At 32.5% G+C, this 115,343-nt stretch carries 96 protein-coding genes (2 of these 96 running past the window's edge); 50 read left to right on the forward strand and 46 right to left on the reverse strand.

The features are described 5' to 3' along the window. Positions 1-5,430, forward strand: partial view of an endonuclease gene (locus JM80_RS09765; RefSeq protein ID WP_144709917.1) — the 3' portion only. The gene continues 240 nt to the left of window position 1, outside the view; the window shows 5,430 of its 5,670 coding nt (coding positions 241-5,670); its start codon lies off the left edge, out of view; it ends in the stop codon at positions 5,428-5,430. 59 nt (positions 5,431-5,489) lie between these two features. Here JM80_RS09765 and JM80_RS09770 read toward each other — a convergent pair whose 3' ends face one another. From JM80_RS09770 to JM80_RS09780, 4 genes are all read right to left on the reverse strand, one after another. Then, positions 5,490-6,392, reverse strand: a complete 903-nt coding sequence (locus JM80_RS09770) for an IS3 family transposase (RefSeq protein ID WP_222428954.1) — start codon at positions 6,390-6,392, stop codon at positions 5,490-5,492. Next, positions 6,356-6,790: a hypothetical protein gene (locus tag JM80_RS16525; protein WP_034647405.1), complete on the reverse strand. Its 435-nt coding sequence runs from the start codon at positions 6,788-6,790 to the stop codon at positions 6,356-6,358. Before JM80_RS16525 ends, JM80_RS09770 begins: the two co-directional genes overlap by 37 nt. 117 nt (positions 6,791-6,907) lie before the next feature. After that, positions 6,908-8,251, reverse strand: a complete 1,344-nt coding sequence (gene purB / locus JM80_RS09775; RefSeq protein ID WP_013619728.1) for an adenylosuccinate lyase — start codon at positions 8,249-8,251, stop codon at positions 6,908-6,910. 120 nt (positions 8,252-8,371) lie between these two features. Further along, positions 8,372-8,935, reverse strand: a complete 564-nt coding sequence (locus JM80_RS09780; RefSeq protein ID WP_089119038.1) for an adenylosuccinate lyase — start codon at positions 8,933-8,935, stop codon at positions 8,372-8,374. Between the two features lie 35 nt (positions 8,936-8,970). Here JM80_RS09780 and JM80_RS09785 point away from each other — a divergent pair, with 35 nt between their 5' ends. After that, on the forward strand, positions 8,971-9,444 hold the full coding sequence (locus JM80_RS09785) for a heme-binding domain-containing protein (protein ID WP_013619726.1): 474 nt from the start codon (positions 8,971-8,973) through the stop codon (positions 9,442-9,444). On the opposite strand, the gene JM80_RS09790 is transcribed toward JM80_RS09785, so the two are convergent. Continuing rightward, complete coding sequence (locus tag JM80_RS09790) at positions 9,407-10,099, reverse strand: NAD-dependent deacylase (RefSeq protein WP_144709920.1); 693 nt, start codon at positions 10,097-10,099, stop codon at positions 9,407-9,409. The two genes, JM80_RS09785 and JM80_RS09790, sit on opposite strands and share 38 nt — an antisense overlap. A 49-nt stretch (positions 10,100-10,148) precedes the next feature. On the opposite strand from JM80_RS09790, the gene JM80_RS09795 reads away from it, so the two are divergent. Together JM80_RS09795 and JM80_RS09800 are read left to right on the forward strand one after the other, a co-directional pair. Beyond that, positions 10,149-10,808 carry an RNA methyltransferase gene (locus JM80_RS09795; RefSeq protein ID WP_013619724.1) on the forward strand — a complete coding sequence of 220 codons (660 nt, stop codon included), beginning with the start codon at positions 10,149-10,151 and terminating at the stop codon, positions 10,806-10,808. A 79-nt stretch (positions 10,809-10,887) separates the two neighbouring features. Continuing rightward, positions 10,888-11,412 (forward strand): SRPBCC family protein, encoded by a 525-nt coding sequence (locus JM80_RS09800; RefSeq protein WP_013619723.1) that lies wholly within the window; start codon positions 10,888-10,890, stop codon positions 11,410-11,412. Positions 11,413-11,414: 2 nt separating this feature from the next. Here JM80_RS09800 and JM80_RS09805 read toward each other — a convergent pair whose 3' ends face one another. After that, a complete protein-coding gene (locus tag JM80_RS09805) occupies positions 11,415-12,071 on the reverse strand; it encodes a hypothetical protein (protein ID WP_144709922.1) in 657 nt (218 codons plus the stop codon). Positions 12,072-12,246: 175 nt separating this feature from the next. Here JM80_RS09805 and JM80_RS09810 point away from each other — a divergent pair, with 175 nt between their 5' ends. From JM80_RS09810 to JM80_RS09820, 3 genes are all read left to right on the forward strand, one after another. Further along, positions 12,247-13,125 carry a PPK2 family polyphosphate kinase gene (locus tag JM80_RS09810; RefSeq protein WP_144709924.1) on the forward strand — a complete coding sequence of 293 codons (879 nt, stop codon included), beginning with the start codon at positions 12,247-12,249 and terminating at the stop codon, positions 13,123-13,125. A 3-nt stretch (positions 13,126-13,128) separates the two neighbouring features. Next, complete coding sequence (locus JM80_RS09815; protein WP_013619720.1) at positions 13,129-14,523, forward strand: M28 family peptidase; 1,395 nt, start codon at positions 13,129-13,131, stop codon at positions 14,521-14,523. A gap of 77 nt (positions 14,524-14,600) precedes the next feature. Beyond that, on the forward strand, positions 14,601-15,533 hold the full coding sequence (locus JM80_RS09820) for a peptidylprolyl isomerase (RefSeq protein WP_034644523.1): 933 nt from the start codon (positions 14,601-14,603) through the stop codon (positions 15,531-15,533). Between the two features lie 13 nt (positions 15,534-15,546). Here JM80_RS09820 and JM80_RS16440 read toward each other — a convergent pair whose 3' ends face one another. Beyond that, positions 15,547-15,687 (reverse strand): hypothetical protein, encoded by a 141-nt coding sequence (locus JM80_RS16440; protein WP_156099824.1) that lies wholly within the window; start codon positions 15,685-15,687, stop codon positions 15,547-15,549. 235 nt (positions 15,688-15,922) lie between these two features. Here JM80_RS16440 and JM80_RS09825 point away from each other — a divergent pair, with 235 nt between their 5' ends. Further along, positions 15,923-16,468, forward strand: coding sequence for a YfiT family bacillithiol transferase (locus tag JM80_RS09825; protein ID WP_144709926.1), 546 nt, complete (start codon positions 15,923-15,925; stop codon positions 16,466-16,468). Position 16,469: 1 nt separating this feature from the next. On the opposite strand, the gene JM80_RS09830 is transcribed toward JM80_RS09825, so the two are convergent. Further along, a complete protein-coding gene (locus JM80_RS09830; protein ID WP_013619717.1) occupies positions 16,470-17,024 on the reverse strand; it encodes a thioredoxin family protein in 555 nt (184 codons plus the stop codon). 70 nt (positions 17,025-17,094) lie between these two features. Between JM80_RS09830 and JM80_RS09835 the strand changes: the two genes are divergently transcribed. Then, positions 17,095-17,433: a tRNA-binding protein gene (locus tag JM80_RS09835; protein ID WP_013619716.1), complete on the forward strand. Its 339-nt coding sequence runs from the start codon at positions 17,095-17,097 to the stop codon at positions 17,431-17,433. A gap of 61 nt (positions 17,434-17,494) precedes the next feature. Here the strand turns inward: JM80_RS09835 and JM80_RS09840 are convergent, their stop codons facing one another. The 3 genes from JM80_RS09840 to JM80_RS09850 form a co-directional block, all read right to left on the reverse strand. Then, a complete protein-coding gene (locus tag JM80_RS09840; RefSeq protein WP_144709928.1) occupies positions 17,495-20,011 on the reverse strand; it encodes a M14 family metallopeptidase in 2,517 nt (838 codons plus the stop codon). A 73-nt stretch (positions 20,012-20,084) separates the two neighbouring features. Beyond that, the gene (locus JM80_RS09845; RefSeq protein WP_013619714.1) at positions 20,085-20,459 is read right to left on the reverse strand and encodes a PUR family DNA/RNA-binding protein; all 375 of its coding nucleotides are present in this window, start codon (positions 20,457-20,459) and stop codon (positions 20,085-20,087) included. Positions 20,460-20,540: 81 nt separating this feature from the next. Continuing rightward, positions 20,541-22,298, reverse strand: coding sequence for an ABC transporter ATP-binding protein (locus JM80_RS09850; protein ID WP_013619713.1), 1,758 nt, complete (start codon positions 22,296-22,298; stop codon positions 20,541-20,543). Positions 22,299-22,469: 171 nt separating this feature from the next. On the opposite strand from JM80_RS09850, the gene nusB reads away from it, so the two are divergent. Genes nusB through yajC form a run of 3 tightly spaced genes read left to right on the forward strand, consistent with a single transcriptional unit; the run spans position 22,470 to position 24,249 of the window. After that, complete coding sequence (nusB, locus tag JM80_RS09855; protein ID WP_013619712.1) at positions 22,470-23,417, forward strand: transcription antitermination factor NusB; 948 nt, start codon at positions 22,470-22,472, stop codon at positions 23,415-23,417. A gap of 45 nt (positions 23,418-23,462) precedes the next feature. Then, a complete protein-coding gene (locus JM80_RS09860) occupies positions 23,463-23,942 on the forward strand; it encodes a DUF1573 domain-containing protein (protein WP_013619711.1) in 480 nt (159 codons plus the stop codon). A 4-nt stretch (positions 23,943-23,946) separates the two neighbouring features. Further along, complete coding sequence (gene yajC, locus JM80_RS09865) at positions 23,947-24,249, forward strand: preprotein translocase subunit YajC (protein WP_013619710.1); 303 nt, start codon at positions 23,947-23,949, stop codon at positions 24,247-24,249. 53 nt (positions 24,250-24,302) lie between these two features. On the opposite strand, the gene JM80_RS09870 is transcribed toward yajC, so the two are convergent. Further along, entirely contained in the window at positions 24,303-24,911 is a 609-nt protein-coding gene (locus JM80_RS09870; RefSeq protein WP_034644519.1) for a YdeI family protein, read from the reverse strand. A 7-nt stretch (positions 24,912-24,918) separates the two neighbouring features. Then, entirely contained in the window at positions 24,919-26,142 is a 1,224-nt protein-coding gene (gene pepT / locus JM80_RS09875; protein WP_013619708.1) for a peptidase T, read from the reverse strand. Positions 26,143-26,302: 160 nt separating this feature from the next. Here pepT and JM80_RS09880 point away from each other — a divergent pair, with 160 nt between their 5' ends. Next, the gene (locus JM80_RS09880; protein WP_013619707.1) at positions 26,303-27,340 is read left to right on the forward strand and encodes a quinone-dependent dihydroorotate dehydrogenase; all 1,038 of its coding nucleotides are present in this window, start codon (positions 26,303-26,305) and stop codon (positions 27,338-27,340) included. Here the strand turns inward: JM80_RS09880 and JM80_RS09885 are convergent. After that, a complete protein-coding gene (locus JM80_RS09885; RefSeq protein ID WP_075694191.1) occupies positions 27,337-27,744 on the reverse strand; it encodes a Dabb family protein in 408 nt (135 codons plus the stop codon). The genes JM80_RS09880 and JM80_RS09885 overlap by 4 nt on opposite strands. Positions 27,745-27,826: 82 nt before the next feature. On the opposite strand from JM80_RS09885, the gene JM80_RS09890 reads away from it, so the two are divergent. The 15 genes from JM80_RS09890 (at position 27,827) to JM80_RS09960 (ending at position 42,205) form a co-directional block, all read left to right on the forward strand. After that, entirely contained in the window at positions 27,827-28,453 is a 627-nt protein-coding gene (locus JM80_RS09890; RefSeq protein WP_075695773.1) for a LysE family translocator, read from the forward strand. Positions 28,454-28,484: 31 nt separating this feature from the next. Then, positions 28,485-29,351: a hydroxymethylglutaryl-CoA lyase gene (locus JM80_RS09895; protein WP_013619704.1), complete on the forward strand. Its 867-nt coding sequence runs from the start codon at positions 28,485-28,487 to the stop codon at positions 29,349-29,351. Positions 29,352-29,478: 127 nt separating this feature from the next. After that, on the forward strand, positions 29,479-30,687 hold the full coding sequence (locus JM80_RS09900) for a DUF4856 domain-containing protein (RefSeq protein ID WP_144709930.1): 1,209 nt from the start codon (positions 29,479-29,481) through the stop codon (positions 30,685-30,687). Between the two features lie 109 nt (positions 30,688-30,796). Further along, a complete protein-coding gene (locus JM80_RS09905) occupies positions 30,797-31,918 on the forward strand; it encodes an imelysin family protein (protein ID WP_013619702.1) in 1,122 nt (373 codons plus the stop codon). Positions 31,919-31,981: 63 nt separating this feature from the next. After that, complete coding sequence (locus JM80_RS09910) at positions 31,982-33,361, forward strand: HTTM domain-containing protein (RefSeq protein WP_144709933.1); 1,380 nt, start codon at positions 31,982-31,984, stop codon at positions 33,359-33,361. Further along, positions 33,342-35,765 (forward strand): TonB-dependent receptor domain-containing protein, encoded by a 2,424-nt coding sequence (locus JM80_RS09915; RefSeq protein ID WP_144709935.1) that lies wholly within the window; start codon positions 33,342-33,344, stop codon positions 35,763-35,765. Before JM80_RS09910 ends, JM80_RS09915 begins: the two co-directional genes overlap by 20 nt. A gap of 9 nt (positions 35,766-35,774) precedes the next feature. Next, positions 35,775-36,272 carry a hypothetical protein gene (locus tag JM80_RS09920; RefSeq protein ID WP_144709937.1) on the forward strand — a complete coding sequence of 166 codons (498 nt, stop codon included), beginning with the start codon at positions 35,775-35,777 and terminating at the stop codon, positions 36,270-36,272. Between the two features lie 34 nt (positions 36,273-36,306). Then, on the forward strand, positions 36,307-37,011 hold the full coding sequence (locus JM80_RS09925; protein ID WP_144709940.1) for an Insecticidal toxin complex protein: 705 nt from the start codon (positions 36,307-36,309) through the stop codon (positions 37,009-37,011). 59 nt (positions 37,012-37,070) lie between these two features. Further along, positions 37,071-38,543: an IMP dehydrogenase gene (guaB, locus tag JM80_RS09930; protein WP_013619697.1), complete on the forward strand. Its 1,473-nt coding sequence runs from the start codon at positions 37,071-37,073 to the stop codon at positions 38,541-38,543. 119 nt (positions 38,544-38,662) lie between these two features. Next, positions 38,663-38,995 carry a helix-turn-helix transcriptional regulator gene (locus JM80_RS09935; RefSeq protein ID WP_013619696.1) on the forward strand — a complete coding sequence of 111 codons (333 nt, stop codon included), beginning with the start codon at positions 38,663-38,665 and terminating at the stop codon, positions 38,993-38,995. Positions 38,996-39,018: 23 nt separating this feature from the next. Next, positions 39,019-39,489, forward strand: a complete 471-nt coding sequence (locus JM80_RS09940) for a DUF6428 family protein (protein ID WP_034644511.1) — start codon at positions 39,019-39,021, stop codon at positions 39,487-39,489. Position 39,490: 1 nt separating this feature from the next. Then, positions 39,491-39,982 (forward strand): GNAT family N-acetyltransferase, encoded by a 492-nt coding sequence (locus tag JM80_RS09945; protein WP_144709942.1) that lies wholly within the window; start codon positions 39,491-39,493, stop codon positions 39,980-39,982. Positions 39,983-39,994: 12 nt separating this feature from the next. Further along, positions 39,995-40,609, forward strand: a complete 615-nt coding sequence (locus tag JM80_RS09950; protein WP_089119048.1) for a low molecular weight phosphatase family protein — start codon at positions 39,995-39,997, stop codon at positions 40,607-40,609. Further along, a complete protein-coding gene (gene arsB, locus JM80_RS09955; protein WP_144709944.1) occupies positions 40,609-41,649 on the forward strand; it encodes an ACR3 family arsenite efflux transporter in 1,041 nt (346 codons plus the stop codon). The genes JM80_RS09950 and arsB overlap by 1 nt, the downstream gene beginning before the upstream one ends. A gap of 52 nt (positions 41,650-41,701) precedes the next feature. After that, positions 41,702-42,205 carry a DUF3124 domain-containing protein gene (locus JM80_RS09960; RefSeq protein WP_144709946.1) on the forward strand — a complete coding sequence of 168 codons (504 nt, stop codon included), beginning with the start codon at positions 41,702-41,704 and terminating at the stop codon, positions 42,203-42,205. Between the two features lie 70 nt (positions 42,206-42,275). Here the strand turns inward: JM80_RS09960 and JM80_RS09965 are convergent, their stop codons facing one another. Next, positions 42,276-42,809 (reverse strand): DUF255 domain-containing protein, encoded by a 534-nt coding sequence (locus JM80_RS09965; protein ID WP_013619690.1) that lies wholly within the window; start codon positions 42,807-42,809, stop codon positions 42,276-42,278. Positions 42,810-42,984: 175 nt separating this feature from the next. Between JM80_RS09965 and JM80_RS09970 the strand changes: the two genes are divergently transcribed. Then, the gene (locus JM80_RS09970) at positions 42,985-43,656 is read left to right on the forward strand and encodes a hypothetical protein (RefSeq protein WP_144709948.1); all 672 of its coding nucleotides are present in this window, start codon (positions 42,985-42,987) and stop codon (positions 43,654-43,656) included. Positions 43,657-43,686: 30 nt separating this feature from the next. Here JM80_RS09970 and lysA read toward each other — a convergent pair whose 3' ends face one another. Continuing rightward, positions 43,687-44,937 carry a diaminopimelate decarboxylase gene (gene lysA / locus JM80_RS09975; RefSeq protein ID WP_013619688.1) on the reverse strand — a complete coding sequence of 417 codons (1,251 nt, stop codon included), beginning with the start codon at positions 44,935-44,937 and terminating at the stop codon, positions 43,687-43,689. A gap of 225 nt (positions 44,938-45,162) precedes the next feature. Here lysA and sucC point away from each other — a divergent pair, with 225 nt between their 5' ends. Continuing rightward, on the forward strand, positions 45,163-46,353 hold the full coding sequence (sucC, locus tag JM80_RS09980) for an ADP-forming succinate--CoA ligase subunit beta (RefSeq protein WP_013619687.1): 1,191 nt from the start codon (positions 45,163-45,165) through the stop codon (positions 46,351-46,353). Between the two features lie 74 nt (positions 46,354-46,427). On the opposite strand, the gene JM80_RS09985 is transcribed toward sucC, so the two are convergent. After that, positions 46,428-46,814 (reverse strand): DUF1456 family protein, encoded by a 387-nt coding sequence (locus JM80_RS09985; protein ID WP_013619686.1) that lies wholly within the window; start codon positions 46,812-46,814, stop codon positions 46,428-46,430. A 137-nt stretch (positions 46,815-46,951) separates the two neighbouring features. Here JM80_RS09985 and JM80_RS09990 point away from each other — a divergent pair, with 137 nt between their 5' ends. Further along, entirely contained in the window at positions 46,952-47,359 is a 408-nt protein-coding gene (locus tag JM80_RS09990; RefSeq protein WP_013619685.1) for a hypothetical protein, read from the forward strand. Positions 47,360-47,566: 207 nt separating this feature from the next. Next, a complete protein-coding gene (locus JM80_RS09995; protein WP_013619684.1) occupies positions 47,567-47,989 on the forward strand; it encodes an Hsp20/alpha crystallin family protein in 423 nt (140 codons plus the stop codon). A gap of 100 nt (positions 47,990-48,089) precedes the next feature. Here the strand turns inward: JM80_RS09995 and uvrB are convergent, their stop codons facing one another. From uvrB to JM80_RS10020, 5 genes are all read right to left on the reverse strand, one after another. Beyond that, the gene (gene uvrB / locus JM80_RS10000) at positions 48,090-50,075 is read right to left on the reverse strand and encodes an excinuclease ABC subunit UvrB (RefSeq protein ID WP_013619683.1); all 1,986 of its coding nucleotides are present in this window, start codon (positions 50,073-50,075) and stop codon (positions 48,090-48,092) included. 134 nt (positions 50,076-50,209) lie between these two features. Continuing rightward, positions 50,210-52,939 carry a T9SS type B sorting domain-containing protein gene (locus JM80_RS10005; RefSeq protein WP_034644506.1) on the reverse strand — a complete coding sequence of 910 codons (2,730 nt, stop codon included), beginning with the start codon at positions 52,937-52,939 and terminating at the stop codon, positions 50,210-50,212. A gap of 30 nt (positions 52,940-52,969) precedes the next feature. Further along, complete coding sequence (locus JM80_RS10010) at positions 52,970-53,803, reverse strand: ABC transporter permease (protein WP_144709950.1); 834 nt, start codon at positions 53,801-53,803, stop codon at positions 52,970-52,972. Between the two features lie 28 nt (positions 53,804-53,831). Next, positions 53,832-54,734 (reverse strand): ABC transporter ATP-binding protein, encoded by a 903-nt coding sequence (locus JM80_RS10015; RefSeq protein WP_013619678.1) that lies wholly within the window; start codon positions 54,732-54,734, stop codon positions 53,832-53,834. Positions 54,735-54,820: 86 nt separating this feature from the next. Then, complete coding sequence (locus tag JM80_RS10020) at positions 54,821-57,271, reverse strand: DUF11 domain-containing protein (protein WP_081901733.1); 2,451 nt, start codon at positions 57,269-57,271, stop codon at positions 54,821-54,823. A gap of 170 nt (positions 57,272-57,441) precedes the next feature. Between JM80_RS10020 and JM80_RS10025 the strand changes: the two genes are divergently transcribed. Continuing rightward, a complete protein-coding gene (locus JM80_RS10025; protein ID WP_013619675.1) occupies positions 57,442-58,527 on the forward strand; it encodes a hypothetical protein in 1,086 nt (361 codons plus the stop codon). 59 nt (positions 58,528-58,586) lie between these two features. On the opposite strand, the gene JM80_RS10030 is transcribed toward JM80_RS10025, so the two are convergent. From JM80_RS10030 to JM80_RS10040, 3 genes are read right to left on the reverse strand one after another with little or no spacing between them, the layout of a single operon-like run. After that, positions 58,587-59,645, reverse strand: a complete 1,059-nt coding sequence (locus tag JM80_RS10030) for a nucleoid-associated protein (protein WP_013619674.1) — start codon at positions 59,643-59,645, stop codon at positions 58,587-58,589. 54 nt (positions 59,646-59,699) lie between these two features. Continuing rightward, positions 59,700-60,212, reverse strand: coding sequence for a plasmid pRiA4b ORF-3 family protein (locus JM80_RS10035; RefSeq protein WP_144709952.1), 513 nt, complete (start codon positions 60,210-60,212; stop codon positions 59,700-59,702). Positions 60,213-60,237: 25 nt separating this feature from the next. Then, complete coding sequence (locus tag JM80_RS10040; protein WP_075694178.1) at positions 60,238-61,272, reverse strand: heme A synthase; 1,035 nt, start codon at positions 61,270-61,272, stop codon at positions 60,238-60,240. A gap of 296 nt (positions 61,273-61,568) precedes the next feature. Between JM80_RS10040 and JM80_RS10045 the strand changes: the two genes are divergently transcribed. After that, complete coding sequence (locus tag JM80_RS10045) at positions 61,569-62,147, forward strand: TetR/AcrR family transcriptional regulator (protein WP_038504383.1); 579 nt, start codon at positions 61,569-61,571, stop codon at positions 62,145-62,147. 76 nt (positions 62,148-62,223) lie between these two features. On the opposite strand, the gene JM80_RS10050 is transcribed toward JM80_RS10045, so the two are convergent. From JM80_RS10050 to JM80_RS10060, 3 genes are read right to left on the reverse strand one after another with little or no spacing between them, the layout of a single operon-like run. Beyond that, the gene (locus JM80_RS10050) at positions 62,224-64,167 is read right to left on the reverse strand and encodes an OmpA family protein (protein WP_144709954.1); all 1,944 of its coding nucleotides are present in this window, start codon (positions 64,165-64,167) and stop codon (positions 62,224-62,226) included. 12 nt (positions 64,168-64,179) lie between these two features. After that, complete coding sequence (locus tag JM80_RS10055; RefSeq protein WP_013619669.1) at positions 64,180-65,121, reverse strand: type IX secretion system membrane protein PorP/SprF; 942 nt, start codon at positions 65,119-65,121, stop codon at positions 64,180-64,182. A 37-nt stretch (positions 65,122-65,158) separates the two neighbouring features. Beyond that, positions 65,159-79,033 (reverse strand): Ig-like domain-containing protein, encoded by a 13,875-nt coding sequence (locus tag JM80_RS10060; protein WP_144709956.1) that lies wholly within the window; start codon positions 79,031-79,033, stop codon positions 65,159-65,161. 513 nt (positions 79,034-79,546) lie between these two features. Here JM80_RS10060 and JM80_RS10065 point away from each other — a divergent pair. Beyond that, the gene (locus JM80_RS10065) at positions 79,547-80,125 is read left to right on the forward strand and encodes a TetR/AcrR family transcriptional regulator (protein WP_075694174.1); all 579 of its coding nucleotides are present in this window, start codon (positions 79,547-79,549) and stop codon (positions 80,123-80,125) included. Between the two features lie 76 nt (positions 80,126-80,201). Here the strand turns inward: JM80_RS10065 and JM80_RS10070 are convergent, their stop codons facing one another. From JM80_RS10070 to JM80_RS10110, 9 genes are all read right to left on the reverse strand, one after another. Continuing rightward, positions 80,202-82,145, reverse strand: coding sequence for an OmpA family protein (locus JM80_RS10070; protein ID WP_144709954.1), 1,944 nt, complete (start codon positions 82,143-82,145; stop codon positions 80,202-80,204). 12 nt (positions 82,146-82,157) lie between these two features. After that, complete coding sequence (locus tag JM80_RS10075) at positions 82,158-83,099, reverse strand: type IX secretion system membrane protein PorP/SprF (RefSeq protein ID WP_013619669.1); 942 nt, start codon at positions 83,097-83,099, stop codon at positions 82,158-82,160. A gap of 37 nt (positions 83,100-83,136) precedes the next feature. Next, on the reverse strand, positions 83,137-89,577 hold the full coding sequence (locus tag JM80_RS10080; RefSeq protein ID WP_186439765.1) for an Ig-like domain-containing protein: 6,441 nt from the start codon (positions 89,575-89,577) through the stop codon (positions 83,137-83,139). A 419-nt stretch (positions 89,578-89,996) separates the two neighbouring features. Further along, a complete protein-coding gene (locus JM80_RS10085) occupies positions 89,997-91,412 on the reverse strand; it encodes a CCA tRNA nucleotidyltransferase (protein WP_144709960.1) in 1,416 nt (471 codons plus the stop codon). A gap of 2 nt (positions 91,413-91,414) precedes the next feature. Beyond that, positions 91,415-92,005, reverse strand: a complete 591-nt coding sequence (locus JM80_RS10090; RefSeq protein ID WP_013619666.1) for an L-threonylcarbamoyladenylate synthase — start codon at positions 92,003-92,005, stop codon at positions 91,415-91,417. Continuing rightward, positions 91,989-93,815, reverse strand: coding sequence for a CDP-glycerol glycerophosphotransferase family protein (locus JM80_RS16670; RefSeq protein WP_089119073.1), 1,827 nt, complete (start codon positions 93,813-93,815; stop codon positions 91,989-91,991). The genes JM80_RS10090 and JM80_RS16670 overlap by 17 nt, the downstream gene beginning before the upstream one ends. Next, on the reverse strand, positions 93,812-94,498 hold the full coding sequence (locus JM80_RS10100) for an NTP transferase domain-containing protein (protein ID WP_013619664.1): 687 nt from the start codon (positions 94,496-94,498) through the stop codon (positions 93,812-93,814). Before JM80_RS10100 ends, JM80_RS16670 begins: the two co-directional genes overlap by 4 nt. A gap of 132 nt (positions 94,499-94,630) precedes the next feature. Continuing rightward, positions 94,631-95,467: a glycosyltransferase family A protein gene (locus JM80_RS10105; protein ID WP_013619663.1), complete on the reverse strand. Its 837-nt coding sequence runs from the start codon at positions 95,465-95,467 to the stop codon at positions 94,631-94,633. A gap of 40 nt (positions 95,468-95,507) precedes the next feature. Next, entirely contained in the window at positions 95,508-96,365 is an 858-nt protein-coding gene (locus tag JM80_RS10110) for an ATP-grasp fold amidoligase family protein (RefSeq protein WP_013619662.1), read from the reverse strand. Positions 96,366-96,445: 80 nt separating this feature from the next. On the opposite strand from JM80_RS10110, the gene JM80_RS10115 reads away from it, so the two are divergent. Then, the gene (locus JM80_RS10115; protein WP_089119076.1) at positions 96,446-97,267 is read left to right on the forward strand and encodes a glycosyltransferase family 2 protein; all 822 of its coding nucleotides are present in this window, start codon (positions 96,446-96,448) and stop codon (positions 97,265-97,267) included. A gap of 69 nt (positions 97,268-97,336) precedes the next feature. Here JM80_RS10115 and JM80_RS10120 read toward each other — a convergent pair whose 3' ends face one another. After that, entirely contained in the window at positions 97,337-98,152 is an 816-nt protein-coding gene (locus JM80_RS10120; protein WP_144709962.1) for a 2,3,4,5-tetrahydropyridine-2,6-dicarboxylate N-succinyltransferase, read from the reverse strand. 105 nt (positions 98,153-98,257) lie between these two features. On the opposite strand from JM80_RS10120, the gene ruvX reads away from it, so the two are divergent. From ruvX to JM80_RS10145, 5 genes are all read left to right on the forward strand, one after another. Continuing rightward, positions 98,258-98,668 carry a Holliday junction resolvase RuvX gene (gene ruvX / locus JM80_RS10125; protein WP_144709964.1) on the forward strand — a complete coding sequence of 137 codons (411 nt, stop codon included), beginning with the start codon at positions 98,258-98,260 and terminating at the stop codon, positions 98,666-98,668. Positions 98,669-98,713: 45 nt separating this feature from the next. Further along, complete coding sequence (gene def, locus JM80_RS10130) at positions 98,714-99,304, forward strand: peptide deformylase (protein ID WP_013619658.1); 591 nt, start codon at positions 98,714-98,716, stop codon at positions 99,302-99,304. 56 nt (positions 99,305-99,360) lie between these two features. Next, positions 99,361-99,792, forward strand: a complete 432-nt coding sequence (locus JM80_RS10135) for a DUF5606 domain-containing protein (protein ID WP_013619657.1) — start codon at positions 99,361-99,363, stop codon at positions 99,790-99,792. 186 nt (positions 99,793-99,978) lie between these two features. Continuing rightward, on the forward strand, positions 99,979-101,070 hold the full coding sequence (locus JM80_RS10140; RefSeq protein ID WP_089119078.1) for an ATP-binding protein: 1,092 nt from the start codon (positions 99,979-99,981) through the stop codon (positions 101,068-101,070). After that, positions 101,070-101,468, forward strand: coding sequence for a response regulator (locus JM80_RS10145; RefSeq protein ID WP_013619650.1), 399 nt, complete (start codon positions 101,070-101,072; stop codon positions 101,466-101,468). The genes JM80_RS10140 and JM80_RS10145 overlap by 1 nt, the downstream gene beginning before the upstream one ends. A 32-nt stretch (positions 101,469-101,500) precedes the next feature. Here JM80_RS10145 and JM80_RS10150 read toward each other — a convergent pair whose 3' ends face one another. The 3 genes from JM80_RS10150 to JM80_RS10160 all read right to left on the reverse strand — a co-directional run bounded on the left by JM80_RS10150 (position 101,501) and on the right by JM80_RS10160 (position 104,444). Then, entirely contained in the window at positions 101,501-102,097 is a 597-nt protein-coding gene (locus JM80_RS10150; protein ID WP_013619649.1) for a hypothetical protein, read from the reverse strand. 79 nt (positions 102,098-102,176) lie between these two features. Continuing rightward, complete coding sequence (locus tag JM80_RS10155) at positions 102,177-103,790, reverse strand: family 20 glycosylhydrolase (protein WP_144709966.1); 1,614 nt, start codon at positions 103,788-103,790, stop codon at positions 102,177-102,179. Positions 103,791-103,799: 9 nt separating this feature from the next. Beyond that, entirely contained in the window at positions 103,800-104,444 is a 645-nt protein-coding gene (locus JM80_RS10160) for a GDSL-type esterase/lipase family protein (protein ID WP_144709968.1), read from the reverse strand. A 276-nt stretch (positions 104,445-104,720) separates the two neighbouring features. On the opposite strand from JM80_RS10160, the gene JM80_RS10165 reads away from it, so the two are divergent. The 6 genes from JM80_RS10165 (at position 104,721) to JM80_RS10190 (ending at position 109,353) form a co-directional block, all read left to right on the forward strand. Beyond that, on the forward strand, positions 104,721-106,010 hold the full coding sequence (locus JM80_RS10165) for a DEAD/DEAH box helicase (protein WP_144709970.1): 1,290 nt from the start codon (positions 104,721-104,723) through the stop codon (positions 106,008-106,010). 5 nt (positions 106,011-106,015) lie between these two features. Next, positions 106,016-106,243 (forward strand): VF530 family DNA-binding protein, encoded by a 228-nt coding sequence (locus JM80_RS10170; RefSeq protein WP_034647089.1) that lies wholly within the window; start codon positions 106,016-106,018, stop codon positions 106,241-106,243. A gap of 96 nt (positions 106,244-106,339) precedes the next feature. Then, positions 106,340-107,116 (forward strand): nucleoside triphosphate pyrophosphohydrolase, encoded by a 777-nt coding sequence (mazG, locus tag JM80_RS10175; protein WP_144709972.1) that lies wholly within the window; start codon positions 106,340-106,342, stop codon positions 107,114-107,116. 54 nt (positions 107,117-107,170) lie between these two features. Beyond that, positions 107,171-108,544: an MATE family efflux transporter gene (locus tag JM80_RS10180; protein ID WP_013619643.1), complete on the forward strand. Its 1,374-nt coding sequence runs from the start codon at positions 107,171-107,173 to the stop codon at positions 108,542-108,544. Between the two features lie 2 nt (positions 108,545-108,546). Then, complete coding sequence (locus JM80_RS10185; RefSeq protein ID WP_013619642.1) at positions 108,547-108,774, forward strand: hypothetical protein; 228 nt, start codon at positions 108,547-108,549, stop codon at positions 108,772-108,774. 9 nt (positions 108,775-108,783) lie between these two features. Further along, entirely contained in the window at positions 108,784-109,353 is a 570-nt protein-coding gene (locus JM80_RS10190; RefSeq protein ID WP_013619641.1) for a phosphatase PAP2 family protein, read from the forward strand. Here JM80_RS10190 and JM80_RS10195 read toward each other — a convergent pair whose 3' ends face one another. The 4 genes from JM80_RS10195 to JM80_RS10210 form a co-directional block, all read right to left on the reverse strand. Next, positions 109,354-110,016 (reverse strand): hypothetical protein, encoded by a 663-nt coding sequence (locus tag JM80_RS10195; protein WP_089119083.1) that lies wholly within the window; start codon positions 110,014-110,016, stop codon positions 109,354-109,356. 69 nt (positions 110,017-110,085) lie between these two features. After that, entirely contained in the window at positions 110,086-110,814 is a 729-nt protein-coding gene (locus JM80_RS10200) for a glycosyltransferase (protein WP_144709974.1), read from the reverse strand. Positions 110,815-110,837: 23 nt separating this feature from the next. After that, entirely contained in the window at positions 110,838-111,875 is a 1,038-nt protein-coding gene (meaB, locus tag JM80_RS10205) for a methylmalonyl Co-A mutase-associated GTPase MeaB (RefSeq protein ID WP_013619638.1), read from the reverse strand. A 2-nt stretch (positions 111,876-111,877) separates the two neighbouring features. After that, positions 111,878-112,438 carry a DUF2911 domain-containing protein gene (locus tag JM80_RS10210; RefSeq protein WP_034647091.1) on the reverse strand — a complete coding sequence of 187 codons (561 nt, stop codon included), beginning with the start codon at positions 112,436-112,438 and terminating at the stop codon, positions 111,878-111,880. Positions 112,439-112,658: 220 nt separating this feature from the next. Here JM80_RS10210 and JM80_RS10215 point away from each other — a divergent pair, with 220 nt between their 5' ends. From JM80_RS10215 to JM80_RS10225, 3 genes are read left to right on the forward strand one after another with little or no spacing between them, the layout of a single operon-like run. Continuing rightward, on the forward strand, positions 112,659-113,201 hold the full coding sequence (locus JM80_RS10215; RefSeq protein WP_034647093.1) for an RNA polymerase sigma factor: 543 nt from the start codon (positions 112,659-112,661) through the stop codon (positions 113,199-113,201). Beyond that, positions 113,185-113,766, forward strand: coding sequence for a hypothetical protein (locus JM80_RS10220; RefSeq protein ID WP_144709976.1), 582 nt, complete (start codon positions 113,185-113,187; stop codon positions 113,764-113,766). Before JM80_RS10215 ends, JM80_RS10220 begins: the two co-directional genes overlap by 17 nt. Further along, positions 113,747-115,138: a hypothetical protein gene (locus tag JM80_RS10225; RefSeq protein WP_144709978.1), complete on the forward strand. Its 1,392-nt coding sequence runs from the start codon at positions 113,747-113,749 to the stop codon at positions 115,136-115,138. The genes JM80_RS10220 and JM80_RS10225 overlap by 20 nt, the downstream gene beginning before the upstream one ends. A gap of 9 nt (positions 115,139-115,147) precedes the next feature. Here the strand turns inward: JM80_RS10225 and msrA are convergent, their stop codons facing one another. Further along, a protein-coding gene (msrA, locus tag JM80_RS10230; protein WP_038507143.1) for a peptide-methionine (S)-S-oxide reductase MsrA crosses the window boundary here: on the reverse strand, positions 115,148-115,343 show its final stretch. Its footprint extends 482 nt past the window's final position; the window shows 196 of its 678 coding nt (coding positions 483-678); the start codon falls outside the window, past its right edge; it ends in the stop codon at positions 115,148-115,150.

Here is a 115,343-nt window from a genome sequence, read left to right on the forward strand (position 1 = left end):
TTGTTAATTTATGGTTATAATGATGCAGATGGCAATACAACAACAGACCGTACCAGAAGTAAAAATAACAATGGTGGTGGTGTTGGCGATTGGAACAGAGAACATGTTTTTCCAAAATCATTAGGAAATCCAAACTTAGGAACATCTGGTCCGGGATCAGATGCACACCATTTAAGATCATCAGATGTGCAGTTTAACTCATTACGTAACAATCACCCATTTGGTGATGGTAGTGGTAATGCAGGTTTAATGAGTGGTAATGTTTGGTATCCTGGAGATGAGTGGAAAGGAGATGTAGCCAGAATGATAATGTATATGTACATACGTTATGGTAACCAATGTTTACCTACAGCAGTAGGTACAGGTGCAACTACGTATAGTGCAGATGTTCCAGATATTTTTTTACAATGGAATGCAGAAGATCCTGTGTCTCAAGTAGAAATTAATAGAAATGTATTGTTAGAAGGAATTCAAGGAAATAGAAACCCTTTTATTGACAATCCTGCTTTTGCAACTGCTATTTGGGGAGGACCACAAGCAGAAAACAGATTTAATAATACAAGTTCAGATACAGAAGCTCCAACTGCACCTTTAAATTTAAGTGCAGCAAATACAACAGAAACAGAAACACTTTTAAGTTGGGACGCAGCTACAGATAATGTAGGTGTTACAGCGTACCAAATTTTTAACGGTACTACTTTAGCAGGTGTTGTTAGCGGAACATCATACCTAGTAACAAACTTAACAGCAGAAACTACGTATACTTTTACTATAAAAGCATTAGATGCAGCAGGTAATATGTCTGCAAATAGCAATACAGTAACAATAACAACTTTAGAGGATACCATAGTTACACCACCAGCAGGAGATTATATTATTTCTCAAGGGTATGAGAGTACTGCTACAGATAACTGGAACTATACAGTGTCTCCAAACAATTGTAATGATGGTGGTAGTGATGTTTGGGATGTAGTAACAAGTGTAGGATCTATAAGTACAGCAAATACAGGAACAAATTTCTTTGGAATTAGAGATTTAGAGGGAAATTGTGGTACAGCAGATGGAGGTACATTAACTTTTGACGCTGTAGATATATCTACTTATACAGATGTGAGTTTATCATTTGCAGTAAATGTTGTTGGTTATGATGTTACCAATGGAGATACAATTAGCTATGAGATTTTTCATGATGGTACTTCACAAGGAGTACAAGTTATAACTGTTGGCAGTCCTTACAGCACTGCAGATTGGGAGCAAATTACAACTGCTGTTCCTAACACGGTTTCCTCAGTAAGTTTAAGGTTATTTGTTAAACAAAACGGAGGTAGTGATTACGCTGGTTTTGATGACGTTCGTTTAGAAGGAACTTCTTCTTCTACACCGGTAACTCCATCAATATTAATAAATGAAATTGATGCAGATACACCTGGTACAGATACACAAGAATTTGTAGAATTGTTTGATGGAGGAGCAGGAAATACTCCTTTAGATGGTCTTGTTATGGTGCTTTATAATGGCTCTAACAACCAAAGTTATGCTGCGTATGATTTAGATGGCTATACAACAGATGCAAATGGCTATTTTGTAATTGGTAACGTAGATGTACCAAATGTAAGTTTAGTTATACCAAGTAATGGGTTGCAAAATGGTGCAGATGCTGTTGTTATATACACTGGTGATGCTTCAAATTTTCCAAACGGTTCTAGTGTAACTACAGATAATATAGTTGATGCTGTTGTGTATGATACTAACGATAGTGATGATTTAGAATTATTAGTGTTGTTAAACGCTGGTGAAGCTCAAGTAAATGAAGGCGGAGCAGGAGATAAGGACAATCATTCTTCACAACGTATATTAAACGGAGCAGGAGGCGCACAAAATACATCTACATTTGCACAAGAAACACCAACACCAGGTGCTGCAAACGGAGAGGTTGTAGTTGTGCCACCAACAGAGGCTACAATACTAATTAATGAGTTAGACGCAGATACAGCTGGTACAGACACACAAGAGTTTGTAGAATTGTTTGATGGCGGAGCAGGTAATACTGCTTTAGATGGTAAAGTGTTGGTTTTTTACAACGGTTCTAATAACCAGAGTTATGCGGCTTATGATTTAGACGGATATAGCACAGATGCAAATGGTTATTTTGTAATAGGAAATGCAGATGTACCAAATGTAAATATTATAATACCAAGTAATGGTTTGCAAAACGGAGCAGATGCTGTTGCTTTGTATACAGGTGATGCTGCAGATTTTCCAAATAATTCTGCAATAAGCACAACAAATCTTTTAGATGCTTTAGTGTATGATACTAATGATAGCGATGATGCTGAGTTGTTGGTATTGTTAAATGCAGGAGAAGCACAAATGAACGAAGGTGGAGCAGGAGATAAAGATGCACATTCTTTGCAACGTTATACTAATGGTTCTGGCGCAGCGTTAAGCACTGCTAATTATGTACAGGCTTTGCCAACACCAGGTGCATCTAACACAAATGCTACAGAACCAATTACTTTGGTAATTAATGAAGTAGATGCAGATACAGCAGGTACAGATACGCAAGAATTTGTAGAATTGTTTGATGGCGGTAAAGGTAACACGGCTTTAGATGGTTTTGTTTTAGTACACTATAATGGATCAAATAACCAAAGTTATGCAGCGTATGATTTAGATGGATACACAACCAATGCAGAAGGTTATTTTGTAATGGGTAATGTAGATGTGCCAAATGTAAGCTTAGTAATACCAAGTAATGGTTTGCAAAACGGAGCAGATGCAGTGGCTTTGTACACTGGTAATGCATCAGATTTTCAAAATGTAGCTGTAACAACTAATGGTTTAATTGATGCTTTGGTGTATGACACTAATGATAGTGATGCTACAGAATTATTAGCTCTTTTAAATGTAGGAGAGGCACAAATTAACGAAGATGAATTAGGTAATAAAGACGGACATTCATCACAACGATTTCCAAACGGACAAGGAGGAGTAAGAAATACAGCAACGTATACACAAGCTATTCCTTCTCCAGGAACAGAAAACGGAGCTGTTATACCACCGCCAGCAACTATTAGTATTGCAGAGGCAAGAAATGTAGCAGACGGAGAAGTGGTTACTGTAACAGGAGTGTTAACCGTTGCAGATGCTTTTGCTGGTTCTGCTTACATACAAGATGCTACAGGAGCAATTGCTATTTTTGATGAGTTGGTACACGGAGAAGGTGTTTTTATGGTAGGTGATTCTATTACTGTAACAGGTACAAGATCTGCTTTTAATGATCAATTACAAATAGCAACGGTTACCAATGTAGAAAACAATGGTGCACCAACAAACGCAATTACACCAGTAACAGTTACTTTAAGTGAGTTGGTAAATCATCCGGCAGAATTGGTACGTATTATTAATCCTGCTTTTCCTAAACCAGGAGATATATTGTTCGGAAATTCTAACTACACTATTATAGATGCGTCTGGTAATGGATCACTTCGTATAGATAATGATGTAGAAGCAATAGTTGGTTTAGGTCAGCCTAATACTTGTACAGAAATTACAGGTGTAGTTGGTCGTTTTTATGAAACATACCAATTGTTACCAAGGTCTTCAGAAGATATGCCTTGCGCAGGGGAGTATGTGCCACCAACAATTCCAGTAGAAATAGGAAAAGACAAAACGTTAGATGTTGTTGCTTGGAATATAGAGTGGTTTGGAGATGAAGCAAACTCGCCAGCAGCTGGTAGCCCAATGTCTGATGCTATACAAAAAGATAGTACAAAAGCTATAATTACAAAGTTAGATGCAGATATTTATGCTGTAGAAGAAATTGCAGATGAGACTTTATTTGCTCAAATGGTTAGTGAACTTCCTGGGTATGATTATGTACTTTCACCAGCGGTATCTTACCCTAATGACCCTGGAGTTAGTCAAAAACTAGGATTTATATACAATACAGCAACTGTAAATGTGGTAAATACTAAGGTGTTGTTGCAAACAATTCACCCAATGTATAACGGAGGAGACGACTCTGCCTTGGTTAATTATCCAAGTGCAACAGATCGTTTTTATGCAAGTGGACGTTTACCATTTTTAATGACAGCAGACGTAACTATTAATGGTACAACAGAACAAATAAATGTTGTTGCCTTGCACGCAAGAGCAAATAGTGGTACAGATGCACAAGGCAGGTATGATATGCGTAAGTATGATGTTGAGGTATTAAAAGATACTTTAGATGTGCAATACGCAGACAAAAAACTTATTTTGTTGGGTGATTATAATGATGATGTAGATACAACAGTTGCAGATATTACAACGACTACAACGTCTAGTTTTAATGCTTATGCTACAGATGAGGTTAACTATAACATAGTTTCAAAAACATTAAGTGACCAAGATTTTAGATCGTATGTTTTTAGAGAAAATATGATAGACCATATTACAATAACAAACGAGTTAAATGACAACTATATAGCAGAATCTGCTCGTGTACATTATGAGTTTTATGATAGTGACTATCCAAACACAGTATCAGACCACTTTCCGGTATCTGCACGTTTTCAGTTAAAAGGTTTAGAGTTGGTAAATATATCTACAACAGATGTTACTTGTAGTACGGCTACAGATGGTACAGCTACAGTAGTTGTAGAAGGTGGCGCAAAACCATATGCTTATGAGTGGAGTAATGGCGATACTACAGAAACTGCTACAAGCTTAGAAGCTGGTACACATAGCGTAATTGTTACAGATGCTTTAGGCAATGAGGTTACGGAAGAATTTATAATAACAGCTCCAGAGGCAATAAACATTTCTGTTTCTGATAACACTAAGGTTTACTTAGGCTATGACTCTTGTACAACTTTAAGTGTAACTAGAGTAGAAGGTGGTGTTGCTCCTTATAGTTATGAGTGGAGTAATGGTGAAACTACACAAGACATTAAAGCGTGTCCAGAGGCTACAACAACATATACCGTTACTGTAACAGATGCTAATGGTTGTTTTACAACAGCAAACGTTACTGTAGATGTAGAAGATGTTAGGTGTGGTAACGCGTACAGACCAGGAGTTGAGGTTTGTTACAAAGGAAAATCGTATTGTATGTCTAAATGGGCAGCAGCAGTTTTTATAAAGTATTACGGTGCAACATTAGGTGCTTGTGATGCACAAGATCAGGTGTCTATTACAAATTTAAGACTGTATCCAAATCCGTTTAGAAATTATTTAAATATTCAATTAAATAGTAATTTAGATACAAATGCAGATTTTGTTATCTATAATTTTTATGGAAGAAAAGTATTTAGTTCAAAAGAGCAGTTAACAGCTGGTAAGTCTAACTTAACGTATAACTTAAGTTATTTAAGACGCGGAAAATACTTTTTAAAAGTAAGAGTAAATGGTGTAACGCAAAAAGCAAGACTGCTTATTAAGCGTTAAGCTAATAATTGACTAGTCCTAAATAATCGATACAGATTATTAAAGATTAAATTTATTATTTAAATCTCATTGAAACTAGTTTCAATGAGATTTTTTGATTTGTATTGTTTCATTATGATTTTGTTTTGCTGATGCATAAGCTCTGGTGTTAACATGTGGTTTGATAAATGTGGCCTTAAGTTGTTGTAAATGCAAATAGCTTGTTCTACCAATTTTCTCTTCATAGGTAACGACTGTAAATGTTTTGCAACGTTGAACTCTTGTTTGAGTATACCATTGATCCTTTCTGCAATTGCATTTTCATAAGGGTCGTATTTTTCGGTCATACTGGATTTAATTGCGTTTTGCGACAATAGGTTCTGATATTCATTAGAACAATATTGCAACCCTCTATCAGAGTGGTGAATAAGTGGTTCATCTTTATACATCCTATTGTTCAAAGCCATCTCCAAAGCTTTTATGGTTCCATCAACTGCCAGACTTTCCGATACATTATATCCTATTATTTTTTTAGAATAAGCATCTGTTATTAATGCTAGATAAGATGGGTTGTTTCTAGAACCTAAATAGGTTATATCGCTAACCCATACTTGTTCTGGTCGATTAATTTCAACATTGCAAACAATATTCTTATGCTTTCTAAATCGATGGTGAGAATCTGTAGTTATCTGATATGATCTTTTAGGTTTTATAAGCATATGATTTGCTTTGAGTATTCTAAAGAGTTTATCTCTGCCAACATTTAAAACAATGAGTTTGTCTTTCAATATATAATACAATTTTCTAGTACCTATTTTAGGCATAATACTACGAATACTGCGCACTAAAGCAATCACTTGTTTTACTATATGCTGATTTTTAGTCCTAGATTTTACAGCTCTATAATATACCTGTCTATTTAGCCTGAGTAAGTTACAGGTGGAAACTATTGTTTCTTTTTGTTCTTCTTTGAAGCGTTCAATAACTCGGGCGTGTAATTTTTTCTGATAGCAATATCATATTCTTTTTCCGCCATATCTACTAACATATCAAAAATGATTACCTTTTTATCAGCTCTTTCAGCTAAGTGCTCGGCACGAGCCTTTTGCTTTTCCAAAAGTTTAACTTTAGCCTCTAACTCAACGATTCTTTGTTCTGGTGTTTTTGCCACGTTTACTACGGATAGGTTTTCCCAATCAAAGGTACCATATTTTCGTAACCAAGATGTGATTGTCGATCTTGCTTGTATGCCATATTTAAGGTGAGCCGAAAGTCTATCCAGCTTACCAGATTCAATTTCCTCTACTACTTGAAGTTTAAAAGAAAGCGAGTAGTCTTTTTGGGTTCTTTTTGTATAACCCGTCTTTACTGATGTATTCATTACACTAAGTTTTAGTGTATCGCTATGTTAGGACGGGACAAATAAAACAAATAAAAAACCCATCAATTTAATTATTGATGGGTTTTTGTTTTTTACAAGCTATAAAATAAACAGTTACTAAATACCAGTATAGTTACTTGGTGTAATAGCTTTTAGTTCCGTTTTAATAGCATCAGATACTTCTAAAGTATCAATAAAATTAGCTATAGATTTCTGATTAATTTTTTCGTTTGTTCTAGTTAAACCTTTTAATGCTTCATAAGGGTTAGGGTAAGCCTCACGACGTAAAATAGTTTGTATTGCCTCTGCAACAACAGCCCAGTTATTTTCTAAATCTTGTTCAAACTTTTCCTTATTAAGTAATAGTTTGTTTAATCCTTTTAATGTAGAGCTAAAAGCAATAATAGTATGTGCAAAAGGTACACCAGCGTTTCTAAGTACTGTACTATCTGTTAAATCTCTCTGTAACCTAGAAATAGGTAATTTAGCAGATAAGTGCTCAAAAATAGCGTTAGCAATACCTAAGTTACCTTCAGAGTTTTCAAAATCTATAGGGTTAACTTTATGTGGCATAGCAGAAGAGCCAACTTCGCCAGCTTTAATTTTTTGTTTAAAGTAATCCATAGACACGTATGTCCAAAAATCCCTATCTAAATCTATAATAATAGTATTTATGCGCTTAAGCGTATCAAACAAAGCAGCCATATGGTCATAATGCTCAATTTGCGTAGTAGGGAAAGAGTGCTGTAAGTCTAACTTTTCTTGAACAAATTTTTGTCCAAATGATTTCCAATCAATGTTAGGGTAAGCAACTTTATGCGCATTAAAATTCCCAGTTGCACCACCAAATTTAGCGGCACTTGGTATATCATTTAATAAATTAAATTGTTCTTTTAAACGAACCACAAAAACATCTATTTCTTTACCTAAACGTGTAGGAGAAGCTGGTTGTCCGTGAGTTCTGGCAAGCATAGATACTTCTGCCCACTCTTTAACCAATTCTTCTAACTTTTCAACAACATCAAAATACATAGGAACGTAAACCTCGTTCATAGCTTCTTTAATAGAAAGCGGTATAGCAGTGTTGTTAATGTCTTGTGATGTTAAACCAAAGTGTATAAATTCTTTATAGTCTTGCAAACCTAATTTGTCAAACTCCTTTTTAATAAAATACTCAACAGCTTTTACATCGTGGTTTGTAACTTTTTCTATTTCTTTAATTGCTTGCGCATCTTCAGTAGTAAAGTTTTGGTAAATAGCACGTAAGTTTTCAAACAATGCAGTATCAAAATCTTTTAATTGCGGTAACGGAATTTCGCATAATGCAATAAAGTATTCAATTTCAACTCTAACTCTGTATTTTATCAAAGCTTCTTCAGAAAAAAAAGAACCTAGAGCATCTACTTTGTTTCTGTATCTACCATCTATAGGAGAAATGGCATTTAATTGGTTTAAAGACATCTGTTTTTGTGTTGATTTTTAAAAGCTGCAAAGGTAGTTAAAAGTATGTTTATATGCCTATTAGTTAGCTTGTTTTATGTGCTGTTTTTTAAGAAATAGAATTAATAAAAAGTTAAATTTTTATGCAATTTTATCTAATGTTAATCTAGCTCTTGCCTTATATGCAGCAGTGCCGTAAGGGTAATTTTTTTCTAATATGCTACTTAGCTCTGGATGTATCCAAGCATACTTTTTGCCTAATGCATAGAGACTTGTCATAGAATACGCCTGTGTAGCTACTTTATGGTTGCCAATAAGCCAATCAAAACAAACGGTAGTAATTAGCTCTAAATGTTTTTCTTTTAAGTTTTTCTGAACTTGGTTTTCTTGTTTAGAGAAATATTGAAGCATTAAAATTTCGCAAATTTTAGCACAAGGTCTAATGCTAGACTCTATGGTTAACAACTTTAGTCCGTTTAAAAATTTATCAATTACAGGAAAAATAATACTATTATTTTCTTTAAAAGCAAACTCTAATACCCAAGCTGCTTTACAAGAGATAGGGTCATTTACAGTAAGTACAATGTCTAGTAAGTTAGGAACTAAACCTTGTTCTTGTAAAATAACATTAGCTATTTGTTGTCTTTTTTCTCTAGAGTGGTTAACGCTACTTTGTAGCCACAAATGTAATTCTGTTTTTGTCACAAAAAGTTGTATTTTGCTTATACTAAATTGTAAAGATGAAAATACTAAAAAAAATACTACTAGCTTTATTAATTATTTTAATAGCAATGCAATTTTACAGGCCAGAAAAAAATAACGCAGAAACCGATTTAAAAACTGCCTTTTTAACAGAAACAAATCCTTCTAAGGAAGTTAAAAAAATATTAGAAACTAGCTGTTATGATTGTCATAGTAACACAACTGCGTATCCTTGGTATAACAATATAGCACCGGTATCATACTGGTTGGCAGACCACGTTAAAGATGGTAAAAAACATTTAAATTTTTCTGAATGGGAAAATTATTCAGTTAAGAAAAAAGATCATAAGCTTGATGAGGTAATGGAAACCGTAGAAAGTGGAGAAATGCCATTAAAGGAATATACGTGGACCCACAAAACGGCAAATTTAAGCAGTACACAAAAGGAAGCGCTAATAGAATGGGTAAAAAATACTAGAGCATTGTATCAATTAAATCTTTTACAAGAGTAGGCAAACCATTAACGGCAGTTTTATTTATAATTGTAAGGTTATTAAAATCACTTTGCTTAATACTAGGGTTAGGATCTATAAAGTAAATAGGAGTGCCATTAGTAACATAATGTACCAAACTAGCAGCTGGGTATACTTGCATAGAGGTGCCAATAATTATTAAAACATCTGCTGTTTCAGTTATTTTTGCAGCTTTTTTTAATAAAGGTACTTCTTCACCAAACCAAACAATATGCGGTCTTAGTTGGTTTTTACTTTTAGATAAATCTCCTAAGTTTAAGTCTTTTGTCCATTCTAATACCTCGGTTTCATTTTGGGTACAACGTGCTTTTAAAAGTTCACCGTGTAAATGAACCACATTTTTGTTTCCTGCGCGCTCGTGTAAATCATCTACATTTTGGGTAATTACAGTTACATTAAAGTGTTCTTGTAATTTTGTAATAGCTAAATGTGCTTTATTAGGTTTTACAGTTAATAATTGCTTTCTTCTTTGGTTGTAAAAATCAAATACAAGCTCTGGGTCTGCAGCAAAACCTTGCGGAGAAGCTACTTGCATAACATCATGACCTTCCCATAAGCCATCTGCGTCTCTAAATGTTTTTATGCCGCTTTCTGCACTAATTCCGGCTCCAGTAAGGAGAACAATATTTTTCATTCGCACTAGTTTTTTATAAAATTAAACTTTTCTTTTTATATTGGTCTTTATGACAGACACTAAACTATTAACTTATTTAGAAAACATAATAAGTGAAGAACGTAAAACGCGTTTTTTAGATATTTTAAAAGACAGAACTAATTATATTACCGTTGCTATAGAAGATGTTTTTCAAATGCATAATACTAGTGCAGTTATTAGAAGCTGTGATGCTTTTGGTGTACAAACTGCTCATTTAATAGAAAGTAAATACAGTGAGCCTTTAGATAAAAATATAGCAATGGGAGCCCAACAATGGGTAACTACGCCAAGGTATAATACAACAACAGAGTGTATAGATACGCTGCGTAAAGATGGTTATAAAATTATAGCAACATCTCCGCATACAGATTCTTATTTACTAGATGATTTTAAGATAGATGATAAAATAGCGTTGTTTTTTGGTACAGAAAAAAGCGGTTTAAGTCAAGAAGTACTAGACAAAGCAGATGGTTATGTAAAAATACCAATGGTTGGTTTTAGCGAGAGTTTAAACATATCTGTTTCTGCAGCAATATTATTACAACACTTAACCACAGAATTAAAAAAAACAACTAAAAATTGGCAACTTACAGCCGAGGAAATATTAGCTATTAGACTAGATTGGACTAAAAAATCTATAAAAAGTATAGATGATATTTTAGAGCGTTATTATAAGGAAAACACATAGCTATAACAGAAGTATTACTTACATAAAGTTTTATTATTTTTTTGTAAATTTAAGAACCAACCAAACCTCAAAAAAAATGATGATAGCTGTTTATATACTAGCAAGCTTAGTAGTACTTGTTGTAATTTTAGCTGTAGTAGCTCCCAAGAGTTTTAATGTGTATAGGTCTATAGATATCACCAAATCTAAAGACGAAGTTTTTAACTATGTTTTGCTTGTTAAAAATCAAGAAATTTGGTCTCCTTGGGCTAAAAAAGATCCTAATATGGCTCGTAAATATACCGGTACAGACGGTACAGTAGGCTTTACTAGCTATTGGAACGGAAATAAAGAAGTAGGTGAAGGCGAGCAAGAAATTACCAATATCATTAACGGAGAACGTATAGATGGTGAGTTAAGGTTTTTTAAACCTTTTAAATCCACATCAGACTGTTACTTTAAATTTTATGACTTAGAAAATAACACTACAAGAGTAACTTGGGGTTTTTCTGGTAAAAACACATTTCCTATGAGTATTATGATGCTTTTTATGAATATGGATAAAGCTGTTGGCAAAGATTTTGAAGAAGGTTTGCTGGCATTAAAATTAGCATTAGAAAACTAAAGTTATTTTGCTTTAGCACAATCTTCAAGCTTCTTCATAGTCTTTTTTGCAATTTCTATACTTCGTAAATGATAGTATTTTTTAGCTTCAGTTAATGACTCATCCATTAGTTTAAGTTCATTTTTTTCGTAAATAGCCAAAGCAGTAGCATAAGCTTCTTTGCAGTTGTCTTTTTCTACTGTCATTGCTAACATAGACTTTTCTAAAGGTATCAGAATACTATCCACAGTAGCATATACTTTTGCGTTTTCTGCACTAATTTTTTTATCAGTATTGCTAGTTGTTTTTTTACTGTAGGTAGCAATTTTATCTATACCAGAACTAATACTTTTTCTAGCATCTTCTAACATTAACTTAGCTGTAGATAAAGATGTACTGTGTGTAATATCTTTAAGTAAGTTTAGGCCTTCTGTAATTTCTTTATTAGCAGTAGAACAACCACAATCTTTTAATTGCTTATCTAATTTTTGTACTATTTTAATAGCCTTGTATGTATGAAATTTAACTGTGTTTATATCCTGAGATTTCTCAGCATTTTTAGTCTGTTTTAAAGCAAATTCTAAGTTAGAGTTTACCAAATCGCACGCGGTATTGGTAACAAAAGAAAACAACATTAAAGCTGCTAATAGTAGGGATGTATTTTTAAGTTTTTGTATCATTTTTAAGGTTTTGGGGCACCCTTAAGTACAGATTCTGTTGCAATATAGTTAGTAATCTTATCATAACCTTTTATTATCGTTAAAGCGGCAAAAAATCCTATTGATGTGCTATAAAACAAGGAAACATCAATAAAATATAGTATATTCAAGCTCTTAAAAAATAAAATAGAATAAAGTGCGTAACGTAGATATAAAAAAATATAAGGTTTTAGAAAATGTACAATTGTCTAGCAAACCAACATTAGAAACTTTTAATCAATCTGATAAGAAATTAAAAAAGGAATTAGAAAAAATTAGAGAGGAATTAGGTGATTTTCAAGACACGTTATATGCTCACGGAAAATATAGTGTTTTAATCTGCTTACAAGGTATGGACACTGCTGGGAAAGACAGTCTAATTCGAGAGATTTTTAAAGATTTTAATGCTCGTGGTGTTGTGGTGCACAGTTTTAAAGTACCAACAGAATTAGAGCGTAAGCATGATTATTTATGGAGGCACTATATAGCATTACCAGCAAAAGGAAAATTTGGAGTGTTTAATAGAACACATTATGAAAATGTTTTGGTAACACGTGTTCACCCAGAATATATAATGGGAGAACATATACCGGGTATACACAGTGTAGATGATATAGATGATGCTTTTTGGGCAAAAAGGTATGAACAGATTAATAATTTTGAAAAGCATATAGCAGAAAATGGGACTTTAATTTATAAGTTTTATTTACACTTATCTAAAGAAGAACAACGCCAAAGGTTATTACGTAGATTAGATTTAAAAGAGAAAAACTGGAAATTTTCTCCGGGAGACTTAAAAGAACGTAAACTTTGGGATACTTACCAAGAGTGTTATGAAGATGCTATTAATAAAACGTCTAAAAAGCACGCTCCTTGGTATGTGGTACCTGCAGACAATAAAAAGGGAGCCAGAGTAATTGTAGCATCAATTTTATTGCAAGAATTAAAAAAGTATAAAGACATAAAAGAGCCAGAGTTAGATGATGAAATTAAGGCAAACTTAAAAATGTATAAAACCCAATTAGAATCAGAATAAAAGATGAAAAAAATAACTGTAATATTCCTATTAGTTTGCACAACTATTTTTGCGCAAACAGCTGATGAAAAACAACTAAGATCAATTTATGACGCTGCATTAACAGATGGTATGGCCTACAATTGGTTAGACCATTTATCCAATCAAATTGGTGGGCGTTTATCTGGCTCTGTAGAGGCACAACAAGCTGTAGATTATACCAAAAAAGAATTAGAAAAGTTAGGAGTAGATCGTGTGTATTTACAACCAGTAATGGTGCCAAGATGGGTGCGTGGTTTACCAGAGTATGCAAACATTTTATCTGAAGACGGAACCACTACAAGTGTGCCTATTTGTGCATTAGGAGGCTCTGTTGCAACTTCTGCCTTAGGGTTAAAAGCTAATGTAATAGAAGTAAAGAGTATTAAGGAGTTAGAAGAGTTAGGTAAAGAAAAAATTGAAGGTAAAATTGTATTTTTTAACAGACCAATGAACCCTAAAGACATTGTAACTTTTACTGCTTATGGTGGGTGTGTAGATCAGCGTTACTCAGGGGCTGCAGAGGCTGGTAAGTTTGGTGCAGTAGGTGTAATTGTTAGGTCTGTTAATTTACGTTTAGATGATTATCCGCACACAGGCTCTATGAGTTATGGAGATACTCCTGTAAAAAACAGAATTCCTGCTGCGGCAATTAGTACAAATGGAGCAGAGTTATTAGCTACAGCTTTAAAGTTAAACCCAAACACAAAATTCTTTTTTAAGCAAAATTGCAAACAGTATGATGATGTACAGTCATACAACGTTATTGCAGAGATAAAAGGAAGTACTTACCCAAATGAGATTATAGTAGTAGGTGGCCATCTAGATTCTTGGGATTTAGGAGACGGGTCTCATGATGATGGAGCAGGTGTAGTACAAAGTATGGATGTATTACGTTTAATTAAAGCATCTGGTTACAAGCCTAAAAGAACTATAAGAGCTGTGCTTTTTATGAATGAAGAAAACGGTTTAAGAGGAGGTAATAAATATGCACAGGTGGCTAAAAGTAAAAATGAAAATCACATTTTTGCTTTAGAGAGTGATGCCGGAGGTTTTTCTCCTAGAGGTTTTTCTTTTGATTGCTCTACAGAAAATTTTGAACAAGTAGAAAGCTGGAGAAATTTATTTAAACCATATTTAATTCATTTGTTTGAAAAAGGTGGTAGTGGAGCAGATGTTGGTCCATTAAAAAAAGATAATATAGTTTTGGCAGGTTTAAGACCAGATTCTCAACGTTATTTTGATCACCATCATGCTGCCAATGATACTTTTGAACATGTAAATAAAAGAGAGTTAGAATTAGGGGCAGCTACAATGACAAGTTTGGTGTATTTGTTTGATAAATACGGTATTGTAACCTCAAAAAAGATAAAAGGATAATAACAAATTCTTAAACGCATTGGGTTTTGTGAACAAAAAACAATGACTATCTTTGCGGCTCATAAAAAATAAGCGATATGCAAGACGGAATTTACGCAAAATTCAATACTACTAAAGGAGAGATTTTAGTAAAATTAACGCACGATAAAACACCAGGTACAGTTGGTAACTTTGTTGCCTTAGCAGAAGGTAATTTAGAGAACTCTGTAAAACCACAAGGAACACCATATTATAACGGATTAAAATTTCATAGAGTTATTCCAGATTTTATGATTCAGGGTGGATGTCCTTTAGGAACTGGTACAGGTGATGCTGGTTATAAGTTTGATGATGAATTTCATCCAGAGTTAACACATTCTGGCCCTGGAGTTTTATCTATGGCAAACGCTGGTCCTGGTACAAACGGTAGCCAGTTTTTTATAACACACATTGCTACACCTTGGTTAGACAATAAGCACACGGTATTTGGACACGTAGAGAGTGGACAAGATGTTGTTGATGCTGTAGCACAAGGAGATACTATTGAGACTTTAGAAATTGTAAGAGTTGGTGAAGAAGCAGAAAAGTGGAATGCTGTTGAAGCTTTTAGAACTTTTGAAGGATCTAGAGAAAAAAGATTAGCAGAAGAAAAAGCAAAGGCAGAAGCACAAATGGAAAAATTAGCCGCTGGTTTTGATGCAACTGAGTCTGGTTTACGTTACAAAATTATTCAAAAAGGTAATGGAGCTAAAGCAGAAAGTGGTAAAACTGTTTCTGTACACTATGAAGGATCTTTAGTTAGCGGTCAGGTTTTTGATTCGTCATACAAAAGAAACCAACCAATAGATTTTCAATTAGGAGTAGGACAAGTAATTCCTGGTTGGGATGAAGGTATTGCATTATTACAAGTAGGAGACAAGGCTCGTTTTGTAATTCCTTCTAACTTAGCATACGGTAGTGCAGGTGCAGGTGGTGTTATACCACCAAATGCAACACTAATTTTTGATGTAGAATTAATGGATGTAAAATAGTTTGTAAAAACTACTAAGCATAATTTTTTTTAAGACCTCTCTTTTCTAAAGAGAGGTTTTTTCGTTTAGAGAAAAAACTACCATTTACACTTACAGTAAGTAAAATAATATTTACAGCAATTAGTACAGACAAAATAAGAAAAAAAGTAATCATATTTATATAGGTTAAATGTGTTTAAATTAAGGTTCTACTTACATAACAATTATGTTAACAAAAACCCTACCAACTTTTTTCATATAACTATGGGGGCACTAAATTATATGCGCTTTTACCTACTAGACTCTTATTTGTTAAAAGGGTTGCGTTAAAAGTTAATTAAATTATAAATTTTATGTACTTTAGTGCTTAACTGTAAGTAAATTAGATATTTAAAATAGCATTTGTTGGTATGAAAAGTAGTACGTTAAAATCATTGCAATATCCTATAGGTGATTTTATTTGTCCAGAAGAAATAACTAAAGAACAAATTAAAAAGTGGATTAAAACGTTGGAGTCTTTTCCTGTAAAACTCACTAACATTGTTTTAAATTTAAATAATGAGCAGCTAAATACACCTTATAGACCAAATGGGTGGACTGTAATACAATTGGTGCATCATATAGCAGATAGTCATCATAATAGTTATACTCGTTTTAAATGGGCGCTTACAGAAGAAGCTCCTATAATAAAAGCTTATGAAGAAAAAGATTGGGCCAATTTGGTAGATGCCTCTACATCACCAGTTATATTATCTTTAAATTACATAACTGCGTTACACACAAAATTGGTTTATTTACTAAAGGGATTAACAGATGAACAGTTAAACAGGTATTTTATTCACCCCTCAGGGGAAACCAAAGTTACAGTAGCAGAAAATATAGGTAGTTATGCATGGCATAGCAATCACCATTATGCACACATAAAAAACTTATGTGAAAGAGAAGGTTGGCTTTAAATTACTTCCATTTAATATTACAACCTATGCTTGGTTTTTGCTCAGGATTCACAATTTTACCTTGTTCTAAAGCATCTAATGCACTTTTTAAGTCTTTTCCGGTCACAGGTATGCCATTTCCTGGTCTAGAGTCATCTAGTTGTCCACGATAAACAAGTTTTAAATCAGAATCAAAAACATAAAAATCTGGTGTGCAAGCAGCATCATATGCTTTTGCAATATCTTGCTTTTCATCATACAAATAAGGAAAGCTATAGTTGTTTTCTTTTGCAAATTTAGTCATTAACTCTGGTGCATCTTGTGGGTAGTTAATAACATCATTACTAGAAATAGCAATAAATGAAAACCCTTTATTTTTGTAAAAATCTGCAATTTTTACAAGCTCTGGATTTACGTGAATTACAAAAGGACAATGGTTACAAATAAATGCTATTATTGTGCCCTTATCACCTTTGTGGTTTTCTAAACTTACCATAGTGTTTGTAGTAGTATCTAAAAGGGTAAAAGAAGGAGCAACGGTTCCTAAGGGTAACATATTACTTGGTGTACGTGCCATTATTTTGTTATTTAAATTTAGTTGTAAAATTAACTATATCTTTGAGAGTGTAAAGGTAAAAATAATAGATATGAAACAGCAAATTACGTGGTCAGATTTTTCTAAGGTAGATATGCGTGTTGGCACTATTGTAGCGGTTAATGATTTTCCGGAGGCACGTAACCCTGCATACCAATTAAAAATAAATTTTGGTGAAGAAATAGGAATTTTAAAAACGTCTGCTCAAATAACAAAGCGTTACACAAAAGAACAATTGTTAGAAAGGCAAATTGTTGCAGTGGTAAATTTTCCTAAAAAGCAAATTGCTAATTTTATGAGTGAGTGTTTAGTTATGGGGGCAGTAGAAGATAAAGATGTTATTTTATTAAGTCCGGAAGCTAAAGTGCCAAATGGATTAAAAATAGGCTAGTAAAAAACAATAAAACCTGAGTTTAAAAACTCAGGTTTTAAATATTTACTTTTTGTTTTAATTACATTATTTTACCAAAGTAAATGGCATTCATAAGTAATTTGTTTGTGCCAAACCAAAATGCTCTAAAATTGGTATTGTCTGTAAATAAAATAACTTGCCCTTTGCCATAACCTTGAGTTTTAAATGGTACACTGTTTTTTAATACAGCTAAATTCTCTTCAGAAATATAACCACTTAACAATGGGTTACTAGTATATTGTATTGGGTTGTTGTAGCTGTTTTTGTCTGGCGTTATATATATATTGGTATTTCTAAATAATGGTAATTTATCATTTTTATACCCATAATTAATAGGATGAGAACGATCTAATTTGGCTTCAAAAATAGCACCACCAGTAACTTGTGCACCTCTAAAATCTCTATGTTTATCAAAAGGAATATTTTTGGCAACAATTGCAGAGTCTTTTTTAAAGTTAATTTTCATAATTTCATTAGAGTTTAGCCAGTAAGCAGCATTTCTGTATGCAATTAAAGTACCGCCAGCTTTAACCCAATCTTTAATTTTTGCAACAGAGTTTTTATCTAAAGCATTACCGTAAATACTAGGAACAATTAGTGCTGTATACCTGCTTAAATCAACTCTAGAAAAGTAGTCTGTGTCTAACTTAGTAATTTTCATATTGTAGCGCTGATCAAATAAATGCCAAATTTCACCAGCATCTGCATAGGTTACTCCATTACCTACTAGCAAGCCTACTTGTTGTTTTTTAATAGGATCAAATTCATTACTACCTAAATCTATACCTTTGGTTAAACCAGTACCCACAGCAGTTACTTTTAAATTGTTTTCTTCTGCTATTTGAAGCATAAACTGTTGTAATTCTGCTTTGTTAAGACGTTGATTTTGTACCGGAACCATAATAGTTCCATAATCATAACTTTTACCCTCTACCGTAAAAGGCTCTTTACCAACTTTAGCTCTAAGTCCAGCTTCTAAAATAGTATTTAGTGCTCTGGGGCTATAGTACTCATTCCACTCAAATAAATAAGCATAATTACTGCTGCCAGTTAGGCTACCCGTTAAGGGTTTAAGTACTTTAACTTCTTCACCCAAATTACTTAGACTAGTAGTTTCTGTGTAATCTAAATTAAATGCTAAAGGAAATGTCCAAGCAGAAATATCATAAAATAAGCTATCTGTAAAGGTTGTTCTTTTCTCGAACATAGCATTTATAAGTTGATAGTTTTTCTGATTCATAGGAACAACATAACTAGCTCCTTTTTTATATTTCTTACCATTTAAACTTACATCGTTTTTAAGTTGGTTAAATTTTATTTTATGTCTACTTAAAATTTCTGCTAAGTGCCAAGTTTTAGAGGCATCTTTACTATCGCCAAAAATTATAGCCTTTGTTTTACTTTTAGCAGCGTTAGATTTTGCATTTTTATAAAACTGCTGTTGGTAGTTTAAAATTTTAGAGCGCATATTGTAAGCAGCTTCTATAGTAGATAATGCTGCCGTAAACTGGTTTCTTATAGTAAAAGGGAAGGTAAGTATACCATTTTCACTTTCTTGAACGTGACCACGAGAGCTACCTTGCTCAAATAAAATACCAATACTACCATTAACATCTGGGAAAGTAGAACCTTTACCATAGTAGTAATCATCATAATTTTCTTCAGAATAATATAAAGATCCTATCTTGTCAAAAGCTTTAGCATGATATGTGCCAATTTCTGCTGTTAACTCTTGGTTTATACTAGGGGTTAAAGGGTGTACTCTTGTAGGTTCTCCAGGTTGAAAAAAGAATGTAGAGTTTGTACCCATTTCATGGTGGTCTGTTAAAATATTAGGCAACCATTTATGAAACGTATTAATTCTTGCTTTGCTTTCTGGTAGCTGCACAGGTAACCAATCACGGTTCATATCAAACCAATAATGATTTGTACGTCCGTTAGGCCAAGTTTCATGGTATTCTCTATCATTACCATCTGGGTTTAAATTTTTACTTTTATTGCTGTTTGCCCAATGTGCAAAGCGTTGTATACCATCTGGATTAAAAGCAGGGTCCATTAGTATAACCATATTGTTTAACATCTTTTCTATTTCTGCTCCTTGTGCAGCAGCTAAATAATAGGCGTAAGCTAAGCCTGCATTTGCACCACTAGGCTCATTACCGTGAATAGAAAAACCTTGGTAAACTACTATGGGCTGGTTACTAGTGTCTACATTAGTACTTGTGTTTGCAATATGCGTTTGTCTAATACTTTCTATATTAGTCTGATTTTTAGCAGAAGTAATAGTAAGTAATAATATTGGTCTGCCCTCATAAGTTTCTCCTCTGTTTTCTATAGAAATACGGTCACTAGCTTTGGCTAGTGCTTTCATATAAAATTGTAATTTATCATGAGATACGTGCCACTCACCAACTTCATGGCCTATAACATCTATAGGCTTAGGAATATTTGGGTTATAGGTTACATTTTGTGGTAAATAATAATTTAAATCTAGTTTTTCTTGTGCTTGTATAAATTGAAGCATTAGAAAAGCTAGTAAAAAAAATCTTTTTTTCATAGGTAAGTTAGTTTTTGAAAATAAAAAAAGCGACTCTTTTTAGAGTCGCTTAAAGATACATTTTTTTTATAATTTAAATGTCGTCAAAGCTTACGTTAGTAAAGCTATTTGTAGTTGCAGTTTCTTGTACTGCATTGGTGCGTTCTTCTTTTTTAAAGTCTTTTTGGTGCCTGTCAGAAATTACTTCTTCACCTTTTTCTTTAATAATGTAGTCCATCATTTCGTTTAAAATCTCTTTAAAAGGAGTAAAATCTTCTTTATATAAATAGATTTTATGCTTTTTGTAATGGAAAGATCCATCATCATGTGTAAATTTTTTACTCTCAGTAACTGTTAAATAATAGTCTCCTGCCTTAGTGCTTCTCACATCAAAAAAATAAGTCCGTCTACCGGCTCTTAATACTTTTGAATAAATCTCTTCCTGATCCATTAATTCTTTTTCACTCATTGTTATAGTTATCTCGTTAGTGTAATGTTATCATAGTATACTTCAAAAATGAAAAAAAAATAACTAATTGACAACATTTTTCTAACTTTCTTTCTCTGAGAGTTGACTATTATAAAGAGCTTTGTAATAGCCATCTATCTCAAATAATGAGTTATGTGTACCTTCTTGAACTACTTTTCCGTTATCTAAAATAATAATTTTGTCTGCATTTTTGGCAGAAGATACTCTGTGACTTACTATAAGAGTTGTTTTGTTTTTAGAAGCAGATTTTAGGTTGTTAAGTATCTTTTCTTCAGTTTCTGTATCTACTGCAGAAAGGCAATCATCAAACAAGTAAATTTTAGGATCTTTTAATAGTGCTCTTGCAATAGATACACGTTGTTTTTGCCCTCCACTTAAGGTAATACCTCTTTCTCCTAAAACAGTGTCATATTTTTCTTTAAAGTTCATAATATTTTTATGAACCACTGCTTTTTTAGCAACAGCTATAATTTCTTCATCAGTAGCATCTTCTTTACCAAATTTGATATTGTCCTTAATAGAGTCAGAAAATAAAAAAGCATCCTGTGGTACAGCACCAATGTTTTGTCTTAGGCAATCTAAATTAACTTCTTTAATAGGAGTATTATCTATAGCAATATTACCAGAGGAAACATCATATAATCTTGCAATTAAATCTAGTATGGTAGATTTTCCGCTACCAGTTTTACCAATTATAGCTACAGTTTCTCCAGGGTTTATGGTAAAAGATACATTTTTTAAAGCTGTAATATTAGTATCATCATAGGTAAAACTTACGTTTTTAAACTCTATTTTACCATTAATCTCCATAGGAGTAGTAACAGTATTTTTAATCTCTGGTTCTTCTTGTAAAAACTCGTTTATACGCTCTTGTGATGCTTCTGCTCTTTGTATAATAGAGGTTAACCAGCCTACAATTGCAACAGGCCACGTAAGCATATTTACATAAATAATAAACTCTGCAATTAATCCAATACTCTCTATTTGTCCGTTTAAGTACTGCTTGCCGCCAACATAAATAACAATAATATTACTTATACCAATTAATAGTACCATTAATGGAAAAAACCACGCATTAATACGAACAAGAGACATACTTTTATCTTTACCTTCATTAGCTAAAGACACTAATTGACTGTTAGTTTTTTCTTCAATACCGTAAGCTTTTATTACAGATATTCCAGAAAAAGATTCTTGTGCAAACGTAGAAAGCTTACTTAAAAACTGTTGTACTACAGTACTACGTTTGTGTATAACTTTACTAATGTTATAAATTAATACAGATAATATAGGTAATGGTATAAGCGTATAAAGAGCTAGAGTGGGAGCTTTAGAATACATTATGGGTATAATACAAGCAAATAATGTAAAAGTATTCATCCCGTACATTAAAGCTGGTCCGCAATACATTCTAACCTGACTAACATCTTCGCTAATCCTGTTCATTAAATCACCTGTTCGGTTTTTTTTGTAAAAGTTTAAACTTAACTTTTGGTAGTGGTCATAAACCTCATTTTTTAAGTCGTACTCTATGTGTCTAGATACATTAATTATGGTTTGCCTCATTAAAAAGGTAAAAAAACCAGATAAAAGGGCAGCACCTAAAATAATAAGAATATAATCTAGCAGGTGTCCTTTAACCACATCAATAGGTACGTTTCCTTGAGAAATAAATTCTTTTACTACGTTAATAGATTTGTTTACGTAAGGCGGCATTACTAATGAAAATACTCGCGCAACAACTGTTATAATAATACCTATGGTAAGTTTAAGCCAATATTTTTTAAAGTATTTATTAATGTGTTTTAACTCTTTCATTTACTTTTTAAGGATAGTGGTGTTGTACTAAGTTAGCAAAGATAGGTTTTTAAGCATAATCATATGTTATCATTATCATAAGATAAAAACTTGTTACAATTAGTACTTTTGAAAAATATAATAGTACTTTTGCAAAATATAATTTTTTAACAAATTAAAAGTTCTTTTTCAATGCTAACAAGAAGGCATATTAGGGTTAAAGTAATGCAGTGCATATACGCCCTTACTCATTCACAAGATGATACACTAGAAAAACAAGTAAAGTTTTTAAAGTATAGTGTAGATAGTATGTACACACTGTACTTATTAATGTTAAGTTTGTTGGTAGAACTGCAAAAAAGAGCAGAAGAGCAAGCAGACATTGCAGCAAAAAGTTATTTAGGAAATGTTTCTGATGCATATCCTGATCGTAAAAAATTTGTAAATAATAGAGTTTTACTACAAATAGCAGACAATAAATTACTACTTGAAGAATTGTCTAGCAGAAAATTAAATGATTGGTATTTAAACGAAGAATACATAAGATTAATTTATAAAGAAGTTGTAGAAAGTGAATATTACACAACATATATGACTAGCAAAACTAGTAGTTATGAAGAAGATAAAAACTTACTTGCAGATCTTTATAAAAATGTAATAGCACCTAACGAAAAAATTTACGACTATTTTGAAGACGATAAATTAACGTGGGTTGATGATATACCTATCATAAATACATTTGTTTTAAAGCTAATTAAAAAAGCAAAGCCAGATGCTACAGAATCTTACTTTTTGCCAGAGCTTTTAAAAGAAGATGATGATATGGTGTATGCAAAGCAATTGCTAACCAAAACATTGTTAAATGATGCGGAATATGTTAAAGAAATTGTTGGTAAAACACCTAATTGGGATAAAGACCGTATAGCAGATATTGATGGTATTTTGCTTAAAATGGCAATTTGCGAACTTTTAAATTTTCCTTCTATTCCAGAGAAAGTAACTATAAATGAGTTTCTTGAGATAGCAAAAGAATACTCTACGCCAAAAAGTAGCATTTTTATAAATGGTATTTTAGACAAGCTTGTACGTGAGTATAAAAGTGAAGGAAAGTTAAAAAAAATAGGTAGAGGATTATTATAAAAAATATTCATTAATTTTGTGTGAAACAAATTAAAAATAAGAATTATGAAAAAAATTATTTTACTATTTGGAGCTGCTGTTTTTGCTATGTCTTTTACAGCTTGTAAAGACAACGCTTCTAATAAAATAATTATGGCTAATGTAGATAGCGCAGCAGAAAGAGACAACAATGCTAAAGACTTGCCTGTAATGACTTTTGATAGAACTGAGTTTGATTTTGGTACTATTGAGCAAGGAACACCACAACAAACAGTTTTTACATTTACAAATACAGGAAAAGCACCATTAATTATTACTGATGCAAAAAGTACTTGCGGTTGTACCATTCCAGAATACCCAAAAAACAAAGCAATTGCTCCAGGAGAATCTGGTGAGTTGTTAGTTAAATTTAATGGTTCTGGTCAAAACCAAGTAACTAAAGCAGTAACAGTAACAGCAAATACAGCTAAAGGAAGAGAAACTTTACGTATTAAGGCATTTGTAAACCCTAAAAATGGTGCAGCAGCATCAGTACCTTTAAAATAATAAAATGCAACAAATATTAGATCAGTACCCATTTCTACCAATGGTAGGAATATTTATAGTAGCATATTTTTTTATGATACGACCGCAAATGAAACGTTCTAAAGACGAAAAGAAATTTGCAGAACAATTAAAAAAAGGAGATAAGGTTATTACCAAAAGCGGTATGCACGGTAAAATCTTTGATTTAAATGATAAAGATATGTCTTGTGTAATTGAGACAATGGCTGGTAAAATTAAGTTTTCTAGATCTGCTATTTCTATGGAAATGAGCAAAAAATTGAACGAACCAGTAGCAGAAAAAAAGTAAACTCTTAGAGTTACTCACACAAAAAAGCATCAATTTACAAATTGATGCTTTTTTTATTTTCTATACTTATCATGTAAACCTATGCCATCCTGTATTAGTGTAATGCATTTTGCTAATCTGTTTAGCTTTGTAGCATCTCTTTTGGCCTCATTTATATAAGTAATAAATTCCTTTTGTTTGTAGGGTGTAAAGGAATTAAACTTACGCTTAAGGTCTATGTTTTTATCTAAAGCACCAGTTAATATTTCAGGTATTTTTACATCTGTATTTTTAGTAAAAGTAACTTCAATACCTTTTTTCTGATTCTCTATAGCTTCTAAAATATAATCTGTAACGGTTTCTTTGTTTATATCATTAACAGCTAAAAATTTCCAATGCCGCATAGCTTTAGTTTTTCCTTCTTGGGCATTTAATAATACTTTTTTAGGGTCTTTAAGCAAAGCACCATTATAGAACCAAATTCCAAAATGATGCTTAAAAGCCAAAATACCAATAACATTTTTGTTGTTTATAGTATAAACAGGGGCTCCCCATTTACAAGTTTCTGTGAGTTCTGTGTTTAAAGCAATTTTTCTTAAAAAGGCAATACCTTGCTTAAAAGGCTGTTCTTTATTAAAATAAGCATCAACTTTTATTTTAGCATCTGTATTGTTAGAACTCATTTATAGTTTATTTAGTAGCAGTAAGTTCACAAATTTTTACTATAACTTCTACAGCTTTTTCCATACTTTCTACAGGTACATATTCATATTTTCCGTGAAAATTATGCCCACCAGCAAAAATATTAGGACAAGGTAAGCCCATATAACTTAGTTGTGAGCCATCTGTGCCACCACGTATAGGTTTTATAATAGGAGTTATATTTAATGCCTCCATTGCTTCTTTGGCGGTTTCTACAATATGGTAAACAGGCATAACCTTTTCTTTCATATTGTAGTACTGGTCTTTAATAGACAGCTCAATGCAGTTATTGTATTTTTCATTTAGCCTAAATACTATGGTCTCTAAGGCTTTTTTTCGGTCTTCAAAAGAACTTCTTTCATGATCACGAATAATTAGGCCTAATTCAGCATTTTCTATCTCTCCTTTAATAGTATGTATATGGTAAAAACCTTCTCTGCCAGATGTATGTTCAGGCACCTCTTTGTTAGGTAAAGCAGCCATAATTTCTTGCGCAATACCAATAGCATTAATCATTTTTCCTTTAGCGTAACCTGGGTGTACACTTTTACCTTGTATTGTAATGTGTGCACCTGCAGCATTAAAGTTTTCGTATTCTAACTCACCAATTTGGCTACCATCCATAGTATATGCCCATTCTGCACCAAATTTATCAACATCAAATTTATGTGCACCACGACCAATTTCCTCATCAGGAGTAAAGCCAATTCTAATTTTACCGTGTTTAATCTCTGGGTGTGCAATTAAAAATTCCATTGCGGTAACAATTTCAGTTATACCAGCTTTGTCATCTGCACCTAAAAGTGTAGTACCATCTGTGGTAACAAGAGTTTGGCCTTTATATTGTAATAAATCTTCAAAATAATCTGGAGATAAAATAATGTTTTCTTCTGCATTTAATACAATGTCTTTACCATCATAATTTCTTATAATTTGCGGATTTACATTAGTTCCAGAAAAATCTGGTGTAGTATCAAAATGAGCAATAAAACCAATTGTAGGTACTTCTTTATCAATATTACTTGGTAATGTAGCCATTATGTATGCATTGTCATCTATGGTAACATCTTCCAATCCTATGTCTTTAAGTTCTGCAACAAGCTTGTTGGCTAAATCCCATTGTTTAGCTGTACTTGGTGTTGTATTAGAGCTTGCATCGCTTTGCGTATCTATTTTTACATAACCTAAAAATCTATCTAATATGTCTTGCATAAGTATTTAATTTACTCAAAAGTACAGTTTATTTAGATTTTTTAAGACAATTGGCTCTTAGTATTTAGTTATAAAAATTGTAAAAACTGTTAATAAAAACCAATTGTAAAATAGTTCTACATCTAGGTAGTTTGTATTTTTGCCAAAATTTTAAAATTCTATGTACAAAGCTATTATTAGGCCGTTGTTTTTTTTGATGGATCCAGAAAAGGTGCATCATTTATCATTTTCATTAATCAAGTTTTTTTCTAAAATAGGTTTTGGAGGTTTATTTAGAGCAATGTATGTAGTAGATGATAAACGATTAGAGAAAGAAGTTTTTGGAATTAAATTTAAAAACCCTGTTGGTTTGGCGGCAGGTTTTGATAAAGATGCTAAACTTTTTAAAGAGCTGTCTAACTTTGGATTTGGCTTTATTGAAATAGGAACATTAACACCTAAGCCACAAACTGGTAACCCTAAAAAACGTTTGTTTAGATTAAAAGCAGATAGCGCAGTTGTTAACCGTATGGGATTTAATAACGGAGGAGTGTTAGAGGCAGTAGAGCGTTTAAAGGCGCAACACAATGTGTTAATTGGTGGTAATATTGGTAAAAATAAAATAACACCTAATGATGGTGCTGTTGAAGATTATTTAATTTGCTTTGAAGCATTATACCCACACGTAGATTATTTTGTTGTAAATGTAAGTTCACCAAACACACCTGGCTTAAGAGAATTACAAGACAAAGAACCGTTAACCAATTTGTTAAATGCTTTAGTTACTGAAAATAAAAAGTATGTTACGCAAAAAGGAGTAAAAGCTAAACCAATTTTACTTAAAATTGCACCAGATTTAACAAATGAGCAATTGTTAGATATTATAGACATTGTAGCAATAACAAAAATAAACGGAGTTATAGCAACTAACACAACCATAGAACGTAACAACTTAAAATCACCAGAAAGTATTACTAAAGAAAACGGAGGTTTAAGTGGTAAGCCGTTAACTAACAGAAGTACTGAGGTTATTAGATTTTTAGCAGAAAAAAGCAATAAAGCGTTTCCTATTATTGGAGTAGGAGGTATACACTCTGAAAAAGACGCGTTAGAAAAAATAAATGCAGGAGCAGATTTAATACAAATTTACACCGGTTTTATATATGAAGGTCCTAGATTAATAAAAAGAATAAATAAAGCAATTTTAGCTAACACTTAATTGCTCCAATAATCTAATACAAATACGTCTTCTAACACAGGTGTAAGTAAAGATACAAACGCTTTATGGTCTGGGTGCGGTAAGTAAATTGCGCGGTCTTCTTCATTTTTGAAAGTTACAAAAAAGCAATGTGTAAACCCTTTGCTTAAACCTTCTGGACTATTGTTTAATCCCCACTCATAATCCATTATTTGTGCTATTTTAGAGGGTAAAGCACTAAAGGCTTTTTCTATAGTTTTAATTTGTTGTTTTGTTGCTTCTGGTTTAAATTTAAAAATAACCACGTGTCTTAATACGCTGTCTTTAGCTGTAGTCATAGAAGTTTTTAAGTTTTTATTTGTGTTAATGTTTGCGTAACTAGTTAAACATAAACACATAAAAAGTAATAAAAATATATTTTTCATTATTGGTATTTTGTTTAAAGATAACCATAAGATAGATAACTACTTTTTAAATTTGTATTTTTCATACTTTAAAAAAAATGTTTTGAATTTAGATATACTCTTGGCCTTTATTTCTGCCACTACTTTGCTAGCTTTTTTTCCGGGACCAGATAATATTTATGTGCTAACACAAAGCCTTGTTAATGGTAAAAAGTATGGTTTAGCAACTGTTGCGGGTTTAATTTCTGGTTGTTTGGTACATACAACACTTTTAGCTTTTGGTGTATCTGCACTAATAAAAGCTAATGATTATTTGTTTTTAGGAATTAAAATATTTGGAGCCTTGTACCTATTTTATATTGCCTATAAGGTTTTTAAGAGTGATGGAAGCCTTATTTTAGGGGGAGATAACGCGCCAAAAAAAAGCTTATTTTCGCTTTTTAAACAAGGGTTTATAATGAATGTTTTAAATCCAAAAGTGGCATTGTTTTTTTTAGCTTTTTTTCCTGGTTTTTTATTTAGTAATACACTTAATACTATTGCACAGTTTTATGTGTTAGGAGTACTTTTTATGGTAGTTTCCTTTGTAGTATTTAGTGTTATAGCCATTTTAGCGGGGTCTATATCTAGTTATGTTATTAAAAATGAAAAAGTTGGGTATATTTTTAAATGGTTGCAAATTGTAGTTTTTGTAGGCTTAGGAATTTATATTCTTTTATCGGATAAATAGTAGTAATTTTGAAAAAGTCAACAATTAATTTATGTCTGCTAAAGTAAAAATTACAGAGTGCCCAAGAGATGCAATGCAAGGAATAAAAGAATTTATTCCAACAGAGTTAAAAGTTAAATACATACAGTCTTTATTAGATTGTGGTTTTGATACTATAGACTTTGGCAGTTTTGTATCACCTAAAGCAATACCACAAATGGTAGATACGGCAGAGGTTTTAGCAAACTTAGATTTATCTAGAACTCAGAGTAAACTACTTTCTATAGTAGCAAATGTACGTGGCGCCCAAGATGCTAGTAAGCATAAAGAAATAAACTATTTAGGTTACCCTTTTTCTATTTCAGAAAACTTTCAGATGCGTAATACACATAAAACAATTGCGCAATCTGTAGAAACACTAAAGCAAATATTAGATATTGCTAATACTGCAAATAAAGAGGTTGTTACATACATTTCTATGGGTTTTGGTAACCCTTATGGAGATCCTTGGAATGTAGAGATAGTAGGTGAATGGACAGAGAAATTGGCAAAAATGGGTGTTAATATTATTTCATTGTCAGATACAGTAGGCTCTTCTACACCAGATGTTATAGATTATTTATTCTCTAATTTAATTCCAAAATACCCAAAAGTAAAATTTGGAGCACATTTACATACTACACCAACCAAATGGCAAGAGAAGGTTGCGGCGGCTTATAACGCAGGTTGTGTTAGGTTTGATGGCGCAATACAAGGTTTTGGAGGCTGTCCTATGGCAAAAGACGATTTAACAGGTAATATGCCCACAGAAAAAATGTTATCTTATTTTACTGCAGAAAAGGTAGATACTAATGTAAATTGGATGGTTTTTGAAGCTGCATACAATAAAGCAACAGAATTATTTTCTAAATATCATTAATTAGTTCAGGTGTAATCATCTGTTAATTAAAAATTTAACACCATTATCTTTATTTGTTCTAAATAAATATTGTTTTATATGTTTCTATTAGAGATATTTGCAAAAAAATATTTTAATAATAGTACTTATGAAAGTAAATAAATTATTTGCAGGCTTATTTTTAACAAGCGTTATTTTTACATCTTGTTCTTCAGATGATAATGGTGATGGTAACGATAATCCAAATGTTGCTGTTCCTGCTACTTATGTTTTTGAAAATAATGGGGAGAGTTCTGTGGATTTTGGAGGTCAAACTACTAGAATACAAATGGCAGAAGAATTTATATCTGCTCTTTTAGATAATACAAGCACAGAAGAAAAATTAGATGCTATGTTTGCTCATGAAGAAAACAATAACGATTTTTCTAATGCAGATTTAAACAGCTCTAACAAAAGTGTACGTAGTAAAATTGCAGCATCTGCAGATTATTTTTCAACTAATACTACAGCATCTATAGCTATAAAAGAAAATTTTGATTTGTGGATTAGTGCTCAAGTAACAGAGGTTTTTCCTAAATGGGATGATGATGCTGTTGCAGGTAGTGCCGGTAAAATTCAGCAAATAGGTGGTGGATCTACAAGATACGTAAACGGTAAAGGTTTAGAGTATAACCAAGCAATTGCTAAATCTATAATAGGAGGTTTAATGGTAGATCAAATGTTAAACAACTACTTAAGCATTGCTGTTTTAGATGAAGGTACTAACGCAGCAGATAATGATGCGGGTACTTTAGTAGATGGTAAAAACTATACAAATATGGAACATAAGTGGGATGAAGCTTATGGATATTTATATGGTAATGAAGATACTCCTGCTACGCCAGAATTAGGAAAAGACAGTTTTTTAAATAAATATTTAGCAAGTGTAGAAGCTGATTCAGATTTTACAGGTATTGCTAATGATATTTATGAGGCATTTAAGTTAGGAAGAGCGGCAATTGTAGCAAAAGATTACGAGCTTAGAGATGAGCAAGCACAAATTATTAGAGAAAAAGTTTCTAAAGTAGTAGCAGTACGTAGCGTTTATTACCTGCAATCTGGTAAAGAAGTGTTAGAAAGTGATAAGGCTTCTGCTTTTCACAGTTTATCTGAAGCTTTAGGTTTTATAAACAGTCTACGTTTTACTAGAGATACTGTTACAGATTCTCCTGTATTAGATGCAGCTACTATTGATGGCTATATGGATACATTAATGGCAGGTAATGGCTTTTGGGATGTTACACCAGCAACATTAGATCAGATTTCTAATGAAATTGCTGCAGCATATGGTTTTACTACAGAAGAAACAGTAAACTAAAAGTTTTTAACTAGGAGCATTTTTTAAAAAAGTAGTCGTAAATAGTCATTTTATGACTACTTTTTTCTTATTTTTGCCCTTTATTTAGAATAAATAAAATTAAGGATAAATGAAGAGAGTGATTTTTGTTTTTATAGCTGCATTAACGGTTTATGCTTGTAGCTCATCAGATGATAGTTCTGATACCGTTAATAATGGTAAAGACGACTTTAATAGGGGAGGACTGTTAACTAATGTTGCAGATAAAATAATTATACCATCTTACGAAGATTTATCTACTAAGTTAAATGACTTACAAGAAGAAAAGGATAATTTTATAGCATCTCCTTCAGAAATTAATTTAATTGCGTTAAGAGACAAATGGCTATCTGCTTACAAAGTTTGGCAATCTGTAGAAATGTACAACATAGGAAAAGCAGAAGAAATTAACTATGCTTTTCAAATGAATGTTTATCCTACGTCTATAGATGATATAGAAAGTAATGTAGGTTCGGGAACTTATGACTTAACGCACCCTAATAATAATGATGCTGTTGGTTTTCCTGCTTTAGATTACTTATTATTTGGCTTAGCAGAAACTAATGCGGATATTGTAGAAAAGTACACCAATACAACATCTGGAGCTGGATACAAAACTTATTTGTCAGACTTGGTAAACCAAATGAATATATTAACCGAGACTGTATTAACCGATTGGAAATCTGGTTATAGAGAAACTTTTATTGCTAGTACAGAGAACACAGCAACAAGTGCTTTTAATAAGTTAGCTAACGATTTTGTTTTTTATTTTGAAAAAGGATTACGCGCTAACAAAGTAGGTATTCCTGCAGGAGTTTTTTCTACTACACCTTTACCTTCTAAAGTAGAAGCATTTTATAGTGATAAAAACTCAAAAGATTTATTAGTTGCTGCTGTACAAAATATTCAAGATTTTTTTAATGGCAAAGCTTATAACTCTACCACTACCGGAACAGGTTTTGCAGATTATTTAGATTATTTAAATGATATTACACAAGGTGAAGATTTAAACGCTATTATTAACGGTAAAATTAATGATGCTAGCGCCAAGGTGTTAGAATTAGATGCTAGCTTATCTAACCAAGTAGATGTAGATAATGTTAAAATGACTGAGGCTTATGATGCTCTACAAAAAGTAGTTGTTTTAATTAAAGTAGATATGTTGCAAGCATTTAGTGTAAATGTAGACTATACAGATGCAGATGGAGATTAATATACTAAAGAACTAATAATTAAAGATTCTCTAATACTTTAGAGAATCTTTTTTTGTATAAAAATGACAGCTAATTTTAAAACATACTTAAGTAAAACAAGCCATATAGCGCCTTTGGTGGTATTTAGAGTTTGTTTTGGTGTTTTAATGTTTTTAAGTATTCTAAGGTTTTGGTCTAAAGGGTGGATCTATGAACTATACATTAAGCCTAAATTTCATTTTACATATTATAATTTTGAATGGATTAAGCCAATAGGAAACTACACTTATGTTTTCTTTATAATTTGCGCTATAACAGCAATATTAGTAGCAATTGGTTACAAATACAGGTTAGCAATCTTTTTATTTTTTTTAAGCTTTACTTATATAGAGTTAATGGATAAGACTACTTACTTAAACCATTATTACTTTGTAAGTATACTAAGTTTTTTAATGATTTTTTTACCTGCAAATGCGTACTTCTCTGTAGATTCTTACCTAAGAAAAAAAACATATAGTTACGTGCCAAGCTATACTATAGATAGTGTAAAACTACTATTAGGTATAGTATATTTTTATGCGGGATTAGCAAAAATAAATTCCGATTGGCTATTTAGAGCTATGCCTTTAAAAATATGGTTACCTTCTAAGTATGATGTTCCTTTTATAGGTAACTCTATTTTACAGCAAGAATGGGTTCATTACTTTATGAGCTGGTCTGGTATGTTGTATGATTTGTTAATACCGTTTTTACTACTTTATAAGAGAACTAGAATTTTAGCATTTATAGCTGTAGTTATTTTTCATTTATTAACAAGAGTTCTGTTTCCTATAGGTATGTTTCCTTATATAATGATAGTGAGTAGTCTTATCTTTTTTAGTGACAACTTTCATATTAAAATTATCAATCATATAAGAAAAGTAAGTTATAAATTGCCTATCACTATAACTAAAAATACAGCTGCGGTAAAAGATCAAAATATATACTCTATCAATAAAAAGAGATTAATATTAGGCTTTTTAGCTGTGTTTTTTACTATTCAGTTATTACTACCATTTAGGTATTTGTTGTATCCTGGAGAGCTTTTCTGGACAGAAGAAGGATATCGTTTTTCTTGGCGTGTAATGCTTATGGAAAAAATGGGCTATGCAAATTTTAAAATTGTAGATAGTAAAACTAAAAAGCAATTTTATGTAAATAACGCAGACTTTTTAACCCCTTTTCAAGAAAAACAAATGAGCACTCAGCCAGATTTTATAGTGCAATATGCACATTATTTGGGAGATCATTTTAAAAAACAAAAACATAAAAATGTTCAGGTTTATGTAGAGAGTTATGTGGCGCTTAATGGAAGGTTAAGTAAGTCATACATAGACCCAAGTATAGACCTTTACAAAGAAAAAGATTTATTAAAACACAAAACGTGGATTTTACCATTTAACGATGAAATTAAAGGATTTTAAAATAGTATTACTACTTATATTTTGTAACGCATCTCTTTATGCTCAGTATAAAGTTTCGGGAACCGTTACATCTAAAGAAAATAACGTACCTATACGTGGTGTAGAAATTTATAATAAAGCCAAGGGTAAGGTTTCTGTTACCAATAATAAAGGCTACTATGAGTTTATTACAGACGAGAAACAATTAGAAATTGTATTTTTTTCATATGAGTATAACATAGAAGAAGAAATAGTAAATGTGGTAGGTAATACTGTATTAAATAAACAATTATCTGCTGTAGAAATAGAATTAACAGAAGTAGAAGTTGTAGCCAGAAAAGCTCAAATTTTTAATTTAAAACGGTTAGAAGATGTTGTAGGTACGTCTATCTATGCAGGTAAAAAAACAGAGGTTGTTTTGGTAAGTGAATCTGTAGCAAATTTAGCCTCTAATAATGCAAGGCAAATATATAGTCAAGTTGTAGGATTAAATATTTTTCAAAATGATGATGCTGGCCTACAGTTAAACATAGGAGGGAGGGGCTTAGATCCAAACAGAACATCTAACTTTAATACACGTCAAAACGGATATGATATTAGTGCAGATGTTTTAGGGTATCCAGAAAGCTATTACACTCCGCCTGCAGAAGCTTTAGAAGAAATACAAATTATTAGAGGTGCAGCGTCTTTACAATACGGAACTCAGTTTGGAGGACTAGTTAATTTTGTAACTAAGAAGCCAAATTCAACTAAAGAAATAGAAGTTTTAACAAGAAACACTGTTGGTAGTAATAATTTGTATACCAATTACACAAGTGTAAGTGGTACAAAAAATAAATTTAGCTATTATGCTAGTTTTAATTTTAAGCAAGGAGATGGTTTTAGGCCAAATTCATACTTTAATTCTAAAAATGCATTTATGCATTTGGGGTATCAATTAAGTACAAAAACTAAAGTAGAAGCAGAGGTTACATATTTAAATTATTTAGCACAACAAGCTGGTGGGTTAACAGATAATATGTTTAATGAAAACCCTTACCAAAGTAATAGAGCAAGAAACTGGTTTAAAGTTAATTGGCTTTTATATAATATAAAGTTTAAACACAATTTTACGGAAAATACCAGCTTATTATTTAACTTTTTTGGTTTAAATGCGTCTAGAGATGCCCTAGGTTTTAGAACAAACAGAGTAAACCAAGTAGATACAAATGAAGAAAGAGATTTAATTACCGGAGATTTTAAAAACTTTGGTTTTGAAGCTAAGTTGTTAGACAAGTATACTTTTTTTGGAAAAAAAGCAACCTATTTAATTGGTACTAAGTTTTATAAGGCAAACAACACATCTATACAAGGGCCAGGAAGTAATGGTAGTGACGCTAACTTTTCTTCTGCAATAAATGATTATCCTAATTACCCGTCGCAGTCTAATTATAAAAATCCTAATTTAAATATTGCATTTTTTGGTGAAAATATATTTTACCTAAAGGATAATTGGTCTCTAACACCTGGTTTAAGAGTAGAATATATAAAAACAGAGAGCGACGGTTTTTTTAAAAAAATAAATACTGATGCAGCAGGTAATGTTATTTTAAATGAAACGGTAGAGAGTAATGATAGTAATGAGCGTTCTTTTATATTATTTGGTTTGGGAACAAGTTATAAGCCAAATAAGTTTTTAGAGATTTATGGTAATGCATCTCAAAACTACAGGTCAGTAACTTTTTCTGACTTAAATATTGTGAACCCTTCTTTTAGAATTGGAGATTTATCCGATGAAAAAGGATATACTTTAGATCTTGGTTTTAGAGGTAATTATAAAAACTATATCTCTTATGACGCAGGTGTTTTTGGTCTTTTTTATAATGACAGAATAGGTTTGGTTACAAAAGCCTTAGATGATGGTAGTGTGGTGCAAGAAAGAACAAATGTTGGTGATGCTCGTATTATAGGGGTTGAGTCTTTAGTAGATTTTAATTTAAAAAAGGTGTTTAAAATAAATAGTAGTTTTAGCTTTAATTATTTTATAAATACATCTTTTATTAATTCTGAGTATACCCAGTCTCAGCAAAATGGTATTGTAGGAAATAAAGTAGAATTTGTACCTGATTTTAACTTAAAAACGGGTGTAAAATTTGGGTGGAAAAATATGTTAACTAGCATACAATATACAAGCCTAACACAGCAATACACAGATGCTACTAACTCTAAAGAGCCAAGTTTAAGTGGTGTAAATGGTGTTATACCAAAATATAATGTTTTAGATTTTTCAATGTCGTACAGATATAAATTTTTAAAATTAGAAACAGGTGTAAATAACCTATTAGATGAAGAATATTTTACTAGAAGAGCAACAGGATATCCTGGTCCTGGTATAATTCCTTCGGCTAACAGAAATTACTATGCTACACTAGAAATTAAATTTTAAAATTTTATAATGAAATACAACGGACTACTTGGCACTTTTCCATCAGAAATAAAACTATTTATAGGAGCTTTTGTAGTTATCTTGTCTATTGGTTTTTATACAGGACTTATGTTTGTTAATGAAACCACCGGAGCCAAACCAGCAGGCATTACAGAAAATTATTTAGGTAATGAAGAAGATGAAGATGCAGAGGTAATGAAATTTAAAAAGAGTAAGCGAGAAATCCTTACTACAGTGCATACACATATATTGTCTATGTCTTTTATTTTCTTTTTATTAGGAGGTTTGGTGTGGCTTACAAAACTACCAAAAAAGTTAAAACTGTTTTTAACAATAGAACCGTTTTTGTCTGTATTGCTAACATTTGGAGGTATTTATTTACTATGGTCAGGTTTACTTTGGATGAAGTATATAATTATGATTTCGGGTACATTAATGACACTTACTTTTACGTTATCTGCTCTGGTAATTTTATGGCAATTAATTAAAAAACAAGCCACAACTTAGTTATTACTGTATAGTTTAGTAGCTTTATACTACTATGCGCTACTTGGTAACTCTTATTCTATTCTTTTTTTGTGTTGATAGCTCTGCTGCCGAATGGAAGAATTTTAAAGCATATCAGCAAAAAACCGGAAGAAATACACTTTTGCCTAAAGACTGGCTTAAAAAAGACCGATTGAAAAATACGGTTACTTGGCAACAAGCAAATAGCTTTAATCTAAAAAACAATTCATTTTTAGAATATCAAACCATAAAACAAAGAAGAGATTTTTACAAATGGTATGCATTATCTATAGAAAAAAAAGGGCATAAAGTTGTTTGGCCAAGGATGGCACATTTTATTTCTGCTAAATTAAACTTAGCTACTCATTACCCATATAAAATGTTTTTAAAAAATGATGTTATAGATGCTGCAAAAATAGGTAGCGAAAAAGTATTTAATTCTGCTTTTTTAAGTATGTATAATTTATATTCAAATACCACTGTTTTAAGTGAAAAAGAAAGTTTAGCTTGGGATAAAGCCATATTGTATAAAGAGCAACACATTTGGGTAAAAGAAGTTTACGATACTTTAAATGAAAAAACCTTAAAAAGGTTAGCGCATATAGCAAAAGGTAAATTTGTATATGCAGTTGTAGTTCCTAAAAAATTACGCTTTAAAGGTTGTTTAGCATCCGCACAAGAGAGGTATACGTATGCTATGCAAACGTTAAGAAAACATTGTGAAAACTCTTATTGGTAAATATGTGGTTGTTTACATTTATAAATTGTATATTTGCACGCAATTAATCCTTAATTGCTATGCAAGCTCACCTAAATAAAATTGTTGGAGAAGGTCTTACTTACGATGACGTACTCCTTGTTCCTGCTTTTTCAGAAGTGCTTCCAAGAGAAGTAAGTATAAAAGCAAAATTTACAAGAAACATAACTATAAATGTACCAATTGTCTCTGCGGCAATGGATACTGTAACAGAATCTCGTATGGCAATTGCCATGGCGCAAGAAGGCGGTATTGGAGTGTTACATAAAAATATGACCATTGCAGAGCAGGCAGCAAAGGTTCGTAAAGTTAAACGAGCAGAAAGTGGTATGATTATAGATCCTGTTACTTTGCCATTAAATTCTGTTGTGCGTGACGCTAAAGCAAATATGAAAGAGTATAGCATTGGCGGCATTCCAATAGTAGATGAAGAGGGTAAATTAATTGGTATTGTTACGAATAGAGATCTTCGTTTTGAAAAAAATAACGACAGGCCAATTTCAGAAGTAATGACTTCTAAAAACTTGGTAACTGTTAGTGAAGGTACCTCTTTAGCACAAGCAGAAGATATTTTACAAGAAAATAAAATTGAAAAACTACCTGTTGTTGATGAAGACAACAAATTGGTTGGTTTAATTACGTTTAGAGACATTACAAAACTAACTCTAAAGCCTATAGCTAATAAAGATACTTATGGTAGATTAAGGGTTGCTGCAGCTTTAGGAGTTACAGGAGATGCAGTAGAACGTGCAGAAGCGTTAGTAAATGCTGGTGTAGATGCAGTTGTTATAGATACAGCACATGGCCATACAAAAGGTGTTGTTGCTGTTTTAAAAGAAGTTAAAAAGAAATTTCCAGAGTTAGATGTTATTGTAGGTAACATAGCAACAGCAGAGGCTGCTAAATATTTAGTAGAGGCTGGTGCAGATGCTGTAAAAGTAGGTATAGGTCCAGGATCTATATGTACAACTAGAGTAGTTGCTGGTGTTGGTTTTCCTCAATTCTCTGCAGTCTTAGAGGTTGCAGCAGCTATAAAAGGTAGTGGGGTTCCTGTAATTGCAGATGGCGGAATTAGATATACTGGTGATATACCTAAAGCTATAGCTGCTGGTGCAGATACAGTAATGTTAGGTTCTTTATTAGCAGGTACTAAAGAATCTCCAGGAGAAACTATTATTTACGAAGGAAGAAAGTTTAAGTCTTACCGTGGAATGGGTTCTGTAGAGGCTATGAAACAAGGTAGTAAAGACCGTTATTTTCAGGATGTAGAAGATGATATTAAAAAACTTGTACCAGAAGGTATAGTAGGCCGTGTACCATACAAAGGAGAGTTGTATGAGAGTATACATCAATTTGTTGGTGGTTTACGTGCAGGTATGGGGTATTGTGGAGCTAAAGATATTGAGTCTTTAAAGGAAAAAGGTAAATTTGTTAAAATTACAGCTAGTGGTATTAATGAGAGTCACCCTCATGATGTTACTATAACTAAAGAGTCTCCTAACTACAGTAGATAAATAATAACTTATATTATAAAAAATGCAGCATAGCTTTTTAAGTTATGCTGCATTTTTTTTGAGTAAAATTTGCTTTTGTATTTATATTAATCGTAATATTGCAATAAACAAATTAAGTTATGGGTTTAGCAAAGACAGAAATATTTACAGAAGACCAAAATCAGGTAGCAATTTACGCTAAAGCTTTTAGTCACCCAGCACGTGTAGCCATACTTCAACACTTATTTAAAATAAATACGTGTATCTGTGGAGATTTAGTAGGAGTTATTGGTTTGGCACAACCAACAATTTCTCAGCATTTAAAAGAATTAAAGTTATTAGGGCTTATAAAAGGTAATGTAGAAGGTACAAGTGTTTGCTACTGTATACATAAAGAAAATTGGACAAAAATGAAAACTGTAATGAGTCAGTTTTTAGATCAAGATTTAGAAGAAAATAATAGTTGTTGTTAAGTTTAATTTAAAATAATATTTATATGAAATTATCAGAAGTTAAAGCAAATTTAAAAAGCTTAGAAAAAATAGCATTTCAATTGCCAAACGGAGAATTAGTACCTAGTCATTTTCATGTAACAGAAGTAGGTAAGGTAACTAAAAACTTTATTGATTGTGGTGGTACTGTAAGAAATGAAGAGGTTGTTAATTTTCAATTGTGGAATGAGCAAGATTATGATCATAGATTGCATCCAGAAAAATTAGTAAACATAATAGAATTGTCTGAAAAAGTTTTAGGCATTCCAGATTTAGAAGTAGAAGTAGAATATCAAGGAGATACTATTGGTAAATACGGATTAGATTTTGACGGAACTAACTTTTTGCTTACATCAAAATTAACAGATTGTTTAGCAAAAGATAAATGTGGTATTCCAGAAAAAAAAGAAAAGGTAAAGCTAGCAAGTATACAAGCATCTGGCAATAGTTGTGCTCCTAATTCTGGTTGTTGCTAAAATGGAATTTAAACCAATTTCTAAAGCTAATTACTCTAGTGTAGCCAAAATTTATCAAGATGGTATAAGCACTGGTGTAGCAACTTTTGAAACTAAAGTTCCAACTTGGGATGTGTGGAGCAAAGCTCATTTGCCATTTGGGTGTATGGCATTGTTTGCTAATGAGGGTACTATGCAAGGTTGGGCTTCTTTAGCAGCAGTTTCATCTAGGTGTGTTTATGGCGGTGTAGCAGAAGTTAGTGTTTATGTGGCAGCTAATGCCAGAGGCAAAGGTTATGGTAAATTACTGCTAAAACAGTTAATAACTATTAGTGAGCAAAATAATATTTGGACGTTACAAGCTGGTATTATGAGAGCTAATAAAGCTAGTTTACACTTGCATAAAGAATGTGGTTTTAGAGAAATAGGTTACAGAGAAAAAATTGGTAGACTTAACGGTAAGTGGCTAGATAATATAATTTTAGAGCGCAGAAGCGCAATTGTGGGAATTTAAAAAGTTTAAAAAATGATTTTTGAAGAAATTAACTCCTTTATTGGTGATTTAAAAAAAGTAGAAGTTAGTAATGAGCGTAAGGCAATTTTACAACCTTTAGCAGATTATGTACAAGAAAAAGCAACTAAAAATGAAGACATTCGTTTAAATTTTATTTGTACACACAACTCTAGAAGAAGTCACTTGTCTCAAGTATGGGCGCAAACAATGGCAGCTTATTTTAATGTTAAAAATGTTACTTGTTATTCTGGTGGAACAGAAGCAACAGCTCTTTTTCCTATGGTAGCAACCACATTAAGTAACACTGGCTTTAAAATAGAAAAACTAGCAGGTACAGACAATCCTGTTTATAGTATAAAATATGGTGTAAATGCAGCACCAATTATTGGTTTTTCTAAAAAGTATGATGCAGAATTTAATCCTGCTTCAGAATTTGCTGCAATTATGACTTGCTCGCAAGCAGATGGTGGTTGTCCTTTTATAGCAGGTGCAGAAAAACGTGTTCCTATAACTTTTGAAGATCCAAAAGCTTTTGATGGTACACCACAACAAGCAGAAAAATACCAAGAAAGAAGCACGCAAATTGCTGCAGAAATGTTTTATATCTTTTCAAATATTAAGAAATAATGGCGGGTAAAAAATTAAGTTTTTTAGATAGTTACTTAACATTGTGGATTTTTATTGCAATGTTACTAGGTGTAGGTATAGGTTATTTTGTGCCAAGTTTTCCGGGGATTATAGATTCTTTTAGTAGTGGAACTACAAATATTCCAATAGCAATTGGGCTAATAGTAATGATGTACCCACCACTAGCAAAAGTGAATTACGCACTCTTACCAAAAGTGTTTAAAAACACAAAAATATTATCTATTTCTTTAATTCTTAACTGGATTATTGGACCTGTATTAATGTTTTTCTTGGCTATAATTTTTTTACAAGATTATCCAGAGTATATGGTTGGACTTATTTTAATAGGTTTGGCACGTTGTATAGCAATGGTTCTTGTATGGAATGATTTGGCAGAGGGTAGTAGTGAGTACGGAGCTGGTTTAGTGGCTTTAAATAGTATTTTTCAGGTATTTGCGTATAGTTTTTATGCATGGCTATTTATTACTGTTTTGCCTCCTTACTTTGGTTTTGAAGGTGCTATTGTAGATATATCTGTTAGTGCTATAGCAGAAAGTGTTGCTATATATTTAGGAATTCCTTTTTTATTAGGTATTTTAAGTAGATTAATACTTGTAAAATTAAAAGGAGAAGAGTGGTACAATACTAAGTTTATACCTACTATTTCACCATTAACTTTAATAGCATTGCTGTTTACTATTGTGCTAATGTTCTCTTTAAAAGGAGAGTTAATTGTAGAAATACCTATGGATGTTGTAATTATTGCTATACCATTATTAATATACTTTACATTAATGTTTATTATAGGGTTTTTCTTTACAAAAGAAACAGGAGCAAGTTATGATAAAACAACTGCTGTAGCATTTACCGCTGCAGGTAATAATTTTGAGTTAGCTATTGCTGTAGCTATTGCTGTTTTTGGATTAAATTCTGGTCAAGCTTTTACAGGTGTAATAGGACCTTTAGTAGAAGTACCTGCTTTAATATTGTTGGTTAGAGTATCATTCTGGTTTAAGAAAAAGTATTTTAGTAAGGCATAATAGTATAGATAAAATTTATTTTTATGTAACTTAGTCTTTCAAACAAATTATAATGAGAAGCTTTGTTTTATTACTAATATTTGCTGTTGTTTCTTGTACAGATCACAAGGATGTTAATACTTTAAGTACGGTAAACTGGGATAAGAGAAGTGTAGGGTTTAAAATCCCAGATTCTTTAAAGGCAGGTAAAACTTATTTATCTGTTTATTCACAAGTTTATAGTCAGTCAGAGCATACAACGCATGACTTAACAGCAACAATAAATATGCGTAATACTAGCAGTACAGATACTTTGTATATTATAAAAGCAGAGTATTTTAATACCGTAGGTAAGTCTATTCGTAATTATGCAAAAAAGCCAATATATATAGCTCCTATGGAGAGTGTAGCTATTGTTATAGATGAGCATAATAAAGAGGGTGGTACTGGAGGTAATTTTATTTTTAATTGGAAGATAAGTAAGTTATCAAGTAATCCGCTTTTTGAAGGTGTTTTTATATCTACCAAAGGTCAGCAAGGTTTGTCTTTTGTGACGCAAGGAAAAGTAATAGACTAAATCTTAAATTTAAGTATAAAAAAAGCGCTCTAAACTAGTTTAGAGCGCTTTTTTTATACTATATGTGGGCTTATTCTGTTTTAGAGTCATATTCAGCCCATTTTTTTGTTTTATGTATATCTTCACCAAAATATTTGGCAATTTTTAAAAATGGTTTAGGTTTTTGGTAGCCAGGTACAGGAGATAACATTTGTTGTTTTTCATCTAAAAAAATAGTAGTTGGGTAACTCATTTTACCTTGCATTAATGCAGCAGCAAACTCGTGGTAACCACTTCTTCCAGACGCAACAAATTTATAAGTTTGTCCTTTGTATTCTAATGGCTCTTTACGTTCACCATCTAACTTTACCATATAATAGTTTTTTGCCATATATTCAGCTACTTCAGGATTTTGGAATGTATCTGCATCCATTTTTTTACACCATCCGCACCAATCTGTGTAAACATCTATAAACATTTTTTTAGGCTCTTTATCTTTTGCAGCTAGCTCTATAGCTTCTTCCCAGCTAAGCCATTTTACTTCTTGAGCATTTGTTGTAAAAGATGTAAATGCTAAAAAGAATATAGCACAAATCTGTAAAGCGTTTATAGATTTTAATTTCATAGTAAATATTTTAGTTTTTAGTCCATCAACCTTAACAAAGCTAACGAAAAATATAAAAAATTATTTTACAAATATACTATACTCCCTGTTTACCGTGATTGGTTTTTACTAAAACAAGGGTAGTATAGGTGTTCTAATGCTTATAATTTTGCTGTATAAATTAAAATAGTATAAGATGAATATACAAAAACTTTTTCCATCTTTATTGGTAGAAACTCCAAGAGTTATTTTAGATAAAATTGTAGAACATAATACAATTATTAATCAAAAAAGTAAAGCTGTTGTTTCTTTGCATTTAACTACAGGTTTGTTTTTAGAAGGGAGTCCAATAAAAATAAATGTAGAAAATAGTATTGTGGTGCTGGTTTCTGGTGAAAAAATTAGTTATGTTAAAATTGCAGATATAGCGTGTATTAGCATTATAAATTTTGTGCGTTTTGTAGATATTTTAACAGATGACACATATTTTGAAGTTAAAGATGAATTGGTGCCAACACCTTTAGAGCTAAAAAGAATACAGAGGGAAATAGAAGAGTATTTAAAAAACACTTTTAGTGTTACATTGGTAAATACAGCACTCGAAGAGGTAAAAGGTTCTAAAATAGAAAAATTTCAGATGCAGCAATTTTTTTCTAGTTTACTACAAAGTCTTAAAAATATTGGAAGTTATAAAGCAGGTAAAGAGGCACTAGAAACTGTTAGTGTATTAACAATTGCATCAACCATAAACAAATTAAATGTAAAGAAAAATGCAGAAGGTAATTTAGAGTTGGAGGTTAATTTTAAAGAAAAATTTGAATCAGATTTTAATAAACAATTAGAAAATAAGTTAGAAGAAAGTTTGTAAGTTTAGTTAGTTAAAGGCAAAAGCCACTGCTTATTTAGCAGTGGCTTTTTCTTTTTTCATTTCTTTTTTCGAAAATAAATTTTTTACATCTATTTGGTTTTTAATAAGATCATCAAAAGTTTCTCTTTCTCTTATTAAAATTGCCTCGCCATTGTGCCATAATACCTCTGGTGGTCTAAATCTAGAGTTGTAATTGCTAGCCATAGTAAAGCAATAAGCACCTGCGTTGCGGAAACATAAGATATCTCCTTCAGATATTTCATTAATTCTGCGGTTGCTAGCAAAAGTATCCGTTTCACAAATGTAACCTACAACAGAGTAGTAACGTTCTCTTCCTTCTGGATTAGAAATGTTTAAAATTTCATGAGATGATCCATAAAGCATAGGTCTAATTAGGTGATTAAAACCAGAGTCTATACTAGCAAATACTGTAGATGTAGTTTGTTTAACTACATTTACTTTTGCTAAAAAGAAACCAGATTCACTCACTAAAAACTTACCAGGTTCAAATGCTAAGGTTAATTCTTTACCATATTCTTTACAAAAGTCATTAAACTTTGCACTTAATTTCTGACCTAATTCTTCTACGTTAGTTTCTATATCACCAGTTTTATATGGTACTTTAAATCCGCTACCAAAGTCAATAAAATCTAAGTTTTTAAAGTTTTTAGCAGTTTCAAAAAGTATTTCAGAAGCGTATAAGAAAACGTCAATATCTAAAATGTCACTACCAGTATGCATATGTATACCATTAATATTCATTTTAGTTAGGTCTACAATACGTAATAAATGTGGTATTTGATGAATACTAATTCCAAATTTAGAATCTATATGACCAACAGAAATGTTAGAGTTACCTCCGGCCATAACGTGTGGATTAATTCTAATACAAACAGGAATATTTGGGTGTTTACTACCAAATTGTTCTAATACAGACAAGTTATCTATATTAATACGTACACCTAAAGCAGCAGCTTTTTCAATTTCTTCTAAAGATACTCCGTTTGGTGTATATATAATAGATTCTGGTTTAAAACCAGCTAAAAGCCCTAATTCTACTTCTTGTATAGACACAGTGTCTAAACCACTACCTAAAGAATTCATTAGGCGTAATATAGATATGTTAGACAACGCCTTTGCGGCATAGTTTAATTTTAATTTTTTAACACCCTTAAATGCATTAGTTAATCTTTGGTATTGGGAAACTATTTTTTCCGAATCATATACATAAACGGGATCTCCGTATGTTTTTGCAATTTTTAATAAATCGGATGCTTGCATAAGTATATTGTTTATATTTTATTAGACAAAACTAAGATAGTTATTTATAGCTTCAAAAAATATAGTTGCAATATTATTAAAAAATAACAATTTGTTATAAATAAAACATTTTTGTGATTTATTTAGGAGTATACACTATAATTATAGTAAGCTAACTTAAAATTAATTAGAGAAATTGAGCTTGGTTTCTTATTTTTGTACCAGAACAAAATATACCTAATATATATGAACCTTCACGAATATCAAGGAAAAGAGATTTTAGCAAGCTTTGGCGTACGTATACAACGTGGCATTGTTGCTCATAACGCACAAGAAGCTGTAACTGCTGCAAAGCAACTTACACAAGAAACTGGCACTGGATGGCATGTAATAAAAGCACAAGTACATGCTGGTGGTAGAGGTAAAGGTGGGGGAGTTAAACTTGCCAAAAATTTAAACGAAGTAGAAGAAATTGCAGGTAACATTATAGGGATGAACCTAATTACACCGCAAACTTCTGCAGAGGGTAAAAAAGTTCACCAAGTTTTAGTAGCTGAAGATGTATACTACCCAGGTGAGAGTGAAACATCAGAATTTTATATGTCTGTTTTATTAAACAGAGCTACTGGTAGAAATATGATTATGTATTCTACAGAGGGTGGTATGGATATAGAAGAGGTTGCAGAAAAAACTCCACACTTAATTTTTACTGAAGAAATAGACCCAGCAACAGGTTTACTAGGTTTTCAAGCACGTAAAATTGCTTTTAACTTAGGCTTATCTGGTTTAGCATTTAAAGAAATGACAAAATTTGTTGCTTCTTTATATAAAGCTTATGTAGAGAGTGATTCTAGTATGTTTGAAATTAACCCAGTGTTAAAAACATCAGACAATAAAATAATGGCTGTAGATGCTAAAGTATCTATAGATGATAATGCACTTTACAGAAGAAAGCAATACGCAGAAATGAGAGATTTGCGTGAAGAAAACCCAATTGAGGTTGAAGCGGGTGCATTAGGGTTAAACTATGTAGACTTAGACGGTAACGTTGGTTGTATGGTTAACGGTGCTGGTTTAGCAATGGCAACTATGGATTTAATTAAGCAAGCAGGTGGTGAGCCAGCTAACTTTTTAGATGTTGGTGGTACTGCAGATGCTGCACGTGTAGAAGCTGCTTTTAAAATTATACTAAAAGATCCTGCTGTTAAAGCAATCTTAATAAATATTTTTGGTGGTATTGTACGTTGTGACCGTGTTGCACAAGGTGTTATAGATGCTTATAAAAATATGGGTACTATAAACGTTCCAATTATTGTACGTTTACAAGGTACTAATGCAGATATAGCTAAAGAATTAATAGATAATTCTGGTTTAGATGTACAGTCTGCTGTACAATTCCAAGAAGCTGCAGATAAAGTAAAGGAAGTATTAGCTTAAGCTACATACAATTAAATATACTAAAAAAGGGACAATCTAAGTGATTGTCCCTTTTTTTTGTACCCAACAAAAAATTATTTCTTTTTGTTCTTGTATTTTACAGTACTTAAGTCCTGATTTTTATTTTTTTCTCTAACCTTATCTTTATAAATAGGTTTAGGTTTGTTATTGTTGTATATCTTTTTTTTAGGTAAAGTAGTTTTTCCTTTTTTAGCCAAAGCCTCAGCAGGTGTAGTTGGGTTGTCCTTAGAACCGCGTAAATATATAACCAATCCGTTTAAAAAATTACGTAATATTTGATCACCACACTCCATATATTTAGGATGATCTTCTTTTCTAAAAAAAGCACCAAGTTCACTTGTTGAAATTTTAAAGTCTACCAATTTTAATATTTCCACAATATCATCATCACGTAGCATAAGTGCTACTCTCAATTTTTTTAGGACATCATTATTCGTCATATATAAATATATTATTTTGTACAAAGTTACTATAAATATACCATTGATACATAGATATGTATCAGTTATACAATTTATGAACCATTTCTTGGATGTTTTTTATAAAATGCAGTATATTGCCGCTAATAAAATTAGCTATGTCTGTAAAAACCAATTATTTAAAAAAACTAAGTATATTATTAGATTTAATTGATTTGGCAAAGGTTGACGGCCTAGTACAATCTGAGTATGACTTTTTAGTAGAAGTTGCAGAAGATTTGGGTGTAGATGCTGTTGTTTTAGACTCTCTTTTTGAAGCAAAAATAGAACGTATAAAACCAGGTACAGAAGCAGAAAAAATTAGTCATTTTTTTAACCTAGTTAAATTAATGAATGTAGATGAAAAACAATCTATATTAGAAATTAATAAACTACATAAATTAGGTTTAGGTATGGGCTTATCTCCAATGGCCATACAACAAGTATTATCTATAATGCATAATTACCCTAATAAAGAGGTTCCATTAAATGTTATAGAGCAAGCTTTTAAAGCACAGCAGAACTAATATAACTCCTTTATTACTATTTTTTTTCATAACTGTGTCTCCTTTTTAGTTAGGTACAGCATAATTTGGCGTGTATAATATTTAAAAACTGTCTTTTTGTCGTGTGTATATTAGTTGTTTATGACAAAAAGTCATTAATTTATGGTTGGTATATAATTTGAAAAGTAACATAACAAGAATAATTATTAAAATTTAAAATTGTTAGTTATGAGTTTAGTTAAAAGAAATACAGTTTTTCCTTCATTATTAAATGAAATATTAAATACAGATTGGTATGGTGGCTTAGAGAATAATACATCTAATACAGCACCAGTAAATATTAAGGAAAACGAAAAAGATTACACTTTAGAGTTATTAGCTCCAGGTAGAGAAAAAGAAGATTTTAATATAGAAATAGATAAAAATATTTTATCTGTATCTGTGTTAGATGAAAAAGTTAAAACAGATGTAAACGAAAAGTTCTCATTAAAAGAATTTAGTGTAAAAAGTTTTAAAAGAACCTTTAGTTTGCCAGATACTATAAATGAAGATAGTATTAATGTTACCTATAAAAATGGAGTTTTAAAATTTACGTTACCTAAAAAAGAAGAAGCATTACCTAAGCCAAAAAGGTTAATAGAGATTGCATAATAAGTTTAAAATATTGTTTTATACGCTAGGATAAAGCAATATTAGATTTGGTTGGTTAGTTTTTGTAAAGTGCCCTAAGTAATTTTACTTAGGGCATTTTTTATTTTTCCTGTAAAGCTTTTATTTCATCTCTTAATTTAGCGGCTTCCATAAAATCTAATTCTTTAGCAGCTTTTTCCATAGCTTTACGTTTTTCACGTATCATTTTATCCTTTTGGTCTGTAGTTAAGTAAGCCATATCTGGCTCTGCAGCTCTTGCTTCTTCTTTTTCAAAATGGTAAGTAGAAACCGAATTTTGTGACAAAGCACTATCCAAACTTTTATTTAAAGCCATAGGCTTTTTGTTATGTTTAGTGTTGTAAGCAATTTGGCGTTCTCTTCTGTAGTTTGTTTCATCAATAGTTTTTTGCATACTAGCTGTAATTTTATCAGCATACATAATGGCTTTACCGTTTACATTTCTTGCAGCTCTACCTACAGTTTGTGTTAAAGAGCGTGCACTACGTAAAAAACCTTCTTTATCCGCATCTAAAATAGCAACTAAAGACACCTCAGGTAAATCTAATCCCTCTCTTAATAGGTTAACGCCAATAAGTACATCAAACAAACCTTTACGCAAATCTTGCATAATTTCTACACGTTCTAAAGTATCTACATCACTATGTATGTAACGGCAACGTACACTAATACGGTCTAAATATTTAGCTAATTCTTCCGCCATACGCTTAGTAAGTGTAGTAACTAAAGTGCGCTCATCTTTTTCTATACGTAAGTGTATTTCCTCTACCAAATCATCAATTTGGTTTAAACTAGGTCTTATTTCTATTATAGGGTCTAGTAAGCCTGTAGGTCTAATTACTTGCTCTACATACACACCACCACTTAGTTGTAACTCATAATCTGCAGGTGTAGCACTTACGTGTATTACTTGGTTTTGTATCATTTCAAACTCTTCAAACTTTAATGGTCTGTTATCCATTGCAGCTGGTAATCTAAAACCATATTCTACTAAGTTTTCTTTTCTACTTCTGTCACCACCATACATAGCGTGTACTTGTGGTACAGTAACGTGACTCTCGTCTATCACCATTAAATAATCATCCGGAAAATAATCTAATAAACAAAAGGGTCTAGTTCCCGGTAGTCTACCATCTAAATATCTAGAGTAGTTTTCTATACCAGAACAATAGCCAAGTTCACGTATCATTTCCAAATCAAAAGTAGTACGTTCCTCAAGACGTTTAGCTTCTAAATGTTTTCCAATTTCCTTAAAATAATCAACCTGTTTTACCATATCTGCTTGTATAGCATGTATGGCATTTTGTAAAATATCTGGCGATGTTACAAACATATTAGCAGGGTAAATATTTAAATTTTCATATACCTCTAATACTTTGTTGTGTAATGGGTCAAAAGCTTCAATTTCTTCTATTTCATCACCAAAAAAATGAATTCTAAACGCATGATCTGCATAACTAGGAAAAACATCTACCACATCTCCTTTAACTCTAAAATTACCATTTCTAAAATCTTCAGTAGTTCTAGAATATAAACTCTGTACCAATTGATGTAAAAATTTGGTTCTAGATATTACCTGGTCTCTTTTAATAGAAATTACATTTTTCTGAAACTCTACAGGGTTACCAATACCATATAAGCAAGACACAGATGCAATAACAATCACGTCTCTACGGCCAGACAATAGGGAAGAAGTGGCACTTAAGCGCAATTTTTCTATATCTTCATTAATAGATAAATCCTTTTCTATAAAAGTTCCCGTAGTAGGTATATAAGCTTCAGGTTGGTAATAATCATAATAAGACACAAAATACTCCACAGCATTCTCAGGAAAAAACTGCTTAAACTCAGAGTACAATTGCGCAGCCAACGTTTTATTATGTGCTAAAACCAAGGTAGGTTTTTGTACCTTTTCTACCACATTTGCCACCGTAAACGTTTTTCCAGAGCCTGTAACTCCTAGTAAAGTTTGGTGTTTTTCTCCTTCATTTACCCCTTTAACCAACTCTTTAATTGCTTGTGGTTGGTCACCAGTAGGTTCAAATTTTGATACAACTTTAAATTTCATAGATTAAAAGTAACAAATACCGCAATAAAAGCATACAAATAAGCAATGTATTTTGGGCGCTCGGGCGGGCTTTACGCTATACTCCGTTTTGCTTTAGGGCAAATACGTGGTGCCGCTTCAATCCCTAGCGCAGCTTATCGTTTTAAAGAAAAATGACCATTAAAGTCTCTGCCATTTTCTAATTTAGCTCTAAACCAATAATCAGACTCAGGAGCAGGAATACCTTTGCTGTCACCATCCCAACCATTAGAGCTAGGATCTATTTTAGCAACAAGTACACCATACCTATCAAAAATATAAATATCACTTTTAGCTAAAAAAGTAGTGCTTATACCGTTAATTTGCCACGTATCATTAATAGCATCTCCATTAGGAGTAAACATTTTAGGGTAACCAATTACAGAAACACTATAAGGAGCTGTAGTTCCACATCCTTTTTTATCTCTAACAAATACCTCTAAAATACCAGCAGGCACATTTGTAAAAGTGTTGCTATCTTGGTAAGGTCCACGGGGATCTAAAATAGCATACTCATAATCACCATCTCCAGTAACAATAATGCTAATGCTATTATTGTTACTTAAATCTTTAACCTCTACATTAGTAATAGTAGCAATGTTAGATGGCGTAACAACAAATTGCTTAGAGTTTGTACAGTTTTGTGCGCCGCCATTATAACTGTACCCAAGTTCTAATCTGTAGTTTCCTATAGTATTAATAACAGTATTAGCAGAGCTAGATATTAAATTTTCTGTGCCATTAGCTTCAATTTTAAACCATTGGTAAATATCATAACCTGGTTCTGCATTAAGCTCTAAAATAGGGTTATCTGTGCACAAATAATACTCATCATTTATAATAACTTGTGGTGTTGGCTGTACAATTAAAGTAATTTCTTCTACACCTTGGCATTGGTTGCTAGCTTCTAATCTTGCATATAGTGTAGCACTAGTAGAAATGTAATTTTCACCAGAAATTGGGTTTAATTCTAAAGATGCATCTGTGATAGATGCATAAAAATTAACCTCTAAGCCTGGGTAGTCTAAAGTTTTTATATCTTCTAAATTAAAAGATCCAGTAACCTCTGTATCTAAAGGATTAATATCACAAGCATAATAAGGTAATTTAGTTGGTAAGCTGCTAGTGGTGGGTTGTACCTCTAAATAAAGTTCTGCATACACAACACAGTCATTTTCATTAGTAACACTAGTATAAATTGTTTGGCTTTTAAAGTTTGTGTTTGTAAAACCAACAGGGTTTGTTATAGGTAAATTGGCATCTCTGTCTGCAACAGAAGCATAAAAGTTAACCGTATTCTCTGCAATACCGTTAGAGATATCAAAACTAGCTTGCTCTAAATTAAAGCTAGCAAAACCATCTGTAGAATCACTGTCTAAATCGCACTGTGTTAAAGTGGTATTTATAGCAATAGGTAACGGATTTATATTTACTTGTGCTTCACCAATTATGGGACATTCAGCTGGGTCTGCAGGAGTCACTTCTAATGCATATTTTCCTGCATCTGCTAATGTAGCATTAGTAACATTTAATACATTACTATTATTTGTTATTGGAACTCCATTTAAAGACCAAGTGTAAGTTGCTCCAGGAAGATTGTCTACTTCTAGTGTAAAGTTATCTGCCTCACAAATAGTTAAAGACGGACTGGTACTACCGTCTGTATTTTTAACCAAATCTTCTTTAGCAAAAAAAGACTGTATAAAAGGTGGCAAGCCTTGTGTTGCTAATTTACCTTGTAAATTAACGGCGTTATGTTGGTAACCAGCTGCTGTGCCAATTTGGTTAGGGTTATTAATAACACCTAAATACTGTGTGCCTTGGTCATAATTAGTAGCAATGGTTCTGTATATTTTACCATTTTCACCTAACTGTAATGCGCCACGGTAAATATCTCTGTCATCTAAAACAACTTCACTAGCAGAAATACTAGGAGCCATTAAATTGTATTGTAAAAGGTTAGATGTTTCTGTGGTTAATCCTTGTTGAGCATTGTAGGTGTGTACGTAAAGCAACTCGTTGTTAGGCGAAAACTCTAGACCGTATGGATCTTTATTTGGAGCATTAATGTTTATGCGTTGTTCATTTGTAAGTACACCAGTGTCAGCATCAAAATCATATAAATATAATCCCTGGCTAACGTTAGCCGATGCCATTTTAGTACCATCTGAAGATAGTTTTAAGTAACCTCTTTTATCAGAAATTAAACTACTTACTTTAGATTTTACAGATGTGGTTACCACGCCAGTATCATTAACTTCAAAGGCGTGAAAAGTATCAAAAATACCTTCACTACCATCATTAGTTGCATAGGTAATAACCCAAACAGACTTATCAAAACAATCTTTAAGAACTGCTGTAATTTTCTCAGAACAGTAATCTAACAGTCTAACGTTTTTAGAGGTTACCGCACCTTTTCCTCCATCTAAAGACATATCTACAGTAGAGTAATTAAGGCCATAATCAGGGTCTGCTTCAAAAACACTAGTATCTACAGTAAAAATGTAAAAAATATTAGTGTCTTTTTGGTTGGGAACAATCAATGCAGATTGCGAGCTAGAAGGATCACCATACAAGCCCGTACCATTCTGCATTATTGTATGGTCTTTTGTAAAAACACGTATGCCATCAGTATAAAATAATAAGTTCCCAGTATCATCAGATATTGTTGCGCAACCTTCTGTTGTATTTAATTTACCATCTGTAACGGCAGTAACACTACCATCATTATTAAAGCGTAAGCCAGCACCTTCTCCAAAATACCAATTAGAAGCCTGAGTTTGACCAAAAGAGAGTAGGGGCAATAGCATAGCTATTGCAAGGAGTAGTTTTGTGGTTGATTTCATAAAAGCGTTCTCTAAAACGCTTAAATATACTTATAAATCTCGTTTTTTTAACAAAGCATATGATAAATATATAAAAATAGCGGTCCAACATAACACAATTAGTAATTGTAAAGGTTGCACACTATAATCTCTAGAGATGTCCTCACCAACTTGCTTTGCGGCAGATTTTATAACATTTAACCTGCTAAAAGGTTCAGTTATTGTACTCCACATAGATCCAAAAGGGAAAAAACTAGTTACATTATCTGCTAATTCTTTAGAATATTTAGAAGCTAAATAAGTGTAAGGGATAATTTCTGCTCCAATAAACCATATAAATAAAAAGCCTAGAGCAAAAGCAGAGCGTTTTACCAAAATACCTACAAAAAAGCAAAAAGAGAAAAACCCAATAAGCTTTATAAAGTAGGCGGCTAAGTACTCTAAATCAGAAAATATAATAGAAAACTCATTAAAATCAGAATATATTAATCCTAATAGCAAGGATATTAAAAATATAAATATTGTAGAGGCTAAAGAAAATACTCCTATTGTTAAAAATTTAGAAAGTATCAATTCCTTTTTAGATAAGCCGTCTATTAGGTTTTGTTTTATAGTCTTATTACTGTACTCATTAGCTATCATAGAAACTATAACAATAGCTAAAAATACCTTAAGAAAAGCAGCCATAAAGGTGTTAAAATGCCAAATGTATGGGAAATTAAAAATACCAACATCTGCTATGTGAAATTTTAAAGGGCCAAAATCTACTTTTATCATAGAAATACCAGCAATGAGTATCATTAAAATAAAATAAGATAGTATAAGAATTTTACTAGCTCTGTTGTTCCATAGTTTTATAAATTCTATTTGTAGTAAACGTAACATATTTTTAAGTTTTTTTTGATTGTTGTAATTAGTTAGATTGGTTTTTTGTAAGCTCTAAGAATTGCTCTTCTAAGCTTTCTTTACGTTTTACTAAATGAGATAAAATTATACCATTATTATGCAGCTCTTTATTTAATTCTGAAGCATTCATTTCAGCTTTTAAATCTGCTATAATTAAACCATTTTCTTCTCTAACATTACTAAAATTAGGATTTAGTTTTAAAAATGATAAAAGTGCTTCATTGTCCTCTGCTTTTAACTCAAAAAAGCCATAACTAACAATCATTTCATCAACCCTGCCAGAATATAATTTTTCTCCTTTTCTTAAAATTACTACGTGGCTACACACTTTTTCTACTTCATCTAATAAGTGAGAAGCTAGTAATATGGTGGTGCCTTGAGCAGCAATAACCTTTATAATTTCCCTAATCTGGTGAATTCCTTGGGGGTCTAAACCATTTGTTGGCTCATCTAAAATAAGTATTTCAGGATCATTAAGTAGGGCAGAGGCTATAGCTAAGCGTTGTTTCATACCTAAAGAATAGGTTTTAAACTTACTGTTTTTACGATCTAAAAGTCCAACTAACTCTAGTTTTTCTTCAATTTTAGACTCATCTACTTCTTTAATTTTACAAACTAGCTTTAAGTTTTGTACAGCCGTCATATATGGGTAAAAGTTAGGCCTTTCTATAATGGCTCCAACTTTTTTTAATGCTTGGTGTGTATTTGTATTCCCATCAAACCAACTAAAATCTCCAGATGTTTTATTTACTACATTAAGTACAATACCAAGAGTAGTAGATTTGCCACTTCCGTTTGGACCTAATATGCCATAGACATTGCCTTTTTCAATAGTAAAAGATAAGTCTTTTACAGCGGTTAAATACCCGTATTTTTTTGTTAGATTTTGAACTTTAAGAATTGTTTTCAAAAGTAGTTGGTTTTATGATTGTTATGGTCATATGACGAACTACTATAGAATTTGTTACAAAGTCTTACAAAAAAGGTTTGTAAAATTTAGTTTAGCTTTACTCTGTGGGTAATTTTTCTGTTTGTGATTACTGTTTTAGGTCTTCCTAAAATTACAATAGTAACATCATCTGGTTCACCATCACTATTAGCATCAAAATTAGTACTATCACTTGGGTCATCAGAGGTATCTGAAATACTAAAACCATTTGGTAATTCTGCTTGAGCTGTAGCACTATTTGTTACCATTAAAGCCATTAGCTCTGAATTATTTATACTATGTGTTAATGTAAACCTTGCAGATGCAGATGGGGCTAATGTAGCAACAGATGCCGGACTAATACTACCAGAATCTGCAATAGGGTCTGATATAGTTACATTAGTTAGGGTGTTTGGTCCATTATTGGTTACAATTAGTAAATACGTAATTTGCTCGTTTAAAGAATCATACGATCCGTCTGGTGCAGGTAAAGCAACTTTTGTAACAGTAACTTCATTATTAGTAATGTTAATTGTTTCAGACATATCATCACTAGTAGTATTACTATCTACTTGGTCTTGGGAGTTGGTAACTGTATTGGTGTAAGATGTTGTACTAGAATTAAAAGGTAATTCATCTGCCCTAACTTCTAAAATAATAGATACCAATTCTCCTTGACTAATAGTTCCTATTGTCCATTCTGGAGCAGACCAACTTCCTACGCTAGGACTAGCGGATAGTAATGTTAAACCAGCGGGAATAACATCTGTGATTTTTAAGTTGGTAACATCATTAATACCAAGACTTTCTACTGTTACTTTAAACTCAAAAACATCACCTTCTAAAACAGAACTTACATTGGCTGTTTTTTTTACAACAATATCTGGTAAACAGTAATAAGCAGCTATTGGCTGAGAGTCATAGGTACAACCACCTTTGGTTACCCTAACAAAATAATCTCCTGCTTCATTAGGTGTGTAGCTAGAGAATATTGCACCAGGCACAGCTGTTCCGTTTTGAAACCATTGATATGCATCAAAATTTGCATCAACAACTTGTATTATAGAACCAGGTAAACAGCCACCACCAGTTACTTGTAAGTCTACTTCTGGGACAGTATCAAAACCAGAAAAATAGCCTGCAATACCTCTTGCACCATTAAAACCTAAAAAACCTACGGCAATAGGTCCTGTAGATTGTACAGAAACATTACCTGTTAAGTTAGGAACATAAAAGGTTTTCCAATCTGCAGATCCGGTAACAGTTGTGGCAGCAGGTAAGGTAACATTTCCATTACCATCTGTTACAGTAATATTACCGTCTGGAGTAGAGGTAGAAGCAATTATTGTAACACCACCATTCATAGTAATACCAGCGGCATCTTTTATATCTGGAATATTATCTAGACTATCTGGAAGCAAACAGTTTACTGGAGCAACAAAGTTTAAACCTACTGTAACTATAGAGGTACCACCAGCTAAAGATTGATAAGCATATGCATCTTTAGAAGTTGTTACAAACATATTGCCACCAGCTGCATTACTAGAATAATAGCTATCTGGAATTTCAAAATAATCTCCGTTGTTTATAGTAGCAATAGGTGTTGCAGATCCATTAACAAATATATCAGTACTATTTTGTGTACCAATAATTATTGGTTTTTCTGTTTCGTTATTACCATTACCACGAATAAAAACATATTCTTTTCCTATTTTATTTTGGGGTACAGGCTGGTCTATTGCAGCATCTCTACTAGAATTATTGTTTCTAACACCAATGTTAAGTCCACCGTTACTTATAACAATATCTTTGGTAGATTGTAAGGTAGCACCTAACCAACCATCAACATTTGCAGTAGTTTGTTTAGTGTATGCTTCAAAAACAAAAGATTCATTTGCGTTTAAAGTTATTTGGTACGTATCATCTGTAATGCCTCCGGCATTATTTCCTAACCTAAATTCACTGTTAGGGTCATAGCCAGACAAGGTTATTACTGTGTTATCTTCAGTAGCCATAATACCTAATGTACTTGTTAAACTATTATGGTTTCCTCTATTGGGTATACCTCCCCATTTAAAAATTTGTCCCATTGCTTGCCTACCTTTACTTGTAAGCGAAGTAGATTGAGAGTTAGAACTACCTCTATAATTTACATAAAATTTTTCTCCTCCAGGAGATTCAAAACGTAAACCACTTTGAGTTAATACAATACCTGTATTTGCATTTTTTACTAACGTAATGTTATTATCTCCATTTGTTAAGTTGTATGTTACAGGAGCGCCATTAGAAAGGGTTAAAGTAGCTATGGGCGCAGCAATTGTACCTTGGTAAACGTTTACCGTAAAGGCAGCAGTTTCTGGAGTAGATAAATACACAGCCTGTTCCCTTACAGCTTGGTTATTTCCTCCTTGTTTTAAAGGTGGTAAATAGTGTAAATCACTTAATTGAGCGAAACCAAAATAGTTAAATGTTAAAAATAATAGTACGCTTAGTCTTTTAAAGGATTTAATATAATTCATTATCTATATTGTAAGTAAAACAAATAAAGCTATTGTATTCCTAATTTCTAAATATATGTTGTATATATGCTACTAGTTGTTGTAATATGTTAATATTGATAGTTAATAAATGCTAATTATTTCTTTTTTATCTCAACTTATTTCCTATTTTTATTAAAAACGAAAAGTACATGTCAGATGAAAAATTAATGTCTAAAAAAAAACCTGCTTACCCGGTAAGTAGTCATTTAGACGCCTATTTAGAACACTATAATAGAAAAATGAAAATACCTATCTTCTACGAAGATTTGTTGCGTTTTGCTGGTTCTGTAGTTGTTTATGATTCAGATGATAACGATACTTTATGGGTACGTGTATATTACTCTGAGTTTGATAGGGCAGAAATAGATTTGAGCTTAAAAAAGGTGTATTCTATTTTACTTTCTGATGGTGGAGATAACATAATTCAGTACTTAAATATTGATGCTGTAGATTTTTGCACTTTTGGAAACTCTAAGCCTTTTAGAATAAAAGTGCGTAATATTTTAAATGATAATTTCACATATTTTTATATTAAGAAGACTGATGCATCTAGAATTTACGGCTTAGAATTGGAGCACATGCTTTCTCCATACAATTTAAACTTTTTAGTATACAAGGACACCTTAATAGAAGAACACATATCTGGTATTCCAGGAGATGTTTTTATAAAAGATATGCTACCAAAATGTACAGAGTCAGAAAAAGCACAACTAGCTAAAGAATTTGTAAAGTTTAATGAACGTTGTATGATTAGGTTGTTGGGAGATATGAGATCTTACAACTACGTAATTGTTCCTGTGCATGATTTTGACCATGTTGTTTACAGAATAAGAGCAATAGATTTTGACCAGCAATGTTTTGAAGGAAAATTAAAAGTATATAGACCACAGTTTTTTAAAGAAAACTTTCAGATGGTAGAATTGGTGCGAAAAAAACTTTTAGTAAGCTCTGTAGACCAATACAAGTTAGAAGAACGATCTATAGTAGCAAAACGAATTAAAAGTTCTGGAAATAGAATTAAAAAACTTAGAAGTATTTGTAAAAAAGATACAATTTCTACTCCAGAAAATATAAAACTTTTAAGAAAAGAAATTTATGAATTAACCCTAGATATGCAGTTTAAAAAATGTCGTAAAATGGGAAGGGTTTTAGATTTAGCTCTGGATTTTGTTAAGCGTAATTATGAAGATGTAAGTATGAAACAAATAATGGAGAATAGGATTAAAATAGATTAATCTTATACTCCATTATTAGTAATGTTATGGTAAGCTAAAAACTACGCTATTAGTGGTTTTTAGTTTTTTTCTTCTTTATTAAAATATACCAGGTAGTAGTACATTTGGCGTTCTTCATCCCAACCTTTTTCTACAAATTTCTCTGCAGATTCTGGGTTAATAAAGTCCATTTTTATTTGAATGTTAGTATCTAAATTAATAACATTTTTAATTTTTTTACGAACATCAGAAACTGCTTTGTTTGCAATATTAAAGTTTGATACGTCTTCTACACTAAATTTAGGCCCCTTTTCTACTTTATAGTGCTTAAACTCTGGTATTAACTCAGGGTTTTCCATTACCTCATTTAAAAACTCTGTTTCTTCAAAGTTATCATTCTTAGCAAAGTGGTTAACAGCCTTATTCATAAACAATACCTCTTGTTGTTTATCTTCTGCAGGTAAAACAACATCTTTAGCAAAGTTTTGACAAAATTTTAAATAGTTTTTAGTGTAAAATGTTTCATCTGCTAAAGCATCTACACCTAAAAAGTTTTCTAACCAATATTTGGTGTCATAACGGTTACTATCTACAGATAAAACTTTGTAACCTTCCTCTTTATGAGAGTTAAAAATAAGGCAACCCTTATCTAATTTATTAATATTTATACCTTGTAATATATTAATATCTATATTTTCACCATTTTCTATTAACTGAAGAAAATCGTGCTTAAGCTCGCTTTTAAAAATACCAATAGCATCTATTTTCTTATTGTCTAATAACACATCTGTTAGGTGTGTTACGTATAACTCTCCGCTTTTTATATGTGGGTGGTTAGACTGTTCAAAAAGATGAGTAGCAACTTTTTTAGAAACCGCATGACAACTTTCTGGAGCATCAAAAATTTCTGCTGCCAGCTTGTATATTTCATTAAACTCTACATCTACTTCATTTGTAAATTTAAAATAGTTTTCTTCTTTTTCTCTAAATGGTTTAAAAAAGTACTCTTTTAAAAGACCAGTAGTTTCATCATTTAAAGTAAACGGTTGGTTAGATAAAAATGCACCTTCGCCTTTATTTTTATTACCAACACGGTGTATAGAAATACTTTCTATTTGAGTAGAATATAAATTTATCAATGGTATCTAGTTTTATAATTAGTATTTGTAAAAGTATGTTATTTGTATTTAAAATTAGTTCCAATTTTCATCAAAATCTAAATCTTCATAACTACCTAAATCATCTGTGTAATTGTCATCAAAATTTTCACCTTCTGGGTTATCAGATTCAAAGTTTTTTTCAGGCGGACTATCAGGTAGTTCTCCAAAACTAAATAGCACATTTGGATAGGTAACACCGTCTTCATTATCAACAATATCTGCTAGTTCTACAAAGAAAGTCCACATACTAAAAAAGTCGTAAACATAAATAAGTTTAGGTTTTTTTTCAGTAAGTATATCTTCTAAAAATATTTCATTCATCAATTTAACATCAGAACCATTTTCACTCATATCAAAAAGAGCAATTTCTTCATCTTGGTTCCAATCTTCATCACAAGTATAAAAAGATGCCATTTCGCTTCCTAAAAAACCAAAAGCCTGTGTAATGGCATTGTGTAAATCTTCTAGTGTGTTGCTGTCTTCAATTTCTAAATCTCGGAACACATCATCTTTAGCATCTAAGATAATTCTAATTTTATAAATCATTTTTTAAATTTTGCGGGTTGCAAAGTTACAAAGTTTTATCTCTTTTAGTTGTATTTACTAGTTCTAATACCATATAATATTGAACTCCAAACAGTAGAGAAGCTAAAACCAGGTGAAGTGTTTGGCTACCAAACGGAAAATGAACATAATTCATTGCTACACCAGTAACAATCTCTAACAATAACAGTGTTAGAACCCATTTTATTTTAGTTAATCCTAATTTTAATTTTTGTATTCTAAAAAATAAATATGCGTTTAATAAGAGAACAAGAATAGAAAATGACCTATGTATATAAAAAGTAACTGTAACATTTTTTAACCACAGGTGTTTTGCTGTTTCGCCAACAATATCTGCTTGGTCATCTACCATTTGCCTAACTTGTGTGCCTAAAACTATTTGTAGTAAAGTTAATACCAGGGCAACAATAATTAGCTGTTTTGTTTTTTTGTCTTTGGCTATTACAATTGATGTTTCTTTTACGGAATATATTAAATACAATAACATGGCAACAATTGCTAAAGCCATTACCATATGTACCGTAATTTTTACAGGGTTTAAAACAGAATAGACTACTGTGGCACCCAACCAAGCCTGAAAAACCATAGCAAATACTATTGCCCAAGAAAGTATGGTAACTGTTTTTCTTGTTTTCCAGTATTTTAATGATAAAATAGCTAAAACTAGTGTTGCTAAGCCTGCTAAAGCACCAAAAAGTCTATTAATATACTCTATCCAAGTATGTGTAGCATTAAAGGTTGCATAATCATGTTTAGTGTAAGTTTCCCAATTTGCAGTATTAAATTGTGCAGTAGAGGTAAAGTCTTTAGCAGCAATTTGCAATGTTTTATCTACTATAATTACTTCTCCTTTTTTAAAGAAAGAAAAAGGTTGCCATTGCAGTTCTGTAATATTGGTTGGTGGTATATATTGTCCAAAGCATTTTGGCCAATCTGGACATCCCATTCCACTACCTGTCATTCTAACTACTGCACCAGCAATAATAACTAAGTAAACTAGTATTAAAGATAATTTAGCTGTTTTTATAAATGTTTTTTGCATTTTTTTGGAAGTCTATAATGTACTGCAAAAATACGCCTCTTTTGGTTTTAAATAAAGTTTAAATAACTAATAAAATCATCTATTTACAGGTATTAGTAAATATATTCATTATTAATTTTTATTCACTATTAGGTTATTCACTGTATTTATTATAATAATAAAAATGATTTTTAAAAGCTTTTTTTTAACACAACTAAACTTGTATAGTTAACGTTTGTTCATATATTTGACCTATGATATAATATTGTAATTATTGTTACAAAATAATTATCCCCCATATTAACAACCTATTTACTATGAAAAAATTAACCAAAAAAGAATTATTTTTTGAAAAGACACTTAAGTTAATAAGTGAAAAAGGCTTTAAGGCCACAACAATGCGAGATATTGCACACGAGTTGAATTTTGAAGTAGCAAATGTTTATAACTATATAGATTCTAAAGAGGCATTATTAGAGAATTATATTTTTGCTACGTTAGATGAATCTATAGCTTATTTAAACAATATTGTAGAGTCTTCATACTCTCCGGTAGAAAAATTAAAATTTGTAATTTCTAAGCACGCACAATATGCAATAAATAAACCTTATGAGGTGGCTCTTTTTGTATATGAATGGCGTAATTTAAAAGGAGAGAAATTAGAAGAGTTTAAAGAGAAGAGAAGTGGTTATATGTACACTGTTCGTAAAATTATAGAAGAAGGAATAAAAGAGGGGCAATTAAGGGAAATGGATGGTGAATTTGCAACTTTTATGTTCTTTTCCTCTATGCGTTGGTTGTTTAGTATGATTACCAATGATGATATTAAAGTAAACCCAATAGAGATAGAGAAGCAGTTAACAGACTTTATTTTTAAAGGGATAGAAAATAAGTAAATAGTTTATTATTTATGTAACAAAAAAGAGGAAGCTAAAGCTTCCTCTTTTTTGTTTTTATAGGATGTTTTATTGTTTAGTTTTGTACTACAATAAACTCAGATCTTCTGTTTTTTTGGTGTTCTTCTTCAGAGCATTTGCTGTTAGAGTCACAATTGTTTGTAAGCTCTGACTCACCAAATCCTTTACCAGAAACACGCTCAGGCGCAATACCATTATCTAGTAGGTATTTTACAGTTTCTTTAGCTCTTCTGTTAGATAGGGCTAAGTTATACTCATTAGTAGCTCTGGCATCTGTATGTGAACGAACCTCAATAACCACCTCTGGGTATTCTTTAAGGTATGCAAACACTTGTTGCATAGTAATTTGTCCGTCAATTCTAATAAATGATTTATCAAGGTCAAAATAAATAGGATCTAGTTTTAAGTACTTTGTTAAGTCAGTACCAATAGGCGCAGCTCTTTTAATAGGATTTAATTTTACAATAACAGGTTTTAATTCTTTATTGCGTTCCATAGTAAAGGAGGTAGTACCTTGCTCAAACTCTATTTTTTCTCCGAGTAGGGTATAGGTATCATCCCAACAAATATCATTTAGTGTAAAGTTTCCTTTGGTGTCTGTTTTAGTTTCAAAAACCAAGGTATTCTCTTTGTCTTTTACTTGGATCGCAGCATCAGCAATACTAGCCCCCGTTTTAAGATTAACAGCAGTACCATTAATGGTATTGTAGCAATTAAGATTTAGCTCTTTGGTTTGTATAAAGCTATAAATATCATCATACCCTTTACCACCATCACGGTTAGAGGCAAAGAATCCTTTTTGAGTGTCTTCATCAAAAATTAAAGAGAAATCATCTTGTTTACTGTTTACTGGTTTACCTATGTTTAGAATATAAGAATCATTAAAATTGTTGGTAATTTGCGTTGCAAAAATATCTAAACCGCCTAAACCGGGATGCCCATCAGAGGCAAAATACAAGATGTTGTTTTTAGAAACAAAAGGAAATGTTTCTCTAGATTCTGTGTTAATTTTATTGCCAAGATTACGAGGAGCAGAAAAAGTACCATCAGCAATAATATCTACCACAAACAAATCAGACATTCCTCTAGTGCCAGGCATATCAGATGCAAAGTATAGTTTAGTTTCATCAGGCGATAGGGCAGGGTGTGCTACAGAAAAATCATCACCATTAAAAGGCAATTCTGTAATTTTTTTCCACTCATCATTTACCTTAGTAGCTCTATATAATTTAAGTCTACTAACCCCATCTTTATCACGTGCAAATCTCCCGTTATCAGAATTATTTCTGGTAAAATACATGGTATTGCCATCTTTAGTAAAAATAGCAGAAGATTCATGTGTTTTTTTATTTAGTTTACGGTCTAGTTTTCCAGCGTTAATAGGTTTGCCTTCTTCATTAAACTGAGCAGCATATAGGTTTAAAAATGGCTGGTTATTCCACTCGTGAATAGTTCTACGCACAGTTCCTGTATCTCTAGCAGAAGAGAAAACAAGTTTGTCATTGTAATAAGCAGGAGAGAATTCAGATACACTAGAATTTATTTCTAAGTTTTTAATATTGTACCGTCCCGAGTTTTTTTCAATTACTTTTAGGTAGTCTGTATTATTTTCAAATAAAGACGCTCTAGAGTCGTACTGTTTTATATCATCAAACTTACGCATCCAAGTATCAGATTTTTCATATTCTCCAATAGACTTTAGTGATAATGCGTATTTATAGACCTCTTCAGGGTCAACGTTAGCACCTTCTAGGTTAACCAACATCTCATACCATTTAGCGGCATTTTCATACCTAGCATTAAGGTAGTTAGAGTTTGCTAATTTTCTATAAATAGTTTCAGATGTATATCCTAAGTCAATAAGTCTTTCATAAACATCAATAGCTTCAGCGTATTGGTAACTTTCAAACTTATCATCGGCCTTTTTCTCTTTTTTGGTTTGTGCGTTTGTAAAAGCACAACAAAACAAAAAGGCAAGTGTTATGTATTTAAATTTCATTTGTTTTGTTTTTTAGAAGAATCTAGGCGTAATTACTTTTTTGTATCTTGATCTTAGCTCGTACCTTAAAAAAACCTCAAAAGAACCATCATTAAACGAGGTATTTCCAAGATCAGTAGTTTCTTTATCATAGGCTAAACCAAGCATTAATTGGTCACTAAGCTGAAACCCAACAAGAGCACTAAGAGCAGCATCCCAACGGTATGCGGCACCAAAGCTAAATTTATCTCTAAGTAAAAAAGTAGCTGACAAATCGGCTTGTATAGGAGCACCTTTAACAGCTTTAATAAGTGCGGCAGGTTTAAGTTTTAAATCTCTGTTAAGTTCAAAAACATAGCCTGTAATTAAATACAAGTTCATACGTTCTACGGCAAGAAAAGAACTGTTTTGTCCTTGAGAATCATCAAAGTGTTTTGTTTCTAAAAAGTTAGGGACAGAAAAACCAGCGTAGAATTTATCAGTATGGTAATAGATACCGGCGCCAAAGTTAGGGGAGAATTTTTTCTCGATATCATCATATCCTGCCGGAGTAGACTCTTGTCTGTAATTGGCCAGTTTAGAAAAATCTAGATTTAAAAAATGTCCTCCAGCTTTAAGTCCAAAGGATAGTTTTCCTTGTTCACTAGTAGGAACTGTATAAGAAAAAGCAGCATCTATATAGGTATCTTGATTTGTTCCGTTACCAATTTCATCGTGGACTACAGAAAGTCCAAGCCCCACTCTTCTAGAAACAGGAGTGTTAAAGTTAAGCGTTTGTGTTGTAGGGGCACCATCTAGGCCTACCCATTGAGATCTGTGCAAAGCAGCAATACTAAATACACCTCTAGAACCAGCATAAGCAGGGTTAATGGCAATGGTGTTATACATATATTGAGTGTATTGTGCATCTTGCTGAGCAGAAATGTTCTGCAGGGCAAGAAGGACAAAAACAATACTTAGAAGTAATTTTTTCATAATTTATGATTTATGCGTTTAATGGTTGTGTTTAAAGTTATCTATTTAGATATAAATATCCGGCTTTAGATTTATTTTGACCGTTATTATTGTAATTAATAATGTAGTAGTAAACACCAGCAGGAAGTTCTTCATTTTTATTAATAACAACTCTACCGTTAGATATTCCTTTAAAAACATTAGAACCACGATCATATCCTTTAGTTTCAAAAACAATTACGCCCCATCTGTTGTAGATTTGTACGGTATTGTTAGGGAACTGTTCAATATTAATAATTCTAAAGTATCCATCATCTACACCAGGCCCCACAAGGTCGTTGTAAATAGAGATGTCACAAGCAGAACCAGTAGGAGGTGTACCACCAATATTATCACAAGGATCAAGAGGATCAGTTTCATCATCTACTTCTTTACCATCAAGAATTAAATCACCATCGGTATCAGGATTAAAAGGATCTGTACCTAAAGCCGCTTCTTGTGCATTAGTTAAGCCATCCATATCACAATCACTAGCATCAAGAGGCGTACCACCGTTAGAGTCACAGTCATCAAGCGGGTTGGTATTATCAGTAACTTCTTGTCCGTCTAAAATAGAATCCCCATCTGTATCAGGGTTATTAGGATCTGTACCTAAAGTAACTTCATCACCATCTAAAAGTCCATCATTATCAGAATCAGGATTAAAAGGGTCTGTACCAATAGTAGCTTCTTCTGCATTAGTTAAGCCATCGTTATCACAATCGCTAGTATCAAGAGGAGTACCACCAATAGAATCACAATCATCTAGTGGGTTTGTACCGTCTGTTACTTCTTGACCATCAGAAGTCCCATCACCATCCGTATCTGGATTGTTAGGGTCTGTGCCTAAAGTATTCTCTTCATTGTTTGTAAGTCCATCACCATCTGTATCAACAGAAATAGTTACAATACCTGTGTTAGAGTTTCCAGCAGGATCAGTAGCTGTAATATTAATAATATCTTCATCTGTTAGAGAAGGTAAAGAACCGTTAATTGGTGATTGAGTTTCGGTATCTACACTCCAAGCTCCACTAGAGTCAGTAGTAACTGAATATGTAACATCAATAACATTATCACCATTTGTATCAAGCTCTATTATAAGAGATTCGTTAGGATCTCCTTGACCTGTTAAAATAGGAGTAGTGTCTATAGTAATAAAACTATCTACAATTGGTAATGAGTTATCAAGAGTAATAGGGTCATTATCTGTAGCAGGATTAAGAGCCACATCAGCAACATCAGCGGTTACAGTAATTGTTCCATTAGTTAATCCAGAGATATCTGCATCCGCTGCTGTCCAAGTACCGCTACTAACCGTAGCAGTTGTAGTAACCGTATCAGTACCATCGTCAAAAGTAACCGTTACAGTTTGTCCATCTTCTACATCAGTAGTAGTACCGGAAATAGTTACATCATTATCTTCGACAGCGTTTACTACATTATCCCCTTCAATAGGAGTTGTAATATCGATAGTAGGTGTAGTATTATCTAAGGTAATAGGGTCATTATCTGTAGCAGGATTAAGAGCAACATCAGTAACATCAGCTGTTACAGTAATTGTTCCGTTAGTTAATCCAGAGATATCTGCATCCGTAGCTGTCCAATTACCAGCACTAACCGTAGCAGTTGTTGTAACAACAGGATTAACGCCATCGTCAAAAGTAACAGTTACAGTTTGTCCATCTTCTACATCAGTAGTTGTACCAGAAATAGTAACATCATTATCTTCGGCTGCGTTTACTACATCATCTCCTTCAATAGGCGTAGTAATATCTATTGTAGGTACAGAATTTTCAAGAGTAATAGGGTCATTATCTGTAGCAGGATTAAGAGCCACATCAGTAACATCAGCTGTTACAGTAATTGTTCCATTATTTAGTCCCGAGATATCTGCATCCGTAGCTGTCCAATTACCACCACTAACCGTAGCAGTTGTTGTAACAACAGGATTAACGCCATCGTCAAAAGTAACAGTTACGGTTTGTCCATCTTCTACATCAGTAGTAGTACCGGAAATAGTAACATCATTATCTTCTGCAGCGTTTACTACATCATCTCCTTCAATAGGAGTTGTAATATCGATAGTAGGTGTAGTATTATCTAAGGTAATAGGGTCATTATCTGTAGCTGGGTTGAGAGCAATATCGGTAACATCAGCCGTTACAGTAATTGTTCCGTTAGTTAGTCCAGAGATATCTGCATCCGTAGCTGTCCAATTACCACCACTAACCGTAGCAGTTGTTGTAACAACAGGATTAACGCCATCGTCAAAAGTAACAGTTACGGTTTGTCCATCTTCTACATCAGTAGTAGTACCGGAAATAGTAACATCATTATCTTCTGCAGCGTTTACTACATCATCTCCTTCAATAGGAGTTGTAATATCGATAGTAGGTGTAGTATTATCTAAGGTAATAGGGTCATTATCTGTAGCTGGGTTGAGAGCAATATCGGTAACATCAGCCGTTACAGTAATTGTTCCGTTAGTTAGTCCAGAGATATCTGCATCCGTAGCTGTCCAAGTGCTGCCAGTAACCGTAGCAGTTGTTGTAACAACAGGATTAACGCCATCGTCAAAAGTAATAGTTACAGTTTGTCCATCTTCTACATCAGTAGTAGTACCAGAAATAGTAACATCACCATCTTCGGCAGCATTTGCCACATCATCACCTTCAATAGGCGTAGTAATGTTTATTGTAGGTGTAGTGTTATCTAAGGTAATAGGGTCATTATCAGTTGCAGGGTTGAGAGCAATATCGGTAACATCAGCCGTTACAGTAATTGTTCCGTTATTTAGTCCAGAGATATTTGCATCCGTAGCAGTCCAATTACCACCACTAACTGTAGCAGTTGTTGTAACAACAGGATTAACGCCATCATCAAAAGTAACAGTTACGGTTTGTCCATCTTCTACATCAGTAGTAGTACCAGAAATAGTAACATCATTATCTTCTGCAGCATTTACCACATCATCACCTTCAATAGGCGTAGTAATGTTTATTGTAGGTGTAGTATTATCTAAGGTAATAGGGTCATTATCTGTAGCAGGATTAAGAGCAACATCAGTAACATCAGCTGTTACAGTAATTGTTCCGTTATTTAGTCCAGAGATATTTGCATCCGTAGCAGTCCAATTACCACCACTAACTGTAGCAGTTGTTGTAACAACAGGATTAACGCCATCATCAAAAGTAACAGTTACGGTTTGTCCATCTTCTACATCAGTAGTAGTACCAGAAATAGTAACATCATTATCTTCTGCAGCATTTACCACATCATCACCTTCAATAGGCGTAGTAATGTTTATTGTAGGTGTAGTATTATCTAAGGTAATAGGGTCATTATCTGTAGCAGGATTAAGAGCAACATCAGTAACATCAGCTGTTACAGTAATTGTTCCGTTATTTAGTCCAGAGATATTTGCATCCGCAGCTGTCCAAGTGCTGCCAGTAACCGTAGCAGTTGTTGTAACAACAGGATTAACGCCATCGTCAAAAGTAACAGTTACGGTTTGTCCATCTTCTACATCAGTAGTAGTACCGGAAATAGTTACATCATTATCTTCGGCAGCGTTTACTACATTATCCCCTTCAATAGGAGTTGTAATATCGATAGTAGGTGTAGTATTATCTAAGGTAATAGGGTCATTATCAGTTGCAGGGTTAAGTGCAACATCAGTAACATCAGCTGTTACAGTAATTGTTCCGTTAGTTAATCCAGAGATATCTGCATCCGTAGCTGTCCAATTACCACCACTAACCGTAGCAGTTGTTGTAACAACAGGATTAACGCCATCGCCAAAAGTAACAGTTACGGTTTGTCCATCTTCTACATCAGTAGTAGTACCGGAAATAGTAACATCATTATCTTCTGCAGCGTTTACTACATCATCTCCTTCAATAGGAGTTGTAATATCGATAGTAGGTGTAGTATTATCTAAGGTAATAGGGTCATTATCTGTAGCTGGGTTGAGAGCAATATCGGTAACATCAGCCGTTACAGTAATTGTTCCGTTAGTTAGTCCAGAGATATCTGCATCCGTAGCTGTCCAATTACCACCACTAACTGTAGCAGTTGTTGTAACAACAGGATTAACGCCATCATCAAAAGTAACAGTTACGGTTTGTCCATCTTCTACATCAGTAGTAGTACCAGAAATAGTAACATCATTATCTTCTGCAGCATTTACCACATCATCACCTTCAATAGGCGTAGTAATGTTTATTGTAGGTGTAGTATTATCTAAGGTAATAGGGTCATTATCTGTAGCAGGATTAAGAGCCACATCAGTAACATCAGCTGTTACAGTAATTGTTCCGTTATTTAGTCCAGAGATATTTGCATCCGTAGCAGTCCAATTACCACCACTAACTGTAGCAGTTGTTGTAACAACAGGATTAACGCCATCATCAAAAGTAACAGTTACGGTTTGTCCATCTTCTACATCAGTAGTAGTACCAGAAATAGTAACATCATTATCTTCTGCAGCATTTACCACATCATCACCTTCAATAGGCGTAGTAATGTTTATTGTAGGTGTAGTATTATCTAAGGTAATAGGGTCATTATCTGTAGCAGGGTTAAGTGCAACATCAGTAACATCAGCTGTTACAGTAATTGTTCCGTTATTTAATCCTGAGATATCTGCATCCGTAGCAGTCCAAGTGCTGCCAGTAACCGTAGCAGTTGTTGTAACAACAGGATTAACGCCATCGTCAAAAGTAACCGTTACAGTTTGTCCATCTTCTACATCGGTAGTGGTACCAGAAATAGTAACATCACCATCTTCGGCTGCGTTTACTACATCATCACCTTCAATAGGCGTTGTAATATCTATTGTTGGTAATGTATTATCTAAAGTAATAGGGTCATTATCTGTAGCTGGGTTGAGAGCAATATCGGTAACATCAGCCGTTACAGTAATTGTTCCGTTATTTAGTCCAGAGATATCTGCATCCGTAGCTGTCCAAGTGCTGCCAGTAACCGTAGCAGTTGTTGTAACAACAGGATTGTCGCCATCATCAAAAGTAACCGTTACAGTTTGCCCATCTTCTACATCGGTAGTGGTACCATAAATAGTTACATTTTTGTCTTCAGATGCGTTTACCACATCATCACCTTCAATAGGAGTTGTAATATCGATAGTAGGTGTAGTATTATCTAAGGTAATAGGGTCATTATCTGTAGCAGGATTAAGAGCCACATCAGTAACATCAGCTGTTACAGTAATTGTTCCGTTAGTTAATTCAGAAATATCTGCATCTGTAGCTGTCCAATTATTACCGGAAACTGTAGCAGTAGTAGTTACAGTATTTGTACCATCAGAAAAAGTAACCGTTACAGTTTGTCCATCTTCTACATCGGTAGTAGTACCGGAAATAGTAACATCATTATCCTCTGCAGCGTTTACAATATTATCACCTTCTATAGGTGTTGTAATATCTATTGTAGGTACAGAATTTTCAAGAGTAATAGGATCATTATCAGTTGCAGGGTTGAGAGCCACATCAGTAACATCAGCTGTTACAGTAATTGTTCCATTATTTAGTCCTGAAATATCCGCGTCAATAGCGGTCCAAGCATTAGCACTAACTATAGCAGTTGTTGTAACAACAGGATTAACGCCATCATCAAATGTTACAGTTACAGTTTGTCCATCTTCTACATCGGTAGTGGTACCAGAAATAGTAACATCACCATCTTCTGCAGCATTTACCACATCATCACCTTCAATAGGTGTAGTAATGTTTATTGTAGGTGTAGTATTATCTAAGGTAATAGGGTCATTATCTGTAGCTGGATTAAGAGCTACATCAGTAACATCAGCTGTTACAGTAATTGTTCCGTTATTTAATCCAGAGATATCCGCATCCGCAGCTGTCCAATTACCAGCACTAACCGTAGCAGTTGTTGTAATAACAGGATTAACGCCATCATCAAAAGTAACCGTTACAGTTTGCCCATCTTCTACATCAGTAGTAGTACCGGAAATAGTAACATCATTATCTTCTGCAGCATTTACCACATCATCACCTTCAATAGGCGTAGTAATGTCTATTGTTGGTATTGTATTTTCTAATGTTATCGGATCGTTATCTGTTGCAGGATTACCTGCAATATCGGTAACATCAGCCGTTACAGTAATTGTTCCGTTAGTTAATCCAGAGATATCGGCATCCGTAGCAGTCCAATTACCACCACTAACTGTAGCAGTTGTTGTAACAACAGGATTAACGCCATCGTCAAAAGTAACCGTTACAGTTTGTCCATCTTCTACATCAGTAGTAGTACCGGAAATAGTAACATCATTATCTTCGGCAGCGTTTACCACATTATCCCCTTCAATAGGCGTAGTAATGTCTATTGTAGCGTTTACATCATGAACAATATCTCTAGTTGCTTGTGGTGCAGCATTACCTGCTAAATCAGACACATTAGCGGTTATAGTTTCTAAAGCATCAAGAGCTTGAGCATCTGCAGCAGTAATATCTAATGTCCAAGTTCCAGATGAAACAGTAGCAGTGTAAGTATTTCCGTTTAAGTTAATAGTTACAGTCTGTCCGTCTTCAGCATCTGTAGTACCAGAAATTGTTACAGGTGCATTATCTTCAACTGCATTTATAATATCATCTACAGCAACAACATCTATAGCAATTACAGGGTTAGTTACATCTACAGTAAGTAATGCAGGGTTAGATACCGCCGGAGAACATACATATGAAAGTTCTGAAACAATAACTCTATATTGATAACCATCTTGAGTAATAGTTATACCTGTTAAGGTTAGGGTAGGAGTAGTACTACCGGTATAAATATCAGAAGTATTAGTGTCATCAATATCTACAAACCCACTTCCTGATTGATCATCTACTTGCCACTGATATAATAAGTTTGTTCCTGTAGCAGTTACCGAAAAAGACTCTGATGTATCTGCATTTGTAATAATGTCCTGTGGTTGGTCTGCAGCATTGGCAATAGTAGGAGCAACTCCAGGTTGTTGAAAATCGTACAGCGAATTACTTGCACTGTCTTCATTATTAGGAACAGTATAACCATCTGTAACATTAGTACCTGTAACAACACCACTTGTATTTACTGTTGTTGGTGTGTCACCAAGTATACCATCTCCATCAGAATCTGTAAAACCAGCTTCAGTAACATCATTACATAAATCACCATCAGCATCTAATTCTAAAAAGTCAGGTATTCCGTCTGGAGTACTTTCAGAATCAGCAAGTGTATAATTTACTGTACCACTATTTTCTTGTCCGCTATCTTGTACGCTATCAGGAACCCCGTCTGTACCTACATCACCATCTAATATTCCGTTTGTATGTGGTTGGTTGCTTCCAGCTTCAACAGTATCATAAATACCATCATTATCAGCATCTAAATCAAAATGGTTTGGAACTCCATCACCATCAGTATCAAATGCATCAACAATACCATCATTGTTAAGATCATTAGTAGCATTTACATCTTTAAAATTAAGAGTGCCATTATTATCATCGTCAGCACTTGGGTCAACACCGCCAGGACTTTCAGCTGTATCTAGAATTCCATCATTATCGTCATCTAAATCTATAGAGTCTGCAATACCATCATTATCATTATCATCTATACCAGCTTCACGGTAGTCTACTTCTGTTGTTGCATTTATAGCAATATTTGGCAGGTCTGATGCACCATTATTTTGATCGTCATTAGGATCAAACAAGCCGCCAGAAGTATCTACATCATCAAACTCATCTAAAAGACCATCACCATCAGAATCTAAATTGTTTGAAGAGGAATTAAACCCTGCTTCTTCTGTATCACTTAGTCCATCATCATCTGTATCTAAATCCAAATAATCAGGTGTTAGATCTGTATCCGTCTTTTCTGGAGTTAAACCGTTTGGATAATTTGTATCTAAACCATTTACATCAAAAGTATTTGAAGGAGCCACATAACCTGTTGTTGGTTGTGCCTCAACATTATCTGGAATGCCATCATTGTCAGAGTCAATATCTAAATGATCTTCTATACCATCATTATCACTATCTATACCTTGGTAAATAGTATAAACAGGAGCTGTTCCAGGTCCTGAAGCAGTAGTTGCAGAACCATCAGTATTATTAGAAGAGGTAGTGTTATTTGGAGTAAATAAACCGTTAATATCACAAGTTTGAAACAATACAGAACCTAAATAATTATTAGTAGAAAAAGACGGTTGTAATTCTCCACTAAATGTGATATCCAAGTTTGTAGTTTCATAGAAATTAAAATAAGCAGCTAACCTTGGGCCAAAATCAACATCATCCCAAGTTTTTGCTGGCCCTTGAAAAGTTGCGGTACCTGTTGCTAAATTTTCTGAAACTGTAAGTAATGAATTGCTATCTATAGCATACAATCCTGGTCTTGTTAGGGTGACACTTTCTCTAGTATTAGCTCCATCAATGTCATAAATAACACCACCAAATCTAATCAAGTTTACTTGAAAATCTGTTCCTGTTGCAACTAAACGAATATTAAAAGATATACCACCTGTATCACCATCAGTACCACCAATTGTAAAACTTGGTTGCCAAGCATTAGCACTGCCGGTTGAGCTATCATCTATAGAGGTTAAAGTTGCATTGTCAATATCTGTAATTCTTACAATAGCATCCAATATACCCAATGATGAACTTACGACTGTAGAAAATCTGTATTCTGCACCTATTGTACCAGCACCAGATCCTGTACCACCTATATATGATCCCCCATTAAATGAACCAGCAGGTATACCACAAGCATCACCTTTTGTATCTGTAGGTGTAAATCCTAAAGATTCTACATAATCTAAAATTCCGTCATTATCATCATCAATATCTGTGTCATTATTTACAGTATCACCATCTGTATCAATAGAATCTACGTGTGTTGTTGGATCTCTAAAATCTACTTCAGAAGTAAACGGATCTTGATCATTAGGAAAAGTTGATACTTGTTGATTGCTATTTGTTGGTCCGTTAGGATCCGCAATTCCATTAGGTTCCGTTGTGCTGTTATCAAAACCGTCGTCTAGACCATCATTATCAATATCAGTATTGGTAGGTGCTGTATCTGCAGAGTTATCTGCGTCTACATCATAAGCTTCAATGTAATCTGTTAAGCCATCATTATCAGAATCCAAATCTCTAAAATCTGGTTTATCCGTACCGTCTGAATTAGCCGGTTGATTAATTGAAACACCAGAACCTGCCGCAGTCTCGTAATTATCTGCAAGTCCGTTACCGTCACTATCTACACTAGGTAATACATATCCGGAAGTAGATTGCCATTCAATGTTATCAATAATACCATCATCATCACTGTCTAAATCTAAATAATCTGGGTTAGCATCTCCATCTGTATTTTCTGGAGTATTTGTAAAAGAACCACCGTTATCTATATCAAAAGCATCGTCAATACCATCGTTGTCAGAATCATTTCCTGTACTTTGAACTAAACTACCATCAGATTGAGATTCAACGGTATCCGTGATTCCATCATTATCAGAATCAATATCTAAATAATTAGGACTTCCAGATCCATCACTATCTACAGGAATATTTGAAACCCCATTACCATCAGTGCCACCATCTTCAGCGCTATCAGGAATTCCATTTGTTCCAACATTACTTTCTCCCGCATCTATAGATCCATTTCCATCTAAATCTAGGCTACCATTTCCAGTTTCTACAATATCAGGTATACCATCATTATCACTATCTAAATCTAGATAATTAGGAACACCATCATTGTCAAAATCTGCAGTGCCTTCTACAACATCTGTAATACCATCATTATCATCGTCTTCATCTATATTATCTGTAATACCATCACCATCATTATCTAAATTATAAGCTTTAGTAGTAGAAGCAGAATTAGAATTTCCTGCAGCGTCAGTTGTAGTAACACTACCTTCAATAATTAAATCTGCATCTTCTTGTAATTCAGAACCAGGAACATCAATACTAAAAACTCCTCCAGAATCTACAGCTCCAGTATAATCTGTACCTTTAATAGTTATAGTAACTGTATCTCCAGTATTAAAGTCTCCACTTACAGTACCAGTTATTACGATATCATTTGCGGCTTCAGAAGCTGTAACAAGATTGTTTGCAGTAACATTATCTATTACTATTGTTGGTACTGGAATTGCATTATCTAACGTTATAGGATCATTATCTGTTGCTGGGTTAAGAGCCACATCTGTAACGTCTGCAGTAACAGTAATTGGTCCGTTAGTTAAACCAGAGATATCTGCATCTGTTGCGGTCCAAGAATTAGCTGTTACAGTAGCAGTTGTTGTTACAGTATTTGTACCGTCAGAAAAAGTTACGGTTACTGTTTGGTTATTTTCTACACCAGTAGTAGTACCAGAAATTGTAACATCATTATCTTCTGCTGCGTTTACAATATTATCACCTTCTATAGGTGTTGTAATGTCTATTGTAGGCAATGAGTTATCAAGTGTAATAGGGTCATTATCTGTAGCAGGGTTAAGGGCAACATCCGTAACATCTGCAGTAACAGTAATTGGTCCGTTAGTTAAACCAGAGATATCTGCATCCGTAGCAGTCCAAGAATTAGCTGTTACAGTAGCAGTTGTTGTTACGGTATTTGCACCATCAGAAAAAGTTACGGTTACGGTTTGGTTATCTTCTACACCAGTAGTAGTACCAGAAATGGTAACATCATTGTCTTCAGAATCACTCACTACGTTTTCACCTTCAATTGGTGTTGTAATGTCTATTGTTGGTAATGAGTTGTCAAGTGTAATAGGGTCATTATCTGATGCAGTATTCCCTGCTAAGTCTTCAACATCTGCAGTAACAGTAATTGGTCCGTTAGTTAAACCAGAGATATCTGCATCCGTAGCGGTCCAGGTATTACCAGTAACTGTAGCAGTTGTGGTAACTGTATTTGTACCGTCATTAAAAGTGACAGTTACAATTTGGTTATCCTCTATATCAGTAGTAGTACCAGAAATTGTAACATCATTATCTTCTGCTGCGTTTACATTATTGTCACCTTCTATAGGTGTAGTAATGTCTATTGTAGGTATGGAGTTTTCAAGTATGACGGTTTCATTATCTGTCGCTGGGTTTAAAGCTACATCGGTAACATCAGCTGTTACAGTAATTGTTCCGTTATTTAATCCAGAGATATCTGCATCCGTAGCTGTCCAATTACCACCGCTAACCGTAGCAGTTGTAGTTACAGTATTAGTACCATCATTAAAAGTTACGGTTACAATTTGGTTGTCTTCTACACCAGTAGTAGTACCAGAAATGGTTACATCACCATCTTCTGCAGCATTTACCACATCATCCCCTTCAATAGGAGTTGTAATATCAATAGTTGGTGTAGTATTATCTAGGGTAATAGGATCATTATCCGTAGCTGGGTTAAGAGCCACATCTGTAACATCTGCAGTAACAGTAATTGGTCCGTTAGTTAACCCAGAAATATCTGCATCTGTTGCGGTCCAATTACCACCACTAACCGTAGCAGTTGTGGTAACAGTATTGGTTCCATCAGAAAAAGTTATGGTTACAATTTGGTTATCTTCTACACCAGTAGTAGTACCAGAAATGGTAACATCATTATCCTCTACTGCGTTTACATTATTGTCACCTTCTATAGGTGTAGTAATGTCTATTGTTGGCAGTGAGTTGTCTAAAGTAATAGGGTCATTATCTGTAGCAGGATTACCAGCAATATCCTCAACATCAGCGGTTACAGTAATTGGTCCGTTAGTTAAACCAGAGATGTCTGCATCCGTAGCTGTCCAAGTACCACCACTAACCGTAGCAGTTGTAGTTACAGTATTAGTACCGTCATCAAAAGTTACGGTTACAATTTGATTGTCTTCTATACCAGTAGTAGTACCAGAAATGGTCACATCATTATCTTCTGCTGCATTTACCACATCATCACCTTCTATGGGTGTAGTAATGTCTATTGTAGGAGGAGTTTTATTTCCTTTTAAGGTAATAATTAAATTAGCCGTGTCAGAATTTGACCCATCAGATAATCTGTATTGAAAAGTTTCAGTTAATGTTTGACCAATGAGTAAACCTGAAACTACAGGGTTACTAGTATCTGGAGTATAAGTATAACTACCATCACTATTTACAGTTATAGTACCATAGGTTCCTGTGTATACAATATTTACATTAGAAGCGTTTCCATCAATTTCAGTAATTTGTATATCTGGATTATCTCCTTGCCAGTAAATATCAGATACACCTGCTATTTGAGCAGTAGGGTCTGCATTTGTAACGTCTGGACCGTAATTATAGCCAAGTCTTAATTGGTTTATAGGTTCATTAAAAAATACATTAACATTACCGGTGGCATCACTTTCAATAGCGCTTCCTGTACCATAAAATGTATTGCTAGCAGTATTAACCACACCACCAGTGGTAACATAAGTAAAGTTAGACGCTGTACCATTTAAGGAACCATTAATAGTAATTTGATCTTGCCAAGTTGTACCCTGTGAGTAATCTATATCAGTAATTAAAAAACCTAAATTAAATACAGGTTCAGAAAATGTTATAATTAACTCTGTATCTCCAACAGGATTTGTAGCTGCATCAATTTGATATAATAAATAGCCTGTATGCCCTCCATTAGTAGCTGTAGTTAAAACTATTTGATTGTTAACCGTACCTATAGATGAAGGGTCTGTAGATGTAAAACCAAGTTGTACACCACCAATTGTTTTCGTTTTTCCGTTTACAGTTTCTCCGTTTGCAAATTGGTTTTCCCAAACTAAAGTTGCTAAACCTCTATCTACATAATCTGCTCCATCAACCCCAATGTCAGTTATTATATTACCTGAGACATCGTTTTCTACAACCACAGTTATTTCGTCTGTATTGTCTAGGGCTATAGGGTTATCATCAACACCGTTAATAGTAATTGTAAGTATGCCGTAATCAAATAAGCCTTCAGGGTTTCTTACCGTATACGAGACAATATCCTGCAGGGTTTCTCCATTTTTTAAGCCAGTAACAGATGAGTTGCTCTCATCTACATCATATATATAATTACCATTTGCTTGTATAGTTACGCTACCATATAAAGTATTGTATGCAGATCCAACTTGTGTTGGGTATACATCAACCTCAGAAATAAAAGGACTATTTCCTTCATCAGGTGTGCCATCTGTTAAAACGTTACCTGTAACAGTACCTGTATTGCTAGCACTAATACTATTGGTATCATCATATGCAAAAGGTTGTGTGTAAACGTTAATTAGAGTTTGCGAGGTACTAGATTGAGAACTTGTATCTGTAACTTGTATATCAACAGTTCTAAGCCCGTCAGTTTGTGAGCTAGATAAATTTCCATAATAAGTTCCTGCAATAAATGCTTCAAAAGATGTATTTGGTATTGGATTACCAAAGGATTCTGTTATTAAAAAAGTAGTACCCGATGTTTGGGTTACTAAAATACTTGTACCTCCAAAATTGTAAGTTCTAGAAGGGTATGGAGGGGTTCCGTTTAAGTAAAAAAGAGTAAAACCACTACCATCATTAAAAGAAATTAATTCTTCATTTGGAAAGTCAACCACTCCCGATAAAGAAATGGTGGCACTCAAAATAGTACCTGCATCAGAAGTTAAAGTGGGAGAAATACTTATAGGGTATACATTTGATGTAGTAGGATCTACATTAAACTGATAATTGTTTCCGGGAGTATTTGAATTTAAATCTAATACAGGATTTGCATAGATTAGGTTTTCGCTAAAGAAAGTTGTTTTAGCCTTATTGTACGATTGTAGGTTAATTGGGATACAGAAGTAAAAAATCGCAAGAATTAGTATTTTACTTACAAGTGATTTTTTAGAGTTTGGTTGTAATTTTCTTCTCATAGATTTATTATTTTAAATGGGGAGCTTTAAATAATTGGTAATTATATGTGTAGAATATTATGTAGAGTTATGCTTTACATATAAATTAGTTTTTTAGAGTTTTTAAATATTGACAATTCTTCAATTAATTATAGTAATTATATTACAATATAGCAAATATATATACTGTTCATCCGATTTTTAATTGCTATTTCAATTATTGTTTTAAAGAAATTGTTAATTTTTTGTTATTTATTACATATAGTTAATTATAGTTATTATTTGTAACTTTAATTTGTTGCTTACTATAATACTTACGTAAAAAATTATTTTTGGTTTGATTTTAGCTTGTTTTTACTGCTAATGTATCTATGAACGATATATAATGTTAAGGTTGTTTTTTGAGTTCTAAAAGTTAAAGGAATATTAAAGTGTAGTTATTTGTATTGAAAAGTTAACGTACGTTCATATATTTGAGTCTTGTTTTTTCTCGAAAAAGCAGGCCTCAATCAAAACAAGATCAAACTATTTTTTATGAAAAGGATTACAAAAAAAGAATTATTTTTTGAAAAGACACTTAAGTTAATAAGTGAAAAAGGCTTTAAGGCCACAACAATGCGAGACATTGCACACGAGTTGAATTTTGAAGTAGCAAATGTTTACAACTATATAGATTCTAAAGAAGCGTTATTAGAAGATTATTTGTTTAGCACCTTAGAAGAATTTGTTGTCTATTTAGATAATATTATGAATTCTTCGTACTCTCCGGTAGAAAAATTAAAGTTTGTAATTTCTAAGCACGTTCAGTATACACTTAACAAGCCTTATGAGGTTTCTCTTTTTGTATATGAATGGCGTAATTTAAAAGGAGAGAAATTAGAAGAGTTTAAATTAAAAAGAAGCGGTTATATAAGTACTGTAAGTAATATAATTGATGAAGGTATCTCTGAAGGTTCTCTTCGTAAAATGGATAGTGAATTTGCAACTTTTATGGTAATATCTTCTATGCGTTGGTTGTTTAGTATGATTACCAATGATGATATAAAAGTAAACCCAATAGAGATAGAGAAGCAGTTAACAGACTTTATTTTTAAAGGGATAGAAAATAAGTAAATAGTTTATTATTTATGTAACAAAAAAGAGGAAGCTTTAGCTTCCTCTTTTTTGTTTTTATAGGATGTTTTATTGTTTAGTTTTGTACTACAATAAACTCAGATCTTCTGTTTTTTTGGTGTTCTTCTTCAGAGCATTTGCTGTTAGAGTCACAATTGTTTGTAAGCTCTGACTCACCAAATCCTTTACCAGAAACACGCTCAGGCGCAATACCATTATCTAGTAGGTATTTTACAGTTTCTTTAGCTCTTCTGTTAGATAGGGCTAAGTTATACTCATTAGTAGCTCTGGCATCTGTATGTGAACGAACCTCAATAACCACCTCTGGGTATTCTTTAAGGTATGCAAACACTTGTTGCATAGTAATTTGTCCGTCAATTCTAATAAATGATTTATCAAGGTCAAAATAAATAGGATCTAGTTTTAAGTACTTTGTTAAGTCAGTACCAATAGGCGCAGCTCTTTTAATAGGATTTAATTTTACAATAACAGGTTTTAATTCTTTATTGCGTTCCATAGTAAAGGAGGTAGTACCTTGCTCAAACTCTATTTTTTCTCCGAGTAGGGTATAGGTATCATCCCAACAAATATCATTTAGTGTAAAGTTTCCTTTGGTGTCTGTTTTAGTTTCAAAAACCAAGGTATTCTCTTTGTCTTTTACTTGGATCGCAGCATCAGCAATACTAGCCCCCGTTTTAAGATTAACAGCAGTACCATTAATGGTATTGTAGCAATTAAGATTTAGCTCTTTGGTTTGTATAAAGCTATAAATATCATCATACCCTTTACCACCATCACGGTTAGAGGCAAAGAATCCTTTTTGAGTGTCTTCATCAAAAATTAAAGAGAAATCATCTTGTTTACTGTTTACTGGTTTACCTATGTTTAGAATATAAGAATCATTAAAATTGTTGGTAATTTGCGTTGCAAAAATATCTAAACCGCCTAAACCGGGATGCCCATCAGAGGCAAAATACAAGATGTTGTTTTTAGAAACAAAAGGAAATGTTTCTCTAGATTCTGTGTTAATTTTATTGCCAAGATTACGAGGAGCAGAAAAAGTACCATCAGCAATAATATCTACCACAAACAAATCAGACATTCCTCTAGTGCCAGGCATATCAGATGCAAAGTATAGTTTAGTTTCATCAGGCGATAGGGCAGGGTGTGCTACAGAAAAATCATCACCATTAAAAGGCAATTCTGTAATTTTTTTCCACTCATCATTTACCTTAGTAGCTCTATATAATTTAAGTCTACTAACCCCATCTTTATCACGTGCAAATCTCCCGTTATCAGAATTATTTCTGGTAAAATACATGGTATTGCCATCTTTAGTAAAAATAGCAGAAGATTCATGTGTTTTTTTATTTAGTTTACGGTCTAGTTTTCCAGCGTTAATAGGTTTGCCTTCTTCATTAAACTGAGCAGCATATAGGTTTAAAAATGGCTGGTTATTCCACTCGTGAATAGTTCTACGCACAGTTCCTGTATCTCTAGCAGAAGAGAAAACAAGTTTGTCATTGTAATAAGCAGGAGAGAATTCAGATACACTAGAATTTATTTCTAAGTTTTTAATATTGTACCGTCCCGAGTTTTTTTCAATTACTTTTAGGTAGTCTGTATTATTTTCAAATAAAGACGCTCTAGAGTCGTACTGTTTTATATCATCAAACTTACGCATCCAAGTATCAGATTTTTCATATTCTCCAATAGACTTTAGTGATAATGCGTATTTATAGACCTCTTCAGGGTCAACGTTAGCACCTTCTAGGTTAACCAACATCTCATACCATTTAGCGGCATTTTCATACCTAGCATTAAGGTAGTTAGAGTTTGCTAATTTTCTATAAATAGTTTCAGATGTATATCCTAAGTCAATAAGTCTTTCATAAACATCAATAGCTTCAGCGTATTGGTAACTTTCAAACTTATCATCGGCCTTTTTCTCTTTTTTGGTTTGTGCGTTTGTAAAAGCACAACAAAACAAAAAGGCAAGTGTTATGTATTTAAATTTCATTTGTTTTGTTTTTTAGAAGAATCTAGGCGTAATTACTTTTTTGTATCTTGATCTTAGCTCGTACCTTAAAAAAACCTCAAAAGAACCATCATTAAACGAGGTATTTCCAAGATCAGTAGTTTCTTTATCATAGGCTAAACCAAGCATTAATTGGTCACTAAGCTGAAACCCAACAAGAGCACTAAGAGCAGCATCCCAACGGTATGCGGCACCAAAGCTAAATTTATCTCTAAGTAAAAAAGTAGCTGACAAATCGGCTTGTATAGGAGCACCTTTAACAGCTTTAATAAGTGCGGCAGGTTTAAGTTTTAAATCTCTGTTAAGTTCAAAAACATAGCCTGTAATTAAATACAAGTTCATACGTTCTACGGCAAGAAAAGAACTGTTTTGTCCTTGAGAATCATCAAAGTGTTTTGTTTCTAAAAAGTTAGGGACAGAAAAACCAGCGTAGAATTTATCAGTATGGTAATAGATACCGGCGCCAAAGTTAGGGGAGAATTTTTTCTCGATATCATCATATCCTGCCGGAGTAGACTCTTGTCTGTAATTGGCCAGTTTAGAAAAATCTAGATTTAAAAAATGTCCTCCAGCTTTAAGTCCAAAGGATAGTTTTCCTTGTTCACTAGTAGGAACTGTATAAGAAAAAGCAGCATCTATATAGGTATCTTGATTTGTTCCGTTACCAATTTCATCGTGGACTACAGAAAGTCCAAGCCCCACTCTTCTAGAAACAGGAGTGTTAAAGTTAAGCGTTTGTGTTGTAGGGGCACCATCTAGGCCTACCCATTGAGATCTGTGCAAAGCAGCAATACTAAATACACCTCTAGAACCAGCATAAGCAGGGTTAATGGCAATGGTGTTATACATATATTGAGTGTATTGTGCATCTTGCTGAGCAGAAATGTTCTGCAGGGCAAGAAGGACAAAAACAATACTTAGAAGTAATTTTTTCATAATTTATGATTTATGCGTTTAATGGTTGTGTTTAAAGTTATCTATTTAGATATAAATATCCGGCTTTAGATTTATTTTGACCGTTATTATTGTAATTAATAATGTAGTAGTAAACACCAGCAGGAAGTTCTTCATTTTTATTAATAACAACTCTACCGTTAGATATTCCTTTAAAAACATTAGAACCACGATCATATCCTTTAGTTTCAAAAACAATTACGCCCCATCTGTTGTAGATTTGTACGGTATTGTTAGGGAACTGTTCAATATTAATAATTCTAAAGTATCCATCATCTACACCAGGCCCTACAAGGTCGTTGTAAATAGAGATGTCACAAGCAGAACCAGTTGGAGGTGTACCACCAATATTATCACAAGGATCAAGAGGATCAGTTTCATCATCTACTTCTTTACCATCAAGAATTAAATCACCATCGGTATCAGGATTAAAAGGATCTGTACCTAAAGCCGCTTCTTGTGCATTAGTTAAGCCATCCATATCACAATCACTAGCTTCAAGAGGCGTACCACCGTTAGAGTCACAGTCATCAAGCGGGTTGGTATTATCAGTAACTTCTTGTCCGTCTAAAATAGAATCCCCATCAGTATCAGGGTTATTAGGATCTGTACCTAAAGCCGCTTCTTCATTATCAGATAATCCATCATTATCAGAATCAATAGAAAGTACAACTGTACCAGTACCAATATTTCCAGCAGAATCTGTAGCTATTATTTCTATGGTGTCTTCATCTTCTAATATTGGAAATGTACCATTATCTGGTATTGCTGTAGCCGTATCAATGCTCCAATTTCCTGTAGAATCTGTTGTTACTGAATATGAAACATCAATTACACCATCACCATCTGTATCTAAATCAATTAATAGAAGTTCATTAGAATTTCCTTGACCTGTTAATAAAGGAGAAGTTGTATTAGCTGTAAAGCTATCTACTATAGGATCAGTAGAATCAATAGTAGCCGAATCAGCAGCGCTATTAGGGCCAACGTTCCCAGCAACATCTGTAATATTAGCAGTTACATTAATAGAGTTACCATCACCAGGATTAGCAATTATAACATTAATAGTACCATTAGTAATATCTGTAGCATTAAGAACAATGTCTTGAGAGTTTCCATTACCATCAGTAATAGTTACAGTATCACCTGCCACGGCATCAGCCGGAAGAGTAATAGTAGCATCAATATCACCCACTAATTCATCTTGAGAAATTAAACCGTCATTGTTAGTGTCTTCAGTAATAGTTACTGTAGGTGCAGTAGGAGGAGTTGTATCAATAGTAGCCGAATCAGCAGTGCTATTAGGGCCAACGTTCCCAGCAACATCTGTAATATTAGCAGTTACATTAATAGAGTTACCATCACCAGGATTAGCAATTACAACATTAATAGTACCATTAGTTATATCTGTAGCATTAAGAACAATGTCTTGAGAGTTTCCATTACCATCAGTAATAGTTACAGTATCACCTGCCACAGCATCAGCCGGAAGAGTAATAGTAGCATCAATATCACCCACTAATTCATCTTGAGAAATTAAACCGTCATTATTAGTATCTTCAGTAATAGCTACCGTAGGCGCAGTAGGAGGAGTTGTATCAATAGTAGCCGAATCAGCAGTGCTATTAGGGCCAACGTTCCCAGCAACATCTGTAATATTAGCAGTTACATTAATAGAGTTACCATCACCAGGATTAACAATTATAACATTAATAGTACCATTAGTAATATCTGTAGCATTAAGAACAATGTCTTGAGAGTTTCCATTACCATCAGTAATAGTTACAGTATCACCTGCCACGGCATCAGCCGGAAGAGTAATAGTAGCATCAATATCACCCACTAATTCATCTTGAGAAATTAAACCGTCATTGTTAGTGTCTTCAGTAATAGTTACTGTAGGTGCAGTAGGAGGAGTTGTATCAATAGTAGCCGAATCAGCAGTGCTATTAGGGCCAACGTTCCCAGCAACATCTGTAATATTAGCAGTTACATTAATAGAGTTACCATCACCAGGATTAGCAATTACAACATTAATAGTACCATTAGTTATATCTGTAGCATTAAGAACAATGTCTTGAGAGTTTCCATTACCATCAGTAATAGTTACAGTATCACCTGCCACAGCATCAGCCGGAAGAGTAATAGTAGCATCAATATCACCCACTAATTCATCTTGAGAAATTAAACCGTCATTGTTAGTATCTTCAGTAATAGCTACTGTAGGCGCAGTAGGATCTGTAGTATCAATAGTTAATTCTAAAGTAGTAGCATCATTAGTGCTATTCCCAGCCGCATCAGTACTAGTAACCTGTACTTCATTAGTGCCATTAACATTAGGATTAAAAGTTCCACTATCTGGAGTAGCTGTTTGAGTATCAATAGTCCAGTCACCAGAAGCGTTAGCAGTAGTAGTGTATGTAGCACCACCCACAACAACAGTAATAGTAGAGTTAGGTTCAGCCGTACCTGTAAGAACAGGTGTAGTATCATTAGTAACTTGACTATCAACCGTAGGAGTTGTAGGATCTGTAGTATCAATAGTTAATTCTAAAGTAGTAGCATCATTAGTGCTATTCCCAGCCGCATCAGTACTAGTAACCTGTACTTCATTAGTACCATTAATATTAGGATTAAAAGTTCCGCTATCTGGAGTAGCTGTTTGAGTATCAATAGTCCAGTCACCAGAAGCGTTAGCAGTAGTAGTATATGTAGCACCACCCAAAACAACAGTAATAGTAGAGTTAGGTTCAGCCGTACCTGTAAGAACAGGCGTAGTATCATTAGTAACTTGACTATCAACCGTAGGAGTTGTAGGATCTGTAGTATCAATAGTTAATTCTAAAGTAGTAGCATCATTAGTGCTATTCCCAGCCGCATCAGTACTAGTAACCTGTACTTCATTAGTACCATTAACATTAGGATTAAAAGTTCCGCTATCTGGAGTAGCTGTTTGAGTATCAATAGTCCAGTCACCAGAAGCGTTAGCAGTAGTAGTATATGTAGCACCACCCACAACAACAGTAATAGTAGAGTTAGGTTCAGCCGTACCTGTAAGAACAGGCGTAGTATCATTAGTAACTTGACTATCAACCGTAGGAGTTGTAGGGTCTGTAGTATCAATAGTTAATTCTAAAGTAGTAGCATCATTAGTGCTATTCCCAGCCGCATCAGTACTAGTAACCTGTACTTCATTAGTACCATTAACATTAGGGCTAAAAGTTCCGCTATCTGGAGTAGCTGTTTGAGTATCAATAGTCCAGTCACCAGAAGCGTTAGCAGTAGTAGTATATGTAGCACCACCCACAACAACAGTAATAGTAGAGTTAGGTTCAGCCGTACCTGTAAGAACAGGTGTAGTATCATTAGTAACTTGACTATCAACCGTAGGAGTTGTAGGGTCTGTAGTATCAATAGTTAATTCTAAAGTAGTAGCATCATTAGTGCTATTCCCAGCCGCATCAGTACTAGTAACCTGTACTTCATTAGTACCATTAATATTAGGATTAAAAGTTCCGCTATCTGGAGTAGCTGTTTGAGTATCAATAGTCCAGTCACCAGAAGCGTTAGCAGTAGTAGTATATGTAGCACCACCCACAACAACAGTAATAGTAGAGTTAGGTTCAGCCGTACCTGTAAGAACAGGCGTAGTATCATTAGTAACTTGACTATCAACCGTAGGCGCAGTAGGAGGAGTTGTATCATTATTATATGGGTCTGTTCCATTAGTAATTTCTGTTCCATTATCTATTCCATCACCATCACAATCAGCAGATGACCAAATAGCATTACTTGAATCATAACCTGTATATCCCGCTAATTGAACTGGGTCACATGGATCAAAAATTTCAGAACCGTTTGTTACTTCAGTTTGATTATCAACTCCATCTCCATCACAATCTGAAGTATTCCAAGTTGCACTTGGAGTTTCGGTAGCACTTGCTAATTCAAAACTACAAAGGTCTAAAGGATTAGTGTTATCAATATTTACTTCTGTACCATCTAAGACTCCATCACCATCTGTATCAGCCAAGTCAGGATCTGTGCCTGCAGTTATTTCTTCTGCATAGGTTAATCCGTCATTATCACAATCAGCGGTATCAACAGGAACATAAAGACTGTCCGTTGAGGGAGAACAAGGATCTGAAGGGTCCGTATCACAACCATTAGGAATTCCATCTCCATCAGTGTCTAATGGTTGTTTGTTATCATTTAGACCATTAGCATCTGTATCGGGGCCATTATCAATGGTTCCGTTACCGTCAACATCAGAATCAAACTGATTGTTAACTCCATCACCGTCAGTATCGGCTCCGTTATCATTTGTTTCATCTCCGTTAACGTCAATATCAGCACCGTCAACAATGCCATCACCATCAGTATCACAGTTGCCATCATCAGGATCTAAATGATCAGGTAAACCATCCCCATCGGCATCCGCAGTATTATCTATTGTATCTTCTGAGTCTATAATACCATCTCCGTCAGAATCGGGAGCACCTGGATTATTATCAATATCTGAAAAATCATTAATTCCATCACCATCGGAATCTGTTCCGTTATTGGCGATACCATCACCATCAGGATCTATATCCACACCATCTGGAACACCATCACCATCTGTATCTGGGTTATTATTATCTGGGTCAATAGCATCTGGTAAACCATCACCATCTGTATCAATAGTTTCATCTATTAAGTCATTTTCATCTGTGATTCCATCACCATCACTATCTGTTGCAGGATCTGCTACATCACCAGGACATGGTGTTGAATCAAATAAATCATTGATACCATCCCCATCACAGTCAGGACCATTATCTAAAGTTCCATCTCCATTTACATCGGCATCTGCGCCATCTGGAATACCATCTCCATCTGTATCTATGTTATCATCATTTGGATCGCAATCATTAGGCAATCCATCTAGATCATCATCATCAAAAACATACGTAAATTGACTTGTGAATGACTGACAAAAAGCCACATCTATTAGAGCAGAATACGTTCCTGATTGTGTAGGAATAAAAGTATTTCCTGTTTCACCAGGAATAGCTACGCCATCTTTATACCAGGTTATCCCATCCGGTGGCACTGAACTAACCACAGAAAGTTCATCATAACAATAATTTAAATATTGATTAGCCTCTAAATAGGGAGCACTACCAAAACTAGAGAAATAACCACCAAATCCTGCATTACCTGAACCTCCAAATATACTTACCGCAATTGGATTATTACTACTAACGGAATAGTTCCCATTATTATCAATAGGTATTTTATAAGTAACCCATGTAGTACTGTTAGGTACAGCTTTTTCTGTTTCAGTTGTGGCAGTTCCATTAACAAGCACTGTAGAACCTGCAATAGTAGTAATCATTAAACTTGAAGCTGTATATGAGGTTCCTGCAATTACCCTTGGAATCGAAAGTTCATTAAGTTCAGCATCATTAAAACAAGACAAAGGAGGAACGAAGTTTAGACCGTCTGTATTTGCAGCTCCATTAATTCCTATTATCGCGTGGTGTACATAAACGGCAGCCGTAGTTTCAATTAACATGTTTTCGTTAGCTGAAAATTCACTTCCATTAATTTCTAAAAATGTACCATTTTCTACAGAACCATAATAGGAACCATTAACATTAACCGATGTGCCATTGGCTGTACCCGTAATAATAACACGTTCGGCTGAGCCTCCATTACCTTGTATAACTACATATTCAGTACCAAGTAACTCAATAGGTACAAGTTGATCAATTCCCAAATCTCTTCCTCCTTGACTCGCAATGGCATATAAGGTACCTCCAGTAGTTACAGCAATAGGGGCTGTTGATTTTATATCAGCTCCGATAAATCCGGTTCTATTGGCAGTGCCTGTATTAGCTCTTACTGCCAAAATGTAGGATTCTCCTGCATCTAGGGTGAAATTTAGAGCATCATCTGTAATTGCAGTAGCATCTGTATTTCGTTGAATTAATAGATCTGTATCATAGTCTGTAACATCTATTACGGTGCCGTCTTGGGTTGCCATAATACTTAAAACAGAATAACCACCTTTGGCATATGTTGTTCGGTTTGGCGGTCCTGCCCACTTAAAATGAGTCCCCAAGGCCGATGTACCTTTAGATGTTAAACTAGCAGCCTGTGAACTCCCATTTACCTTAAAGTTGGCATAAAAAGCTTCACTTGCGGTCAACTTCAGTCCTGAACCATTTCCATCAATTACATTACCTAGATTTGCGGTGACGGCTGAAGTATACCCACTAGGAGCAGTACCTAAGCTTAAAACGTATGGGGCTCCATTTGTTATGTCATAAGCTCCAGGAGTTCCATTGTTACCTGCGCCAACAGGATTTCCAGCCCCATCTTCAATGAAAACGGTGAATGTAGTAGATGAAGGTGTAGATAAATGGATTTCTTCGTTCCACCAGTTTGAGCTAGAATATTCGCTACAATACATAGGTGGTATGTAATGCACATCACTTAACTGGGCAAAACTTGTTGTAATGAATAATAGACAGAAAAAGTTTAATATGATTTTTTTTTTGACATTAAACTTTGAAAAAATCATTGAATGGAAATTTTTCATTTAAAGGGGGTTAATGGTTACGTTTAATTTTAAAATGTGCTTCGTTTTTTATTGATAGGAAAAAAACTAAGTGTAATGTTTTTATAAATGAGAAAACACTTCTTTTAACCTGTTTTATTCAAATATATCTATGAATAAATGGTTAAATAATTATATGTTGTCTAACACGAAGAAAGTGTAGATGAATGGTAGAAAAGTGTATGTGAAGGAAAACATAAAAAATGTATGTTTATGTTTTTATGAACTTTTGTAGGTATTGTAAAAATTGATAAAGAGAAAAATATTGGTAGTTATAAACCTAGTTCTTTACCTTTTTTAAGCATAAAATTATATGCTTCATTATAGTCATTAGGAATTGTACCATCTAAAATAGCTTCTTTGATAGCTTCTTTTAAAATTCCAATTTCTTTAGATGGTTTTAAATTAAAGGTTTTCATAATTTCTTCTCCAGTAACTGGAGGCTGAAAATTACGAATTTGATCTCTTTCTTCTACTTCAACAATTTTTTGTCTAACTAGTTTAAAATTGTTGCGGTATTTACGTTGTTTTTTTGTGTTTTTTGTAGTGATATCTGCTTCACATAAAATCATAAGGTCTTCTATGTTTTCACCAGCATCAAAAATTAAACGCCTCACAGCAGAATCAGTTACAAAATCTTCAGAAAGTACAATAGGTCTAGAACTCATTAGTACCATTTTTTGTACATATTTCATTTTATCATTTAACGGCATACGTAATCGTTTAAACAATTTGTATACCATTTTAGAACCAATAAATTCGTGACCTCTAAATGTCCATCCCTTTTTTTTATGAAACTTTTTTGTTGGTGCTTTACCAATGTCATGTAGTAATGCAGCCCAACGCAACCATAAATTATCTGTATTTTCAGAGATATTATCTACTACCTCTAAAGTGTGCCAAAAATTGTCTTTATGTTTATGACCTTCAATTTCTTCAATACCTTGTAGAGCACTTAACTCTGGTAAAATAAATGGTAATAATTTTGATTTATGAAGAAGAGCAAAGCCTATAGAAGGTTTTGAACTGTTCATAATTTTATTTAACTCATCAACAATACGCTCTTTAGATATAATATTTATTCTGTCTTTATTTTCCGTTATAGATAAAAACGATTTTTCCTCTATATTAAATTGTAGTTGAGTAGCAAAACGTATTGCTCTCATCATACGCAAAGGGTCATCAGAATAGGTTACGCCTGGTTCTAAAGGAGTTTTAATAATTTTATTGGCAAGATCATTTATTCCATTAAAAGGATCTAATAACTGCCCATATGTGTTTTTGTTTAAAGAAATAGCCATTGCATTAATGGTAAAATCTCTTCTATTTTGATCATCTTCTAGAGAACCATTTTCAACTATAGGTTTTCTACTATCTTCATGGTAACTTTCTTTACGTGCACCAACAAACTCTAGTTCTAAGTCGTTATACTTTAGCATAGCAGTACCAAAGTTTTTAAATACAGATACCTTTGGATTGGTAGGTAATTTAGAGGCTACTTTTTGAGCTAACTCTATACCACTGCCAACAGCAACAACATCTATATCTTTAGGTGTTCCTCTTTTTAATAGAGAATCGCGAACAAAGCCCCCAATAACGTAGGAGGCTACATTAAGTTCTGCAGCTGCTTCTGCTATTACTAAAAAAATTGGGTCTTTAATTGCGTCTTTGTAGTTATCTTGCGTCATTCCTATTTCCGAATCACCTTTACTGTACCATCATTACTTAATTTAATGATTGATGAAGGGGTGACTTTTTGTATGTTACGCTGCAAATTTACGGCATAGTCTACACCTTTTAAAATATCAGAACTTATTTCTTTAAAACTTTTAGCAGTGGGGTCTCCAGAAAGGTTTGCAGAAGTAGAAACTATAGGTTTTTTAAATTTGCTTATTAAGTATTGACAAAATTTATCTGTTGCAACTCTAATGGCCAAGCTTTTATCTTCTGCTATTAAATTTTTGGCAATATTTTTTGGGTTGTCATAAACAATTGTTGTTGGTTTGTCTGCAATATCTATAATATCAAAAGCAACTTCAGGAACTTTTTCTACGTGCTTTTCTAACATAAAATCATTTGCAACTAAGCAAATCATTGTTTTAGTATTGGCTCTTTTTTTAAGCTGATATATTTTGTTTACGGCATCTTCATTAGTTGCGTCACAACCAATACCCCACACAGTGTCTGTTGGGTATAAAATAACACCACCATTTTCTAAAACAGTAATGCATTTATTTATTTCATCAATAAAATTTTGATCAGGTTTATTTTTGCTCGCCATTATGCAATTGTTGTAGTTTTTTATATCTCTCTTTTGTTGCGTTAGCATAGAGATAACTTATTATAATTCCTTTGTTACCATCTAAAATACCTAATTTAATAATATAATGCTCTAAAAACTTACCTATAGGCTTTATGTAGAGATGATACGGAGTGGCTTTTTTATTTTTATCAAAATCTTCTTGAGCTTTTAATTGCTCATATTTAATTCTTTTTTGTTTATATATGTTGTAGTCAAAATAAGCATAGTGAATTAATTTATTTTTAAGGATAGATGACTTACCGCTAACCTCTAAGGTTTCATGAACAATTCTTTTTGTAGAAAAAGCAACCTTTTCTTTGTTAAATAGCCTGTAGTTTTTATCGTTTTGCCAACCGCAAAAGCGTAATATTTTATTATTAAACATAAATGTTCTGTAAACAAAAAAGGCAGAAATATTTATGTTTTTATTGTTTATAGTTTTTAAAATTTCTTGCTGTAAATCATCAGGGATCCTTTCATCAGCATCAATAAATAAAACCCATTTGTTTTGAGCTAGACTAAGAGCATAGGCTTTTTGGTCAGAATAGTTTTTAAATGCTCTTTGAATTAAAGAAACTTTTGGGTGTTTTTTTATAGCTTCAACTGTTCCGTCTGTACTATACGAGTCTACAATTATAATTTCATCAGCAAATTTTAAATTCTCAATAACAGCGTCTATATTTCTAATTTCGTTGTATGTAATTAATAAGGCACTTAATTTTTCAGACTTGCGACCATTGAAGGTATTTTTTATTGGTTTTCCAAAAATAGAATTAATTTTAAGAGCTCTGTCTATAGGAAGTTTACGCTTAGCAGGCACACCGTTGTTATGAACAAATTTTTTAGCAGCATTTAACATACGCTCTGCAGATTTACCATCTGAGTATGGGTGGTATTCATCTTGAATATATTTTCTTTGACTAGAAAATGGGTCGTTTTCAAGATTAGTGATTATTTTTTCTTGTAGATTATTATAATTTGTAGAATTATCCCAGTATATAGTTTTATTTATGTTTTTATAGGTTATAACAGGTTTATTTAGTAATAAAAACTCATAAATAACAGAAGAAGTATCACTCACCATTAAGTCTGATAACAGTAAATATTTTATAATATTATTGTCTTCTATAAAAATAACGTTCGCATTTTCTTTTGAAATAACCTTGTATGTGTTTATTAAGTCTTTACTCATTAAATCATGAAATTTAATAAGTATTAAATAATTAATATTTTTAGCTGCAGATTTAATTTCATTTACCAAAAAAGGAGCAGAAGTAAGACTAGGTGAAAAAGTAGGCGCATAAAGAATTATTTTTTTAGCGTTATAACTTTTTAACAATTCACTTTTTTCTGTATCATATTTATTTTTTTCAGAATAGTAGATATCTAATTTAGGCCACCCAGTTTCTACAACTTCAAAGTTTTTATATTTACGCTTAAACTCTAAAAATTTTTTTGTAAAATACGGTCCTTGGGTTAAGTACAAATCAAAATAATGTCTTATTTTAAAATGACCTTTTTTTTCTCCTGCCAAGCCATGAAATATTTGTACTTTAACTCCTTGTATATAATAAGGCACTTCATTTCCTGGTGAAAATATAATATCGCTTTTGTAAAGTTGTAAGTCTACTATTCTAGTGGTGTAATTATCTGTTTTATAAGGGAATTTTTGGGTAAGTTTAGAGTCAATGTACCATAAAAAATCATCTCCTTTTTCAATCAATAAATTCTTAATTGGATTTAGGATTCCAAAGGCATATGCATTTTGACAAAATAAAATTACTTTCATTTATAAAATAAATTGTTGGCATTCACTAAATCTTCTTTAAAATCTACCTCCATACAGTTATGCTTAGAAATATCAACAGCAGATAATGCTATATTGTCTTTTTCAATTGCTAATTCAAGCCCTTTTTCAAAGTAATCATTATCATCACATTCTTCCAGTCTCTTAATGAATGATTGGATATCTTTTTTTGCTATATAATTTATGCCTACAGCTTCACCAAGACCATTTTTTACAGACTTAGAAAGCTCAAAGATAAAATTATCTTTTAATGTATATTTTATTTCTTCGTCTGCAACACTATTAGTATTAACAGCAACAAAAGAATTGTCGGTTTTTATTATAGGTAATAAAGTATTTAAAAGAGTTTCATCAAAAACAACATCACCATTTAACCATAGTACAGATTGATTAGTATTTTTTAGCAATGCTCTTAATAAACTTTTTGATGTGTTTGTACAGTCAAAAAAAGGATTGTAAATATAGTTTAATTCAGGAAACCGTTCCATAATTAAATCTTTTTTAAAACCAACAACAACACTCACGTCATTGATATTAAAAACTTTAGACAGATTCTCTATCTGCATTTGCATGATACTTTTGCCATTATTTAGTTTAGTAAGTGGCTTAGGAAAAGGGTTTCCCAATCTAGATCCTATACCAGCAGCAAGTATTACTATTTTCATTTTAAGTTCTTTAATAATTTAGGGTATTAATGTATTATTATAAGTAATAGATGCATAAAACTTAAATAAGTTAGCAACATAAATTATTTTATTTAGATTGTTAAATTTTTTCTGCTTTTTTTCAGAAATAACTTACCTTTTTTGTTTTTTTAAAATTGAAACTAAGTCAAAATGGTCAGATAGTGCTTGCCACTGAGTCTCATTTTTTTTCTTTTTAACATTTTCTTCTTTAAGAGATACTTTTTGACTTCCCATAATTGGTATAGGTAGTTTAGGCTTAAAACTAGATTCTTTAGTTATTGTGTTGTTTAATAAAGACATTCCTTTAAACCATAAGTCATCTGCTTTAGGTGCTAGTTTTAAAAATAAGTTTTTATTAAATATTGTATTGGGCATAGAGTTAGGAGGGTATAATACTCCCCAAGATCCTATAGGTAAGTAAGGGTTATGTAAATTAGTTTCTTCTCGAGTTCTCCACTTAATAAATGGCAAGTAGCTGCCATTTTCATTCATTTTTATTTGGGTAGCTCTATGAGCAATAATGCAATATTTATGCTTTAAATGTTCTTGGTATAGTAATTTTAACCAATTGTTATGATACATTTGGTCATCATCACAAGTTACAATTATAGAAGAAGGGTTTTCTTCTAAAGTGTGTATTAGTTTTCTGTGCGAGCAAGTTAATTTAGAATATTTAATTTGAAATATTTTAGACTCTAACTTAACAAGTTTTTTTGGTAAATTATTTTTTAATGAATCATTTAACCATAAAATTATTTTTTCTGGTAAGACTGTCTGATTTAAAATACTTTTGATAACCAAATCTAAATTATTTAACCTAGTTGGTATAGAAGTTAAAGAGACTATTACAGGGATGCTATCTTTATGCTGTACTAATTTTTTTTGTGATTTTAATCTATACTTGCAAGTATGGTATATAGAATGGGGTAACTCTTTAAATACTTTCATTTATATTTTGGTTAAGTAAGATTATTAGAATAATGTTAATTTAAATTAGTGGAAGCTTAAAGTAATCACCAACAATTTTATTATATTTTTCTGGATAAAATTCTTTTCGAGCATCTGTAGGGTAAAATGTCATTTCTCCAAACACAGATGAACCATTTACAGAGTAAAAATCAACTCTAACAAAAGGAAATCCTTCAGATAGTTTTTTGGACAAATCAATAAGTTCATTAAAATTAGTGGGCTTATTAATTTTATTTGGGTCTTTCTTCTTCCAACCAAATGGCATTTCTTCCCAATTTAAACTGTAAAAATATTTTCCTAAAGTATCAGACTGAGCAATTAAAAATTTTGGTTCACCGTCAAAACAATAAAACTTATAATCTATTAAATCATTAGTTATTTCATCTTGCATAAACTGTTCAATAATTAACCTTGGTTTTACATTTTTATATGCCCATTCCAACCCTCCTCTATAGTATTGGTTTTTGTTTAACCATTTATACATTTTTAAGTTAGCCTTGGTTTTATTCACTTTAGATTTGTCTGTTACAACCAAATTAAAATTACATCCGTGAACACCTTTAATCACAAATTTTTCTGGTAATTTGTCCCAGTCAATTTCTTTTGGAGAATTATAAACTCCTATACAATCATTTAAGTATTGTTTGCCTATCTTTTCTTCTACAAATTCTCTTACAGCGTATTTGTCTACTAATTTTGGTAATAGAGGATTTCTGTAAAATACTTTATACCATGATAATTTTTGATTAAATTCTATTGGGTTGTTATAATCTAATTTTTTACCTGTATAATACTCATAGTAATGCTTAACATAAAATTTTTGAGGCAAAAATTTAAATGTTTTAATGAGTTTTACCCAAAATTTTCTTAATATCATTTTTCTATTTAGTATTGTTTTTCAAAAGTAAAGATTATTAAAATAATCCTTAGTACTTTTGTTATCATTTTTAATTTTATATGAAAGCACCAGACATTTCCGTTATAATAAGTACATACAATTCTGTAGAGTGGTTAAAAAAAGTACTTTGGGGTTATAACACACAAACAATAAATAATTTTGAAGTTGTTATTGCGGATGACGGTTCTAGAGAAGAAACTAAAACAGCTATAGAAGAGTTAAAAAAAGTTGTAAATTATAGTATAACTCACGTTTGGCATAAAGATAATGGCTTCCAAAAATCTCAAATATTAAATAAAGCAATTGTAGAAACTAGAGCTCCATATATTATAATGTCTGATGGAGATTGTATACCAAGAAAAGACTTTGTAGAAATTCACAATAATTATAAAGAAGAAGGATATTTTTTATCTGGGGGTTATTTTAAGCTTCCTATGAATATATCAGAATTAATTTCTAAAGAAGATATAGAAACAAATACATGTTTTTCAATTTCATGGTTAAAAAAACATGGACTAAATGCGTCTTTTAAAAATAATAAATTAAGGTTTACTGGTTTTGGAGCTAAATTTTTAAATACAGTTACTACTACCAAAGCTACATGGAACGGACACAATTCTTCTGGTTGGAAAAAGGATATTTTAGCCGTTAATGGTTTTGATGAACGTATGCAGTATGGCGGTCAAGATAGAGAATTAGGTGAGCGCTTAGTAAATTTAGGGATAAAAACGAAGCAAATAAGGTACAGTGCTATTGTTATACACTTGGATCATCCTAGAGGTTATGCAAATAAAGAAAGCTGGAAAATAAATAACGATATTAGAAAAGAAACACGTAATTTAAAGCACAAAACAACTAAGTTTGGAATTAATAAAGAGTAATTTACTTTACATAAACACAAAGCCCACAATTACAATTGTGGGCTTTGTGTTTATGTAATATATAATATACTAAACAGCAACATCATACTCTCTTAAAGCATCATTTAAAGATGTTTTTTTATTGGTACTTTCTTTACGTTTACCAATAATTAAAGCACAAGGTACATTGTATTCGCCAGCAGCAAATTTTTTAGTGTAACTACCTGGTATAACTACAGAACGTGCAGGTACTCTACCTTTCATTTCTACAGGTGTATCACCAGTCACATCTATAATTTTAGTACTCATTGTTAAAACAACATTAGCACCTAAAACAGCTTCTTTTTCTACTCTTACACCTTCTACAACTATACATCTAGAACCTATAAAAGCTCCATCTTCTATAATTACCGGAGATGCTTGTAATGGTTCTAAAACACCACCAATACCAACACCACCACTAAGGTGTACATTTTTGCCAATTTGCGCACAACTACCAACTGTAGCCCAAGTATCTACCATTGTACCTTCATCTACATAAGCACCAATATTTACGTAACTAGGCATTAATATAGTACCAGGAGAAATGTAGGCACCGTGTCTTGCAACAGCATTAGGTACTACACGTATTCCTTTTTCTTTATAACCTCTTTTTAAAGGCATTTTATCATGGTATTCAAAAATACCAGCTTCTAAAGTTTCCATATTCTGAATAGGGAAATAAAGAACAACAGCTTTTTTAACCCATTCGTTTATTTGCCAATCATCTCCTTTAGGCTCTGCACATCTAAGTTTACCATTATCAATTAGGTTAATAACTTCTCTAATGGCATCCTGTGTAGCTGTTTCTTTTAATAAATCTCGGTTATCCCAAGCAGCTTCTATAGTTTTTTGTAATTCTGTCATTTTTTTGTAAAATCAATTTTAGCAAAGATAATAGGTGAGGCTTAATAATTTAATCAAATGTAAACATATAACAATTTATATATTATTTTTGCCAAAAAAAACAGTTTGGGTAGATTACTAGCTATAGATTTTGGAAAAGTGCGTACAGGCATAGCTGTAACAGATGAGTTGCAGATAATAGCATCTGGTTTAACAACCGTAGCAACTAAAGAGCTAATAACATTTTTAAAAGATTACATAGCAAAAGAAAAGGTAGATAAAATTATAGTAGGAGAGCCTAAACAAATGAATAATACAGCGTCTGAGTCAGAAGTGTTAATTGTTCCTTTTTTAGAAAAACTTACAGCTGTTTTTCCTAATATGATTATAGAAAGAGAAGATGAACGTTTTACATCTAAAATGGCATTTAAAGCAATGATAGATAGTGGGTTAAATAAAAAAAAGCGTAAAAATAAAGCACTTGTAGATGAGATTAGTGCAACAATTATTTTACAGTCTTATTTAAGTAGAAATTAAAATTTTAGTTGTTAATAGAACAACGTATAAAAATTAAGTGATAATATGATTTTACCAATTACAGCATACGGTGATCCTGTGCTAAGAAAAAAAGCAAAAGACATAAACCAAGACCATCCTAAACTAAAGGAGCTTTTAGAAAATATGTGGGAGACTATGTATAATGCAAGCGGAGTTGGTTTAGCAGCACCACAAGTTGGTTTGCCTTTGCGAATATTTTTAGTAGACACAACTCCTTTTTCTGATGATGAAGATTTATCTGCAGAAGAACAAAAAGCTTTAAATGGTTTTAAAAAAGCATTTATTAATGCTAAAATTATTGAAGAAACAGGAGAAGAATGGGCTTTTAATGAAGGATGTTTAAGCATACCAGACATTAGAGAAGATGTATCTAGAAAGGAAAATATAAAAATTACTTATTTAGATGAAAACTTTAAAGAACATACTGAGGAGTATAACGGTTTGTTGGCAAGAGTTATACAACATGAGTATGACCATATTGAAGGTATTTTGTTTACAGATAAACTATCTTCATTAAAGAAAAGATTGCTTAAGAGTAAGTTAGGAAACATTTCTAAAGGAAAAATTAGAGTAGAATATAGAATGCGTTTTCCTGAAATGAAAAAAGGAAGATAGTTTTCTTTTTTATCGCTATAAAAAATATAATATTTGTAATAGATATAAAGTAAAATATGAGTTTAGATAAAATTTTATCAATTTCTGGCAAGCCAGGATTACACAAGTTAGTAACACAAACACGTACCGGTTTTGTAGCTGAGTCTTTATTAGACGGAAAAAGAAGTACGGTAAATATGCGTACAAATGTTAGTGTTTTATCAGAAATTGCAATATATACGTTAGAAGAAGAGGTTCCTTTAAGAGAGGTATTTAGTAAAATACAAACTAAAGAAAACGGAGAAAAAACATCTGTTAAGCATAAGGATGATAAATTAAAATTAGAAGAATATTTCTTTGAGGTATTGCCTAATTATGATGAAGACCGTGTGTATGCAAGTGACATTAAAAAAGTAATACAGTGGTATAATTTGTTACATGACCATGGTATTACAGATTTTTCTGAACCTAAAGAAAACAAAGAAACTGAAGAGTCTGCAGCAGAATAATAACAGACCATTTAATATATAAAAAGGCAACATACGTTAAAGTATGTTGCCTTTTTTGTTTAACATATCTTTTTTACCATTCGTCTACACTAACTGTTTTTTCATAGTATAACACCTAAAATCATAAGTGAAAAGTTTCAAATTTGTACCAGATTACAGTTTTAACCCCAAATAAAAACAAGTAGTATGAGTGCAAAAGTAATGAATGTAGACAATGAGATTAAAGGAGCTTTTTTTGATATGGCACACACACCTAGTGTAGTATTTGATAAAAATATGGTGTTTTTAGATATGAATGAAGCTGCCATATCTACCCTAAATATTAAAAAATGCGATTTTATAGGTAAATCTGTACTTGAAGCATTTCCTTATTTAGAAGGTACAGAAAGGTTAGAGGCTTATAAAAATGTTATAAAAACAGGAAAGCCAATAAGTCTAGACGAAATTTCTTTTTATACAGATGATAAAACTTTTGTTTTTATAGTTAGAGCTTTTAAAGTAGGGGAAGGGCTAGGTGTAACTACACTAGATATTACTAACCTAATAACCACAATAGATAAGCTAAAAGCAACACAGAATAATTTACAAATTGTAAATAAAAATTTAAAACTTAAAAATAAAGAGCTAGAAGAGTTCTCTTATGTTGCTGCACATGACTTAAGAGCTCCTTTAACCAATATGCAAAGCCTTTTTGGAATGTTAGAGTCTAGCAATGCTATAACAGATGAAGTAAAACCAATATTTGATAAGCTAAAATATGTTGGTAAACTTATGTGTGATAAGTTAAAGGCTTTAAACAATGTAATTGCCTTAAAATCTAATTTAGAAGACAAAAAAGAAAAAGTAATTTTTAAAGAAGTTGTAGCAAAAATAAAAGTAATACACTCAGAAAAAATAATCGGTAGTAGAGCAATAATAAAAGAAGATTTTACCGCTTTACCAACTATTAATTACAACCCTGTACAGTTTGATAGTATTTTGCATAACTTAATATCTAACGCTATAAAATATAAGCATCCTCGTAGAAAACCTATTATACACGTATCTACACATTTAGAAAACAATAAGCCAGTTTTAATAATTAAAGATAACGGTTTGGGTTTTGATACTAGTAACGGAAAAAGTAAAGTATTTGGCTTATTTAAAAGAATGCACACACACGTAGAAGGCTTGGGCGTTGGACTTTATATTATACACTCAATTATTGTGGGTAATGGAGGCCAAATAGAAGTTGTAAGCGAAGAAAATAAAGGAACACAATTTAAAATATATTTTTAATGGAGAATAAAACAACCAACTTATGTAAAATTTTGCTAATTGAAGATGATGTAGTAACTAACTTTATAACTACTAGTAAATTAAACAACTTAGGATATAGTAATATAACAGCTGTAGAAAATGGTAAAGAAGCTATTGATTATTTAAAAGATAATAAGCCAGACTTAATTGTTTTAGATCTTAATATGCCTATTATGGATGGGTTTGAATTTATGGAGAGCAAAGAACAAAATTGCATTTGTATGGGTGTGCCAATTGTAATTGTTACATCTTCTGGTAGGCCATCTGATAAAGAAAAAGCTAAAACATTTTTAGATGTAATAAGCTATTTAGAAAAACCATTAAATTATGATAAGCTCCAAAAAATACTAATGTCTTTAAGGCAGTGCTTAAAATAATAAAAGCCTTGCTTGCAAGGCTTTTATTTGTGTTATCCTCTTCTTCGTTCTAATAAAATCATCATCATTAAGCCAAGCATTATACGGTCATCATCATCACTATCCATTTCTCCTTGTTTGCTTAATTCAAAATTTCTGCCAAAAAATGAAGCAGATTTTTTTAGTTTAATAATTGGTTTTCCTTGGTTATCCTTAACCATATAAGAAGGGTTAAATAAATAACCTGTAAACATACCTAATATCGGAATCTCTCCTAGTACAGAGTCAAATACTTTAACCCAAGGGTTTTCTTCAGATATATTGTATTGTTGTTTTTGGTTTTCATCAATAATATCATAATGTGCTTTCCATATAGACCTCCAACCTTTACGAGCAACTTTACCAAATTCTTTGCCGTTTTCGTCTTTAAAGGCATATGCAGCAGAAAAATCTAACCACTTATCAGCTTTAATACTGTAATTAACTTTTGTTTTAGACTCGTTACTATAAATTTTAATTTCTTCTTTAAACTTAAACATCTTTTGTTTTACATAAGCTATTGTTTTACCAGTAGCATCTGTAGCTGTAAAATCATTAGAAAATGAAGATATTTTAAATTGAAACTTAACAGGAAATTGAATGTTTTGCATAAGAGTTTTTCTAATTTTTTTATGTTATGTACAAGTAATATAACTCTTACATTCTTGTGTTATTGTAAATTAAAAACCTTTAATCTTTTTCAATGTATTTATATGTGTGTTTGCTTTTTTTCCAGTCTATAAGTTTAGTTGGGTAGTATTTAACATTCATACGGTCTAAATAAGGTGCTTGGTTAGCTAATCTATTTTTATAATTTTCCCAATTTCTGTTTTCTTTTATGGTCCAGTTAAGCTCAGAGTAGCCAATAATTCTAGGAAAAGCTAAATATTCTAGCTCTTCAATATTGCTTATAGTCTCAGACCATAAAGGAGCTTCTATACCTAATACCTGTGCTTTAGGTAAGTTTTTTACAAAGGTTTCTGGTGTCCAGATATAAGCAGAATCTACAGGTATATAAGTTGCCCAAGTTAAACCGTGTTTAGACAAGGTATCATATTTCATATCTAAATAAGCTTTTTTGGCGGGAGACAAAATAATCTTCATACCCTTATCTAGCGCTAAGTTTGCATTTTTTTCGCTTCTCCAAAATTGAGCAACAGCATTGCTACTTATATCTGTAGTAGCAATTTCATCCCAACCAATTGGAGTTTTTCCGTGACTTTCTACAATTTTAGATACTTTTAAAATAAATTTTCTAAAATCCTTCTTTTTTGTAACGTGGCTTTCATCTCCTCCCAAATGAAAATAAGGGCCAGGAGAAATGGCAGAAATTTCTCTTACAACATCATCTACAAAAGCATAAACAATATCCTTATTTGTATCAAAAGTGCTAAAGCCTACACGCATACCGGTATAAACTCTAGGCGTTTTTCCGTTTCCGTTTAATTGCGGATATGCAACTGTTGCAGCATTAGTATGTCCGGGCATATCTATCTCTGGTACAATTGTAATATGCCTTTCGGTTGCATAACGTACAATTTCTTTAAAATCTTCTTGGGTATAAAACCCTCCAGGGCCACCGCCAACTTCTGTGCTAGCTCCAATTTCTATTAGTTTTGGCCAAGATTTAATTTCTATTCTCCAACCTTGGTCATCAGTTAAGTGCAAGTGCAGGGCATTAAATTTATAATATGCTAATACATCTAGGTATTTTTTTACGTCACCAACACTAAAAAAATGTCTGGCTACATCTAACATAGCACCTCTGTACTCGTAATTAGGTTGATCTAGTATTTTTCCGCTAGGTACAAGCCACATTTTATGGGTAGTAAGCGTATCATTACTTTCTTCTGGTATAATTTGTCTTAATGTTTGTATGCCTCTAAATGCACCAGCAGCTGTTTTAGCATTTATAATAATAGAATCTTGCGTAATATACATTTGGTAAGCTTCCTTACTTTTAAGTTCCAAACTATCTGTTTTATTAATGTATATAATTTTAGCTTTTTCAATATTATTAACAGTATTTACAGGAACTTCTAAATTAATTTTAGTACTAATTTTGTTAGATAAAAAAGAACCTACTTGCTCAAAACCAGAGTCATTAGAGGTATAAATTGCAGTGTTTTTGTCTAAACCAAATGCACTATTGGTGGGAGTTATTTTTAATGGCAAGGGAACCATATTTTCTGCAGATAAATCTGTAGTTGGGTAGTTAATAATTACTCTTTTTTCTTGGCAAGCAACTATTAAAAAAATGCCAATAAGGGTTAATAGTGTTCTAAATAAGATAGAATTTTTCATTTAAATTGGTTAGTTAATATAGTTTGTAATTACATTTTGCCAAATTTGGTAGCCTTTGGCATTCATATGTAGGTTATCTGCTGTAAAAATATCTGTCTTTACCTTGTTACCATTGAGCATAGGTTTCCAGATATCTACATAACTAATATTTGGGTCTTTTTTAGCTATTCTCTTATATTTTCGGTTTAGCTTTTTGTAATTTCTTTTTAAGTGCCACCTTGCAATACTTGGTTTTACAGAAATTAGTACAATTTGTGTAGTTGTGTTTGCACTTTTTATTTTATTAATTATTTGTGTTAATTGTGATAGTATTAAACCACATTTTCTATTACCAGCAATATCATTATCACCTTCATAAATAAAAACTTGTTTAGGGTTGTAGGCCAATATTAAATCGTCTGTAAATAATAGTAAATCTTCTGTTGTAGAGCCACCAAAACCAGTGTTAATAATATTTTTATCCGGAAAATCTTCTTGTATAGTTTTCCAATATTTAACACTAGAGCTACCAGTAAAAACAATACTTGGTTGTTTGCTGTTACGTTTGTTATTGTATTTTTTTTGAAGCGTTTGTACTTCATTGTAAAAACGATGTGTTGTTTGGCTAAAGCCAAAAATTGAAGTAAGTAAAAATAAGGATAGTAAAATTCTCATATTTTCAAATATAATGTTAATATAACTTCTTTGTTTGTGTTACATATGTATTTTTCGACAGGTAACATACAATACCCGATACACGTATTTATATAAACTCTGCAATGTTTTTAGTAGTGTAAAAAGTGAATTAATAACAAGCTCTTTATTAATTAATTACAGTTTGGTTCTTAACATTTTCTAAAAGAAAGTATTAACCATAAAAATAGCATTACTTTTGCATTTAATTTTAAGAACAGACTTTAATAAAAAGTTATGGTTCATCAATACTAATTTATGACATTTAAAAACTTAGGTTTATCTAATAATCTATTAAAAGGAATAGACAAAAAGGGGTATACAACTCCGTCTCCAATACAAGAAAAAGCAATACCGCCTGTTTTAGAAGGTAAAGATGTTTTGGCATCTGCACAAACGGGCACAGGTAAAACAGCAGGTTTTACTTTACCATTATTACATTTATTATCAGAACAAAAAACGTTAAGACATAGGCCAGTACGCGCTTTAATATTAACGCCAACAAGAGAATTAGCAGCGCAAATATTTGCTAACGTAAAAGAATATAGTGAGTTTTTAGATTTACGCTCTGCGGTAATTTTTGGTGGAGTAAACCAAAAACCACAAATAGCAAATTTAAAAAGAGGAATGGATGTTTTGGTGGCAACACCTGGGCGTTTACTAGATCTTCATAACCAACGATTTTTATCATTAGATAAAGTAGAAATTTTTGTGTTGGATGAAGCAGACCGTATGTTAGATATGGGTTTTTTGCGTGATATAGAACGCGTAATGAAGTTAATACCAGCAAAAAGACAAAATTTAATGTTTTCAGCAACTTTTTCTAAAGACATTAAAAAGCTAGCTCACGGTATTTTAAATAATCCTGTACAGGTTGAAGCTACACCAGAAAATACAGCTGTAGAGGTAATTAAGCAAAAAGTTTACAGAGTAGCCAAAGGTAAAAAAACGGGCTTAATTATTAAGTTAATATCAGACGGCAATTGGCAACAAGTATTAGTGTTTACAAGAACAAAACACGGAGCAAATAACTTGTGTAAAAAAATGAGCTCAAAAGGTATTTCTGCAGCGGCTATACACGGTAACAAAAGTCAGGGTGCACGTACAAAAGCATTAGACGGATTTAAAAAAGGAACACTACGTGTGTTAGTAGCTACAGATATTGCTGCACGTGGTTTAGATATTCCTTTACTGCCACACGTAATTAATTATGAAATTCCAAATATATCTGAGGACTATGTACACCGTATAGGTAGAACAGGTAGGGCAGGTGCAAGTGGTGAGGCAGTATCTTTAGTTAGTGCAGATGAAACCACATATTTAAAAGATATTCAAAAATTAATAGGAATGCAAATTCCTGTAGAAATTGTAGAAGGTTTTGAGCCAGATCCTAATGCATCTACAAAACCAATTAAACAAGGACAACGTAATAATCGTTCTAGGAGTTCTAGCAGCAAGCCTAAAGGCGGAGCATCTAAAAACAATACTAGCAATAACCGTAGACCTAAACGTAATAATGACCGCAGGTCTAACAATAAACGCAATTAATAATAATGCAAAAGTCTAATGATCCTTTACACGGTGTAAAACTAGCAACTATTATAGATGAGCTGGTAGACTTTTATGGCTGGGAATATATGGGTAATACAGTTAATATACGCTGTTTTACCCATAGGCCAACAGTAAAATCTAGTCTTCATTTTTTACGCAGAACACCTTGGGCACGTACCAAAGTAGAGCAAATGTATTTACAGTTATTACAAGAAAAAGCAAAACAATAAGCAGGTGTTGCTTTTTGTTATTTAAAGCAAATTACTCTTGTTTTTTGTGCTTTTTAAAACGATAGTCTTTGTACTTTTACCAAAACTTTTTTTAGGATGAATTCTAGAAGTACACAATTAAAAGCTATAGATAGATTGCTTACCATAATGGAAGAATTGCGAGAGCAATGCCCTTGGGATAAAAAGCAAACCTTACAAACCTTACGCCACTTAACCATAGAAGAAACCTATGAGTTAGGTGATGCTATTTTAGACAATAATTTAGAAGAAGTTAAAAAAGAATTAGGAGATTTACTTTTACATATCGTTTTTTATGCTAAAATTGGTAGTGAAACTGATGATTTTGATATAGCTGATGTTGCAAATGAAATTTGTGAAAAACTAATACATCGTCATCCTCATATTTATGGAGATGTTAAGGTAGAAGATGAAGAAGAGGTTAAGCGTAACTGGGAAAAACTAAAACTAAAAGAAGGAAAAAAAAGTGTTTTAGAGGGTGTTCCTAAAAGTTTGCCTGCATTAGTAAAAGCAAGTAGAATACAAGATAAAGTTGCCGGCGTAGGATTTGATTGGGAAGAGCCACAACAGGTATTTGAAAAAGTGCAGGAAGAACTAGCAGAGTTGCAAGAAGAAGTAAATGATGCTAACCAAGACAAAATAGAAGCAGAATTTGGGGATGTTTTGTTTTCTATGATTAATTACGCACGCTTTTTAAAGGTTAATCCAGAAGATGCTTTAGAGCGTACCAATAAAAAGTTTATAAAAAGGTTTCAGTATTTAGAAACTAAGGCAAAAGAAATGGGTAAATCTTTGCAAGATATGACACTTGCAGAAATGGATGTTTTCTGGAATCAAGCAAAAAAAGAAAACTAATACTACAGTAAGACCTATAATTATTTTAATTTCATTTTTTAAAGCATTCAAAAATTGAAACAATACACAAAAGAATTTAAATACAACTTAAAGCTAGCATTCCCAGTTATATTAGGCTTATTAGGGCACACATTTGTTGGTTTTGCAGATAATATTATGGTTGGGCAACTAGGTACAGCAGAGTTAGCAGCTGTATCTTTAGGTAATAGTTTTGTATTTATTGCAATGTCTTTAGGAATTGGTTTCTCTACAGCAATAACACCATTGGTAGCAGAGGCAGATGGCGCTAATAATGTAAAGGATGCTAAAAACGCACTAAAACACGGACTGTTGCTATGTACCGTTTTAGGCTTGTTTTTATTTGGAGTTATACTTTTAGGTAAACCATTAATGTATTTAATGAAACAACCGCCAGAGGTTGTAGAACTCGCTATTCCTTATTTAGATTTGGTAGCTTTTTCATTAGTGCCATTAGTGATTTTTCAAGCGTTTAAACAATTTTCAGATGGCTTATCGCAAACAAAATACCCTATGTATGTTACTTTAATTGGTAATGCTATAAACATACTATTAAACTACTTACTAATTTTTGGAAACTTTGGTTTTCCTGAACTAGGTATTATAGGAGCAGCCATTGGTACATTGGTATCTAGAATTTCTATGGTTGTTTTAATATGGGTAATGCTAAAACAAACTAAAAAGTTTCATAAATACGTTACGGGTTTCAATTTTAAAAAAATAGAAAACCAAATACTAAACAAAATTATGAAAATTGGTTTTCCTTCTGCATTGCAAATGTTTTTTGAAGTTGCCATATTTACAGCAGCTATATGGATAAGTGGTGTACTTGGTAAAAATCCACAGGCAGCAAACCAAATAGCATTAAACCTGTCTAGTATGACGTTTATGGTTGGTATGGGACTAGGAGTAGCTGCAATGGTACGTGTAGGTAACCAAAAAGGTTTAGGTAATTTTAAAGATTTGCGCAGAATGGCACAATCTATATTTTTGCTTACATTTTTATTAGAAGTTGTTTTTGCAACTTTATTCTTAATTTTTAGACATTGGTTGCCAACAGTGTATTTAGATGTTAATGATACAGCAAACATAGTAGATAATACAGAGGTTATTTTAATAGCAGCTCAATTACTATTAGTTGCAGCCTTTTTTCAAATTTCAGACGGACTGCAGGTTGTAGTGCTTGGTGCTTTACGTGGTTTGCAAGATGTTGCTATACCAACACTAATTACATTTATAGCCTATTGGTTAATAGGTTTTCCTATATGCTTTTATCTAGGTCTATATACTCCTTTAAAAAGTACAGGAATTTGGATTGGCTTATTGGCTGGCTTAACTGCATCTGCTTTTTTATTGTACATTAGATTTAACATACTAACAAAAAAATTAATACTTAATACAGAAGAATAATTATGGATTTTCCAAAGTTTTTATTGGGCGATAACACTGATTACCCAACAGCTATATTTATAATACATACAGATTACCCTAGGTTTATAATTAATTTAGAAGATGATGAGGTAGAGTGGTTAGAAGATTTTACAAAAGAAGATGAAGCAGAATTAACTGAAGAAGCAGAAAAGTTAATTGCTGAAGCTACTGCTTTTTATGATAGAGAAATTTCTCGTTACGAAGAATAAATTACAATTATGCTTGAAGAATTAATACAATACGATACTAATTTTTTTTTATACCTAAATAATTTAGGAACTAGCACTTGGGATGGTTTTTGGATGTTTGTTACCAATAAAAAAAGCTCTATACCATTGTATGCTGTGTTGTTATTTTTTACGTACAAGCAAGTTGGATTAAAAAAAACATTTTTAATATTAGTATCTGTAGGTATTTTAATAGGAGCTACAGACCAATTGGCTAATTTTTTTAAATATGGTATTGCGCGTTTAAGGCCTTGTCATAACCCAGACTTAGATGGTTTGGTACGTTTGGTAAAAAGTTCCTGTGGAGGTAAATACGGCTACTTTTCTGCACATGCAGCAAATTCTTTTGCTGTTGCAGTATTTTTTGGAAATGTACTTAAAGATAAATTTAAATACATAAAAGTACTGCTACTTACTTGGGCAGCATTTGTTGCCTACAGCAGAATATACATTGGTGTGCATTATACATTAGATGTAGCTACAGGTATTGTAATTGGTAGTTTTTTAGGTTTTGTTTTTTACAAACTGATGCAGCTAATGGCTGCAAAGTTAAAGCTATAATTAACTTTCTTTTTTAAATATAGAATTATTTAGCGGAGCTAAAAATATTAAAATAAATATAGCACCAAAAACTAGTTCGTAAACTTCCCAAGTTCTACCAGCTGGGTTGCTAACAACTAATGCTGTTGCAGTTAAAAAGGCAATGGTATGGTGCCATTTTACCATAGGAACAGCAAACGTATTTACCAGTTTTTTAAACCACTCTTTTTTTCTGTAAAGAATAGGGGACACAATTAAATACATAACCATTACAACCATAAGTAATTGACTAAATATTAGTTTGTTTACTTTGGTTTCTCCTACAACCATATTGTGTAAGTTGGTTTCTCCTTGTGCGTTATTCTCTATAAAAAACTCACTAGATTCTACACCAAGAATACGTTGGCCCCATGATACTTCTTCACCTGCTCCAAATAAAAACAAAATAGCAAAAAGTAATGTTCCTATTTTCCAGGTTATAGATTTTCCTTTAGATATTGTAATTAACCTGTATAAACAAATTAAACTAATAATAAACAGCATTAATGCAGTACCGTATTCTACAAGTCCGTCTTCTTGTGCATAATATGTGTCAAAAAATTCTTTGTCTGTTAGTCCAAAATACAAACCAATACTACATATTAAAAATAAGACTGCGTAAACTACTTTATCTATTGTTTTCATTTTATATTTTTTGCTAATAATCAAAGGTAATAATTGCCAATAAAAGGTGTGTTATACTTTGGTAAGATTTTAACTTTTATGTTTAGTTGCTTTTTTTGTAACGCTATAACTAATGTATTTATGCTTCATCCATAAATAGGCAAAACAATCTGCTAATGGGCCCAAAGACCTGTTCCAGAATCCAAATTTTGTTTTACCAGCAATTCTAGGAAAATGTTGTACCGGAATTTGTTTTACTTTTCCGTTTTGTAATAATATCATTGCGGGTAAAAATCTATGTAAACCATTAAAAAGTGGTATTTTTTTAGCGTAAGCGGTTTTAATAACTTTTAATGGGCAACCAGTATCTTCTACACCATCATTGGTAAAAAAACGTCTTATTTTGTTGGCTAGGCTAGATGACAATTTTTTAAAACCAGAATCTTTCCTGTTTGTTCTAATACCAGTAACTAAGTCGTATTCTGGTATATAATCTAAAAGTAAATTAAAATCTAACGGGCTTGTTTGTAAGTCTGCATCAATGTAACCAACAAGTTCTGTTGTCACCAAATCAAATCCTGCTTTAATAGCAGCTGTTAAACCGTAATTTTTATCAAACTGTACAAAAGAAAAATGAGTGTTGTTAGCACATATTTGCTCTAGTAATGCTTGACTATTATCTGTAGAGCCATCATTTATAAATAAGACAGTTGTTTTTTTTAGAGCAACATTTAAGTAATTGTTAAGCTCTTTATCTAATCTAGCAATATTGTCTTCTTCATTGTAAATAGGTACAATTATAGTAAACTCGTGCGTCATAATATACAAACTAGCGGTTGGTATTACTTACTGTGTAGGTTTAATAATTTGTCTGCAGCAGTAAAAGGTGATGTTTTATTGTTTATAACAGCATCTATAGCAACTTGTAATTCTGCCTTTACACTTTTATTACTGTAAAACTGTTGTTTTAATTGGTCTTCAATGGTTTGTAATAGCCAATATTTATTTTGCTCTTGTCTTTTTTGTATAAAAAAGTTGTTTTTGGTGTTAATAGCAACATAGTTTGTTATTGTTTCCCAAACATCTGTAATACCAATATCTTCTAGAGCAGAACAAGCTAGCACTTTTGGTACCCAGCCATTATCTTGTGTTTTTAATAAATGCAGAGCACGTGTAAACTCTACTCTTGCTTTTTTAGCACGTTGTACATTATCTCCGTCAGATTTATTAATTACTATGGCATCTGCCATTTCCATAATACCACGCTTAATACCTTGTAGCTCGTCACCAGCACCTGCCAATTTTAATAAAAGAAAAAAGTCTACCATACTATGTACAGCAGTTTCACTTTGTCCTACACCAACGGTTTCAATTAAAATAACATTATAGCCGGCAGCTTCACAAAGTACAATGGTTTCTCTTGTTTTACGGGCAACACCACCTAAAGAGCTGCCAGACGGAGATGGTCTAATAAATGCATTTTCGTCTTTTACAAGTTCTTCCATTCGTGTTTTGTCACCCAAAATACTACCTTTTGTAACAGTACTTGTTGGGTCTACAGCTAAAACAGCAACTTTATTACCTTGGGCAGTAAGTTTTTTTCCAAAGCGTTCTATAAACGTACTTTTACCAACACCAGGTACACCAGTTATACCAATTCTAATACTGTTAGTTTTGTGTAGTAAACAACGCTCTATAATTTCATTAGCTTGTTTAGTGTGTGTACTGTTGGTGCTCTCTATAAGTGTAATAGCTCTACTTAAAGCTGTTTTATTACCGCTTAAAATACCATTGGTTAAGTTTTCTGTAGAGGGTAATTCTCTTCTAAATTTTTTAATTTTAGAAGCACTTTGGTTACTTATATTTTTATTTGTGTTCAATATTACTTGCTAATAGGTACGTTAACTTTGGTTTTATCCCAAGCTAAAGTTAAGTACGGTTGTTCTTTGTCTTCAAAGTTAATGGTAAATCTTTCTTTAACCGAATCTAATTTTGTTACAGGTACAGTTACTGTTACAATATCTTGTTTTGCATTTCTGGTAGTTTCTGCTCCACCGCTTAAAATTGTAACTCCCCAATCCGGAACTTCTTTATTAAAAATAATATCCCAACTGTCTTTATTTGGTTTAGACCAGATAGAATATGTGCCAGCAGGTAAGTTTTTACCATCTACTTTAATAGCAGAAGTGGTTTTAAAAGTAGTAGGTTCATTAGCGCCAGTTCTCCAAACTTTGTTATACGGTACAAGCGAACCAAAAATGGGTCTGTCTTTTTTAGAAGGGCTACAATAAACTACGTTTAAATTGTAACCGTCTTTATTATATGTTACAGTTGCTTCCGGACTAAATTTTTTAGTTTGGTCTTTCATCATTGGTAACCCAACAAAAATTGTAAGTAGTCCTAACACCACTACTGTAACAATCATCCATTGTATAACTTTCATATTGTGGTTGTTTTTTTAGGTTTTTCTCTAAGTTACTAAATCTTGCTTAATTAAGAACTGCTTAATTTGTACTTTAACCAGTATATTATATAAAGTGTAAAATTGCTTTAATTTAATAGGGATTGCTACAAAAAAACAAAAATAATTTATGTTTTTGCAACATCAGTAATTTTGTATCGTCTTTTAAATAACAAACTAAACCTAATACAAGAAAAAATTAATGTCTACTGCTGATATTATTAAAAAATGCAAAACAAATAACCGTAAAGCACAAATGCAGCTTTATAAGCAATACTGTAATGGTATGTATTGTGTGGCTATGCGTTTTTTAAAAAATGAAGACGATGCAGAAGATGTAGTGCAAGAGGCATTTATTAATGCTTTTGAAAAAATACACCAGTATAGAGGAGAAGTAACCTTTGGTGCTTGGCTTAAAAAAATTGTAGTACACAAATGTTTAGATTTTATAAAAGTTAAAAAAGATAAATATGTAGCCTTAACAGAAACTAGTTTAAGAGTGGTAGAAGATGATGATTGGTTGGTAGAAGATACGGTAACTCTGCAGCAAATAAAGTTTGCAATAGCTCAGCTACCAAGCAAATACCAATGTGTGGTACAATTATATTTAATTGAAGGATATGACCACTCAGAAACATCTGGAATATTAGATATTACAGAGTCTGCCTGTAGAACACGCTTGTTAAGAGGTAAAGGCTTGTTAAAAGAACTTTTAAAAGAGAAAAGATATGGGACAGGATCTTAGAGAAATATTTAAGAGAGAAAGAGCAAAGCAAAAGCACAACTTAAAAGATGGGCATATGGCTAGGTTTGAAGATAAACTTAACCAAACTATGCCTGCTACACCAAAATATACTGCAAAATTTAGGTATAAAGTAGCTGCTAGTGTACTATTAATGCTAAGTATATCTTTGCTTATTTATGTTGCAAAAACCAAGAACACTCCTGTGCAACCAACTATTGTAGATGCAGAAAAGGTAACCAAAAGCAAAGATGGGATAACCCTAGGGGCATTATCTCCTGATTTAAAAAAAATAGAAGATTATTATAAAGTAAATATAAATTTAGAGTTGGCACAGTTGCAAGTGTCTAACGATAATAAAACATTGGTAGATAGTTATATGGAGCGCTTAGCGGAGTTGCATAAAGAATACCAAGAACTTAATACAGAGTTAAACACCATTGGGCCTAATGATCAATTAATTTCTGCTTTAATTAACAATTTGCAATTGCGTTTGCAGTTGCTACAAAAACTAAGAAAAAAGTTAAACGAATTAAAAAGCACCCAAAATGAAACAATTAATGTATAAGAGTATGGCAGTTTTAGCACTGTTGATAAATGTAGGTTTGTACGCTCAAAAACAAACAAAAAAAATTAAAGAAGTTTTTAATGTAGATAAAAACGCCGTTTTAGATTTAGATACCAACAATGCAGATATTGAGTTTGATACCTGGAACAAGAACGTAATACAAATAGAAGCTACAATAGAGGTTGAAGGAATGACTGCAGATGAAGCAGAAAAGTATTTTATTCGTAATAAAATGGATATCCTAGGAAACTCTAGTAAAGTAAGTGTATCTACCGGAGGTAACAAATTTTTTAGTAAAACAACCAGCTTTGCAAATGCATATCCAGTACATTTTAATACCTCTAATTTTCCTGCTAGAGTATCTTTTGATATGGATACTATTAGGATGGACTCTATAGTTGTAGATTTTGATTTAAAAGACGTAAAATTTGCAGACTTTGATTATGAAGAATATCAAAAAGGAGGTAAAGAGTATATACAAAAGTGGCAAAAAGAGTTTCAAAAAGATATGGGAGCTAAAAACGAAGCTGAAATAAAAAAATGGGTAGCAGAAGTTAAAAAAAAGGCAGAGATTACTCAGAAACAAGCAAAAATTATAAGAGAGAAGCATAAGGAGATTGCTGAAAAACATAAGCTAATAGCAGAAAAGGTAAAAGCTAAAGTTTTAAAAGCACAGCAAAACGGAGATGTATTTTATATGGACTCCAATGAGTTTTATACTAGTCCAAATACATTTTACATTTCTAAAGGTGGTGATACTAAAAGCTTAAAAGTTAAAAAAACTATTAAGATTAAAATGCCTAAATCTGCAACCATAAAAATGGATGTACGCCACGGTAAAGTAAAACTAGCTGAGAATACTACAAATATAAACGCAAACTTGTCTTATGCAAGTTTGCTAGCTACAACAATAAATGGAGATAAGACGTATGTAAATGCGTCTTATTCTCCTGTATATGTTAGTAATTGGAACGTAGGACAACTAAAAACTAGTTATGCTAAAGCTATAGATTTAAAAACAGTTAATGAACTTACTTTAAGTGCTGTTTCATCAAACATTACAATTAATGAGTTGTTAAAGTCAGCTTTTATTACAAACGATTTTGGTGATGTAGAAATAAACTCAGTTTCTTCAAGTTTTGAGGATCTAGATGTAACCATAACTAATGGTAATTTAAATGCATCCTTACCAAAATCATCTTATTCAATATATGTAAAGGGCAAGTCATCTAAAGTAGCTTTGCCTGTAGGTTTATCAGTAAATAAGTCTGTAAATCAGAATATAATAGTACACAAAGGATTTAATGCATCTAATAACACAAATAAATCTGTTAATATAAATGCATCTTACAGTGATGTTGTTTTAAAATGAAGCCAATCTTTAATGAGAGTCTTTTTTTAATAACTCTGGAAATTTACTTTTAAACCTATTTAGCCTAGGTATAGACACATTTTTAATGTACGGGTTGTTAGGATGTTTTTTTTCGTAATCTTGGTGGTAGTCTTCTGCCTTGTAAAAAGTTGTAAATGGAGTTATTTCTGTTACAATTTTAGAGCTAAATACTTTTTCTTTAGTA

The sequence above is a fragment of the Cellulophaga sp. RHA_52 genome, from assembly GCF_007827205.1.
GTDB lineage: Bacteria > Bacteroidota > Bacteroidia > Flavobacteriales > Flavobacteriaceae > Cellulophaga > Cellulophaga lytica.

Bases quoted from the DNA above. Each gene is read 5' to 3' on its own strand.
- JM80_RS16525 (WP_034647405.1), bottom strand. From the start codon at position 6,790: ATGAATACATCAGTAAAGACGGGTTATACAAAAAGAACCCAAAAAGAC.
- purB (WP_013619728.1), bottom strand. From the start codon at position 8,251: ATGTCTTTAAACCAATTAAATGCCATTTCTCCTATAGATGGTAGATAC.
- JM80_RS09785 (WP_013619726.1), top strand. From the start codon at position 8,971: ATGAAAATACTAAAAAAAATACTACTAGCTTTATTAATTATTTTAATA.
- JM80_RS09790 (WP_144709920.1), bottom strand. From the start codon at position 10,099: ATGAAAAATATTGTTCTCCTTACTGGAGCCGGAATTAGTGCAGAAAGC.
- JM80_RS09795 (WP_013619724.1), top strand. From the start codon at position 10,149: ATGACAGACACTAAACTATTAACTTATTTAGAAAACATAATAAGTGAA.
- JM80_RS09800 (WP_013619723.1), top strand. From the start codon at position 10,888: ATGATAGCTGTTTATATACTAGCAAGCTTAGTAGTACTTGTTGTAATT.
- JM80_RS09805 (WP_144709922.1), bottom strand. From the start codon at position 12,071: ATGATACAAAAACTTAAAAATACATCCCTACTATTAGCAGCTTTAATG.
- JM80_RS09815 (WP_013619720.1), top strand. From the start codon at position 13,129: ATGAAAAAAATAACTGTAATATTCCTATTAGTTTGCACAACTATTTTT.
- JM80_RS09820 (WP_034644523.1), top strand. From the start codon at position 14,601: ATGCAAGACGGAATTTACGCAAAATTCAATACTACTAAAGGAGAGATT.
- JM80_RS16440 (WP_156099824.1), bottom strand. From the start codon at position 15,687: ATGATTACTTTTTTTCTTATTTTGTCTGTACTAATTGCTGTAAATATT.
- JM80_RS09825 (WP_144709926.1), top strand. From the start codon at position 15,923: ATGAAAAGTAGTACGTTAAAATCATTGCAATATCCTATAGGTGATTTT.
- JM80_RS09830 (WP_013619717.1), bottom strand. From the start codon at position 17,024: ATGGCACGTACACCAAGTAATATGTTACCCTTAGGAACCGTTGCTCCT.
- JM80_RS09835 (WP_013619716.1), top strand. From the start codon at position 17,095: ATGAAACAGCAAATTACGTGGTCAGATTTTTCTAAGGTAGATATGCGT.
- JM80_RS09840 (WP_144709928.1), bottom strand. From the start codon at position 20,011: ATGAAAAAAAGATTTTTTTTACTAGCTTTTCTAATGCTTCAATTTATA.
- JM80_RS09845 (WP_013619714.1), bottom strand. From the start codon at position 20,459: ATGAGTGAAAAAGAATTAATGGATCAGGAAGAGATTTATTCAAAAGTA.
- JM80_RS09850 (WP_013619713.1), bottom strand. From the start codon at position 22,298: ATGAAAGAGTTAAAACACATTAATAAATACTTTAAAAAATATTGGCTT.
- nusB (WP_013619712.1), top strand. From the start codon at position 22,470: ATGCTAACAAGAAGGCATATTAGGGTTAAAGTAATGCAGTGCATATAC.
- JM80_RS09860 (WP_013619711.1), top strand. From the start codon at position 23,463: ATGAAAAAAATTATTTTACTATTTGGAGCTGCTGTTTTTGCTATGTCT.
- yajC (WP_013619710.1), top strand. From the start codon at position 23,947: ATGCAACAAATATTAGATCAGTACCCATTTCTACCAATGGTAGGAATA.
- JM80_RS09870 (WP_034644519.1), bottom strand. From the start codon at position 24,911: ATGAGTTCTAACAATACAGATGCTAAAATAAAAGTTGATGCTTATTTT.
- pepT (WP_013619708.1), bottom strand. From the start codon at position 26,142: ATGCAAGACATATTAGATAGATTTTTAGGTTATGTAAAAATAGATACG.
- JM80_RS09880 (WP_013619707.1), top strand. From the start codon at position 26,303: ATGTACAAAGCTATTATTAGGCCGTTGTTTTTTTTGATGGATCCAGAA.
- JM80_RS09885 (WP_075694191.1), bottom strand. From the start codon at position 27,744: ATGAAAAATATATTTTTATTACTTTTTATGTGTTTATGTTTAACTAGT.
- JM80_RS09895 (WP_013619704.1), top strand. From the start codon at position 28,485: ATGTCTGCTAAAGTAAAAATTACAGAGTGCCCAAGAGATGCAATGCAA.
- JM80_RS09900 (WP_144709930.1), top strand. From the start codon at position 29,479: ATGAAAGTAAATAAATTATTTGCAGGCTTATTTTTAACAAGCGTTATT.
- JM80_RS09905 (WP_013619702.1), top strand. From the start codon at position 30,797: ATGAAGAGAGTGATTTTTGTTTTTATAGCTGCATTAACGGTTTATGCT.
- JM80_RS09910 (WP_144709933.1), top strand. From the start codon at position 31,982: ATGACAGCTAATTTTAAAACATACTTAAGTAAAACAAGCCATATAGCG.
- JM80_RS09915 (WP_144709935.1), top strand. From the start codon at position 33,342: ATGAAATTAAAGGATTTTAAAATAGTATTACTACTTATATTTTGTAAC.
- JM80_RS09920 (WP_144709937.1), top strand. From the start codon at position 35,775: ATGAAATACAACGGACTACTTGGCACTTTTCCATCAGAAATAAAACTA.
- JM80_RS09925 (WP_144709940.1), top strand. From the start codon at position 36,307: ATGCGCTACTTGGTAACTCTTATTCTATTCTTTTTTTGTGTTGATAGC.
- guaB (WP_013619697.1), top strand. From the start codon at position 37,071: ATGCAAGCTCACCTAAATAAAATTGTTGGAGAAGGTCTTACTTACGAT.
- JM80_RS09935 (WP_013619696.1), top strand. From the start codon at position 38,663: ATGGGTTTAGCAAAGACAGAAATATTTACAGAAGACCAAAATCAGGTA.
- JM80_RS09940 (WP_034644511.1), top strand. From the start codon at position 39,019: ATGAAATTATCAGAAGTTAAAGCAAATTTAAAAAGCTTAGAAAAAATA.
- JM80_RS09945 (WP_144709942.1), top strand. From the start codon at position 39,491: ATGGAATTTAAACCAATTTCTAAAGCTAATTACTCTAGTGTAGCCAAA.
- JM80_RS09950 (WP_089119048.1), top strand. From the start codon at position 39,995: ATGATTTTTGAAGAAATTAACTCCTTTATTGGTGATTTAAAAAAAGTA.
- arsB (WP_144709944.1), top strand. From the start codon at position 40,609: ATGGCGGGTAAAAAATTAAGTTTTTTAGATAGTTACTTAACATTGTGG.
- JM80_RS09960 (WP_144709946.1), top strand. From the start codon at position 41,702: ATGAGAAGCTTTGTTTTATTACTAATATTTGCTGTTGTTTCTTGTACA.
- JM80_RS09965 (WP_013619690.1), bottom strand. From the start codon at position 42,809: ATGAAATTAAAATCTATAAACGCTTTACAGATTTGTGCTATATTCTTT.
- JM80_RS09970 (WP_144709948.1), top strand. From the start codon at position 42,985: ATGAATATACAAAAACTTTTTCCATCTTTATTGGTAGAAACTCCAAGA.
- lysA (WP_013619688.1), bottom strand. From the start codon at position 44,937: ATGCAAGCATCCGATTTATTAAAAATTGCAAAAACATACGGAGATCCC.
- sucC (WP_013619687.1), top strand. From the start codon at position 45,163: ATGAACCTTCACGAATATCAAGGAAAAGAGATTTTAGCAAGCTTTGGC.
- JM80_RS09985 (WP_013619686.1), bottom strand. From the start codon at position 46,814: ATGACGAATAATGATGTCCTAAAAAAATTGAGAGTAGCACTTATGCTA.
- JM80_RS09990 (WP_013619685.1), top strand. From the start codon at position 46,952: ATGTCTGTAAAAACCAATTATTTAAAAAAACTAAGTATATTATTAGAT.
- JM80_RS09995 (WP_013619684.1), top strand. From the start codon at position 47,567: ATGAGTTTAGTTAAAAGAAATACAGTTTTTCCTTCATTATTAAATGAA.
- uvrB (WP_013619683.1), bottom strand. From the start codon at position 50,075: ATGAAATTTAAAGTTGTATCAAAATTTGAACCTACTGGTGACCAACCA.
- JM80_RS10005 (WP_034644506.1), bottom strand. From the start codon at position 52,939: ATGAAATCAACCACAAAACTACTCCTTGCAATAGCTATGCTATTGCCC.
- JM80_RS10010 (WP_144709950.1), bottom strand. From the start codon at position 53,803: ATGTTACGTTTACTACAAATAGAATTTATAAAACTATGGAACAACAGA.
- JM80_RS10020 (WP_081901733.1), bottom strand. From the start codon at position 57,271: ATGAATTATATTAAATCCTTTAAAAGACTAAGCGTACTATTATTTTTA.
- JM80_RS10025 (WP_013619675.1), top strand. From the start codon at position 57,442: ATGTCAGATGAAAAATTAATGTCTAAAAAAAAACCTGCTTACCCGGTA.
- JM80_RS10035 (WP_144709952.1), bottom strand. From the start codon at position 60,212: ATGATTTATAAAATTAGAATTATCTTAGATGCTAAAGATGATGTGTTC.
- JM80_RS10040 (WP_075694178.1), bottom strand. From the start codon at position 61,272: ATGCAAAAAACATTTATAAAAACAGCTAAATTATCTTTAATACTAGTT.
- JM80_RS10045 (WP_038504383.1), top strand. From the start codon at position 61,569: ATGAAAAAATTAACCAAAAAAGAATTATTTTTTGAAAAGACACTTAAG.
- JM80_RS10050 (WP_144709954.1), bottom strand. From the start codon at position 64,167: ATGAAATTTAAATACATAACACTTGCCTTTTTGTTTTGTTGTGCTTTT.
- JM80_RS10055 (WP_013619669.1), bottom strand. From the start codon at position 65,121: ATGAAAAAATTACTTCTAAGTATTGTTTTTGTCCTTCTTGCCCTGCAG.
- JM80_RS10060 (WP_144709956.1), bottom strand. From the start codon at position 79,033: ATGAGAAGAAAATTACAACCAAACTCTAAAAAATCACTTGTAAGTAAA.
- JM80_RS10065 (WP_075694174.1), top strand. From the start codon at position 79,547: ATGAAAAGGATTACAAAAAAAGAATTATTTTTTGAAAAGACACTTAAG.
- JM80_RS10070 (WP_144709954.1), bottom strand. From the start codon at position 82,145: ATGAAATTTAAATACATAACACTTGCCTTTTTGTTTTGTTGTGCTTTT.
- JM80_RS10075 (WP_013619669.1), bottom strand. From the start codon at position 83,099: ATGAAAAAATTACTTCTAAGTATTGTTTTTGTCCTTCTTGCCCTGCAG.
- JM80_RS10080 (WP_186439765.1), bottom strand. From the start codon at position 89,577: ATGTATTGTAGCGAATATTCTAGCTCAAACTGGTGGAACGAAGAAATC.
- JM80_RS10085 (WP_144709960.1), bottom strand. From the start codon at position 91,412: ATGACGCAAGATAACTACAAAGACGCAATTAAAGACCCAATTTTTTTA.
- JM80_RS10090 (WP_013619666.1), bottom strand. From the start codon at position 92,005: ATGGCGAGCAAAAATAAACCTGATCAAAATTTTATTGATGAAATAAAT.
- JM80_RS16670 (WP_089119073.1), bottom strand. From the start codon at position 93,815: ATGAAAGTAATTTTATTTTGTCAAAATGCATATGCCTTTGGAATCCTA.
- JM80_RS10100 (WP_013619664.1), bottom strand. From the start codon at position 94,498: ATGAAAATAGTAATACTTGCTGCTGGTATAGGATCTAGATTGGGAAAC.
- JM80_RS10105 (WP_013619663.1), bottom strand. From the start codon at position 95,467: ATGAAAGTATTTAAAGAGTTACCCCATTCTATATACCATACTTGCAAG.
- JM80_RS10110 (WP_013619662.1), bottom strand. From the start codon at position 96,365: ATGATATTAAGAAAATTTTGGGTAAAACTCATTAAAACATTTAAATTT.
- JM80_RS10115 (WP_089119076.1), top strand. From the start codon at position 96,446: ATGAAAGCACCAGACATTTCCGTTATAATAAGTACATACAATTCTGTA.
- JM80_RS10120 (WP_144709962.1), bottom strand. From the start codon at position 98,152: ATGACAGAATTACAAAAAACTATAGAAGCTGCTTGGGATAACCGAGAT.
- def (WP_013619658.1), top strand. From the start codon at position 98,714: ATGATTTTACCAATTACAGCATACGGTGATCCTGTGCTAAGAAAAAAA.
- JM80_RS10135 (WP_013619657.1), top strand. From the start codon at position 99,361: ATGAGTTTAGATAAAATTTTATCAATTTCTGGCAAGCCAGGATTACAC.
- JM80_RS10140 (WP_089119078.1), top strand. From the start codon at position 99,979: ATGAGTGCAAAAGTAATGAATGTAGACAATGAGATTAAAGGAGCTTTT.
- JM80_RS10145 (WP_013619650.1), top strand. From the start codon at position 101,070: ATGGAGAATAAAACAACCAACTTATGTAAAATTTTGCTAATTGAAGAT.
- JM80_RS10150 (WP_013619649.1), bottom strand. From the start codon at position 102,097: ATGCAAAACATTCAATTTCCTGTTAAGTTTCAATTTAAAATATCTTCA.
- JM80_RS10155 (WP_144709966.1), bottom strand. From the start codon at position 103,790: ATGAAAAATTCTATCTTATTTAGAACACTATTAACCCTTATTGGCATT.
- JM80_RS10160 (WP_144709968.1), bottom strand. From the start codon at position 104,444: ATGAGAATTTTACTATCCTTATTTTTACTTACTTCAATTTTTGGCTTT.
- JM80_RS10165 (WP_144709970.1), top strand. From the start codon at position 104,721: ATGACATTTAAAAACTTAGGTTTATCTAATAATCTATTAAAAGGAATA.
- JM80_RS10170 (WP_034647089.1), top strand. From the start codon at position 106,016: ATGCAAAAGTCTAATGATCCTTTACACGGTGTAAAACTAGCAACTATT.
- mazG (WP_144709972.1), top strand. From the start codon at position 106,340: ATGAATTCTAGAAGTACACAATTAAAAGCTATAGATAGATTGCTTACC.
- JM80_RS10185 (WP_013619642.1), top strand. From the start codon at position 108,547: ATGGATTTTCCAAAGTTTTTATTGGGCGATAACACTGATTACCCAACA.
- JM80_RS10190 (WP_013619641.1), top strand. From the start codon at position 108,784: ATGCTTGAAGAATTAATACAATACGATACTAATTTTTTTTTATACCTA.
- JM80_RS10195 (WP_089119083.1), bottom strand. From the start codon at position 110,016: ATGAAAACAATAGATAAAGTAGTTTACGCAGTCTTATTTTTAATATGT.
- JM80_RS10200 (WP_144709974.1), bottom strand. From the start codon at position 110,814: ATGACGCACGAGTTTACTATAATTGTACCTATTTACAATGAAGAAGAC.
- JM80_RS10210 (WP_034647091.1), bottom strand. From the start codon at position 112,438: ATGAAAGTTATACAATGGATGATTGTTACAGTAGTGGTGTTAGGACTA.
- JM80_RS10215 (WP_034647093.1), top strand. From the start codon at position 112,659: ATGTCTACTGCTGATATTATTAAAAAATGCAAAACAAATAACCGTAAA.
- JM80_RS10220 (WP_144709976.1), top strand. From the start codon at position 113,185: ATGGGACAGGATCTTAGAGAAATATTTAAGAGAGAAAGAGCAAAGCAA.
- JM80_RS10225 (WP_144709978.1), top strand. From the start codon at position 113,747: ATGAAACAATTAATGTATAAGAGTATGGCAGTTTTAGCACTGTTGATA.